84 protein-coding genes, 1 other RNA gene and 5 pseudogenes are annotated in these 89,588 nt (G+C 40.1%); 71 read left to right on the top strand and 19 right to left on the bottom strand.

Annotated elements, in window-relative coordinates; all coding sequences use genetic code 11:
- The 8 genes and pseudogenes from ADF62_RS10585 to ADF62_RS10575 all read right to left on the bottom strand — a co-directional run.
- The coding region (locus ADF62_RS10585; RefSeq protein WP_152901343.1) for an ATP-binding cassette domain-containing protein at positions 1 to 410 on the bottom strand (410 nt) is incomplete at its 3' end.
- Between the two features lie 151 nt (positions 411 to 561).
- Positions 562 to 2,565 carry an ABC transporter permease gene (locus tag ADF62_RS09345; protein WP_003098150.1) on the bottom strand — a complete coding sequence of 668 codons (2,004 nt, stop codon included), beginning with the start codon at positions 2,563 to 2,565 and terminating at the stop codon, positions 562 to 564.
- The gene (locus tag ADF62_RS09340) at positions 2,546 to 3,325 is read right to left on the bottom strand and encodes an ABC transporter ATP-binding protein (protein WP_003098149.1); all 780 of its coding nucleotides are present in this window, start codon (positions 3,323 to 3,325) and stop codon (positions 2,546 to 2,548) included. The genes ADF62_RS09345 and ADF62_RS09340 overlap by 20 nt, the downstream gene beginning before the upstream one ends.
- Positions 3,326 to 3,855: 530 nt before the next feature.
- Entirely contained in the window at positions 3,856 to 3,987 is a 132-nt protein-coding gene (locus tag ADF62_RS11725) for a hypothetical protein (protein WP_003098148.1), read from the bottom strand.
- Positions 3,988 to 4,181: 194 nt separating this feature from the next.
- Positions 4,182 to 4,528, bottom strand: a pseudogene (locus ADF62_RS09335) (NrdI protein).
- 9 nt (positions 4,529 to 4,537) lie between these two features.
- Positions 4,538 to 4,888, bottom strand: coding sequence for a hypothetical protein (locus tag ADF62_RS09330; RefSeq protein WP_003098145.1), 351 nt, complete (start codon positions 4,886 to 4,888; stop codon positions 4,538 to 4,540).
- 184 nt (positions 4,889 to 5,072) lie between these two features.
- Positions 5,073 to 5,639: a TetR/AcrR family transcriptional regulator gene (locus ADF62_RS09325; protein ID WP_003098143.1), complete on the bottom strand. Its 567-nt coding sequence runs from the start codon at positions 5,637 to 5,639 to the stop codon at positions 5,073 to 5,075.
- A 177-nt stretch (positions 5,640 to 5,816) separates the two neighbouring features.
- Positions 5,817 to 6,120: pseudogene (locus ADF62_RS10575) on the bottom strand (sodium-dependent transporter); the annotation flags it as partial.
- A gap of 103 nt (positions 6,121 to 6,223) precedes the next feature.
- Here ADF62_RS10575 and ADF62_RS09315 point away from each other — a divergent pair.
- Positions 6,224 to 6,964 carry a MerR family transcriptional regulator gene (locus ADF62_RS09315; RefSeq protein WP_003098139.1) on the top strand — a complete coding sequence of 247 codons (741 nt, stop codon included), beginning with the start codon at positions 6,224 to 6,226 and terminating at the stop codon, positions 6,962 to 6,964.
- 41 nt (positions 6,965 to 7,005) lie between these two features.
- Here ADF62_RS09315 and ADF62_RS09310 read toward each other — a convergent pair.
- Positions 7,006 to 7,468, bottom strand: a pseudogene (locus tag ADF62_RS09310) (DUF1697 domain-containing protein).
- On the opposite strand from ADF62_RS09310, the pseudogene ADF62_RS11930 reads away from it, so the two are divergent.
- Positions 7,464 to 8,139: pseudogene (locus ADF62_RS11930) on the top strand (transposase); the annotation flags it as partial. The pseudogenes ADF62_RS09310 and ADF62_RS11930 sit on opposite strands and share 5 nt — an antisense overlap.
- On the opposite strand, the gene ADF62_RS10565 reads toward ADF62_RS11930, so the two are convergent.
- Positions 8,089 to 8,412, bottom strand: a complete 324-nt coding sequence (locus tag ADF62_RS10565) for a DUF3021 family protein (RefSeq protein WP_081448742.1) — start codon at positions 8,410 to 8,412, stop codon at positions 8,089 to 8,091. The pseudogene ADF62_RS11930 and the gene ADF62_RS10565 overlap by 51 nt on opposite strands.
- Before the next feature lie 280 nt (positions 8,413 to 8,692).
- On the opposite strand from ADF62_RS10565, the gene mecA reads away from it, so the two are divergent.
- From mecA to groL, 36 genes are all read left to right on the top strand, one after another.
- The gene (gene mecA, locus ADF62_RS09300; protein ID WP_003095171.1) at positions 8,693 to 9,442 is read left to right on the top strand and encodes an adaptor protein MecA; all 750 of its coding nucleotides are present in this window, start codon (positions 8,693 to 8,695) and stop codon (positions 9,440 to 9,442) included.
- A gap of 3 nt (positions 9,443 to 9,445) precedes the next feature.
- Positions 9,446 to 10,603, top strand: coding sequence for a glycosyltransferase family 4 protein (locus tag ADF62_RS09295; protein ID WP_048788658.1), 1,158 nt, complete (start codon positions 9,446 to 9,448; stop codon positions 10,601 to 10,603).
- Between the two features lie 162 nt (positions 10,604 to 10,765).
- Complete coding sequence (gene sufC / locus ADF62_RS09290) at positions 10,766 to 11,536, top strand: Fe-S cluster assembly ATPase SufC (protein WP_002883600.1); 771 nt, start codon at positions 10,766 to 10,768, stop codon at positions 11,534 to 11,536.
- Between the two features lie 36 nt (positions 11,537 to 11,572).
- Complete coding sequence (gene sufD / locus ADF62_RS09285; RefSeq protein WP_003095092.1) at positions 11,573 to 12,835, top strand: Fe-S cluster assembly protein SufD; 1,263 nt, start codon at positions 11,573 to 11,575, stop codon at positions 12,833 to 12,835.
- Positions 12,836 to 12,888: 53 nt separating this feature from the next.
- Positions 12,889 to 14,121, top strand: a complete 1,233-nt coding sequence (locus ADF62_RS09280; RefSeq protein ID WP_048788657.1) for a cysteine desulfurase — start codon at positions 12,889 to 12,891, stop codon at positions 14,119 to 14,121.
- Positions 14,108 to 14,539: a Fe-S cluster assembly sulfur transfer protein SufU gene (gene sufU, locus ADF62_RS09275; protein WP_048788656.1), complete on the top strand. Its 432-nt coding sequence runs from the start codon at positions 14,108 to 14,110 to the stop codon at positions 14,537 to 14,539. The genes ADF62_RS09280 and sufU overlap by 14 nt, the downstream gene beginning before the upstream one ends.
- Before the next feature lie 79 nt (positions 14,540 to 14,618).
- Positions 14,619 to 16,037, top strand: a complete 1,419-nt coding sequence (gene sufB / locus ADF62_RS09270; protein WP_003095156.1) for a Fe-S cluster assembly protein SufB — start codon at positions 14,619 to 14,621, stop codon at positions 16,035 to 16,037.
- Positions 16,038 to 16,320: 283 nt separating this feature from the next.
- On the top strand, positions 16,321 to 17,967 hold the full coding sequence (locus ADF62_RS09265; protein WP_003098122.1) for a peptide ABC transporter substrate-binding protein: 1,647 nt from the start codon (positions 16,321 to 16,323) through the stop codon (positions 17,965 to 17,967).
- Positions 17,968 to 18,097: 130 nt separating this feature from the next.
- A complete protein-coding gene (locus tag ADF62_RS09260; protein ID WP_003098119.1) occupies positions 18,098 to 19,012 on the top strand; it encodes an ABC transporter permease in 915 nt (304 codons plus the stop codon).
- A 10-nt stretch (positions 19,013 to 19,022) separates the two neighbouring features.
- Entirely contained in the window at positions 19,023 to 20,054 is a 1,032-nt protein-coding gene (locus tag ADF62_RS09255) for an ABC transporter permease (RefSeq protein WP_264472419.1), read from the top strand.
- Positions 20,055 to 20,067: 13 nt separating this feature from the next.
- A complete protein-coding gene (locus ADF62_RS09250; RefSeq protein WP_048788654.1) occupies positions 20,068 to 21,108 on the top strand; it encodes an ABC transporter ATP-binding protein in 1,041 nt (346 codons plus the stop codon).
- A 1-nt stretch (position 21,109) separates the two neighbouring features.
- Complete coding sequence (locus ADF62_RS09245) at positions 21,110 to 22,048, top strand: ABC transporter ATP-binding protein (RefSeq protein ID WP_048788653.1); 939 nt, start codon at positions 21,110 to 21,112, stop codon at positions 22,046 to 22,048.
- Between the two features lie 228 nt (positions 22,049 to 22,276).
- Positions 22,277 to 22,441, top strand: a complete 165-nt coding sequence (locus tag ADF62_RS11630) for a hypothetical protein (RefSeq protein WP_239665031.1) — start codon at positions 22,277 to 22,279, stop codon at positions 22,439 to 22,441.
- Positions 22,442 to 22,558: 117 nt separating this feature from the next.
- Complete coding sequence (gene hslO / locus ADF62_RS09240) at positions 22,559 to 23,425, top strand: Hsp33 family molecular chaperone HslO (RefSeq protein WP_048788652.1); 867 nt, start codon at positions 22,559 to 22,561, stop codon at positions 23,423 to 23,425.
- Positions 23,418 to 24,395: a tRNA dihydrouridine synthase DusB gene (dusB, locus tag ADF62_RS09235; protein WP_048788651.1), complete on the top strand. Its 978-nt coding sequence runs from the start codon at positions 23,418 to 23,420 to the stop codon at positions 24,393 to 24,395. Before hslO ends, dusB begins: the two co-directional genes overlap by 8 nt.
- Before the next feature lie 228 nt (positions 24,396 to 24,623).
- Positions 24,624 to 25,019, top strand: a complete 396-nt coding sequence (locus ADF62_RS11625) for a hypothetical protein (RefSeq protein ID WP_239665030.1) — start codon at positions 24,624 to 24,626, stop codon at positions 25,017 to 25,019.
- A 17-nt stretch (positions 25,020 to 25,036) separates the two neighbouring features.
- Positions 25,037 to 25,891: a peptidase gene (locus ADF62_RS09230; RefSeq protein WP_239665029.1), complete on the top strand. Its 855-nt coding sequence runs from the start codon at positions 25,037 to 25,039 to the stop codon at positions 25,889 to 25,891.
- A gap of 105 nt (positions 25,892 to 25,996) precedes the next feature.
- Positions 25,997 to 26,440: a zinc-dependent MarR family transcriptional regulator gene (locus tag ADF62_RS09225; protein ID WP_003095002.1), complete on the top strand. Its 444-nt coding sequence runs from the start codon at positions 25,997 to 25,999 to the stop codon at positions 26,438 to 26,440.
- 1 nt (position 26,441) lies between these two features.
- On the top strand, positions 26,442 to 27,149 hold the full coding sequence (locus tag ADF62_RS09220) for a metal ABC transporter ATP-binding protein (RefSeq protein ID WP_003095024.1): 708 nt from the start codon (positions 26,442 to 26,444) through the stop codon (positions 27,147 to 27,149).
- Positions 27,142 to 27,954, top strand: coding sequence for a metal ABC transporter permease (locus tag ADF62_RS09215; RefSeq protein WP_003095010.1), 813 nt, complete (start codon positions 27,142 to 27,144; stop codon positions 27,952 to 27,954). The genes ADF62_RS09220 and ADF62_RS09215 overlap by 8 nt, the downstream gene beginning before the upstream one ends.
- 162 nt (positions 27,955 to 28,116) lie before the next feature.
- Complete coding sequence (locus ADF62_RS09210) at positions 28,117 to 29,055, top strand: AEC family transporter (RefSeq protein ID WP_003098108.1); 939 nt, start codon at positions 28,117 to 28,119, stop codon at positions 29,053 to 29,055.
- Between the two features lie 154 nt (positions 29,056 to 29,209).
- Positions 29,210 to 31,396 (top strand): PTS transporter subunit IIBC, encoded by a 2,187-nt coding sequence (locus ADF62_RS09205; protein WP_048788650.1) that lies wholly within the window; start codon positions 29,210 to 29,212, stop codon positions 31,394 to 31,396.
- Positions 31,397 to 31,493: 97 nt separating this feature from the next.
- Complete coding sequence (locus tag ADF62_RS09200) at positions 31,494 to 32,309, top strand: endonuclease/exonuclease/phosphatase family protein (protein WP_048788649.1); 816 nt, start codon at positions 31,494 to 31,496, stop codon at positions 32,307 to 32,309.
- A gap of 104 nt (positions 32,310 to 32,413) precedes the next feature.
- A complete protein-coding gene (locus ADF62_RS09195; protein ID WP_048788648.1) occupies positions 32,414 to 33,763 on the top strand; it encodes a glucose-6-phosphate isomerase in 1,350 nt (449 codons plus the stop codon).
- Positions 33,764 to 33,956: 193 nt separating this feature from the next.
- Positions 33,957 to 34,829 carry a helix-turn-helix domain-containing protein gene (locus ADF62_RS09190; RefSeq protein WP_048788647.1) on the top strand — a complete coding sequence of 291 codons (873 nt, stop codon included), beginning with the start codon at positions 33,957 to 33,959 and terminating at the stop codon, positions 34,827 to 34,829.
- Positions 34,830 to 34,982: 153 nt separating this feature from the next.
- Positions 34,983 to 36,560 (top strand): ATP-binding cassette domain-containing protein, encoded by a 1,578-nt coding sequence (locus tag ADF62_RS09185; protein WP_048788646.1) that lies wholly within the window; start codon positions 34,983 to 34,985, stop codon positions 36,558 to 36,560.
- Positions 36,561 to 36,719: 159 nt separating this feature from the next.
- Positions 36,720 to 37,436 carry a YebC/PmpR family DNA-binding transcriptional regulator gene (locus ADF62_RS09180; protein WP_048788645.1) on the top strand — a complete coding sequence of 239 codons (717 nt, stop codon included), beginning with the start codon at positions 36,720 to 36,722 and terminating at the stop codon, positions 37,434 to 37,436.
- A gap of 125 nt (positions 37,437 to 37,561) precedes the next feature.
- Positions 37,562 to 37,900, top strand: a complete 339-nt coding sequence (locus tag ADF62_RS09175; protein ID WP_003098102.1) for a preprotein translocase subunit YajC — start codon at positions 37,562 to 37,564, stop codon at positions 37,898 to 37,900.
- 128 nt (positions 37,901 to 38,028) lie between these two features.
- Positions 38,029 to 38,778, top strand: a complete 750-nt coding sequence (locus ADF62_RS09170) for an isoprenyl transferase (protein WP_003095141.1) — start codon at positions 38,029 to 38,031, stop codon at positions 38,776 to 38,778.
- 12 nt (positions 38,779 to 38,790) lie between these two features.
- Positions 38,791 to 39,585: a phosphatidate cytidylyltransferase gene (locus tag ADF62_RS09165; protein ID WP_003095116.1), complete on the top strand. Its 795-nt coding sequence runs from the start codon at positions 38,791 to 38,793 to the stop codon at positions 39,583 to 39,585.
- A 16-nt stretch (positions 39,586 to 39,601) separates the two neighbouring features.
- Positions 39,602 to 40,864 (top strand): RIP metalloprotease RseP, encoded by a 1,263-nt coding sequence (rseP, locus tag ADF62_RS09160; protein WP_003095060.1) that lies wholly within the window; start codon positions 39,602 to 39,604, stop codon positions 40,862 to 40,864.
- Positions 40,865 to 40,934: 70 nt separating this feature from the next.
- Positions 40,935 to 42,797, top strand: coding sequence for a proline--tRNA ligase (locus ADF62_RS09155; RefSeq protein ID WP_152901342.1), 1,863 nt, complete (start codon positions 40,935 to 40,937; stop codon positions 42,795 to 42,797).
- 616 nt (positions 42,798 to 43,413) lie between these two features.
- A complete protein-coding gene (locus tag ADF62_RS09150) occupies positions 43,414 to 45,354 on the top strand; it encodes an ABC transporter substrate binding protein (protein ID WP_048788643.1) in 1,941 nt (646 codons plus the stop codon).
- Positions 45,354 to 46,157: an ABC transporter ATP-binding protein gene (locus ADF62_RS09145; RefSeq protein ID WP_003095020.1), complete on the top strand. Its 804-nt coding sequence runs from the start codon at positions 45,354 to 45,356 to the stop codon at positions 46,155 to 46,157. Before ADF62_RS09150 ends, ADF62_RS09145 begins: the two co-directional genes overlap by 1 nt.
- Before the next feature lie 165 nt (positions 46,158 to 46,322).
- Positions 46,323 to 46,610 (top strand): co-chaperone GroES, encoded by a 288-nt coding sequence (gene groES, locus ADF62_RS09140; RefSeq protein WP_003095068.1) that lies wholly within the window; start codon positions 46,323 to 46,325, stop codon positions 46,608 to 46,610.
- Positions 46,611 to 46,654: 44 nt separating this feature from the next.
- Entirely contained in the window at positions 46,655 to 48,274 is a 1,620-nt protein-coding gene (gene groL / locus ADF62_RS09135; RefSeq protein WP_003095125.1) for a chaperonin GroEL, read from the top strand.
- A 78-nt stretch (positions 48,275 to 48,352) separates the two neighbouring features.
- On the opposite strand, the gene ADF62_RS09130 is transcribed toward groL, so the two are convergent.
- The 4 genes from ADF62_RS09130 to ADF62_RS09120 form a co-directional block, all read right to left on the bottom strand.
- On the bottom strand, positions 48,353 to 49,216 hold the full coding sequence (locus ADF62_RS09130; RefSeq protein WP_048788642.1) for a superinfection immunity protein: 864 nt from the start codon (positions 49,214 to 49,216) through the stop codon (positions 48,353 to 48,355).
- A gap of 101 nt (positions 49,217 to 49,317) precedes the next feature.
- Complete coding sequence (locus ADF62_RS10555) at positions 49,318 to 49,623, bottom strand: DUF2752 domain-containing protein (RefSeq protein ID WP_003098092.1); 306 nt, start codon at positions 49,621 to 49,623, stop codon at positions 49,318 to 49,320.
- On the bottom strand, positions 49,623 to 49,955 hold the full coding sequence (locus ADF62_RS09125) for a TM2 domain-containing protein (protein ID WP_037621598.1): 333 nt from the start codon (positions 49,953 to 49,955) through the stop codon (positions 49,623 to 49,625). Before ADF62_RS09125 ends, ADF62_RS10555 begins: the two co-directional genes overlap by 1 nt.
- Before the next feature lie 182 nt (positions 49,956 to 50,137).
- Positions 50,138 to 51,007, bottom strand: a complete 870-nt coding sequence (locus tag ADF62_RS09120) for an RluA family pseudouridine synthase (protein ID WP_048788641.1) — start codon at positions 51,005 to 51,007, stop codon at positions 50,138 to 50,140.
- Positions 51,008 to 51,072: 65 nt separating this feature from the next.
- Here ADF62_RS09120 and pbp2a point away from each other — a divergent pair, with 65 nt between their 5' ends.
- The 5 genes from pbp2a (at position 51,073) to ADF62_RS09100 (ending at position 55,140) form a co-directional block, all read left to right on the top strand.
- Positions 51,073 to 53,400 carry a penicillin-binding protein PBP2A gene (pbp2a, locus tag ADF62_RS09115; RefSeq protein WP_048788640.1) on the top strand — a complete coding sequence of 776 codons (2,328 nt, stop codon included), beginning with the start codon at positions 51,073 to 51,075 and terminating at the stop codon, positions 53,398 to 53,400.
- Positions 53,401 to 53,446: 46 nt separating this feature from the next.
- Positions 53,447 to 53,599 carry a 50S ribosomal protein L33 gene (gene rpmG, locus ADF62_RS10550; protein WP_002886472.1) on the top strand — a complete coding sequence of 51 codons (153 nt, stop codon included), beginning with the start codon at positions 53,447 to 53,449 and terminating at the stop codon, positions 53,597 to 53,599.
- An 8-nt stretch (positions 53,600 to 53,607) separates the two neighbouring features.
- Entirely contained in the window at positions 53,608 to 53,784 is a 177-nt protein-coding gene (secE, locus tag ADF62_RS09110) for a preprotein translocase subunit SecE (protein ID WP_003095130.1), read from the top strand.
- Positions 53,785 to 53,984: 200 nt separating this feature from the next.
- Positions 53,985 to 54,524: a transcription termination/antitermination protein NusG gene (gene nusG / locus ADF62_RS09105; protein ID WP_002883644.1), complete on the top strand. Its 540-nt coding sequence runs from the start codon at positions 53,985 to 53,987 to the stop codon at positions 54,522 to 54,524.
- A gap of 127 nt (positions 54,525 to 54,651) precedes the next feature.
- Entirely contained in the window at positions 54,652 to 55,140 is a 489-nt protein-coding gene (locus ADF62_RS09100) for a phosphatase PAP2 family protein (RefSeq protein WP_048788639.1), read from the top strand.
- A 130-nt stretch (positions 55,141 to 55,270) separates the two neighbouring features.
- Here the strand turns inward: ADF62_RS09100 and ADF62_RS09095 are convergent, their stop codons facing one another.
- A complete protein-coding gene (locus ADF62_RS09095) occupies positions 55,271 to 56,080 on the bottom strand; it encodes a Cof-type HAD-IIB family hydrolase (RefSeq protein WP_048788638.1) in 810 nt (269 codons plus the stop codon).
- Entirely contained in the window at positions 56,073 to 56,840 is a 768-nt protein-coding gene (locus tag ADF62_RS09090) for a DeoR/GlpR family DNA-binding transcription regulator (RefSeq protein ID WP_014633839.1), read from the bottom strand. The genes ADF62_RS09095 and ADF62_RS09090 overlap by 8 nt, the downstream gene beginning before the upstream one ends.
- 174 nt (positions 56,841 to 57,014) lie before the next feature.
- Between ADF62_RS09090 and leuS the strand changes: the two genes are divergently transcribed.
- From leuS to ADF62_RS09070, 4 genes are all read left to right on the top strand, one after another.
- Positions 57,015 to 59,516: a leucine--tRNA ligase gene (gene leuS / locus ADF62_RS09085; protein WP_014633840.1), complete on the top strand. Its 2,502-nt coding sequence runs from the start codon at positions 57,015 to 57,017 to the stop codon at positions 59,514 to 59,516.
- A gap of 182 nt (positions 59,517 to 59,698) precedes the next feature.
- Complete coding sequence (locus ADF62_RS09080) at positions 59,699 to 60,154, top strand: MarR family winged helix-turn-helix transcriptional regulator (RefSeq protein WP_014633841.1); 456 nt, start codon at positions 59,699 to 59,701, stop codon at positions 60,152 to 60,154.
- A 57-nt stretch (positions 60,155 to 60,211) separates the two neighbouring features.
- Complete coding sequence (locus ADF62_RS09075) at positions 60,212 to 61,441, top strand: acyl-CoA thioesterase/bile acid-CoA:amino acid N-acyltransferase family protein (RefSeq protein WP_048788637.1); 1,230 nt, start codon at positions 60,212 to 60,214, stop codon at positions 61,439 to 61,441.
- Between the two features lie 144 nt (positions 61,442 to 61,585).
- Entirely contained in the window at positions 61,586 to 61,999 is a 414-nt protein-coding gene (locus ADF62_RS09070) for a YjdF family protein (protein ID WP_014633843.1), read from the top strand.
- A 93-nt stretch (positions 62,000 to 62,092) separates the two neighbouring features.
- Here the strand turns inward: ADF62_RS09070 and ADF62_RS09065 are convergent, their stop codons facing one another.
- Positions 62,093 to 62,398, bottom strand: coding sequence for a YciI family protein (locus ADF62_RS09065; RefSeq protein WP_014633844.1), 306 nt, complete (start codon positions 62,396 to 62,398; stop codon positions 62,093 to 62,095).
- 87 nt (positions 62,399 to 62,485) lie between these two features.
- On the opposite strand from ADF62_RS09065, the gene ADF62_RS09060 reads away from it, so the two are divergent.
- The 12 genes from ADF62_RS09060 to pepC all read left to right on the top strand — a co-directional run bounded on the left by ADF62_RS09060 (position 62,486) and on the right by pepC (position 72,876).
- Positions 62,486 to 62,803 carry a winged helix-turn-helix transcriptional regulator gene (locus ADF62_RS09060; RefSeq protein ID WP_014633845.1) on the top strand — a complete coding sequence of 106 codons (318 nt, stop codon included), beginning with the start codon at positions 62,486 to 62,488 and terminating at the stop codon, positions 62,801 to 62,803.
- Between the two features lie 124 nt (positions 62,804 to 62,927).
- Complete coding sequence (locus tag ADF62_RS09055) at positions 62,928 to 63,794, top strand: ABC transporter ATP-binding protein (RefSeq protein ID WP_014633846.1); 867 nt, start codon at positions 62,928 to 62,930, stop codon at positions 63,792 to 63,794.
- Positions 63,794 to 64,636 carry an ABC transporter permease gene (locus ADF62_RS09050; protein ID WP_014633847.1) on the top strand — a complete coding sequence of 281 codons (843 nt, stop codon included), beginning with the start codon at positions 63,794 to 63,796 and terminating at the stop codon, positions 64,634 to 64,636. Before ADF62_RS09055 ends, ADF62_RS09050 begins: the two co-directional genes overlap by 1 nt.
- An 18-nt stretch (positions 64,637 to 64,654) precedes the next feature.
- The gene (locus ADF62_RS09045; protein ID WP_014633848.1) at positions 64,655 to 65,110 is read left to right on the top strand and encodes a LytTR family DNA-binding domain-containing protein; all 456 of its coding nucleotides are present in this window, start codon (positions 64,655 to 64,657) and stop codon (positions 65,108 to 65,110) included.
- A gap of 9 nt (positions 65,111 to 65,119) precedes the next feature.
- Positions 65,120 to 65,545 (top strand): DUF3021 domain-containing protein, encoded by a 426-nt coding sequence (locus ADF62_RS09040; RefSeq protein WP_014633849.1) that lies wholly within the window; start codon positions 65,120 to 65,122, stop codon positions 65,543 to 65,545.
- Between the two features lie 89 nt (positions 65,546 to 65,634).
- Entirely contained in the window at positions 65,635 to 66,345 is a 711-nt protein-coding gene (locus tag ADF62_RS09035; RefSeq protein WP_014633850.1) for a MerR family transcriptional regulator, read from the top strand.
- A gap of 211 nt (positions 66,346 to 66,556) precedes the next feature.
- Positions 66,557 to 67,240 carry an ABC transporter ATP-binding protein gene (locus tag ADF62_RS09030; RefSeq protein WP_014633851.1) on the top strand — a complete coding sequence of 228 codons (684 nt, stop codon included), beginning with the start codon at positions 66,557 to 66,559 and terminating at the stop codon, positions 67,238 to 67,240.
- Positions 67,209 to 68,510, top strand: coding sequence for an ABC transporter permease (locus ADF62_RS09025; protein WP_080568066.1), 1,302 nt, complete (start codon positions 67,209 to 67,211; stop codon positions 68,508 to 68,510). The genes ADF62_RS09030 and ADF62_RS09025 overlap by 32 nt, the downstream gene beginning before the upstream one ends.
- A 183-nt stretch (positions 68,511 to 68,693) precedes the next feature.
- Positions 68,694 to 70,163 (top strand): nicotinate phosphoribosyltransferase, encoded by a 1,470-nt coding sequence (locus ADF62_RS09020; RefSeq protein ID WP_048788636.1) that lies wholly within the window; start codon positions 68,694 to 68,696, stop codon positions 70,161 to 70,163.
- On the top strand, positions 70,160 to 70,981 hold the full coding sequence (gene nadE, locus ADF62_RS09015) for an ammonia-dependent NAD(+) synthetase (RefSeq protein ID WP_003098058.1): 822 nt from the start codon (positions 70,160 to 70,162) through the stop codon (positions 70,979 to 70,981). Before ADF62_RS09020 ends, nadE begins: the two co-directional genes overlap by 4 nt.
- Before the next feature lie 15 nt (positions 70,982 to 70,996).
- Positions 70,997 to 71,437 carry a DUF805 domain-containing protein gene (locus ADF62_RS09010; RefSeq protein WP_048788635.1) on the top strand — a complete coding sequence of 147 codons (441 nt, stop codon included), beginning with the start codon at positions 70,997 to 70,999 and terminating at the stop codon, positions 71,435 to 71,437.
- A 101-nt stretch (positions 71,438 to 71,538) separates the two neighbouring features.
- A complete protein-coding gene (gene pepC / locus ADF62_RS09005; protein WP_048788634.1) occupies positions 71,539 to 72,876 on the top strand; it encodes an aminopeptidase C in 1,338 nt (445 codons plus the stop codon).
- A gap of 108 nt (positions 72,877 to 72,984) precedes the next feature.
- On the opposite strand, the gene pbp1a is transcribed toward pepC, so the two are convergent.
- A complete protein-coding gene (pbp1a, locus tag ADF62_RS09000) occupies positions 72,985 to 75,276 on the bottom strand; it encodes a penicillin-binding protein PBP1A (RefSeq protein ID WP_048788633.1) in 2,292 nt (763 codons plus the stop codon).
- Entirely contained in the window at positions 75,276 to 75,872 is a 597-nt protein-coding gene (gene recU, locus ADF62_RS08995; protein ID WP_003098053.1) for a Holliday junction resolvase RecU, read from the bottom strand. Before recU ends, pbp1a begins: the two co-directional genes overlap by 1 nt.
- Positions 75,873 to 75,949: 77 nt before the next feature.
- Between recU and ADF62_RS08990 the strand changes: the two genes are divergently transcribed.
- From ADF62_RS08990 to ADF62_RS10545, 12 genes and pseudogenes are all read left to right on the top strand, one after another.
- Positions 75,950 to 76,465 (top strand): DUF1273 domain-containing protein, encoded by a 516-nt coding sequence (locus ADF62_RS08990; RefSeq protein WP_048788632.1) that lies wholly within the window; start codon positions 75,950 to 75,952, stop codon positions 76,463 to 76,465.
- 108 nt (positions 76,466 to 76,573) lie between these two features.
- Positions 76,574 to 76,906 carry a cell division regulator GpsB gene (gpsB, locus tag ADF62_RS08985; RefSeq protein WP_003095155.1) on the top strand — a complete coding sequence of 111 codons (333 nt, stop codon included), beginning with the start codon at positions 76,574 to 76,576 and terminating at the stop codon, positions 76,904 to 76,906.
- A gap of 15 nt (positions 76,907 to 76,921) precedes the next feature.
- An RNA gene (gene rnpB / locus ADF62_RS09955) (RNase P RNA component class B) lies at positions 76,922 to 77,289 on the top strand.
- 149 nt (positions 77,290 to 77,438) lie between these two features.
- Complete coding sequence (locus ADF62_RS08980) at positions 77,439 to 78,605, top strand: THUMP domain-containing class I SAM-dependent RNA methyltransferase (RefSeq protein ID WP_003095030.1); 1,167 nt, start codon at positions 77,439 to 77,441, stop codon at positions 78,603 to 78,605.
- A gap of 2 nt (positions 78,606 to 78,607) precedes the next feature.
- Positions 78,608 to 80,473: a cell division site-positioning protein MapZ family protein gene (locus ADF62_RS08975; protein ID WP_048788631.1), complete on the top strand. Its 1,866-nt coding sequence runs from the start codon at positions 78,608 to 78,610 to the stop codon at positions 80,471 to 80,473.
- Between the two features lie 107 nt (positions 80,474 to 80,580).
- A complete protein-coding gene (locus tag ADF62_RS08970; RefSeq protein ID WP_048788630.1) occupies positions 80,581 to 83,676 on the top strand; it encodes a DEAD/DEAH box helicase in 3,096 nt (1,031 codons plus the stop codon).
- Between the two features lie 154 nt (positions 83,677 to 83,830).
- Positions 83,831 to 84,547, top strand: coding sequence for a hypothetical protein (locus tag ADF62_RS08965; RefSeq protein ID WP_003098046.1), 717 nt, complete (start codon positions 83,831 to 83,833; stop codon positions 84,545 to 84,547).
- A 26-nt stretch (positions 84,548 to 84,573) separates the two neighbouring features.
- Positions 84,574 to 85,902: a UDP-N-acetylmuramate--L-alanine ligase gene (gene murC / locus ADF62_RS08960; RefSeq protein WP_048788629.1), complete on the top strand. Its 1,329-nt coding sequence runs from the start codon at positions 84,574 to 84,576 to the stop codon at positions 85,900 to 85,902.
- Positions 85,903 to 85,962: 60 nt separating this feature from the next.
- The gene (locus ADF62_RS08955) at positions 85,963 to 86,454 is read left to right on the top strand and encodes a GNAT family N-acetyltransferase (protein ID WP_003095047.1); all 492 of its coding nucleotides are present in this window, start codon (positions 85,963 to 85,965) and stop codon (positions 86,452 to 86,454) included.
- A 99-nt stretch (positions 86,455 to 86,553) separates the two neighbouring features.
- The gene (gene mltG / locus ADF62_RS08950; RefSeq protein WP_048788628.1) at positions 86,554 to 88,527 is read left to right on the top strand and encodes an endolytic transglycosylase MltG; all 1,974 of its coding nucleotides are present in this window, start codon (positions 86,554 to 86,556) and stop codon (positions 88,525 to 88,527) included.
- 83 nt (positions 88,528 to 88,610) lie between these two features.
- Positions 88,611 to 89,093, top strand: a complete 483-nt coding sequence (gene greA, locus ADF62_RS08945) for a transcription elongation factor GreA (protein WP_003095077.1) — start codon at positions 88,611 to 88,613, stop codon at positions 89,091 to 89,093.
- 282 nt (positions 89,094 to 89,375) lie between these two features.
- A pseudogene (locus tag ADF62_RS10545) lies at positions 89,376 to 89,588 on the top strand (IS3 family transposase); the annotation flags it as partial.

Genomic DNA, 89,588 nt, shown 5'->3' with positions numbered 1-89,588 from the left:
TCGATTTCTTCTTTGGAAATCTTCTGCGCCATTGGTGTCTTTTGTTTATGGTTGAAGAGATTTATTTTCATAGTGGGCCTCCTTTTATTTGGATATTGATTTTTGATTTGTTTTTCCTTACACCTATATGATATAAAATTCCCCGTCCCGCTACCATCGAATAACCTTTCATTTTCCCTAATTGTCAAGTCAAGTGCAACAAAGTTGTTCCTCTTGGTTTCTTCTGCATAAATGATTTGTCCTGATGTTGGCTGTAAAAGTCCAATCAACATCTGAATGGTTGTCGACTTGCCCGCTCCATTAGGGCTTAGAATAGCTGTAAAACTTCCTCTCTCAATCTGAATATCGAGGCTATTGACTGCCATCTTATCGCCATAAACTTTGGTTAGATTTTTCGTTTCTACTAACATGATATTTTCTCCTGTCCTTAACTTCTGAAACTATGATAGCAAGTCTTTATTGAAAAATCTCGGCTTTTTGGACAAGCGGTAAAATGAGAGAGATGAGTGGTAAAATTCCAGACACCAAAAAATCCCTGACCTAGAGGTCGGGGATTTGCTCTTAGCGGGCGACAATCTTGCGGTAACTGCGGGAAGTTAGTAAGAATACTAAAATATAGGTCAGGAGGAAGACGCCGCAAGTCGCAAGTGTTGTCTGGATTAAGAGAGGAAGATTGGTCACACCCAATAGGGCAACAATCAAGCGCAGCATATGAAAGACCGCTGCTACATGTAGAAAAGCAAAGATGAGAGGTAGGAAGAAGACAGTCAAGATTTGCTTGCGAATGGTACTTCTAGTCTGCTTTTCATCTAGACCAACCTTTTGCAAAATGATAAAGCCATCGCGGTCTTCATATCCTTCAGAGATTTGCTTGTAGTAAATCACAAGAACAGCTCCTAGAAGGAAGATAACGGAAAGGAAGAGACCGATGAAAAGCAAGGTTCCAGTAAGTTCCTGATAGCTCTTTTCTGCGCTATGACGGTCACTGGCCATTGCGTAGCTACCATCTTGGGCCTGGTCCTGATCCAAAGAGTCTCTCAACTCCAGCTGGACTTGCTCGACAAACTTTTTACTGTCCTTAGTCTCTGAAGCAACTCCAATGTAATAGTGATGAGCTGCATCAAGACCAACCGCTTTACTATCATTGACCACCATATAGAGCCCCTGCTCCATGGCTACATCGTTTGGATTAGGGATTTTCCCATGCGTGAAATTCGACGGTAAAATCTGCTTAATTTTCCAGTCCTTGCCATTCACTCGGAGAGGCTGGTCCTTATTTAAGGAAACATTTTTTCCATAGACAAGAGTTTCATCGTCTGCCAAGTCTAGCTTTTTCCCTGTCATTTTTTCATAATCTTGACGATTGATGACCGTAATCGTGCCAGCAGACTTCTTGGTCAAGATACTTGGATTCGAATCCAGCTCGCCTTGCATTGGAACAGTGATATCATTTCCGGCCAGTTTCATGATGAAGGATGATTGGTAAAGATAGGCAGTATAGTTAGGCTTCTTCAGACCTGTTTCCTGAGCGACTTGCTGGACCTTGTCCAACAGAGCCTCCTTCTGATCAGTTGATTTCGGCAAGACAATGCTGACATTGTAATCCTTTGGATGCAAGGTAGTAATATAATCCTGACCTCCAACATAGATATTGATTGTACCAACTAAAGTCACCAGCAGCATGGTGGACAAGATGGAAATAGTTGCCAAGCCTGCTGCATTTTTGCGCATCCGCGAGATAAGATTGGAAACAGAAATGAAATTCTGCGTTTTATAGTAGTAGCCTTTGCGCTTTTTGAGAAATTGCAATAGTGTAATCGAACCTGCATTAAAAAGCAGATAAGTTGCTAGGATAACCATAATCACAGCTATAAAGAAATTGCCGATAGCAGCGACAGGTTTGGTAACGGTCAAAGCCATATAATAAGCTACACCCATGAGCAGGAGCCCCAGCAAGGTTTGCAGCAAAAGGAAGCGTCCCTTCTTCTCGCCGGCTTTCTTTTCTTTCATTAGATTAAGAGAGCTATAGCGTAGAAGACGCGTAGAGTTAAGCAACAAAATCACCGCAAAAGCAATACCCAGACTAATTAGAGTCATCCAGACGTTCTGCCATTGGAAGGTCGAGGCAAGAACTGCCGGCATTCCCATCAATTTCAAAAGGACTGCGTAGAGCATCTTATCTAAAGCTAGGCCAGACAAGATACCCAGACCAACTGTAGCTAGATAAAAGACACAGAGCTCAAAGAAGGTCATGACTAGCAGATGCTTTTTCTCCATGCCCAGCAGACTATAGACTCCCAACTCTCGAGAGCGGTTTTTCATGACGAAGCTATTGGCATAGGTGATGAGGATAAGTACGGCAATCTGAATGACATGGATACCAAACTGCAAGGTCATGCGAGCTGCTGTACCACCATAAGAGGTCTCCATGTTGGGGCTATGAGCCAGTGAGACAAAACTATACAAAATCGCTGTTGCCAGTACCGTCGCCAAAGCAAATGGATAATACAAACTGCGATTTTTAACCAGATTGGACAAAGCTAGTTTACTCGTTAGTTTGAACATAGTCGCCCACCTCACTTGCCATGACCGTCAATGTATCAGAAATCTCTTGGAACATCTGCCGCTCGGTCTTGTTGCCGCGGAAAATTTGATTGTAAAGAATCCCGTCCTTGATAAAGAGCACCCGCTTGGCCCGACTGGCAGCTGAAGTCGAGTGGGTCACCATGAGAATGGTCTGGCCCTGGTCATTGATGTCGTCAAAGACATCCAAGAGAGCAGCTGAAGATTTGGAATCCAAAGCTCCTGTAGGCTCATCCGCCAGCAAAATCTCAGGCTCTGTGATAATGGCGCGTGCTACTGCCACCCGTTGCTTCTGACCACCGGAAATCTCATAAGGAAACTTCTCTTGTAGCTTGTTAATCCCCAGCTCATTGCAGGTCGTGACTAGCTTTTGCATCATCTCAGTAATGGGACGACGAGAGAGAACCAGCGGCAGGAGAATATTATCCTTGACCGACAGGGTGTCTAGCAAGTTGAAGTCCTGAAAGACAAAGCCTAATTTCTCCCGTCGGAAGCTAGAAGCCTGACTATTTTTGATGGTTGCCGTATCAGTTCCGTTGAGAAAGACGCGTCCTTCAGTCGGCTTGTCCAGTATGGCCAGGATGTTGAGCAGGGTGGACTTCCCGGAGCCTGATTCTCCCATGATGGCCACATACTCGCCTTTTTCTACCGTAAAGTGAATGTCCTTCAGTGCCTCTACTTGGCTGCCCTGAAAGCGGGTTTTATAAATTTTTTTTACGTGTTGTACGTCTAATAATGTCATACTTGAACCTCTTTTTATTTATGTGTAAAATGGTTATTTAGCTTATCTTTCAATACTTTATTAGCTAGCTCTGCTCTAAGTTTACCTGAGCTGCTACCCCCTACTGAAAGCAAACTAAAAATGATACAATTATCACACCGAAAAGCCCGATAAGTTTTCATAGGCTAATCTTTCATTTGGGACGCTAATCTTACATTTTTGTCACTTAGCGTTCTTCCAGTTAAAATCTGATGTTCACTTAGAGGGAGCTGGCTGTATGATTTGGCTTGCTTTGCAAGTGGGCCTCTCTAAACTTTCAGTTCCATTTGGGCAAAAGGTGGCGGGACGGAGCCTGGAACAAAAGTCCTAGCCTCTCAATCGTCTTTGGATTGTCGAGCAAGACGCAGTGGTTGAGTGGGCTCTACTAGGCTGATTTCATCAGCTTTTACAGCCCTACTCAACTGTTCGGAGGTGGGACGACGAAATCGAATTCTAACGAATTACCGATTTCTGTTCCACTCTCATCCCACCACCTTTACTGCATCAGCCTCTTAATGACTATATTGTAGCCAGAAATAATACTGGACTGATGCACAGCCCAGTCTGTTTTTTTCGATTTCTTCTTTGGAAATCTTCTGCGCCATTGGTGTCTTTTGTTTATGGTTGAAGAGATTTGTTTTCATAGTGGGGCCTCCTTTTATTTGGATATTATTTTTGATTTGTTTTTCCTTACACCTATATGATACAAAATTCCCCGTCTCGCTACCATCGAATAACTTTTCATTTTAAGCTTTAAACTTACATTTTTGTCATCTTAAAAGGATGAGTCATTATCACCCATCCTTTCCGAGAGATTTATCATACAAATAATCCGTACTTAGAGTTTAGCCAAGTATTCCTGCACAAGTTTGATGTCCGCTTCCTTGTCACCTCGGTCAATATCGCAGATGTGCGGTAGCCCATATTTGTCGATAATCAAAGCTGTCGCCCCGCAAAAGGTCCGACATGCTTAACCGAATCCCCATTATTGACAAAACCTTTAATCAGGTTTGAGTATTTCTTGATGAAGCGTTTGCTTGACCAAGGAATTTTCCCAGCCCATGCATTTCGAGTAATGAGAATACAGGGTTCTTCCAACTTTTCCTTGATGCTTTGTGTCGGGTAGCCCAACGATTCTGCAAACCGTTTGCCAACTCCTGTATTAGAATCATAGACAACAATCATATCTTTCTCCTACTTTCTCAAAAACAACATCATAATCCAAGTTGAAAGCCCTAAGATTACTACATCCGCAATAAGTTTCATCATAAACTCAAAATCATTTGGCATACTATGAATATAGACAATAGATAATAAGCTTACTAAAGCCAAGCCACCTACTTTATAAGCAAGCGGAAAATCTGGAATCAAAGCCATCCCAAGAAGGGCAACAATCAACCCACCCAATAAAAAGCTCTGAAAGTCCAAACTAAAACTAAAACCAACCGTCACTCCACCATAGGAAACAATCAAAATACCTATTACTATCATACAGATACCCAAAATAGTCATCCCACTCATCGTATATCCTCCTTGTTTGCTCATTATTTTCCTCACTTCCTATTCTGAATGCATGATTCATTTAAAAAAAGAATTACTTTTTTCTTGTTTAATCGGATTCATCTCCCTTCTATTTTTAAAGTGTCTGACATATCAATCACCTTTTTTTAATATGAATGAATATTTAAAATAGTTCATTCATACAAATCTTCAAGAAAAGGAACTTTTATTATTTTGAAAAAATTCCCTTTAAAAAATATTTCACCAAGGTCTCGATACTCTCAAAATAGCCTGGAAAATCCTGCTCTGTAACATGCATGTCAATGTAGTATATCAAATCGTAAGCCTTCATGATTTGGGCGACTTCCTCCTGTGAAAAGCCCTTCTCCTGCAAGCGCTGGCTGAAAGTCTGAATCAGAAACTGATGAAAAGCATTGGCCGCGCGACCAGCATCCTGATTATAGTAGTCGTGCAAGATCTGAGAAATCCCCGGTTTGCTCCACTCAGCCAAAATTTTATTAGGCGAAATCAACTCAAAAGTGACTGCAAAAAGCTGTTCAACGACTGCCTCAGGTTCACCTTGCCAATCTACACGCTGCATGGTTTCCTCACGTATGCGGTTATTCTCCGCTACATAAACCTCTAAAAAAATAGCTTCCTTGGACTCATAATACTTATAAAAGGAGCCAACGGCCATGACGACACGCTTGGTAATATCTGAAATATTCGTCTTTTTATAGCCCTTCTCAGCAAACACCTGCCTAGCCTCAGCCAATAATTCAGCTTTTTTGTCCATGACCTTCTCCTTTTGTGAATGAATTAAAATTTCTATTCATTCATATTATAACACTTTAAAAATCTTTGTCAAAAACGGTCTAAATAGTATTTTGAAAGGAGGATGGCAGTTTGAGAAAATAGCGCCTTTGTTAAATAAAAACAAGCAAGGTCTCGTTAAACTTGCTTGCGTCTTGGATACAATAGTGGAAATGAGAAAGACCAGTAAAAAATCTCCCCCACCGTTGGCAGCAGTCATGTAGGGAAACTTCCAAACGGCACCAAGCCCGATGGCTGAGCCAGCAGATGCTAGAATAAAGCCAAGTTTCGAGCCCCATTGCGATTTTTTTGACATAGTTAAACTCCAATCTCCTTTTTTAGAATAAGAAAAGGCTGCTTGAGTTGTCAAATAGCCTTCTCTCAATGGCTCTTTATGAGCCTTCTGTTTGATTGCTAGACTTGACTATCCCATCATGTTTTCTGAGGTCTGTCAAGAAAACCATTTTCAAGTTTTCACACCTTTGCCAAAAAGTTAAAATTTTTTCGCAAAAAAACTTGACTCTAACCTAAGGGGAGGGTTTATACTATCCTTGTAAGGAGGAAATCATGTACCATATCAAAGAAGCTGCGCAGCTTTCAGGTGTCTCTGTCAAGACCCTGCACCACTACGATAAGATAGGACTCCTGATCCCTTTAAAGTCAGAGAACGGCTATCGAACCTATAGTAAAGAGGATTTGGAACGCCTTCAGGTCATTCTTTACTATAAATATCTAGGCTTTTCTTTAGAAAAAATAGCAGAGCTATTAAAGGAAGAAAGGACTGACTTGTTGCCTCATTTGACTAAGCAGTTGGAGTGTTTGACTCGAGAAAGGCAACATCTGGATACCTTGATTTCCACCTTGAAAAAAACCATTCAAGATCAAAAAGGAGAAAGAAAAATGACTATTGAAGAAAAATTCACTGGATTTAGTTACCAAGACAATCAAAAATACCACCAAGAAGCGGTAGAAAAATATGGTCAAGAAGTCATGGACCAAGCCCTAGAACGCCAAAAAGGTCGTGAAGATGAGTCTACGGTTGCCTTTAACCAAGTTTTTCAATCCTTGGCACAAAACCTTCAAGCTGGTCTGCCAGTAACAGCAACTGAAAACCAAGAGCAAGCTGCCAAGCTCTTGCAAGCCATTCGTACTTATGGATTTGACTGCTCTATTGAAGTCTTCGGACATATCGGTAAAGGCTACGTCTACAACCCAGAGTTCAAGGAAAATATTGACAAGTTTGGACCTGGTACATCCCAGTACACATCAGATGTCATTGCACAGTATGTCCAAACTCAATCAAAATAAAATCGGAGGAGTATTCTTCCGATTTTTTCTAAATTCAAATACTACTTGCTTAATAATTTTTCTACTACATTCAGTTTTCGCATAGTCAAATCTACATTAATATATTAAAAAGCTTTTCAAGATAGTTGGTATTAAGTTTCTTTTGTTTTGTAGTTCTAGGGAGATAGGGGTAAATACAATGGTTACCGATACAAATTTCTTATTCACCGTAATTAATTTTTCTAAAGGGAGACTTTGAATAGATTCTTGGTAAAAAATTACGTGTATACGGTCATAAAGATAGTGTTCTCCAAACGGGTTTTCTTGGACAATTTTTGTAAAATCACTTTTATTCTTGATTACCATTTTTAAGTCAGTACCAATTTTTTCCTTTATTAGAGCATGAACCTGTTCTCGTATTTCTTTTAGGGCTAAGTCACTTTCAAGAATGATATTTTCACTTTGAATATAAGTTCGAACTTGTTGAAAACCAGCTTCTGTCAAGATATCTGCTAGGTAAGACATTGAGGAGACACCCTTTAAAGGGAAGGATGAACGTAAAACCCAGCCGTCGGAAACTCAAGAAAGTCTTGCGTAAAGTCAAGGAGGATTTTTCAGTACGTGCTGAAAAATATGAGAGCTATCAGGAGACATTTGAAGGGCGTAACAGCTTTTCCAAAACTGATCCAGATGCCACTTTTATGCGGATGAAAGAAGACCATATGAAGAATGGCCAACTCAAACCTGGCTACAATCTTCAAATCGCTACTGAAAATCAATTTGTTCTTCACTATGATGTCTTCTCAAATCCGACAGACACCAAGACTCTTCTCCCCTTACTTGAAACCTATCCGCATGAATTGAAGACAGTTGTCGCAGATGCTGGGTATGGAAGTGAAGAGAACCTCCTTCGTTTAGATGAAAAGGAGGTGAAGTATCTGATTAAGTATGCCATGTTTGATCAGGAACAGAAGAGAGGGGATAAACAGTCAGCTAGAAACTTAGGAAATTGGCACTATGATGACAAGGAGGATAGCTACACACATCCTGACGGCTGGTGTTATCGTTTTCACCATATCAAACATCAGAAAACACAGGCAGACTTTCAACAGGAAATCAAGGTTTACTACGCTGATGAACCTGAATCAGCCCCTCAAAAGGGACTGTATATGAACGAACGCTATCAAAACTTGAAAAAAGATAAGATAAGCTAGTGTCCAAAGGACCAGTCCGCAAGCTAAGAAACTCGCTAGGATTTTCAAGAAGTCTATGACATTATGCAAGGGATACCATCCGGATAAACAGAGAATTGGAAGGATGCTAACGTACATGATTGAGAAGTGAAGGAGTGTTTGTTGTGTGAGTGACAAACGGTTATCATCGTAAATGGGGGCAGTTGCCAGAATGATGGCAACGATTATTCCCGTAAGAAAGGTAGATTTGTTTACGTGATGAGGTTGCCCTGACAAGTAGAGAGAGCGTCAAAAAACTCGTTATCCCTTCAGCAATGCTAGCTCGAATCCATCTTTTTTATAGGCAGTCATGGTCATCACATCCAACTATATATTCACCTTTATTGTACTCCTTTCTAGGATAGATGACGGCTATAAATAGGAAAAATCAGGTCTTTGCTAGCATTAGAGAATTTTTAGAAAAGCTTCCTAAAATAAGACCTAAACTTGCTCAGAAATTGCTATCTCTTTGCTTTTCTAGTATAATGAAATAACTACTCGTGCGAGGTTTTTACATATGGAAATGAAACAAATAAGCGAGACAACTCTAAAAATCATGATTACCATGGAAGATCTTGAAGAACATGGTATGGAGCTGAAAGATTTCTTGATTCCCCAGGAAAAAACAGAGGAATTTTTCTATACTGTCATGGATGAGTTGGACTTGCCTGATAACTTTAAAAATAGTGGGATGCTGAGCTTCCGTGTCACGCCACGCAAGGATCGTGTGGATGTTTTTGTGACTAAATCAGACCTTAAGGAAGACCTTGATTTCAATGATTTGTCAGATATGGATGACTATTCAGGACTTTCTCCAGAAGAATTCCTCAAAGCTCTTGAGGGTAACTTTATGGACAAGGGAGATATTGAAGCTCACCATAAGCTCGAAGAGATTGAAAAGGCCTTGGAAGAGGTTGATAAGACTATGACAGAGCCGGCTAAGGAAGTGGCTGAGGAAACTATTCGTGAAGATTATACTCACTATGTCTTGGCTTTCTCTGACTTTGATCAAGTAGTAACCTTTACGCAAGGTTTGAAGGATGTGCCAGTGGAAGGTTCTGAACTTTATAAACTTGGTGATATCTACTATATGACTATCCTTCTTTACTTGGCTGATGAGCCTGACTATTACGCGAACAATATGTATGCGCGTTTTCTTGAATATGCGAATGTGGCAGACCGAACACGTCCCTATCTACAAGAGCATGCAACAATCTTGATGGAAGAGGACGCCTTATCGGTATTACAAGCAACGAAATGGAGCTAGGACATGCCTTGGACCATTAATTATATCTTTGTCTTGATTGGGACATTTTTGATTGCCATTGTGGGAACTCCACTGGTGCGCTCTTTGGCCTTTCGAGTCGGAGCGGTTGATCATCCAAATGCAAGACGTATCAATAAAAAGCCAATGCCGAGTGCTGGTGGTCTAGCTATTTTCTTGGCCTTTGTACTGGCGACCTTGGTATTTATGCCTATGATTATTCAGAAGGATGTCTGGCATATTTCTTATTTAAGATACATCCTACCGGTTGTTGGGGGTGGTGCTATTGTGGCATTGACAGGTTTCATTGATGATATCTTTGAATTAAAACCTTTGCCTAAGATGCTCGGTATTGTTATGGGAGCTGTCATTGTTTGGGCTTTTACGGATTTTCAATTTGATAGCTTTAAGATACCTTTTGGCGGGCCCATGATTCAGTTTGGACCAGTCTTGACCTTTATTCTAACAGTGTTATGGATTGCGGCTATCACCAATGCCATTAATCTGATTGATGGTTTGGATGGATTGGTTGGAGGAGTTTCTATCATTTCCCTGATGACTATGGGGGTGATTTCTTATTTCTTCCTCTATGATACTGATATTTTTTTGACCATGACCATCTTTGTCTTAGTGGCTGCCATTATGGGATTTTTCCCTTACAATTATCATCCAGCGATTATCTATCTAGGTGATACAGGGGCGCTCTTTATTGGCTTTATGATTGGTGTCTTGTCATTACAAGGGTTGAAAAATGCGACAGCAGTGGCTATTTTGTCACCTGTTATTATCCTTGGAGTGCCTATTGTTGACACAGTGGTGGCTATTGTCCGCCGTAAGTTGTCAGGGCGCTCAGCTATGGAAGCTGATAAGATGCATTTGCATCATCGTCTTTTAGCTATGGGGTTCACTCATCGAGGAGCAGTTCTGGTGGTTTATGCCATCGCTATCCTCTTTTCATTGATTGCCCTCTTATTAAATGTTTCCAGTCGTCTCGGTGGTATTCTCTTACTTCTGAGTTTGATTTTGGGAATGGAAATTCTGATTGAAGGGCTTGAGATTTGGGGCGTTGGTCGAACACCTCTCTTCAATTTCCTAAAATTTATCGGGAATAGTGATTATCGCCAAGCAATCATGTTGAAATGGAAGCAAGGTCGAAAAAAATAAACATTTGAAAAGCCAAGCAATGGCTTTTTTGTTATAATGATTCTAATTAAGGAAAATGGAAGTTCTCTTTTTATTTTCCAGAAAATAGCAAGACTATTTTCAAAAAAATAATGCAAATTAGCGAGCACCTGCTTGCTGTATATATGGAAAAAGGAGTATACAATGTCTGTACTTGAAATCAAAAATCTTCATGTTTCTGTTGAAGATAAAGAAATCTTGAAGGGTCTTAATTTGACTCTTAAAACTGGTGAGATTGCTGCTATTATGGGTCCTAACGGAACTGGTAAATCTACCCTTTCGGCTGCTATCATGGGTAACCCAAATTATGAAATCACAGAAGGGGACATCCTTTTTGATGGTGAAAGTATCCTTGACTTGGAAGTTGATGAACGTGCACGCCTAGGTCTTTTCCTTGCTATGCAATATCCAGCTGAAATCCCAGGGATTACAAATGCTGAGTTTATCCGTGCGGCTATGAATGCTGGTAAAGAAGATGACGAAAAGATTTCTGTCCTTGATTTCATCACTAAATTGGATGAAAAGATGGAATTACTTGGTATGCGTGAAGAAATGGCTGAGCGTTACCTTAACGAAGGTTTCTCAGGTGGTGAGAAGAAACGTAACGAAATTCTTCAGTTGCTTATGTTGGAACCTAAGTTTGCTCTTCTTGACGAGATTGACTCAGGTCTTGATATTGATGCTCTTAAAGTGGTTTCAAAAGGGGTTAACGCTATGCGTGGTGAAGGCTTTGGTGCTATGATTATCACTCACTATCAACGTCTCTTGAACTACATCACTCCAGATGTTGTACACGTAATGATGGAAGGTAAAGTGGTTCTTTCAGGTGGCCCTGAATTGGCTGCTCGTCTTGAGCAAGAAGGTTATGCGAAAATCGCTGAAGAGCTCGGTTACGAGTACCACGAAGAAGCGTAAGTCTGTTACTCGAAATAACTAGAAAAGGAGTAACCTATGTCAAAAGAATCTATTATCGCTTTTTCACAAGCAAAAGCAGAGCCACTCTGGTTGCAAGACCTTCGTCAAGCAGCTTTTGATAAGCTTGACAGCTTGGCTCTTCCGAAAATTGAGCGTGTTAAATTCCACCGTTGGAACCTAGGCGATGGAACGATTGCTGAAAATGAACCATCAGCAAATGTGCCTGACTTTACAGCGCTTGGAAACAATCCTAAGTTGGTTCAAGTAGGAACAAATACTGTTCTTGAACAATTGCCAGCTGACTTGATTAGCCAAGGTGTGGTCTTCACAGACCTGACGACTGCTCTTGAGGAAATCCCAGAAGTCGTTGAAGCCTTCTTTGGTAAGGCTGTAGCCTACGATGAGGACAAATTAGCAGCTTATAACTATGCCTATTTCAATAGTGCAGCGGTTCTTTATGTACCAGATAATGTTGAAATTGACTTGCCAGTTGAAAGCTATTTTTACCAAGATGGAACTTCAAATGTGCCCTTTAACAAGCACGTTTTGATTGTAGCTGGTAAAAACAGTAAATTGACTTACCTTGAGCGTTTTGAAACGCTAGGTGAAGCTACTGAAAAAGCTAGTGCCAACATTTCTGTGGAAGTTATTGCTCAAGATGGTGCACAAGTTAAGTTTGCGGCTATTGACCGTTTGGGTGAAAATGTCACAACTTATATTAGTCGTCGTGGCCGTATTGGTCGTGATGCAAGCATTGACTGGGCTCTCGGCATCATGAACGAGGGCAATGTTATTGCTGACTTTGATAGCGACTTGATTGGCAATGGAAGTCATGCCAACCTTAAAGTTATTGGTCTTTCATCAGGTCGTCAGGTGCAAGGGATTGATACTCGTGTGACTAACTATGGTAACAACTCTGTGGGACATATCCTACAACATGGTGTTATTTTGGAACGCGGTACTTTGACCTTCAATGGTATTGGTCACATTGTCAAAGGTGCTAAGGGTGCTGATGCACAACAAGAAAGCCGTGTGCTTATGCTTTCTGATAAAGCCCGTTCAGATGCGAACCCAATCCTTTTGATTGATGAAAATGAAGTTACAGCAGGACACGCTGCTTCAATCGGTCAGGTGGATCCAGAGGATATGTACTACCTTATGAGTCGTGGACTTGATCAAGACACTGCAGAACGCTTGGTTATTCGCGGTTTCTTGGGAGCAGTTATCACTGAAATCCCAGTTAAGGAAGTGCGTGATGAGATGATTTCTGTAACTGATACAAAACTAAACAAACGTTAGGAACTATCGACGCAGATAGTCTAACCTATGATATATCTAGATAGGGAGATAAGATGTCAGCTTTAGATGCCTATAAGATTCGACAAGATTTTGCCATTTTAGATCAGGTAGTTAATGATGAACCTTTGGTATACTTGGATAATGCAGCAACGACCCAGAAGCCTCAAGTAGTTTTGGACGCTCTCATGACCTACTATCATGAGGACAATGCCAATGTTCACCGTGGTGTGCATACTTTGGCTGAGCGTGCAACAGCTGCTTACGAAGCTAGTCGTGAAAAGTTTCGTCAGTTTATCAATGCGAAATCAACCAAAGAGGTCCTCTTTACACGTGGAACGACAACTGGTCTTAACTGGGTTGGTCGTTTTGCAGAGCAGGTTCTTGAGCCAGGAGATGAGGTGGTTATTTCAATTATGGAACACCACTCTAATATCATACCTTGGCAGGAAGCTTGTAAGAAGGCGAGGGCTAAACTTGTATATGCCTACTTGAAAGATGGCCAATTGGATATGGAAGATTTGGCCAACAAGATTACTGAAAAGACAAAATTTGTCAGCCTAGCTCAGGTTTCTAACGTTTTAGGCTGCATCAATCCTGTCAAAGAAATTGCCAAGCTTGCCCACCAAGTTGGTGCCTATATGGTGGTGGATGGTGCCCAATCGACGCCCCACATGACTACTGATGTTCAGGATTTGGATTGTGATTTCTTCACCCTTTCTGGACATAAGATGTTAGGTCCAACAGGGATTGGGGTCCTCTATGGCAAAGAAGAGATTCTCAACCAGATGAATCCTATTGAATTCGGTGGTGAGATGATTGATTTTGTTTATGAACAAGAAGCCACTTGGAAGGAACTACCTTGGAAATTTGAGGCTGGTACACCTAACATTGCGGGGGCTATTGCTCTTGGTGCTGCTGTAGACTACCTCTCTGGTTTAGGCATGGGAAATGTTCATGCTTATGAGCAAGAGTTGGTAGACTATGTATTGCCTAAACTTCAAGAGATTGAGGGATTGACAGTCTACGGTCCAGAAGATCCTAGCCAGCATGCAGGTGTTATTGCCTTTAATATTGACGGGCTTCATCCTCATGATGTGGCGACTGCTCTCGACTATGAAGGAGTGGCAGTGCGTGCGGGTCACCACTGTGCTCAGCCTTTAATTAATCATTTAGGAATCTCATCAGCTGCCCGAGCAAGCTTCTATATTTACAATACTAAAGAGGATTGTGACAAGCTTGTAGAGGCAATCCTTGCGACGAAGGAGTTTTTCAATGGCACTCTCTAGACTAGATAGTTTATATATGGCTGTTGTGGCCGATCACTCTAAGAGCCCTCACCATCATGGTGTTCTGCCTGATGTGGAGCAACTTCAACTGAATAATCCGACTTGTGGAGATGTTATCAATCTGTCAGTCAAATTTGATGGTGACGTGATTGAAAACATTGCCTTTGCTGGTGATGGTTGTACCATTTCTACAGCTTCATCAAGTATGATGACGGATGCAGTTATTGGAAAAACCAAGGACGAGGCTTTGGAACTAGCGGAGATTTTCTCTCTTATGATTCAAGGGGAACATAAAGATGAAGATAAGCTAGGCGAAGCCAAGCTTTTGGCGGGGGTCTCTAAATTTCCACAACGTATCAAATGTGCAACGCTCTCTTGGAATGCCCTTAAAAAGGCTATAGAGAGAAGTGAGCTCTAGGAGGCAATGGAGTAATTATCCTCTTTGCTCAAGTCTTAAATAAAGAAAATGAATCAAACCTTTAATAAAGGAAAATACTATGACTGAAACAAATGAAAAAGTAGAACCAAAACCCATTGATCTTGGGGAATATAAATACGGTTTCCATGATGATGTGACACCAGTCTTTTCAACAGGAAAAGGAATCAGTGAAGACGTGGTCCGTGCCATGTCTGCTGAAAAAGGGGAGCCTGAGTGGATGCTTGAATTCCGCTTGAAATCATTGGAAACCTTTAACAAAATGGCCATGCAAGAGTGGGGACCAGATCTTTCTGCCCTCAACTTTGATGACTTGACATATTTCCAAAAAGCATCAGACAAACCTGCTCGTGACTGGGAAGACGTTCCTGAGAAAATCAAGGAAACTTTTGAACGTATTGGTATCCCAGAAGCAGAGCGTGCCTATCTTGCTGGAGCCTCAGCTCAGTATGAATCAGAAGTGGTTTACCACAACATGAAAGAAGAGTATGACAAGTTGGGTATTATCTTTACAGATACGGACTCAGCTCTTAAAGAGCATCCAGAGCTCTTCAAGAAGTACTTCTCAAAACTGGTTCCGCCAACAGACAATAAATTTGCGGCCCTTAATTCTGCCTTCTGGTCAGGTGGTACCTTTATTTATGTACCTAAAGGCGTCAAGGTGGATATTCCGCTTCAAACCTACTTCCGTATCAATAACGAAGCGACTGCCCAGTTTGAACGTACCCTTATCATCGTTGATGAAGGTGCCAGCGTTCACTATGTTGAAGGATGTACAGCGCCAACATACACAACGGCTAGCCTTCATGCAGCCATTGTTGAAATCTTTGCACTTGATGGTGCCTACATGCGCTACTCAACTATCCAAAACTGGTCAGATAGCGTCTACAACTTGGTAACTAAACGTGCTACCGCTAAGAAAAATGCGACTGTTGAGTGGATTGATGGTAACCTTGGGGCCGAAGTCACTATGAAGTACCCATCTGTTTACCTTGATGGAGAAGGTGCGCGTGGTACCATGCTTTCAATTGCCTTCGCCAATGCAGGTCAACACCAAGATACAGGGGCTAAGATGATTCACAATGCACCGCATACATCATCATCTATTGTTTCTAAATCAATCGCTCGTAACGGTGGTAAGGTTGACTACCGTGGACAAGTCACTTTCAACAAGGATTCTAAGAAATCGGTATCTCACATCGAATGTGATACCATCTTGATGGATGACTTGTCTAAATCAGACACTATCCCATTTAACGAAATCCATAACTCACAAGTTGCCCTTGAACACGAAGCTAAAGTTTCTAAGATTTCTGAAGAACAGCTCTACTACCTCATGAGCCGTGGACTTTCAGAACAAGAAGCAACTGAAATGATTGTCATGGGATTTGTGGAACCATTTACCAAAGAACTTCCAATGGAATATGCTGTTGAGCTTAACCGCTTGATTAGTTATGAAATGGAAGGATCAGTTGGGTAAGAAGTAAGCTTGTGTATAAATACAGAGTAAACTGAGAAATTGGTTCAAAATACTATAAGGTTAAGATATATCTCTTAGCCTTTTTTGTTTGGATTGATTGTAAAACGTTTATGTGTAGTGGACAAGAGTTATAGATGCGTCATTTTTTGGATATTTCGAGTCTTTTTCGAGACAAAATAACTGAATTGTCGAATTATTCAGAATTAGGTCTTTACTTTAGGCTATTTTAAGGTATAATTATACACGAAAGTAAATTTTTGATTGGAGGAGGTTTCTTATAATTATGATTAAGAAACGTAACTTTAAGAGTATTGTAGCTGTTGGAGTAATTGCTTTGGCTTCTGCAACACTTCTTGCTGCTTGTGGCTCAAAATCAACCTCAAGTAAAGATGAAATTAATTGGTACACCCCTACTGAAATATTGACTCTTGATATTTCTAAAAATTCAGATCACTATTCAGCCTTGGCGATTGGGAACTCAGAAAGTAACTTACTTCGTGTTGATAAAGATGGGAAGTTGCAACCTGATTTGGCTAAAAAGGTTGATGTGTCAGCCGATGGTTTAACTTATACAGCGACTCTTAGAGATGGCTTGAAGTATTCAGATGGTACTAAGATTACTGCTGAGGACTTTGTCTATACTTGGCAACGTATGGTTGATCCTGCTACAGCTTCTGAGTATGCTTACCTTACTTCAGATTCTCACCTTGTTAATGCTGCAGATATTATTGCTGGTAAGAAGAGTGTTGATGAATTAGGTGTTAAGGCTGAGGGAAATAAAGTTATCTTTACCTTGTCAAATCCTTCTCCACAATTCAAGAGTCTTTTGTCATTCTCAAACTTTGTCCCACAACATAAGGAATTTGTAGAGAAGGCTGGAAAACAATATGGAACGAAGTCTGACAAACAAATTTATTCTGGACCTTTTAAAGTTGAAAATTGGAATGGTACAAGTGGTAGCTTCAAACTTGTCAAAAATGACAATTATTGGGATGCTAAGCATGTTAAAACAAAGACAATCAATATTCAAACGGTTAAAAAACCTGATACAGCCGTCCAAATGTATAAACAAGGTCAACTTGACTTTGCAAATATTTCAAATACGTCAGCAATTTTTAACTCAAATAAAAAGAACAAAGATGTTGTTACAGTTCCAGAAGCAACAACAGCTTATATGACCTATAATGAAACTGGTAAAGTTAAAGGTCTAGATAATCTTAAAATCCGTCAAGCTCTCAACCTTGCTACTGACCGTAAAGGTATTGTCGAAGCTGCGGTTGATACGGGTTCAGTTCCAGCAACTAGTCTTGTACCTACTGGATTGGAAAAATTACCTGATGGTACTGATTTATCTAAATATGTGGCACCTGGCTATAGCTACAACAAGGAAGAAGCAGCTAAGCTCTTTAAAGAAGGTCTTGCTGAAGCTGGTTTAAGCGACTTGAAATTGACAATTACAGCAGATTCAGATACACCTGCTGCTAAAGCTGCAGTTGATTACATTAAAGAAACTTGGGAAAAAGCTCTTCCTGGTTTGACTGTTGAAGAAAAATTTGTGACATTTAAACAACGTATTGAAGATACCAAAAATCAAAACTTTGATGTCGCTCTAGTCAATTGGGGTGGTGACTATCCAGAAGGATCAACATTCTATGGCTTGTTCACTTCAAATTCATCTTATAACTATGGTAAGGCAAATAGCTCTACATACGATGCAGCCTATGAAAAAGCTATTTCGGCTGATGCATTAGATCCAACAGCTGCTGCAAATGATTATAAAGCTGCTGAAAAAGCACTTTATGATGAAGCAATGTATAATCCGGTTTACTTCCGATTTACAAAAGGTTTACAAAATCCTTCAATTAAAGGACTTGTACGTAACTCAACTGGTCTTGATGTTGACTTCACCTATGCTTATAAAGATAAATAGTTGCTATCATTATAATGACAGAGTAAAGTAGAACATTCATCAGCTACTGTATGTACGTTTATCACAAAATGAACTAAGAAGCTGGCGGCTTTAGTCCCAGCTTCTTTCGTTGTTACATAAAGGAAATTTTATGACGAAATATTTATTGAAAAGGATAGCTATTTTGCTAGTTACCTTATGGGTGGTTGTCACTCTATCTTTCTTCTTAATGCAAGTTATGCCGGGGTCACCATTCAATAATCCCAAATTAACGAATGATATGATTGCGGTTATGAATAAGCAATATGGCTTAGATAAGCCTGTATGGCAACAGTATTTGCAATATCTTTGGAATGTCCTGCACGGTGATTTAGGAACAAGTTATCAGTCTGCGAATCAGCCTGTTAGCATGATGATTAGTCAACGTTTGGCAGTTTCAGCGCAATTGGGTATTCAAGCCCTTGTTGTTGGGGTTTTAGCTGGTCTTTTTGTGGGAGCAGTGTCAGCACGTAATAAAAATAACTGGATTGATAATATCTTGAGCGTGCTATCAACACTCGGTATTTCAGTGCCATCATTTATTATCGGTCTTCTGCTTTTGGATTACCTTGGATTTAAGTGGGGAGTTCTTCCTTTATCTGGATGGGGCTCATTTAGCCAAACGATTTTACCTACTTTAGCTCTTGCTATTCCAGTATTTGCTCAAGTCACCCGTTTTTTTCGTAGTGAAATGATTGAAACCATGAATACTGATTATATTCAACTAGCTAGGGCTAAGGGGTTGACAACACGTCAAATTAGTAATCGACACGCCTATCGCAATTCAATGATTCCTGTTCTTACCTTAATCGGTCCAATGGCTGCTAATATTCTAACAGGTTCAGCACTTATAGAGCAGATTTTCTCAATTCCTGGGATTGGTCAACAGTTTGTTACCTCTATTCCAACAAAAGATTATCCTGTCATTATGGGAACCACTATCGTTTATGCCGTTATGCTTATGGTAGCTATCCTATTGACAGATATCATTACTAGTTTCGTGGATCCACGTGTCCGTCTGAAGTAAGGAGAGTATCATGGAAGAAAAACAACTATTCAAACTTGTTGGTGCTGGAAATACTGAATCACAAGAAAAAATTGAAAAACCGACTCTCTCTTTTACACAAGATGCTTGGAGACGTCTGAAAAAAAATAAACTGGCGACCATATCCCTTTGGTTTTTAGCCATTCTACTGGTCTTTTCGATTGGCTCAAATTTCTTTGTTAATGCCAAGGATGCTAATAGTTTTAATGGTGGTGAAGTTAAGACATATCGTAATTTACCACCTAAACTATCAGATAGCTTACCATTCTGGAATGGTAGTATTGTCTTTTCAGGTAATACGGAGCCTAATGATGTGTACTCTGATCAATCAGTTCCAAAAGACGATAAATTTATTTTGGGAACTGACAATCTAGGACGTAGCTTAGCGAAACGTGTGATTGTTGGTATACGTATCTCTCTCTTAATTGCCATCGTTGCTACTTTAATTGATTTGATTATTGGAGTAACCTATGGTCTGGTGTCAGGTTTCTTAGGTGGGAAAATTGACCTCTTCATGCAACGTGTTATTGAGGTTATCTCATCTATCCCTAACTTGGTCATAGTAACGATGTTAGGGCTTCTCTTGGGTAGTGGTGTGTTGTCAATCATTATCTCAATTGCCATTGTCGGATGGACGTCTATGGCGCGTCAAGTCCGTAATTTGACCCTATCCTACCGAGAACGTGAATTTGTTTTAGCCTCACGTGCTTTGGGTGAAAATAACTTCAAGATAGCTTTTAAACATGTTTTACCAAATATTTCAGGTATCATTATTGTTCAAATTATGATGACCGTTCCAAGTGCTATTATGTACGAGGCGGTTCTATCAGCTATCAATTTGGGGGTTAAGCCACCAACAGCTTCTTTAGGTTCGTTGATTACGGATGCTTCTGAGAATCTTCAATACTACCCTTATCAGGTGGTAATTCCTGCCTTGGCTCTTGTTTTTATCTCTCTTGCCTTCATTCTTTTAGGGGACGGCTTGCGTGATGCATTTGACCCTAAATCTAACAAAGAAAACTAATAGGAGCGTAATAATGATGAAAGAAACGATTTTAAGTGTAAAAAATCTCCATGTTAATTTTCATACTTACGCTGGAGAAGTAAAAGCGATTCGTGATGTCAATTTTGACTTGAAAAAAGGTGAGACACTGGCAATTGTTGGTGAGTCTGGTTCAGGAAAATCTGTAACGACAAGGACGCTAATGGGTCTATCAGACAAAAACGCTAAGGTAACTGGAGACATTACCTTTAAAGGGCGTGATATGCAAGCCTTGAAGGAGGAAGATTGGGTTAAAGTTCGTGGAAATGATATTGCTATGATTTTTCAAGATCCCATGACCAGTCTTGACCCTACTATGAAAATTGGGCGCCAAATTGCTGAGCCTATCATGACTCATACCAAAGTATCTCAGAAAGAAGCCTTAGATATGGCTTTACAATTAATGAAAGATGTTGGGATACCTAATGCCGAAGAACATATAAATGACTACCCTCACCAATGGTCAGGAGGAATGCGTCAAAGAGCAGTAATTGCTATTGCTCTAGCTGCAGATCCTGAAATTTTGATTGCTGATGAGCCTACTACAGCTTTAGATGTTACGATTCAAGCACAAATTCTTCATCTGATGAAAAAAATCCAAGAAGAGCGTGATTCATCCATTATTTTTATTACTCATGACTTGGGTGTTGTCGCTGGGATGGCTGATCGTGTGGCGGTTATGTATGCTGGTAAAATTGTGGAATATGGGACTGTGGATGAGGTTTTCTATAATCCGCAACACCCATACACATGGGGACTTCTTAACTCTATGCCTACAACAGAAACAGAATCTGGCAGCCTAGAAGCTATTCCAGGAACTCCTCCAGATTTGCTTTATCCTCCTAAAGGTGATGCCTTTGCTGCTCGAAATGTCTTTGCTTTAGATATTGATTATCAGGAAGAACCGCCAATGTTTAAAGTATCAGATACGCATTTTGCAGCAACATGGCTCTTAGATGAACGAGCTCCTAAAGTAACCCCTCCTTCACCAATATTGAAACGATGGGAAAAATGGTCAAAGATGAAGGAGAAATAAGATGACACAAGAACGTAAAAAGTTAGTAGAACTAAAAAATGTGTCTCTAACTTTTAATAAAGGAAAATCAAATGAAGTTAAGGCTATTGATGACGTTAGCTTTGATATCTATGAGGGCGAAATTTTTGGCCTAGTTGGCGAATCTGGATCAGGTAAAACAACCATTGGGCGTTCTGTTTTAAAACTTTCTGATATTGATTCGGGTACTATTACCTTTTCAGGTAATGAGATATCAAGTTTAAAAGGAAAAGATCTTCATGATTTCCGTAAGACAGCTCAGATGATTTTTCAAGATCCTCAAGCTAGTCTTAATGGACGCATGAAAATCCTTGATATTATTGCTGAAGGCATTGATATTCATAAGTTGGCTAAGTCTAAGGAAGAGCGTGAAGCTAAGGTTAAAGAACTCATTGATTTGGTAGGGTTAAATGAAGATCACCTATCAAGATATCCTCATGAGTTTTCTGGTGGTCAACGTCAAAGGATTGGTATTGCGCGTGCTTTAGCGGTTAATCCTCATTTTATTGTAGCAGACGAACCGATTTCTGCTTTGGATGTTTCTATTCAAGCACAAGTGGTTAATTTGATGCAGAAGTTGCAACATGAACAGGGGTTAACTTATTTGTTTATTGCCCATGATCTGTCAATGGTTAAATATATATCCGATCGCATTGGTGTGATGCATTGGGGTAAACTCCTTGAAGTAGGACCAGCAGATGAGATTTATCATAATCCAATTCATCCTTATACAAAGAGTCTATTGTCTGCAATTCCAGAACCAGATCCAGAAAGAGAGCGTAAGCGTCAGCATTTGATTTACAATTCCTCTATTGAAAATGATGGGGAAAATAGACAAATGTATGAAATCCGACCAGGGCATTTTGTTTATGCTACAGAAGCAGAGGCTAAAAATTATAAAGAAGAAGCCAAGGCTAATTAAACTGTAAAAAGGTGGTGATTCCCTAGTCACCTCCTTTTTATTTTTAGATTAGTAAGCGTTTACGATACATAGGCAAAACAGTATAATAACGACTGGCTACTCAATCAGATTCGTGGGACAGCCAACGTCGTCAGTAAGGTTTTTAAGTTTGAGAGTCTGGATATTAATTGGGGTCAGGTAGAAGACGAGCAAGGGTACACTGTTGATGGAAATGACTACATTGATGATTTGTTAATTCATGAACAGTATGATCAGGCGACTGACTTAATTCATAGTCAACTCAAACGTTTGACGACTGATGACTATAATCTCCTTGTCAGTGTCTATATGGAGTATTTGGAGAATTTACCACCTGTAATAAGACAGAAACACCATTTTGATGATAGAAAATAGCAAGTTTGAGGGAAAAACTGTCCGAATTTTCATGGTAATTTGATAGAGAGTGTGGAAGAGAAACGCCGAGCGTTTACGATTTTTCCACCCTCTTTTTTGTGTTATAATAGAATCACTATGGATAAATTAATTAAAACAATTTCAGAATCAGGTTCTTTCCGTGCTTACGTTCTTGATAGCACTGAAACAGTTAGAACCGCACAAGAAAAACACAATACTCTATCATCATCTACAGTTGCTTTGGGGCGTACCCTTATTGCCAACCAAATTTTGGCTGCTAACCAAAAAGGTGAAAGCAAAATTACGGTTAAGGTTATCGGAAACAGCTCTTTTGGTCATATTATCTCTGTAGCTGATACCAAAGGACATGTTAAGGGCTACATCCAAAATCCAGGTGTGGATATCAAGAAAACAGCGACTGGTGAAGTTTTGGTGGGTCCTTTCATGGGGCAAGGACAGTTTGTCTCAATCATCGATTATGGAACTGGTAATCCTTACACGTCATCAACACCACTTATTTCTGGAGAAATCGGCGAAGACTTTGCCTACTATTTGACAGAATCTGAGCAAACGCCATCTGCTGTTGGTCTTAATGTACTTCTTGACGAAGAGGACAAGGTCAAGGTTGCTGGTGGTTTCATGCTTCAGGTCTTGCCAGGAGCTAGCGAAGAAGAGATCGCTCGTTACGAAAAACGCATCCAGGAGATGCCTGCCATTTCAACGCTTTTGGAATCTGATGACCATATTGAAGCTCTCTTGAATGCCATTTATGGGGATGAACTTTTCAAACGTTTGTCTGAAGAGGAGCTTAGCTTTGAGTGTGATTGCTCACGTGAACGTTTTGAAAATGCCCTCTTGACACTTGGTAAGGATGAACTTCAAGCCATGAAAGACGAGGATCATGGGGCTGAGATCGTCTGCCAATTCTGCCAAACCAAGTATGAATTTTCAGAAGCTGACTTGGAGGAACTCATCAATGACTAAGCTTAATTCGTCCTTCATGATTGGAAATGTGGAGATTCCTCATCGTACAGTACTAGCTCCTATGGCGGGTGTGACTAACTCTGCCTTCCGTACTATTGCAAAGGAATTTGGTGCTGGTCTTGTTGTGATGGAGATGATCTCTGAAAAGGGTCTCCTCTACAATAATGAGAAAACACTCCACATGCTTCATATCGATGAGAATGAGCATCCAATGTCTATCCAACTTTTCGGTGGTGATGCTGAGGGCTTGAAGCGTGCGGCTGACTTTATCCAGACCAATACCAAGGCTGATATTGTTGATATCAACATGGGTTGTCCAGTCAATAAGGTAGTTAAAAATGAAGCGGGGGCCAAGTGGCTCAAGGATCCAGACAAGATTTACCACATCGTCAAGGAAGTAACATCAGTACTTGATATTCCTTTGACTGTTAAGATGCGTACAGGTTGGTCAGACAGTGATTTGGCTGTAGAAAATGCTCTTGCAGCTGAGTCTGCAGGTGTTTCTGCCCTTGCTATGCACGGCCGTACTCGTGAGCAGATGTACACAGGTCACTGTGACCACGAGACTTTGGCCCGTGTTGCTAAGGCTATCACTAAGATTCCGTTTATCGGAAATGGTGATGTTCGTAGCGTTCAAGACGCTAAGCTCATGATTGAAGAACTTGGTGTAGATGCGGTTATGGTGGGACGTGCAGCTATGAATAATCCTTATATCTTCACGCAAATCAACCACTTCTTCGAAACAGGAGAAGAGTTGCCAGATCTTCCATTTGATAAGAAGCTGGACATCGCTGAAGACCACCTCAAACGTTTGGTGGACCTTAAAGGTGAAAAGATTGCTGTCCGTGAATTCCGTGGTCTGGCACCACACTATCTTCGTGGAACAGCAGGAGCAGCTAAGGTTCGTGGCGAAGTCTCACGTGCCGAGTCTGTTGCTCAGGTTGAAGAAATCTTTGCGACTTTGCGATAAAATAGAAAGAGCCCTGTTAGTATATACTCTAACAGGGCTCATATATAATAAATTGCTTGTAATCTGACGAATAAAGCGATGAGACAGCTGTCTAACTCTTCAATATTCGAGTTAAGAGAAAAGAATCGATTACATATTTATGATTATTATCCTAATAATGAGGAGAGAGATGTAACTCATGAGTATCAATTTATGTTTAATCTGTTTCTTACCCATCAGGAGGTTTAAATGCAGCTTTTTTTACAACACAAGCCTTATAGGGTTTTGACCCTGTCCATCTTGTTAGGTATCTTTGGGACCACACTGTTTGATTTGGTTTCTGTTCTATATGCAGCTACCTTTCCCAATCCAGAATTGGCGGTGGGGTTGGCGAGTTTGATTACCTCACTTCCCTATGTTTTTGATTTTATTGTGGGTTATGTCTCTGATCGAGCGTCAAATAGCTTTAAGGCTATGAAACTGGTGCGCTGGTTGCAGATGAGTCTATATGTCTTTTTTGGGGTGCTAACCTTGCTTAAGCCTACTTGGTGGGTCTTCGTCTTGGTCCTAGCTATCAACTTTATGAGTGATATTATTGGTAATTACACTGCCTATCTCAACCTTTCCTCAATCGTCGGGTGGTAGCTGAGGAGAATTTTTCCTTGGCTATCTCTTTTCGCAAGGGAATGTCTAATATCGTCACCTTAGCGGGAAAGAGCGTGGGCGTCATGCTTATTGCTCTGCTGGCTCATAACTATTTCTTGTTTGCCTTGATTAATGTTTTGGTTTTCTTGGCTTCTTATCTGGTCTTGCGACGAGGGCAAAAACTTTTTGACTATCTCAATGAACCAGTACCTGAGTCCAAAGAACAACAAGCAGAATCCTTAAAAGCCCTGATTTGTCAGTTTGTCAAGGACACCATAACCAATTTCACCTTTCTCAAATCCCAGTCCTCTATTTTTAATTTGGTCATGATTTACTCTAGTATGAACCTGCTCTCGTCAGCCATGACCACCCTGTTGATGATTTATCTCTTATCGGTCAAGGAGCTACAGTTGGGGTCTTATGCTGTGACTATCACAGTCTTTGAGTCTATCGAATTGGTTGCTTTCTTTTTAGGATCACTTTTTCCGTTCGACTTTTACCGCAAGTTGTCCATTAGGTCCAACCTGCTTTTTGAGAATAGTCTAGCATTGTTGATGGTTGTCAGTATCTTTATATGGCACAATCCCATTGTTCTCTTTACCTTGCTTTTTCTTTCTTCTTATGTGACAGCCATTTCCAATCCAAAATCGGATACCATCGTCATCTTCTCCATTGTTGAAGAGCGACAGAACGCTGTCTTTAGTATCTTTTCAACCATTGTCACAGCGACTGTACCCCTGGGTGCAGCTGTGATTTTGGCCTTAAACCAGTCCTTGGGTGCTACTTGGTCATGGACTCTCTTGGCTTTCTTGGCGGTATTTAATATAGGTTATACCTGTTTTTGGAAGAAAGAGACACGGGCAGTATCTTAAACCTATTATCATTTTTAAGTCTAGCTGTGGTTGGACTTTTTATTTTTCCTTGCAAAACCTCTGTAATTTCGATATAATTAACTGGTTAAGTATATGGAGAAAGCGATGCTAGAACTAGAAGAACAAGTTAATCAATTGATTAATCAAATCGTGCTCAAGTCTGAAAATCAGCATGAGCTCCTTATTGGGCAGTGCCGTAGTCAAGTTAAATTGACTAATACTCAGGAACATATTCTGATGCTTTTGGCCGAGGGTCGCAAGACCAATTCGGAGTTGGCAAAGACCTTAAATGTCAGTCAGGCTGCTGTTACCAAGGCTGTTAAGACCTTGGTCAAGGAAGGTATGTTGGAGGCCAAGAAGGACAAAGGTGATGGACGGGTAACCTATTTTGTCCTGACACAAGAGGCTCAACCTATTGCCCAGGAGCATGAGGAACACCACCAAGAGACTTTAGGTGTCTATCGCACTGTATTGGAGCAGTTTGATAGTAAAGAACGTCAGATTATAGGGCGTTTCTTGACGAAATTAGAAGAAAGAATCGAGGAATAAGATGCGTTATATTACAGTTGAAGGACTGAGCTTCCAGTATGATGCGGAGCCCGTTCTGGATAATATTCACTATCACTTGGATTCTGGGGAGTTTGTGACCCTGACTGGGGAAAATGGAGCTGCCAAGTCAACGCTTATTAAGGCTACCCTAGGAATTCTCAAGCCTAAGAAGGGAACTGTAACCATCTCTGAAACCAATAAAGATGGTAAAAAGCTTCGTATGGCCTATCTTCCCCAGCAAATTGCCAGCTTTAATGCAGGTTTTCCGAGCACGGTCTACGAGTTTGTGAAGTCTGGCCGTTATCCTCGTCAGGGCTGGTTCCGTCGTTTGACTAAGCACGACTTGGAGCATGTTCAACGTGCCCTTGAGTCTGTAGGTATGTGGGAAAATCGTCACAAGCAGATTGGACATCTCTCAGGTGGTCAAAAGCAGCGTGCCGTCATTGCTCGTATTTTTGCCTCAGATCCAGATATCTTTGTCTTGGACGAGCCAACGACAGGGATGGATGCAGGAACAGCCAATACCTTTTACGAACTCATGCACCACTCGGCTCACAAGCATGGCAAGTCTGTCTTGATGATTACCCACGACCCAGAGGAAGTTAAAGAGTACACAGACCGTAATATTCATCTGGTTCGTAACCAGAAATTGCCTTGGCGTTGTTTCAATGTCCATGAAAAGGATGGAGAGGAGCATAAACATGATTAGTGAATTATTAACCTATGATTTTATGCAGCGTGCTATTCTCGCCGTGATTGCTATCAGTATCTTTTCGCCAATTTTGGGGCTCTTCTTAATTCTTCGTCGTCAGAGTCTGATGAGTGATACCTTGAGTCACGTGTCCCTAGCTGGGGTGGCTGTTGGGATTTTCTTGGGACAATCAATCACTTGGATGACCCTAGTGGTTGTGGTTATTGCAGCTTTGGTTTTGGAATATCTCAGGGTTAGTTACAAGCATTATATGGAGATTTCAACGGCTATCCTCATGTCAATGGGATTGGCAGTGGCTCTTATTCTTAGTAACAAGGCGGGTAGCAGTAGCATGAGTCTGGACAGCTATCTTTTTGGTTCTATCATCACGATTAGCCCAGAGCAGGTGCGTGCCCTCTTTGTCATTGCGGCTATTGTACTGGTCTTGACTCTACTCTTTATTCGTCCTATGTATCTTTTGACTTTTGATGAGGACACTGCTCATGTAGATGGCTTGCCAGTTCGTCTCATGTCTCTCCTCTTCAATATTGTGACAGGGATAGCGATTGCCCTGATGATTCCAGCAGCAGGATCACTTTTGGTTTCCACCATCATGATTCTTCCAGCAGCTATTGGTATGAAAATAGGTCAAACCTTTAAATCTGTCATTTTTTGGGCTATTGGTATTGGTTTGATTGGTATGCTCTCTGGTATCTTTATTTCCTATTATTGGGAAACACCAGCCAGTGCAACTATTACCCTTATATTCATCGCCTTCTTTGGTCTGGTATCGATCTTTGAACCCCTCTTAAAAGCAGAGTAAATAATAGAAAAGGAGCTTGAGAAATCGAGCTCTTTTTGTGATATACTAAAGTAGTTTTTTAGATTTGAGTTAAACCAATAATGGTAGATTTCTAGGCAGAAAAAGGATTAGATTTTTCTGGTGTCCACTATCATTTGTAACAGTAACAAAAAAGGAGAAAACATGGAAATCTTTTTAACGAGTATATCGGGAATACTAGTCATCTTGGGTATGATTTTAGTGGGATTTGTTATGGGCGAAAAAGGCTGGTTTGATGACAAGTCACGTGGTCTTATAGCTAAGCTGGTCACTCAAATTGCCCTGCCTTGTTACATGTTCTATACGATCACACAGCGTTTCACAGCGACAGACCTGCTCAAGATGTTGCCAGAGTTGCGTTTTCCTGCACTTTCCATGGTGATTTTGCTCGGGATTGCGACAGCGGTGGCTGGCATTTTTGCAGTAAAAAAGGAGCGTCGTGGTCTCTTTATTTCCATGTTTTTTAATTCGAATACCATTTTTGTGGGGCTCCCTATCAATCAAGCCCTCTTTGGGGATGCTAGTATTCCCTATGTTCTTATCTATTATATGTGCAATACGACCTTTTTCTGGACCTTGGGAACTTACCTTATTCAGCGAGATGGGGAAGGAGAGGCAGAATTTGATTTAAAAACAAGTCTGAAAAAGATCTTCTCTCCCCCTCTAATGGGTTTCATGTTAGGTCTTATTATTGTTATCCTTCATATTAAATTACCAACTTTTTTAGCCAGTGACTTGCAGTATTTAGGTAGTTTGACGACTCCTTTATCTATGATTTTCATCGGTTTGTCGGTATCCAATGCAGGTGTGAAGCAGTTAGTTCTTAAAAAGGACCAGGTGTTGATTTTGTTGGGACGCTTTGTAGTTGCTCCTCTCTTGATGGCTACCATTGTTTACTGGGTACCTCTCCCAATTTTGATGAAACAAGTTTTTATCATCCAGTCGGCTATGCCTGTCATGACCAATGCACCTGTGGTTGCCAAACTCTACGGAGCTGATAGTGATTACGCTGCTGTCATGGTGACTGAGACTACCCTCGCGACCATGATCGTTATCCCAATTCTCATGGTTCTTATGGCTTAAAAATAATCAAGTAACCCCCGTTTTTCTGGGGTTTTTAAATTTGTAAAAAAAATTCAAAAAAAGTTTACGAAAACGCTTTACAAATCCCCAAAAGATGATATAATAATTACATAAGTTATGCAAGCGTTTGCATAGAAACGTAGGAGGAAATGAAATGAATAAGCTAAAAGAAAAATTTGGCTTTGAGTTCTGGCAAAAATTCGGTAAATCCCTCATGGTTGTTATCGCGGTTATGCCAGCAGCAGGTCTTATGATCTCTATCGGTAAAACGATTGCCATGATTAATCCAAACGTGGCACCTCTCGTTATTACGGGTGGATTTCTTGAGCAAATTGGTTGGGGGGTTATCGGTAACCTTCACATCTTGTTTGCCCTTGCCATTGGTGGTAGCTGGGCTAAGGAACGTGCAGGCGGTGCCTTTGCAGCAGGTCTAGCATTTATCCTGATTAACCGTTTGACTGGTTCAATCTTTGGTGTTACTTCAGATATTCTTGCTGATAAGGGTGCTACAGTTCACACACTTCTTGGTCAATCAATCAAGGTGTCTGACTACTTCATCAGTGTTTTGGAAGCTCCAGCCCTTAACATGGGTGTATTTGTAGGTATCATCTCTGGTTTCATCGGGGCTACTGCCTTTAACAAATACTATAACTTCCGTAAATTGCCAGAAGCTTTATCATTCTTCAATGGTAAACGTTTCGTACCATTCGTAGTTATTGTTCGTTCAGCTATTGCAGCTATCGTTCTTGCTATTGTATGGCCAGTTATCCAATCTGGAATTAACGGTTTTGGTATGTGGATTGCCAACTCGAAAGAAACTGCTCCAATTTTGGCACCGTTCTTGTTCGGTACATTGGAACGTCTTCTCTTGCCGTTTGGTCTCCACCACATGTTGACTATCCCAATTAACTACACTCAATTGGGTGGTACTTATGAAGTCTTGACTGGTGCTGCAAAAGGTACTAAAGTTTTGGGTCAAGATCCACTCTGGCTCGCATGGGTTACTGACCTTGCTAACCTTAAAGGTGCGCATCCAGATCAATATAAACACCTTCTTGAAGCCTATACACCAGCTCGTTTCAAAGTTGGTCAAATGATTGGTTCATTTGGTATCTTGATGGGTATGGTGGTAGCTATCTACCGTAATGTTGATGATGATAAGAAACATCAATACAAAGGTATGATGACTGCGACTGCGCTTGCAACATTCTTGACAGGGGTAACAGAACCTATCGAGTACATGTTCATGTTCGTAGCTACTCCACTTTACATCATTTACGCATTTGTACAAGGTGCTGCCTTTGCAATGGCTGACATTGTTCACCTCCGTGTTCACTCATTCGGTTCTATCGAATTCTTGACACGTACACCACTTGCTATTAACGCAGGTTTGGCGATGGATATCGTAAACTTTATTTGGGTAACTGTACTCTTTGGTGTTATCATGTTCTTCATTGCTAACTTCATGATTAAGAAATTTGACTACGCTACACCAGGACGTAACGGTAACTATGAGCAAGGAGATGATGCTTCATCAGAATCTGCTGGCTCAGCAAGTGCTGGAACAAGCTCAGCAAGCTCACAAGTTATCAACATCATCAACCTTCTTGGTGGACGTGCTAACATCGTCGACGTTGACGCATGTATGACTCGTCTCCGTGTTACTGTTAAAGAAGCTGATAAAGTCGGAACTGAAGAACAATGGAAAGCTGAAGGAGCTATGGGTCTTGTCATGAAAGGACAAGGGGTTCAAGCTATCTATGGTCCTAAAGCAGACGTATTGAAATCTGATATCCAAGACGTACTTGATTCAGGTGAAGTTATTCCTGAAACACTTCCAAGTCAAATGACTGCTGTTCAAAAAGCAGAAGCTCAATTCAAAGGTGTAACTGAAGATGTTCACTCAGTTGCAGATGGTCAAGTTATCAATATTGAAGATGTAAAAGACCCAGTATTCTCACAAAAAATGATGGGTGACGGTTTCGCTGTAAAACCAGAAAATGGTAAAATCGTTTCACCAGTAGCTGGTAAAGTGACAAGCATCTTCCCAACTAAACACGCTCTTGGTTTGGTAACTGACAATGGCCTTGAAGTTTTGGTTCACATCGGACTTGACACTGTTAGTCTTGAAGGTAAACCATTCGACGTTAAAGTTACTGAAGGTCAAGCAGTTGCTGCAGGTGATCTCTTGGTTGAAGCAAACCTTGATGCTATCCGTGAAGCAGGTCGTGAAACATCTACAGTTGTTGTCTTTACAAATGCAGATGCAATCAAATCAGTTAAAGTAGAACATACAGGTAAATTGGCTGCTAACGCTCCAGTTGCAAAAGTAGAACTTTAATTTGCTAAACGATAAACAAGCAGACAGCCCTTGGGCTGTTTTGTTTGTAAATGACCCTATGTCATTTCTAGATGCAAGTCAGAAGAGGGATAAACTTATGAAATTTCTAACTTTAAATACTCACAGTTGGATGGAGGAAGATGCAGAAGGGAAATTCCAAACCTTAAAGGAACAGATCCTAAAGGCTCAGTATGATATTATTTGCTTTCAGGAAGTTAACCAAGAAATAGAGACTTCTGTTGTGGACACGGATGCTTACTATCATGCGCTACCATCAGCAACATCAATCCACCAAGATCACTTTGTCCGTTTGCTTGTGGAAAAATTAGCTGAAGAGGGCCTTCAATATCATTGGACGTGGGCTTATAATCACATTGGTTATGATCACCTTAATGAAGGTGTTGCTGTATTGTCACGCCAACCATTGACATCTAGCGAAATTCTAGTTTCAGATGTTGATGATCCAACAGACTATCATACACGCCGTGTGGCAGTGGCTGAGACGACTGTAGATGGCCGAGAAGTTGCTGTTGCTAGTGTCCATCTTTCATGGTGGGATAAAGGTTTCCAAGAAGAGTGGGCACGCATTGAGGAACGTTTCCAATCTATTGGCAAACCGCTTATCCTAGCAGGGGACTTTAATAACCCAGCAGGTCGAGAAGGTTACCAAGCAATATTAGCCAGTCCGCTCAAACTTCAGGATAGCTTCCAAGTGGCTCAAGAAACAATTGGCAGCTATACAGTTGGACCTGGTATCGATGGCTGGAAGGGCAATGAAGAGCCTTTACGTATCGATTATGTTTTTGCTAGCCAAGATTGGACAGTAGAGCGCCTTAGTGTGATTTTTGATGGCAATAACCAACCTTTGGTAAGTGACCACTACGGTCTTGAAGCAGAATTAACATTTAAATAGTAACTGTAACCTATCGTGACCTAATAAGGGTAAAAAAATATTGTCAAAAGATAAATAAAAGAGTAAACTAGAAACTATAATTGAATTTTTATAAGGAGAGACTAATGGCTCATATTACATTTGACTATTCAAAAGTTTTGGATAAATTTGTAGCACCACACGAAGTAGATAACCTTCAAGCACAAGTAACAGTAGCAGACGAAATGGTTCGCAAAGGAACAGGCCCAGGCGCTGACTTCCTTGGATGGCGTGACCTTCCAGAGAACTACGATCGAGAAGAGTTTGATCGTATCTTGAAAGCTGCTGAAAAAATTAAAGAAGAAAGCGACGTTTTGGTTGTTATCGGTATCGGTGGCTCTTACCTTGGTGCCAAAGCAGCTATTGACTTCTTGAACAATCACTTTGCTAACCTTCAAACAAAAGAAGAACGTAAAGCACCACAAATCGTTTATGCTGGTAACTCAATTTCATCAACTTACCTTGCTGACTTGCTTGAGTATGTTGAAGGTAAAGATTTCTCAGTTAACGTTATCTCTAAATCAGGAACAACAACTGAACCAGCTATCGCTTTCCGTGTGTTCAAGGAACTTCTTGTTAAGAAATACGGTCAAGAAGAAGCTAACAACCGTATCTACGCAACAACTGACCGCCAAAAAGGTGCTGTTAAAGTTGAAGCAGATGCTAATGGTTGGGAAACTTTCGTTGTTCCAGATGACATCGGTGGACGTTTCTCAGTATTGACAGCTGTAGGTCTATTGCCAATTGCAGCTTCAGGTGCTGATATCAAAGCCCTTATGGAAGGTGCTAACGCTGCACGTAAAGAGTACTCTTCATCTAAAATCTCTGAAAATGAAGCTTACCAATACGCTGCAATTCGTAACATCCTTTACCGTAAAGGTTACACAACTGAAATCTTGGCAAACTACGAACCATCACTTCAATACTTCGCTGAGTGGTGGAAACAATTGGCTGGTGAGTCAGAAGGTAAAGACCAAAGAGGTATCTACCCAACTTCAGCAAACTTCTCAACAGACTTGCATTCTCTTGGTCAATTCATTCAAGAAGGTACACGTAACCTTTTTGAAACTGTTGTTCGTGTAGATAAACCACGTAAGAACGTTGTTATTCCTGAATTGGCTGAAGACCTTGATGGACTTGGTTACCTCCAAGGTAAAGATGTTGACTTTGTTAACAAAAAAGCAACAGACGGTGTTCTTCTTGCTCATACAGATGGTGACGTGCCTAACATGTTCATCACTATCCCTGAACAAGATGCTTTCACATTGGGATATATCATCTACTTCTTTGAGCTTGCTATCGCTCTTTCAGGATATTTGAATGCTGTTAATCCATTTAACCAACCAGGTGTAGAAGCTTACAAGAAAAACATGTTTGCTCTTCTTGGAAAACCAGGATTTGAAGAACTTGGAGCAGAACTTAACGCTCGCTTGTAATGTTCAGATAAGATCAGCTTTGGCTGGTCTTTTTTTTATCCATTTGTAAGCTAAAACTTTCCATTGATTGTTTCTTGTAGGTTAATTTACGAATTTTTATTTTAAACGTTTTGGACTGGCTAGTTGGGCTTTGTGGCTCTTTAATTTAGAAATGATTGTTGTTATAATTAGTTCAAGCATAGGAGGATGGATCATGATTGAACCTGTTGAAATGGGTGCTTTGTTGAAAAAAATTCGTTTATCAAAGAATTTGACATTGAAAGAACTTGCTAGTGATTATTTATCAGTATCTTTCCTATCAAAATTTGAACGTGGAGAATCTGATATCTCATTATCTAGATTTTTTCTTTTGTTAGATAAATTGGATGTCAGTATTGAAGAGTTCTATGGTATTTTATCTCAAGATAATTCAACTCATACTGAAAAGTTATTAGAAAGTGCTAGTAAGGCTTATTATCAAAACGATATTTTATTGTTACAGAAGTACGCTGGAGAAGAGCATCATAAGTTTGAGCTCACACAAGACAAATCATTTCTCTATAACAGTATTATGCTAGAATCTTTTTTGATAAGTGTTTCAAATAAAGATGTTGATGAAAATAAGGTAAGGGAATTAACAGACTATCTTTTTAGCATTGAACAATGGGGAAAAAGAGAGTTAATCATATTAGGAAATAGTATGTCGTTTATTTCCACCCAGACACTTAATGTTTTGACTAAGGAGATTGTGTATAGAACTAGCCTTTTTGGAAAGAGCGACTCAAATCAAAGAATTCGACTTAGTCTTCTTATTAATGCAGCTTATGAATTTTTACGACGTGATGAATTAGATTCTGCGAAATACTACTTAGATTTAGTCAATGATAGTGGAATTCCTGAGGTCCTCTTATATGAAAGACATGAGTTGATATTTGTAATGGGAACCTACTTGATAAAGTCAGGTGAAGTTACTGAAGGGAGAAATTTAATTGAGGGGTGTTTGGAAACTCTTAGGACTTTAGGTGCGGAAAATTTATTGCTTACTAAGGAATCAGAGTATCAAGAGTTGTTAAATTCCACTATATGACAATTTTATAGAGTGAGTTAAAAAATAGAATAAACTAAGACCATAGTACGATATCACTATGGTTTTTAATTTTCAATGGATATATGGAGTTCCAATGTCTTCAATTTATCCAACTGACTAAATACCAAGGTGATTTAGATTGTGAGGAAATCTATGAGAACCTATATTCTTAAATACAAATATGAAAATTTAGTTCATATCTTACTGTTAGCGTTGAATGCTGCTATTTTTGTGAGTGCTTCGGTTACTTTAGCTTTAATGACTAATCAGCTGGTATCGAAGCAAATCCAATCCTTTTTAGCTTTATTAGGTTTAGAGGTAGGGCTTTACGTTATTTATTTAGTTTTAAATTATATTATTTCTGTAAATCAAACAAAACTAATTCAGAAAATGACTTTGGTGATTCGGCAGTCTTATCTTAGTAAAATTACTCACCATTCTTTTAGTGAATTCAGAAAGAGTGATATTGGAGAGCATCTCTCTGTATTAAATAATGATATCCAATTGATAGAATCAAATGGCTTTACAAGCATTTATACCCTTTGTTCAACAGTATTCACTACTTTGTTTTCAATTATTGCCTTATTAAGTTATGATGTAAGGATTGTTCTGTTAGCCATTTTTTTAACTTTGTGTCTGACCTATCTTCCCAAACAATTTACCAATAAAATGCAGAAATCAATGGAGAAATTTTCCCAAGCGAATGAGGAACTTGTCTCAGGAATAAGTGACCAGTTATATGGATATGCGGATGTTTATTATGCCAGTCGTAAACAGATATTTCTTAGACAAGTGAGGTCCATTGTTGAGGAATATATTGTACAAAAAATTATTTTTACAAAAAGAAATACTAGCACTGAGACGCTGATGGCTTTATTTTCAGTTGCTGCTCAGATGTTGATACTTCTTCTAACTGGTTTGTTAATTATTTTTGGGAATATTGCCGTAGGTACCATTGCTTCTGTGGGTCAGATTTCAGGTAACATATTTAACTCTCTATCAACTATTAATCAGCTACAAGTAACCATTAAGTCTGTTGAACCTATCTTAATAAAATTTCACGATTTTCCAGAGGATACAAAGACTTGCATAGCGACTATTCAGGATGTTCGTTTTGAGAATGTAAGTTATCATTTTGGAGAAAATGCTATTATTAAGGGATTCACCCAAACCTTTAAAAAAGGAGAAAAGTACGCTATTATTGGATGCTCAGGTAGTGGGAAGTCCACGCTGCTTAATATGCTCCTAGGAAATCTTAAAGATTATGAGGGAAAAATCTTGTTTGGGAAATTGGAGTTAAAAGAGATTGATGAGAACTCAATCGTGTCTGCATGTGCCTATGTTGGGAGTCAAACTCATATTTATAATGACACCTTGAGGAACAATTTAACTCTTTGGAATGAAGCCATTACTGATACGCACATCAAGGAAGTTCTTGAAAGGGTTAATCTTTTATCTTTCTTAAGCCGTATAGATGAGCAAGTAAGTGACGGTAGCTTTTCGGAGGGTCAAAAACAAAGAATAGGCCTGATAAGAGCGTTTTTAAAAGGAAGTTCTGTTGTGATTTTTGATGAAGCCACTGCAAATCTTGACCATAAAAATGCTACTCGTATTGAGCACCTATTATTAAGTGATCCTAATATCACTTATATCACGGTTACCCACCATCTTATAAAGGAAAATGAACCATATTTTGATGAGATTATTCGCTTGGGAGAGGGCACTGAGTAAATGTTTCATATGATAAATGCTTAGGATTTATTTCAATTTTACTAACGGCAGTCAAAATGCTATAATGTAAAGGACTGTGAATTTAGCAAGTTCTGCTATTTTCAAAAAAGAAAAAACAAATCAGAGATGTCAGAACATCTCTTAGAAGAGGTGAATCCCATGGGACGTAAGTGGGCTAATATCGTTGCTAAAAAAACTGCTAAAGATGGTGCCAACTCAAAGGTTTACGCTAAGTTTGGTGTTGAAATCTATGTAGCTGCTAAACAAGGTGAGCCAGATCCAGAGTCAAACTCAGCTTTGAAATTCGTTTTGGAACGTGCTAAACAAGCACAAGTACCAAAACATGTTATTGATAAGGCCATTGATAAGGCCAAAGGTAACACCGATGAAACCTTTGTTGAAGGGCGTTATGAAGGATTTGGACCAAATGGTTCTATGATTATCGTAGATACTTTGACTTCAAACGTTAACCGTACAGCTGCTAACGTACGTACTGCCTTTGGTAAAAATGGCGGTAACATGGGTGCATCAGGTTCTGTATCATACATGTTTGATAAAAAAGGTGTTATCGTTTTTGCAGGTGAAGATGCAGACGCAATCTTTGAACAATTGCTTGAAGCTGATGTAGAAGTTGAAGATGTAGAAGCAGAAGATGGTACTATTACTGTTTATACTGAGCCAACAGAACTTCACAAGGCGTTAGAAGCTCTCCGTGCTAACGGTCAGGAAGAGTTCCAAGTGACAGAACTTGAAATGATTCCACAAACTGAGGTTACTCTTGAAGGTGAAGACCTTGAGACGTTCGAAGGACTTATTGATGCTCTTGAAGCGGATGATGATGTTCAAAAGGTTTATCACAACGTAGCAGATATGTAATCTCATTAAACACTTTCTGTCTTGTAGAAAGTGTTTTTATGTGGTCTGTCTAAGGATTTGTCTTGCTTGTCCTGACTTAATCTGATATAGTAGTAGCCAAGTGAATTATTGGAGGAACACGAAATATGAATATGATGCTAGTTTTGGCCATTTATGTGGTCGCCATTGTTGCTTATGTGGCTTTCAGCCGTCGCCGTCAGGCAAAGGCTCAAGAAGATCGTTTTGCAGGTCTTGATAAGGGTGCTGAAGTTGAAACAATCGGTGGTTTGATTGCTATTGTTGATGAGATTGACAAAGAAAATAACCGTATCGTTTTGGATGCAGAAGGTGTCTTCTTGACCTTTGATTTGAGTCGTTCAATCATGAAAGTAATCACACCAGCACCAAGTACAGAAACAGCAGAGACTGTTAAAGAGACAATTGTTGAAGAAGATTCAGCGATTGAGTCTGCTGATGAAAAGTAAGATGTGTATTTTAGGCTAGGTTAAATCCTGGTCTTTTTACATTTTCTAATCTCCTTGGTATTAAACACTGTTCAGAACCCCTGAAAATGTGGTAAAATAAAGGGTAAACTATATTTAGAGGATATTCCATGTTTAAATTTAGAAAAAAATCTCATCAAGAGGTTCTAGACAATATTCCTAACCATATTGGTATTATTATGGATGGAAATGGCCGTTGGGCTAAAAAGCGTCTACAACCACGTGTGATGGGACATAAGGCTGGGATGGATTCCTTGCAAAAGGTAACCATCGAAGCGTCACAACTTGGAGTTAAGGTATTGACAGTCTATGCCTTCTCAACTGAAAACTGGTCACGTCCACAAGATGAAGTTAAATTTATCATGAATTTGCCAGTTGAATTTTTTAACAAGTATGTACCAGAATTAGATAAAAACAATGTTCGCATTTTGACAATCGGAGATAATAGTCGCCTACCTAAGGAAACCTTAGATGCTCTTGAAAAGGCAGTAGAGCAGACGAAACACAATTCCGGTTTGATTCTCAATTTTGCACTGAACTATGGTGGTCGTGCGGAGATTGTGTCTGCTGTTCAAGCGATTGCTAAAGAGGTTGAAGCAGGGAAACTCAGTCCTGAAGCTATTGATGAAGATCTCATTGCTAAGCATTTGATGACAGATAAATTGCCTTACCTCTATCGTGATCCAGATTTAATTATCCGTACGAGTGGCGAGCTTCGTCTTAGTAATTTCTTGCCTTGGCAATCTGCCTATAGTGAGTTGTACTTCACAGATGTTTTCTGGCCAGACTTTGACCATCAGGGGCTACGTCAAGCCATCTCTGACTACAATAAACGTCACCGTCGCTTCGGTGGTGTCTAGAAAGGACCTCTCATGCAAGAACGTTTAATTGGTGGGGGTGTGGCAGCAGCCATTTTCCTCCCATTACTCTTTATCGGTGGTCTTCCTTTCCAGCTTTTGGTTGGGGCTATGGCCATGGTTGCAGTGTCTGAGATGCTTCGTATGAAGCACTTGGAGATTTTCTCTATCGAAGGTATTTTGTCTATGTTGGCAGCCTTTATTTTAGTAGTGCCTATTGACCATTATTTTATCAGTCTTCCGACAAATGCCAGTGTGACAGGTTTTGCTATTATTTCTTTTTTGATTTTAGCAGGAACTGTACTTAATAGCGACCATTATTCTTTTGATGATGCAGTATATCCAATCACCTCTGCCTTTTATGTTGGTTTTGGTTTCCAAAATCTCATTGCAGCACGTTTGGATAGCTGGGAAAAAGTTTTATTTGCCCTCTTCATTGTTTGGGCAACGGACATTGGTGCCTATCTCTTTGGTCGTCAATTTGGTCAAAACAAGTTATTGCCAAAAGTATCACCTAATAAAACCATTGAAGGTAGTGTTGGTGGCATCTTATCAGCAATCATTGTAGCACTACTCTTTGGGTTGATTAATCATAATGTCTATGCACCGCATAGTTTCTTCTGGTTGCTTATCTGTACGATTCTCTTTAGTATTTTCGGTCAATTTGGTGACTTGGTTGAATCAGCTATTAAACGACACTTTGGTGTTAAAGACTCAGGTAACCTTATTCCTGGGCACGGTGGCATATTAGACCGTTGTGATAGCTGGATTTTCGTTTTCCCAATCATGCACTTACTAGGACTTTTTTAAGGGTGGTGGTGTCTAAATGAAAGCTATTATTACTTTTTTACTGATTTTCTGTGTGATTGTCGTCTTCCATGAGTTTGGCCATTTCTTCTTTGCCAAACGATCAGGTATTCTGGTGCGTGAATTTGCCATTGGTATGGGACCGAAAATTTTTGCACATACAGGTAAGGATGGTACCGTTTATACTATCCGTATCCTCCCTTTGGGTGGTTATGTCCGTATGGCTGGTTGGGGTGAAGATACAACTGAGATTAAAACAGGTAGCCCTGCCAGTCTAACGATTGGATCAGATGGTAAGGTAAGACGTATCAACCTTTCGGATCGCCAGGTTGACCAGACGGCTTTGCCTATGAACGTCACTGCCTATGATTTGGAAGATAAGTTAACCATTACAGGTCTAGTCTTAGATGAGACCAAGACCTATGAGGTTGACCATGATGCCACTATCGTTGAGGAGGATGGTACAGAACTTCGTATCGCTCCTAAGGATGTCCAATATCAAAATGCAAGCATTTGGGGACGTTTAATTACCAACTTTGCTGGTCCTATGAATAACTTCATTCTTGGGGTGCTTGTCTTTATTATCTTAGCCTTTGTTCAAGGTGGTGTTCAAGATACCTCAACTAACCGTATCCAGGTAGCCGATGGAGGTGCTGCTCAGGTGGCAGGCTTGAAAAATGGTGATGCCATCGAGGCTATCAATAAAGACAAGGTTACGGATTGGAACAGCTTGAAGGAATCATTGACAGAGAATACTCAAAAATTCTCCAAAGGTGACAACCTTTCTGTGACGGTTAAGAGAAGAAACGGTCAGGAAGAAACGGTCTCTGTTAAACCTAAGGAGAATCAAGGTAGCTACTTTTTAGGTGTCTCTCCTGCCTTAAAGACAGGTCTTAAAGATAAGATTTTTGGTGGTTTCCAAATGGCTTGGGAAGGGGCCTTCAAAATTCTCGTGGCACTTAAGGGGCTTATCACCAACTTTAGTTTGAATAAACTTGGTGGACCGGTTGCTATGTTCCAGATGTCTGCCCAGGCTTCAGAAAATGGCTTGATTTCCATTCTTAACCTTATGGGAATGCTCTCTATCAACTTAGGGATTTTCAATCTTATTCCAATTCCAGCCCTTGACGGTGGTAAAATTGTTATGAATATTATTGAAGCTATTCGTCGTAAACCACTTAATCAAGAAATTGAAAGCTATATCACACTCGCAGGTGTTGCGGTCATGGTTGTTCTTATGATTGCAGTGACTTGGAATGATATTATGCGTGCTTTCTTTTAATTAGAAACAAAGAAATGAAAGGAAGTCTAAGGGACTTGACCCACGGGCCAGCCTCCTTAGTATGTAAATAATGAAACAAAGTAAAATGTTGATTCCAACACTTCGTGAAATGCCAAGTGATGCTCAAGTTATTAGTCATGCCCTTATGGTACGTGCGGGTTACGTGCGTCAGGTCTCTGCTGGTATTTATGCTTATATGCCATTGGCAAATCGTGCTATCGAGAAATTTAAAACCATCATGCGTGAGGAGTTTGAAAAAATCGGTGCGGTTGAAATGTTGGCGCCAGCGCTTTTGACAGCAGATTTGTGGCGTGAATCAGGTCGTTATGAAACTTATGGTGAAGACCTTTATAAACTTAAAAACCGTGATAAATCTGACTTTATCCTCGGTCCAACTCACGAAGAAACGTTTACAGCCTTGGTTCGTGATGCGGTTAAATCATACAAACAATTGCCACTTAATCTCTACCAAATCCAATCAAAATACCGTGATGAAAAACGTCCTCGTAACGGTCTTCTTCGTACACGTGAATTTATCATGAAGGATGCTTACAGTTTCCACCAAAATTACGAAGATTTGGATGTAACCTACGAAGACTATCGTAAGGCTTATGAAGCTATCTTTACACGTGCTGGCCTTGAATTTAAGGGAATCATCGGTGATGGTGGTGCCATGGGTGGTAAGGATTCTCAAGAATTCATGGCGGTCACTCCTGAGCGTACAGACCTTAATCGTTGGGTAGTTCTTGACAAGTCAATTGCTTCATTGGATGAGATTCCAGAAGATGTCATGGAAGAAATCAAGAATGAATTGACATCGTGGTTGGTATCTGGTGAAGACACAATTGCCTACTCTACAGAGTCAAGCTATGCAGCTAACCTTGAGATGGCAACAAACGCCTACACACCAGCGACTAAGGTTGTGACTCAAGAAGAAGTAACTCGAGTTGAAACGCCAGATTGCAAGTCAATTGATGAAGTTGCTGCTTTCTTGAATGTTCCAGAAGAACAAACCATCAAGACTTTGCTTTTCACTGCTGATGACGAACCAGTAGTGGCTCTTCTTGTTGGTAATGATCAAGTTAACGATGTGAAGTTGAAAAACTACCTTGCCGTTGACTTCCTTGAACCAGCTACAGAAGATGAAGCGCGTCAAGTCTTTGGTGCTAACTTCGGTTCTCTTGGTCCAGTTAACCTTCCTGAAAATGTTCGTATCATTGCAGACCGTAAGGTTCAAGACGTGGCTAATGCTGTTGTTGGAGCCAATGAAGATGGCTATCACTTGACAGGGGTTAACCCAGAGCGTGACTTCAAGGCAGAATACGTGGATATTCGTGAAGTTAAAGAAGGTGAGATTTCGCCAGACGGTCAAGGTGTCCTTCAATTTGCGCGTGGTATCGAGATCGGCCATATCTTTAAACTTGGTACACGTTACTCTGAAAGTATGGGTGCTAACGTTCTTGACGAAAATGGTCGTGCAGTTCCAATTATCATGGGATGTTACGGTATCGGTGTTAGCCGTATCTTGTCAGCTGTGATCGAACAACATGCACGTCTCTTTGTTAACAAGACTCCAAAAGGTCAATACCGCTACGCATGGGGAATTAACTTCCCTAAAGAATTGGCGCCTTATGATGTTCACTTGATTACAGTTAATACTAAGGACGAGGAAGCTAATGCGTTGACAGATCGTTTGGAATCTGCTCTTGAAGCTGAAGGTTACGATGTTTTGATAGATGACCGTAATGAGCGTGTTGGTTCTAAATTCTCTGATAGTGACCTTATCGGGCTTCCAATTCGTGTGACGGTTGGTAAAAAAGCCAGCGAAGGTGTTGTCGAAGTTAAAATCAAGGCAACTGGTGACACTATTGAAGTTAATGCCGATAACTTGATTGAAACACTTGCTATCTTAACAACAGAACAAGATGCTTAATATTAAAAAATCTTTTCTTGCAGATGTGGGAAGAGATTTTTCTTTTTAAACGACAAAGATTAATTGAGAAGAAGGAGATAAATTCCAATTTGACAGAATTGTCTAAATAGTGTAAACTTAAATCTATCTTAACTACGGAGGCATTACATGCTTAACAAAGCCACCCACTGGGGAAATCTTAAAGCTTTTTATTACTTTAGTTTCTTTAGATAGGACGTTTGTGTTTCAAGATACAGGCGTCAATAAGTTTGTATCTATGAAGCTAAAGCATTTTGTGATGGATTAGCCGATTAGATGAATAGGTCTAACCGGTGGTATAAGCTAGTTTGTGCTAGTCAATATGCAGAGAACCAGTTGGGCCTGTCCTAACTGGTTTTTCCATGCCGTGGTCTATTTTTTAATTTCACATTCTAAGCTAGAATTGTTCTTTAAACAGCAAGCTTTAGCTTACTTTTGACGTGCTAAATAGAGTGATTGTATCACTCGGGGATTCTCTTGAAGACTTGAGGATTTTTCGTGGGCAATGAAACTGTTGTTTTCCCTGTGCCTCCAACGCTTCAGAAGAACATAAAAGGAAATTGGAAATAGATAAAATAAAAAAATAGAGGTGTACAAGATGAAGAAATTTTTGGTCAGTATGATGGCTGTTATAACAGCTGTCATCTTGGTTGCATGCTCAAATGCTTCTAACAAATATTTAGTTCACGTCGGTGTTCTCCAATATGTGGAACATCCTTCCTTGTCAGCGACACGTAAAGGGTTCATTGAAGAACTCAAAGAGGAAGGTTATGTTGACGGTAAGAACATCAAAATTGACTATCAGAATGCACAAGGGGATCAGTCTAACTTGCAGACGATTTCTCAGTCGCTTATTGAAGATAATGATGTCATGTTGGCTATCGCAACCCCAGCAGCTCAGTCTTTGAGTAGTTTGACAAAGGACAAGCCAATTCTCTTTACAGCTGTCACAGATCCAGTCTCAGCTAAACTAGTTAAGTCTATGGACAATGTTGGAGGAAATGTGACGGGAACAAGTGACATGTCCCCTATCAATAAACAGGTTGAATTGTTGAAAAAGGTCTTTCCAAACACTAAAAAAGTTGGGATTATGTATACGACCAGCGAGCGTAACTCAGAAGTTCAGGTTGAAGAAGCCAAGAAATACTTCAAGGAAGCTGGTATTGAAACGGTTATCAAAGGAATTTCATCAACCAATGATATCCAAGATACAGCCAAGAGCTTGATGAGTCAGACCGAAGTCATCTTCATCCCAACTGATAATACCATTGTTAGTGCTATTAATACCTTGGTAGATCTTTCTAAAGAGACTAAGGTTCCAGTTGTTGGTAGTGACGCTGGCAGTGTAGAAAAAGGTGTCCTATTCACTTACGGAACCAACTATGAAGCGCTTGGACGTCAAACAGGTAGGTTGGCAGGCCGTGTTCTCCGAGGTGAGAAGGTCAAGGATGTCGATGCAGAGTATCCTAAAACACTTAATGTTGTGGTAAACCATGACATGGCTAAAGAACTTGGCATTGATGTTTCTAGCATTAGTGACGAGGAATCTAAAGCATCAACACAAGATGACAAACCAATTGCTAAAAAAGATAAGGGTGTCATTAAGCTTAAGGTCAATAAGTCTTCTAAAAAAGGATTTTCAAATGTGGTGCTAACAGCCATTTCTCAGGGACTCCTCTGGGCTATTATGGCTATTGGGGTCTTCATTACCTTCCGTATTTTGGACCTTGCTGATTTGACAGCTGAGGGGGCCTTTCCACTTGGTGCTGCAACGACAACTATCATGATTATCCGTGGTATCAACCCAATCCTTGCAACTCTAGGTGGTTTTGTAGCTGGTATGTTTGCAGGTGCTGTGTCTGGCTTTATGCATACGAAAATGAAGATACCAGCACTCTTAACAGGGATTATTACCTTAACAGGGCTCTATTCAGTTAACCTTTTGGTTCTTGGTAGTGCCAATGTCTCTCTTTCAGGACATAACACGCTGGTGACTATGGTGATGGATCTTGGTCTATCTAAGCTGAATGGTGTGATTCTATTAGGACTAATCTTTGTTAGTCTTGTAGTGTTTATGTTGGTTGTTCTCCTTAATACACAGGTTGGACTTGCTCTTCGTGCAACAGGTGATAACCTTGCCATGGGTGAAGCTAATGGTATCAAGGTTGATCGTATGAAGATTCTTGGTTACATGATTTCCAATGGTTTGATTGCCCTATCAGGAGCTCTCCTAGCTCAAAATAATGGCTATGCGGATATGAATATGGGTACTGGTACAATCGTAAATGGCTTGGCTGCAATCATCTTGGCTGAGGTTATTGTTAAGTATTTACCACTTGGCAAACGTCTTTGGTCAATTGTTGTCGGAGCTGTTCTCTACCGTCTGGTCTTGGTTATTATCCTTGCCATGAACGTTGATGCTCAAATGCTGAAATTAGCTTCAGCCATCTTGCTTGCTGTCATCCTATATGTACCAGAAGTACGACAAAAATTGAAAATCAAACCTAACAAATCCTTGATTCCAGGAGGTGACAAGTAATGGCTTTACTTAGTTTACAACAGATTCATAAAACCTTTGAAAAAGGTACAGTCAATGAAAATCACGTCCTTCGTGGTTTGGATCTCGACATTGAGCAGGGAGATTTTATCTCTGTTATTGGGGGAAATGGTGCTGGTAAATCAACCTTGATGAATTCAATTGCTGGTGTTCTCAGGATTGATGAGGGGGATATCTTGTTGGAGGGTCAATCTATTAAGAAAGCATCTGTAGATGAGCGCTCTAAAGACATTAGCCGTGTTTTCCAAGATCCTCGAATGGGTACAGCGACAAACCTTTCTATCGAAGAAAATATGGCAATCGCCTATCGTCGTGGTAAGAAACGTAGCTTCTTTAAAAAGTCTATTACTGAAAGTGAACGTCAAGTATTTAAGGAAGCCTTGGTAGATCTTGGTCTTGGTCTTGAGAATCGTATGAAGACTGATGCTAATTTCTTGTCAGGTGGACAACGTCAGGCCTTGACACTTGCTATGGCGACCTTGGTTCGTCCAAAGATTTTGCTTTTAGATGAACATACAGCTGCGCTAGATCCTAAGACAAGTGATATGGTTATGAATTTGACACGTAAGATTGTTGAAGAACAAGAGTTGACAACTCTTATGATTACCCATAATATGGAGCATGCTATCGAATATGGGAACCGTCTGGTCATGCTCTATCATGGTAAAATCGTCGTCGATGTGCGAGGTGAGGAAAAGAAAAATCTCACTGTTGCAGAACTTATGGATCTCTTCCACAAAAATAGTGGACAAGTCCTCAATGACGATGCCTTGGTACTCGGTTAATAAGCAAAAAGAAACTATCCAAAGTTCAGATTTTGGGTAGTTTTTTCTTGACTATTTTTGACCAAGTGCTAAAATAAATATATGGATTAGCACTCATTGTTCGTGAGTGCTAAAAATAACGTTTCACACGTTACTAATAATAAATAACATTTGGAGGTAATTGGTATGGCATTAAAACCATTGGGCGATCGTATTGTCGTCCGTTTTGAAGAAACAGAAGAAAAAACAGCTAGTGGCTTTGTATTGGCGGGAGCTAGTCATGAAGCTACTAAGACTGCAGAGGTCTTGGCAGTAGGTGAAGGCATCCGTACTCTTACTGGGGAATTGATTGCACCTAGTGTTGCAGTAGGCGACAAGGTCCTTGTTGAAAATGGTGCAGGTGTCAGCGTTAAAGACGGAGAAGATTCCGTTTCAATTATTCGTGAAGCAGATATTTTAGCGGTCCTAGCTTAGGCCCTCGCTAATCAGATATAATTTAAGATAAAGAAGGAGTAACTATGGCAAAAGATATTAAATTTTCATCAGATGCACGCGCAGCAATGGTTCGTGGTGTTGATACTTTAGCTGATACCGTTAAGGTAACGCTTGGCCCTAAAGGTCGTAACGTTGTTTTGGAAAAGGCTTTTGGCTCACCACTTATCACTAATGATGGTGTGACAATTGCTAAAGAAATTGAACTCGAGGATCACTTTGAAAATATGGGTGCTAAGCTTGTCAGCGAAGTGGCTTCAAAAACTAATGATATTGCCGGTGACGGAACAACTACAGCCACTGTTTTGACACAAGCTATTGTTCGTGAGGGGCTAAAAAATGTAACAGCTGGTGCCAATCCAATCGGTATCCGTCGTGGGATTGAGGCAGCTGTAGCTACAGCTGTGGAAGAGCTTAAAGCCATTGCTCAACCAGTTGCCAATAAGGAAGCTATTGCTCAAGTCGCAGCGGTTTCATCTCGCTCTGAAAAAGTTGGTGAATACATTTCAGAAGCAATGGAACGCGTTGGTAATGACGGTGTTATCACTATTGAAGAGTCTCGTGGTATGGAGACAGAACTCGAAGTGGTTGAAGGTATGCAGTTTGACCGTGGATATCTTTCTCAGTACATGGTTACTGATAATGAAAAAATGGTCGCAGATCTTGAGAATCCATTTATTCTTGTGACTGACAAGAAAATTTCAAATATCCAAGATGTTCTTCCACTCTTGGAAGAAGTGCTTAAGACCAGCCGTCCACTTTTGATTATTGCTGATGACGTGGATGGTGAAGCTCTTCCAACGCTTGTTCTTAACAAGATTCGTGGAACCTTCAATGTTGTTGCTGTTAAGGCGCCTGGCTTTGGTGACCGTCGTAAAGCGATGCTGGAAGACATTGCTATATTGACTGGAGCAACTGTTATTACTGAGGATCTTGGTCTTGAACTTAAGGATGCAACTATGGCAGCACTTGGTCAGGCTTCGAAAGTAACTGTGGATAAGGATAGCACAGTTATCGTCGAAGGAGCAGGAAGCGCAGAAGCAATTGCTAACCGTGTTAACCTTATTAAATCTCAATTGGAAACAACAACATCTGAATTTGACCGTGAAAAACTTCAAGAGCGTTTGGCTAAATTGTCAGGTGGTGTTGCAGTTGTTAAGGTCGGTGCAGCCACTGAAACAGCCCTTAAAGAAATGAAACTTCGTATCGAAGATGCCCTTAACGCTACTCGTGCCGCTGTTGAAGAAGGTATCGTAGCAGGTGGTGGTACAGCCCTTGTTAACGTCATTGCTAAGGTTGCTGAACTTGATCTTGAAGGTGACGACGCTACAGGACGTAATATTGTCCTCCGTGCCTTGGAAGAACCAGTTCGCCAAATTGCTTATAACGCTGGCTATGAAGGTTCAGTTATCATTGATAAATTGAAGAACAGCCAAGTTGGTACAGGCTTTAACGCTGCCAACGGTGAGTGGGTAGATATGGTTGGAGCAGGAATCATTGATCCAGTTAAGGTCACACGTTCTGCCCTTCAAAATGCCGCCTCAGTAGCTAGTCTTATCTTGACAACTGAAGCAGTTGTTGCCAACAAGCCTGAACCAGAGGCTCCAGCAGCGCCAGCTATGGATCCAGGAATGATGGGTTACTAAGATTTAAGAAAGTAAAAAAACCTAGGAAAAGTCGAGAGAAACTTTTCCTGGGTTTTCTTTTCTATTATTTATTGTTAATTAGTGAAAAGGGTTAAACATATCAGAACTTCCTTGTTTACCTGACATCTGCATCATCATTTGTTGCTGCTTGATACGCTCTGCCTCCTTATTCGTATTGATAGAAATAATAAGCAAGATGATCCATCCAATGAAAGTCCAGTTTAGGAGGATAGATAAGACAAAGATTAGCCATTTCTTGTCTGTTTTGTTTAGAAGTGCTGGTAGGATGTCAATAATGATTACTGGTAGCCCCACAATCAAAGTCCATAATGCCAAACCCAAGCCCATACTAAAATCGTCTCCAACAACTCCAAGTAAGAATAAGCCAAGAGCCCAAAGGATAACTGGGATGGTAGCGATGGCTATCATGATGAGGTTTGTTCGGGATTTCTTTTCTGGCTCTTTCCAAGGCTCGTTAAGGGGGGTATTTGTTTGTGGGAAGCTTGTATTAGCTTGGTCGGCAAAGGAATTTAAAGGCTTATTAGTAGTGTCTTGTATTGGATTTATTTGTTCTTGAGAGTTGGCTGTTGGAGCTTCTTGACCTAGGTTAGGAGTTTGGAAAGTTTGTCTTTCATCGATACTAGAATCAACTAAGGGTTCTTCAGCGACATCATAGATTTCAACGGAAGGTTCAACACTTTCTGTGACTTCTTTAGAGGGTGTTGTTTCTACTGTTTCATCAGTTTTGGTTGCTTCAACAGGTGCCAAGGGTTCCTTGGTTTCTACTATTTCTTCAGGTTTGTTTGCTTCGATAGATTGTTTATGTTTCTTAGAGCTTTCTCGGACAAACTCGCCTTTCTGAGCTGCTTCAGCCATTTCTTGAATACTTGGATTACGACCATTAACTGCTTGGAAAAAATCGATCCAATCTTGTTGCTTCATGTGTATAACCTCCAGATAACTTGATTATAAAAATTTTGATAATTACAATTATAGCAATAGTGTAAGGGAACGGCAATGGGAATCGAATAAGAGTGTTTGCTTTATTTCCTAATAATCTTCTTATCACTAAATATGGGAAAGAGAAAGAAATAGGTTAAGATGTAGACCACTAGAGGGTATATCAGTGGATTATAGTCCCAGGCTCCTTGCCAATCTAGGTGTAGTAGTCTAACGCTAGCGCGTGTTAGGCCTGCGCTCCAACCCTTAAGTCCAAATGGTCTTAGGATTAAACTGAGTGGTGTTGGCAGATGCAAAAGGTAGACTCCATAAACTGCCACTAAAACTAAGAGATATAATCTAAAAAAACGCTGGTGGTAGGCCCACAAGCGTGTGAAATAGTTTTTCATTACCCAATAACAGCAAAAAGTTTTTGAACGTTTGATTGGCGAGTAGCATCCATGATGAGGAACCAGTCAACGATTGACCAGATACCACAACCACCACATGTCAAAAGTTTACCGATACCAAGACCAACTTGTCCCAACATAAAGCGGTCGATTCCAAGAGAACCACCAAAAAGTGAGATAATAAGCATCATTGTAGGATCTTGGAAGCTGATTGAGTAAAGCATTGAAAGTTGTTGTTCAGGAAGTGTCTCAAGACGTTGGCGGATGTACTGCACTTGTTCTGTTGGGAAATACTTGACGTTAATTGCTAGCCATTGATCGACTGGATTCATAATTAAATACTCCTCTAATTTATATGATATGTAAAGCTTAACATAATGTCCAGGGAGATTCAAGGTAGTCAAGGCTTTCGAAGTCAATAAAAGCAACTTATTTGCAAGCTTCCACTGTGTCATAACTAGAGGATCATTAGGATAATCCTTTCGCACTATGCTTGAGAATAAGCCTACTTCTATTATTTGTGATTTCTCAACCCTTGTTCGAAACTTTCTGATTTAGCCTTAACAGTGACTTTTTCGAGTGTTAAGGGATGGGTGAAACTAAGGGTGTGTGCGTGGAGCATGAGTCGAGATGCGGGGCGATGGCTATAAAGAGGGTCCCCCAGAATGGCATGCCCATGGTGGGCCAGGTGCACCCGAATTTGGTGGGTCCGTCCGGTTTTTAGTTGGCAATTGACCAGACTAGCTCCTTTGAAGGCTTTGAGGCGTGTGACGGTTGTATAGGCAACCTGCCCTTTTCTAGGATCAACCACCCGTTTTCTACGATCATGGCGGTCGCGTCCAATCTTGTCATTGTACACAGTCTCCTTGGTTTGGAATTTACCTTCAGTCAATGCCCAATATTGACGCTGAATCATCTTATCTTCTAAAAGCCGGTTGAGGATTGGCAGAATAAACGGATTTTTAGCGAAAATCACAGCCCCACTAGTTTCCATATCTAGTCGATGAACGACGTAACAGGTTTGTCTACAATAAGCCGAAACATGGTTCAGAAGAGCGATTTCTGTGGGTTCATTGCCATGCATCTTCATCCCTTCAGGTTTATTGACCACGATGAGATGCGAATCCTCATAGAGAGGCTCTACCAAATTGGCGTCTCCCATAGGGATAGTTTTATTAGGATAGTCCTCTGTGTCAAAGGTCAGGCTAATCCTATCACCTTCTTTAACGGGACTCTGCCAATTAATAGTCTCTCCATTGATGAGGACGTGCTTTTTCGTGCGTAGGAAATGACGAATCTTACGAGGAATGAGGAGTCTGGTTTCTAGTAACTCTTTGACAGTTGTTATAGGATAGGGATTGATAATTTCTACGTGTAAAGTCATGGTTTCATTATATCATGAACACTTAAAAGAGGACAGAACCTGTAAAAACTTGATATAATAAGGTTATGACATTTTTTGATAATCTAAAAAACAAACTTTTTAAAGAAGAAAATAGCGGAAAGGGTAAGGATTCCCAGCCTGCTGAAAAATCGAAGAATTTACAAAATAAGATAAAGGGACTCTTTGCTAAGAAACCTGATGAGGTTGAACAAGCCGTTGAAGACTTGGATATGTCTCAGGAAAGTCAAGAGACGTCACGTTACCAACGTTCTAAGCAAAAGAAACCTATTGATACCACCAAACCCTTAGGTAAGGTTCAGGCGTTCTTGAGCAAGTTTACGCTTTCGCCAAGAAATCCTATTCGCCGTTTCTGGCGTCGCTATCATATTGGGAAAATTCTCTTTATCATGCTAGCTGTGCTGGTTCTGACAGTAGGTTCCTACCTTTTCTATATTGCCAAGACGACCAATGTTTCAGACCTTCAAGATGCCTTGAAGGCTACTACGGTTATCTATGACAAAGAAGGCAATCAAGCTGGTTCTTTGTCAGGGCAAAAAGGGACCTATGTGGAACTAGATGCTATTAGTGATAGCTTGGAGAATGCTGTCATAGCAACTGAGGACCGTACCTTCTATAAAAATAGCGGGGTTAACGTCAAGCGATTCCTTCTGGCTATTGTATCTATGGGACGCTTTGGTGGTGGTTCGACCATTACCCAACAGTTGGCTAAAAATGCCTTCTTGACACAAGAACAGACAGTCACTCGTAAGGCCAAGGAATTCTTCCTCTCTTTGGAATTAACCAAGAAATACAGCAAGCAAGAAATCCTTACCATGTACCTCAATAATGCCTACTTCGGGAATGGTGTTTGGGGTGTTGAAGATGCTAGCCAAAAATACTTCGGGACAAGTGCTGCCAATCTAACTGTTGATGAAGCAGCGACCCTCGCGGGTATGCTTAAGGGACCTGAAATTTATAACCCAATCGATAATATCCAAAATGCGACCAACCGTCGAAACACTGTTCTCTCTAACATGGTTGATGACAAGAAGTTGAGTCAGGCAGATGCCGACAGTGCGGCTGGAGTTGATATGGCTAGTCGCCTAGATGATACCTATCAAGGGACTGGCGATGACTACAAGTATCCGTCCTACTTTGATGCCGTCATTGAAGAAGCTACGAAAACTTATGGCTTGAGTGAGGATGAAATCGTTAAAAATGGCTACAAGATCTACACAGAGATGGATGCCAACTCACAAGCTAACATGCAGCAAACCTATGAAAATACTTATCTCTTCCCTACATCAGAAAGTGACGGTAGTACAGCTCAGTCAGCTAGTGTGGCGCTTGATCCAACAACTGGAGCGGTCCGTGGTCTAGTAGGTCGTGTAGGTGGTACCAGTGATACAACCTTCCGTAACTTTAACTATGCAACCCAAGGGAAACGTAGTCCTGGATCGACCATTAAACCTTTAGTGGTCTATGCCCCAGCTCTGGCTTCAGGATGGAGCATCAATAAGGACCTTCCAAATAAACCAATCGACTATAACGGCTATACTCCAACCAACTACGGTGGTGTTGAGACTGAGGATGTGCCCATGTATCAAGCTTTGGCCAACTCCTACAATATCCCAGCAGTTTACCTCTTTAATCAAATCGGTATACAAAAAGGGATTAGTTACGGTCAAAAATTCGGTCTTAACTTTGACAATGTTCCAGAAGAACTGGGAATTTCACTTGGTGGTGGTGTGACAGCTAGTCCTCTTCAAATGGCTCAGGCTTATGCGACCTTTGCTAATGGTGGTGAGATGAATACGGCTTATTTCATCACTAAAATTGAAAATGCTAGTGGTGACATTATCGCTACCCGTAGTAAGAAGTCTAAGCGTGTTATCAGCCAGTCAGTAGCTAACCAGATGACCAGCATGATGCTTGGTACCTTCTCAAATGGTTCTGCTGTGAATGCCAACTACACAGGTTATACTATGGCAGGTAAGACAGGTACTGTTCAGGCTGAATTTAACAAGGATTTGACCAGTGATCAGTGGGTTATTGGCTATACTCCGGATGTGGTTATGACGACTTGGATTGGTTTTGATAAGACTGACGAGAATCACTACTTAACAGGAGCAAGCTCAGGAACAGCTTCAACTATTTTCAGCTATATCGCTGCAGATGTTTTGCCAAATACACCAGGTAATGAGTTTACCGTTGAAAATGCCTATGCGGCTGATGGTCAAACACTAGACTATACGGCAGATCCAAATGACTCTCGTAATAGCAGTAACAAGTCATGGACAGACAAGGCTTCAGACGTTGTCAATGATGTAAAAGATCAAGCAAGCAGTCTATGGGATAAGATTTCAGACTCCTTATCAGGTCTATTCAGATAGCTTGTCAATTGCATTTAAAAGTGGTAAGATAAAAAACGGAGGCGTTATGGCACAGAAAAAAGCAAGCCTAGCGTGTGCTGAATGTGGGAGTCGAAACTACTCAATTAATGTTAGTAGTACTCCCAAACCAACACGACTAGAAGTTAACAAATTTTGTAAACATTGTAAAAAATACACCTTGCATAAGGAAACAAGATAGGAGACACCGTGAGACAAACTGGAAGTATTTTCAAAGTCTTGAAAGACACGACTTGGCCAGACCGTAAACAACGCTGGCACGATTTTAGTTCAGTTCTTGAGTATACTGCATTCTTCACTGTCATCATCTATGCGTTTGATGAATTGTTGAGTCGCGCTATGTCAGCACTGATTAACTTTTTCTAAAGAAAACATAAAAAGAGTGGGCATGCCTGCTCTTTTTTGTTATAATAAATGTAGATAAAAGCGAGAACAAGGGCCATCAGGCTTTTTTATTACGCTTTGAATTAAAACATAGGCATTCATTTACATTTAACGCTTGCGCTTCGAAGATTGATGGTCAATGGTGTTTAAATGTCATTTAGAACAAAGAAAGGAATCCTAAAATGCTAGATTCATTCGACAAGGGCTGGTTCGTCCTTCAAACGTATTCAGGATACGAAAATAAAGTTAAAGAAAATCTTTTGCAACGTGCTCAAACTTATAACATGCTTGAAAATATCTTGCGTGTTGAAATCCCAACTCAAACGGTCAATGTTGAGAAAAACGGTAAAGTTAAAGAAGTGGAAGAAAACCGCTTCCCTGGTTACGTTCTTGTTGAGATGGTAATGACAGACGAAGCCTGGTTCGTTGTCCGTAATACTCCGAACGTTACTGGTTTCGTTGGTTCTCACGGTAACCGTTCTAAACCAACACCACTTTTGGAAGAAGAAATCCGTCAAATCTTGATTTCAATGGGTCAAACTGTTGATGTATTTGATACTAATATCAAGGTTGGAGATGTGGTTCAAATCATCGATGGTGCCTTTATGGGTCAAGAAGGCCGTGTTGTAGAAATTGAAAACAACAAGGTTAAAATCATGATTAATATGTTTGGTTCAGAAACAGCTGCTGAACTTGAACTTTACCAGATTGCTGAACTTTAAGATAGACAAAAAGAGGTTGGGCTAAGAGACTTCAACCTTGGAAGACTATCTCATTAAACTTGAGGGAGAGGCTAGAAGCTAGATTTTTGAAATTTAGTTCTGTGTCACTCCCTTTTTCTAACGGATGATGATGAATTATAAACAATTTTACAATAGGATTAGCGGTCCATTGCGTCCTTATGCTAGGGTCTTAGGAGGATTGAACAAGGCTATCACAAGGACTTTTTACCTGCTTTTTCCGATATTTATTAGTTTGGTTTGGCTAAGGAATGGCTGGTTTGTTCTCTCTACGACAGTGCTTATTATGGGGGGAGGCTTTTTCCTTCTTTCTCTTGGTCGTAGCTTTTATAATCGCCCACGCCCATATCAGACCTGGGACATTCAGCCACTTATTAAGAAGGACAGTCTGGGTAAGTCTTTTCCCAGTCGGCATGTTTTCTCAGCGACTGTCATTGCTATGTTGGTACTGACGCTTAACCCCTGGCTAGGTGGGACTATGCTTTTTCTGGCGATGGCTCTAGCTTTTTTGCGCGTGCTAGGTGGTGTTCACTATCCTAGTGATGTTTTAACAGGCTATGTCATTGGAATTCTGGTAGGTCTCCTTCTTTATCTTTAGAAAATTTAGGTCTTCTTCGTGAGAGGGAGTCTTTTTTCCTTGGAAAAAGAAAAGGCCCCTTAGGGTACCTTTCCTTCTGTTCTAAAATCGAGTTGGCAATTAAAGTCTGTTCCTACTATTAGATATTGGCTTAGTTTAGGACATGCTCTGTAATGGCTTGAGCGACACCATGATCATCATTTGAAGCCGTTACTAGGTTTGCAGTTTCCTTAACCCCTTCAGGTGCATTGCCCATGGCAATTCCTAGACCAGCCAGAGCTAGCATGGGACTATCGTTGAAGTTATCTCCGATGGTCATGACTTCTTCAAGAGGAAGGTCATAATATTTGGCAACTTCAAGGAGAGCGTGTTCTTTAGAAACGTGTTTGGCAGTGACTTCAAGATAATTATCTTTGGACAAGTAAAAGGCTGTCTGTGGAAAATCCATGCTTAGGAGTTTTTGGTGGAGGTCCTGGATAACTTCAGGCTCATCAATCAACAATAGCTTGTGGATAGGTGGTTCTGAGTCTGAGACCGTGTCTTGCAGTTCCTTAATGATAGGAGATTCACCCGTGATACTTCCTTCCAACTGAGACCATTTGTCTAGTTGGTTGGTAATCCAGTCCTTGCCAGAGTAGATATTCACAGAGACACTTGGGTAATCTGTGGATAAGTAGTTAAGAAGCTCTTGAATCTCAGCTTTATCCACAGGGTGTTGGATAATAGTACGATCACCCTCAAGTACTAAGGCGCCGTTGTAGCAGGCGATGGGGTTGTTATGAAGTCCCAGTTTATGAGCAATTGGTTGCATCCCTAGTGGCGAACGGGCAGAGGCTAAAACAAAGGGAATATTTGCCTTTTCAAGCTCTGGCATTACCTCAATCAGTTGCTCATCCACCTGGTGGTTACTAGTGAGAATAGTGCCATCAATGTCACTGATAATCAAACGGATATTACTCATAATCGCTATCCTTTCCATCATATAAAATTGTTACTTTGTCTTTAAGGGCTTCGACCAAATCAGGATCAGGTTTCTTATCTGTAATCCAGTAGTCAAAGTCTTCAATCTTACCCAAGATATATTTGGAATGTTTTTCATACTTGTCTGATTCAGCGATAAGAATCTTAGTTCGGGCAGCCTGCATGGCTAGTTGCTTAACGGCAACGTCCTCCTCGTCCTCATAGCTGACCACTCCTTGATTGAGACTAGCCGCTCCAAAGAAGGCTAAGTCAAATTGTAGATGTTGCAAGAGCTGGGCTTCGTGAAGCGAATAGTAGAAGCGGTTTTTACTGTAAAATCTTCCTCCCAAGAGATGGAAGTCAACGCCTTCTTTACCACTTAGGATCAAGGCGTTGTCCAAAGAGTGGGAGTAGACAGTGATCTTCTTAGTCAATTTTTGTGAAACTTCAAGCATCAGGGTAGAGACATCGAAGAAGAGTAGAGCTTGGTCTTTGACCAAGATAAGCGCTAGGTCTGCCATTTTTTTCTTGTCTTCAGTGAGTCCTTTCTGACGTTCTTGGAAGCCAAGAACAGTGGTATTTTTTACTGGAAGAATGCCACCATGGGTACGCTGAGCCAGATTCCTCTGGCTGAGACAGTCGAAATCTCTTCTGACAGTGTCTTTGGAAACTCCTAATTCATCGACCATTTCCTTGACAGATAGGTTTCCCCTCTCTTCCAGGAGTGTTAATATTTTCTCTAATCGTTGCTCCTGATACATGAGTCACCTGCTTTCTGATACTAGTATAGCATCTTTTTGCTTTTTTTTGCAAACAAAAATGCAAAAAAACGCAAACTAAACCAGGGTCAATTCGTCTCTTAAACTTCCCTTACCATCTTTAAAAATCCCTCAAAAATGCTATAATAGAAGCATTACGAATATTGGAGAGAGACCATGAGTTTTTACAATCATAAAGAAATCGAGCCTAAGTGGCAAAAATACTGGGCTGACCATCACACTTTTAAGACAGGAACAGATGCCTCAAAACCTAAGTTTTATGCGCTTGACATGTTCCCTTATCCATCTGGAGCGGGTCTTCACGTAGGACACCCAGAAGGCTACACAGCGACAGATATCCTTAGCCGTTTCAAACGTGCGCAAGGTTACAATGTCCTTCACCCAATGGGATGGGATGCCTTTGGTTTGCCTGCAGAGCAATACGCTATGGATACAGGTAATGACCCAGCAGAATTCACAGCGGAAAACATTGCCAACTTCAAACGCCAAATCAATGCACTTGGCTTCTCTTACGACTGGGACCGTGAAGTCAATACTACAGATCCAAACTACTACAAGTGGACGCAATGGATTTTCACTAAGCTTTACGAAAAAGGTTTGGCTTATGAAGCTGAAGTGCCAGTAAACTGGGTTGAAGAATTGGGAACAGCTATCGCCAACGAAGAAGTTCTTCCAGATGGAACATCTGAGCGTGGTGGCTATCCAGTTGTCCGCAAACCAATGCGCCAATGGATGCTCAAAATCACTGCCTATGCTGAGCGCTTGCTCAATGACTTGGATGACCTTGACTGGCCAGAGTCTATCAAGGACATGCAACGCAACTGGATTGGTAAATCAACTGGTGCCAATGTCACTTTCAAGGTGAAAGGAACAGACAAGGAATTCACCGTCTTTACGACTCGTCCAGATACTCTTTTTGGTGCGACCTTCACTGTTTTGGCGCCTGAACATGACTTGGTAGATGCCATCACAACACCTGAACAAGCTGAGGCTGTAGCTGATTACAAACATCAAGCCAGCCTTAAATCAGACTTGGCTCGTACAGATCTTGCCAAGGAAAAAACAGGGGTTTGGACTGGTGCTTATGCCGTCAACCCTGTCAATGGTAAAGAAATCCCAATCTGGATTGCTGACTATGTTCTTGCCAGCTACGGAACAGGTGCTGTTATGGCCGTACCTGCCCACGATGAGCGTGACTGGGAATTTGCAAAACAGTTTGACCTTCCAATCGTAGAAGTCTTGGAAGGTGGAAACGTTGAAGAGGCTGCTTACACAGAAGATGGCCTTCACGTCAACTCTGACTTCTTGAACGGTCTCAACAAAGAAGAAGCGATTGCTAAAATCGTGGCTTGGTTGGAAGAAAAAGGCTTTGGTCAAGAAAAAATCACTTACCGTCTTCGTGACTGGCTCTTTAGCCGTCAACGTTACTGGGGTGAACCAATCCCAATCATTCATTGGGAAGATGGAACTTCAACAGCTGTTCCAGAAAGTGAACTCCCACTTGTCTTGCCAGTAACCAAGGACATTCGCCCTTCAGGTACTGGTGAAAGCCCATTGGCTAACTTGACAGACTGGCTTGAAGTGACTCGTGAGGATGGTGTCAAAGGTCGTCGTGAGACTAATACTATGCCACAATGGGCAGGTTCAAGCTGGTACTACCTCCGCTATATCGATCCACACAACACAGAGAAATTGGCTGACGAGGACCTTCTCAAACAATGGTTGCCAGTCGATATCTATGTGGGTGGTGCAGAACACGCCGTGCTCCACTTGCTTTACGCTCGTTTCTGGCATAAATTCCTCTATGACCTTGGTGTTGTACCTACTAAAGAGCCGTTCCAAAAACTCTTCAACCAAGGAATGATCTTGGGAACAAGCTACCGTGACCACCGTGGAGCTCTTGTGGCAACTGACAAGGTTGAAAAACGTGACGGTTCTTTCTTCCATGTGGAAACAGGAGAAGAATTGGAGCAAGCACCAGCCAAGATGTCTAAATCCCTCAAGAACGTTGTTAACCCAGACGATGTGGTGGAACAATACGGTGCTGATACCCTTCGTGTCTATGAAATGTTCATGGGACCACTCGATGCTTCAATCGCTTGGTCTGAAGAAGGATTGGAAGGAAGCCGTAAATTCCTTGACCGTGTTTACCGTTTGATTACAAGTAAAGAAATCGTTGCGGAAAACAATGGCGCTCTTGACAAGGTTTATAACGAAACTGTTAAATCTGTTACTGAGCAAATCGAGGCTATGAAATTCAACACAGCCATTGCCCAACTCATGGTCTTTGTCAATGCGGCTAACAAGGAAGATAAACTCTATGTGGATTACGCTAAAGGCTTTATCCAATTGATCGCCCCATTTGCGCCTCACTTGGCGGAAGAACTCTGGCAAACAGTTGCAGAAACAGGTGAGTCTATCTCTTATGTAGCTTGGCCAACATGGGATGAAAGCAAATTGGTTGAAGACGAAATCGAAATCGTCGTTCAAATCAAAGGAAAAGTCCGTGCTAAACTCATGGTCGCTAAAGATCTTTCACGCGAAGAATTGCAAGAAGTCGCTCTAGCTGATGACAAAGTCAAAGCAGAGATCGAAGGTAAAGAAATCGTGAAAGTAATTGCGGTACCAAATAAATTGGTTAATATTGTTGTAAAATAACCAATTTATTTGCTGATTTCCAACCTCAAACAGTTTCCCAAACTGTTTGAGCCAACCAAGCTTGTAAATATCGTTGTGAAATAAAATTAAAATTCCTTCAGAGCTAAGTTCTGGAGGATTTTTGACTCTTCTTGACAAGAAAACGATATTTTGTTAATATCATTAACAAAAAGAAGGAAACTATGAATAAGAAAGAACTGCATAAGTTTAATAATCGTTTTAACAGCTTTGCTTTAGCTTTTGAACAGTTGAAAAAGGATCAGCATAGGAATAGTATTGATAAATCAATCACTATTAATGAAGTCCATTTGATTGATCTAATAGGTCGGAATCAGCCTGTGAATCTAGTGAAATTATCTGAGTTACTTGAAGTATCAAGGAGCGCTATTACTCAGAGTGTTAGACGTTTAACCAAGAAAGACCTCGTTACTTTTGAATTTGCACAGGATAATGAAAAAAATAAATATCTGATATTATCCAAAAAAGGGGTTGAAGTTTTTAACATCCATAAAGAGCAGCAAGAACATATTGAAAAAACCATTTTTTCAGTTTTAAGAAACTATAGTGATGAGGACCTTCAAATGGTTATGAAACTGATGGATGATGTTGAACAGGTATGGCGAGAATTACCGTGGTAAAAATCACGGTAATTTTAAAACTACATTGTTAATTACATTAACAAAAAAGAGGAAGATATGAATATACAAATTGAACTTATCTCAGAGTCTGAGTTAGCAGACGAATCTTTTAATATTGTCATCAATGGCTTAAAACCAAGAGAAACATATAGAGTCGAGATGTACCTAACTGATTATTATTGTATCAATCCCCCCATGCTTTTAGCCCATGATGTTTTATGGAGATCAACAGGGACTTTTGTATCAGATAAGAATGGTATTATTGATATTTCACAAACTCCATCTTGTTCTGGCTCTTATGAAGGCATTTCAACAATGGGACTATTTTTTAATGCTAAGCCCTTAACCAATGAGAGAAAGAAACTTCCAAACTCTCTTTCTGAAATTCCCTTATTAGATCATTTTTTTGTGGATATCAAAATTATGCAAGGAAATACTGTCATTGCAGAGAGAACTTTCACAAGACATTACATGAGTTCGCAAATTAGTCATCAAGATATTTACGGGAAACATTTTCAAGGTCGATTATTTTATGATAAAAAGTTAAGAAAGGCGCCAGCCGTGATTATTGTGAGCGGTAGTGAAGGACGGATTGAAAAGGCACAGAATATAGCTCAGCTTTTATCTTCTAGAGGCTATATTTGTCTTGCGATAGCTTATTTTGGTTTAGAGGGGTTACCAAAACATTTGGAGCGTATTCCTTTAGAGTGCCTTGTGGAAGCAAAGGATTATCTACGTCAGCATCCCCAAGTAGATAGTGAAAAAATTGGAATATATGGACGGTCTAAGGGAGCAGAATTCGTTTTAGCTGAGGAGAGCCTTTTTAATGACGTTCAATGTTTGGTACTAAATTCACCCTCTGATGTGGTATATGAAGGGATAAAAGGGAAATGGAACTCTCATACTTCTTCTTGGACGCATTTGCAAAAAGAACTTCCCTATCAAAAGTTTCGACTTGGAGATTATCTATTCAGTAAATTTTTTAGAAAAAACTTCCCTAAAGATTGCTCTGCTAGGATAGATATTGGTCAAATGCATTCACCAATCTTATTGCTCGGAAGTACTGTTGATGAAATATGGGATGCCTCGTCAGCGATTGATGATATTGTCTCACATTATAAAGGCCACTACATTACCTTTAAAAAATATCATGAAACAGGTCACATGTTGACGGTGTCTTATCAACCAAATCATCGTTATCGAAAAGATTGGTGTTTACTGATGGAAGAGAGTAAGGATTCTTGGTTGGCTACGATTCATTTTTTTGATAGGTATTTGAAGAAGTAATAAAAATAGATTATAAATATGCTATAATAGTTCCAACTAAGATAAAAACACAGTTCTGGTTGGTAGTCCAGACGTAGGCAAGCCTATCAGTAACCTTCCTCCTTGGTTGTCCATTCTTAGGGATAGATTTAAGGAGGTGCTGTCGTGGAAACAATTTCAATTGGATTGACAGTTTATTTTGAAGATGGATTTTGGCATGGTTTGTTCGAACAAGCGTATCGAGAAACTTATAAAGTTTGTCGTGTGACATTTGGTCAGGAGCCAAAAAATGATGAAATTCTAGAGATGTTACAGACTCAGTTTACCCAATTATCTTTTAGTCCAGAGACTACAGTTAAGCAACATGTAAAAATCAAGAATCCTAAACGATTACAGCGAGCTGTGAAGAAACAAGTAAATCAGAAAGTTTCTTCTAAGTCGAAAGAACTGTTACAGTTGCAGTATGAGGAAAGGAAAAAGATTTCAAAACATCAATCTAGTGTCCAAAAGCAATTGCTCAAACAAGAGAAATTTGAACGCAAACAGCAAAAACGAAGAGAGAAGCATAAAGGACATTAATGTGTTTCTCTTTAAAGAAACAGCTCTTTTCTAAATAGAAAGGAGCTGTTTTACTAGTATTGAAGAATAGATTTTAACTGTTTTCAAATCTAGTTACTTATCGTCAAAACTTTTACTGATGATAGTTTCAAATTCAGGACAATACTTACTTGCCTCAAATTCAATGACATCATATTGGGCAATCTTATTTTGATAGAATGGATCGTGTGTAATGATTTCTTGAACAGCTTCTTTATTTTTAGCTCTCACGAGAATGATACCGCCGGTTCTTGGATTTTTCCTTCCAGATGCGATAAATAGACCTTTTGTATAATACTGATTCAAAAAATTTATGTGTTTTTCTAAGTATTTTTCAACTGCATCAAGGGGCTTAATATAGGTAAGATTTACAATAAACATAAGTGACTCCTTTAAAATGAATGATAAATAGATTATAATACTCTACAAACAAATTGAATAGTAGGCACATTTTTGTAAGGAGAAAAAATGTTAACAAATAAAAAATGGAATTGCAGTATGTCTCGGGTCTTAGATGTGGTTGGTGGGAAATGGAGAATGAATATATTATGGGTTATAAACAAGCATAAGAAAGTTCGTTTCAATCAATTGAGAAGAGAAGTTGAAGGGATTACAACTATCAGTTTGACACGTGGACTAGATGTTTTAATAGAGAACCAATTGGTTGAGAAATATGATTTTGAAACTATGCCACTCCATACAGAATATGGGCTGACAGAAAAAGGCAAGTCACTGATGCCGATTTTAAAGGACTTGAATCAATGGGGAAAAGAATGGCTGCAATAAATTTTCTCCTCATTTTAATCTCTTCCATCCCTCCACTTAGACTCTCATTTTAACCACTTATCCCCAAAAGCCGTTTTTTAAGCGGCTTTTTTGCTAGACTGGTTCTACCAAAAGGAGAGAGAACATGATATTACAAGCTAAAAACATCAGTAAACGATATGGAAATCATTTAGCCGTAAACAATATTCACTTACAGTTTGAAAAGGGAACCTTTAATGCGATTCTAGGACCAAATGGGGCGGGGAAATCAACGACGATTTCCATGTTGATTGGTTTGAAACAACCAACGCAAGGTGAAATCATCTATGAACCCGGTACTAAAATTGGTGTGGTCTTCCAGACTAGTGTTTTAGATGAGATGCTGACGGTTAGGGAAAATCTGACTATTCGTGCGAAACAGTATAAAGGCTTAAAACCCGATCGTGTGTCTGATCTCATTGGTCGGCTAGGGCTATCAGCTTTTCAAAAGCAGAAATATGGGACGCTTTCAGGTGGCCAAAAGCGTCGGGTTGACATTGCACGTGCTTTGCTCTCACAACCAGATATTCTGTTCTTAGATGAACCAACGACAGGTCTGGATATCCAAACTCGGAAGTCTATTTGGGATTTGCTCTATCAATTGCAGAGAGAAGAAGGAATGACCGTTGTACTGACCACGCATTATCTTGACGAAGCAGATGAAGCTGATCAGATTTATATTGTGGACCATGGGAAAGTGATTGCTCAGGGATCGGCATTAGATATTAAGAGCCAGTATGCAAAAAACATCTTGAAGATTCGTTTCAAGGAGATAGAGCAGATAGAAAGTCTTAAAACTTCGGGAATGTCAGTAGAGCAACAAAGTCAACTGGAGTATGTTTTTCAACCTGAGAGTGAAAGGGAAGCCATTGATTACCTGGCACAAGTTAGAGATAGAATAGCCCATTTTGAGTTTCGTCCAGGGACCATGGATGACGCCTTTATTGCACTTACAGGAAGGGAGGTTCGCTAATGCTAGCCTTACTAAAGCGAAATTTTTTATTGTACTTCAGGAATCGTTCAGGAGTTTTCTTCTCCTTGTTGGGAGCCTTGATTTCCTTTATTCTCTATATTATTTTTCTTCAAAAAAATCTAACAGATGCTTGGGCTGAACTCCCCAATAGTGGTCCTTTATTAAATAATTGGTTAATGAGTGGGACGCTAGCTGTGACAGGGATTACGACGAGTCTGGCTGCCCTGACTCAGTTGGTAAAGGACCGTGAACATCAAGTAGATCAGGATCTTTATTTATCGAATCATGGGAAATGGCGGTTACCATTTTCGTATCTAGCGAGTGCGATCATCATTTCTTTTGCCATGCAGGTCCTTATGTATGTGCTGATGTGTGGCTATTTTAGAGAAGTGCCAAAATTATCCATACTACCCGAAGTGCTCCTCATTATGATGCTTAGTAGCCTGCTTTCTAGCTTAGTGAATGCCATTTTTGTTTACTTTTTCCAATCCGTAGACAGTCTTGGAAAGTTTGCGACCATAGTGGGGACAGCTTCTGGTTTTTTGGTAGGAACTTATGTACCTTTGGGCGTTTTACCTGATTTTGCACAACTACTAATGAAATGTACCCCAGCAACTTATATTGCTGCACTTTATCGACAAGTCCTCATGAAAGAAACATTAAGTGAGACCTTTAAAGGTCAAGATAACCTTCTTCAAGAGTTTCAAGAAAAAATGGGCATTCAGCTCAAGTGGCAAGGTTTATTGACAAAGGAAAATACTTACCTTATAGTGTTAGGAGGTATTCTTCTAGCAAGTATTCTTTGGATTATTTTAGTGAAAAGAACTAGTCAGAAAAAATAAGTGAGAGTTGGAATAGGAATGAAACTTCGTTTTGAAGAAAAATCGGATATTTCGGCAAAGGATCCCTGTGTGGTCATCCAAGCAGAGCGATTGTCTGATCAAGCACGAGAGGTAATGGATTATCTCGAACAATTTTCAGTTGTAAATCAAGTGGTGATTCCTATTAAAACGGATGATCATTTGGTTATGGTAAAAATTGACGATATTATCCTAGCTGAGATTGAGAAGAATGTGTTGACGATTTATACCGTAAACAATACCTATACGATGAGAGAGACACTGACAAACTTTCAGCATCGCATCAACCGTCGAAGTTTTTTACAGATATCACGTCATGCTGTTATGAATATAGACCATTTGGAGTCCCTATCAGATAGTTTTTCTGGCAATATGATGGCTAAAATGACAGGTGGAGTGAAGTCCAGTGTCAGCCGAAAATATGTCAAATCCTTGATGGATTATTTAGGGGTGTAGGAGGAACCAATGAAACGTTTAATTGCTTATTTTGTATCCGGCGTGAGAACGGGATCGTTCTTTTACCTTGCACTCCTTTTACTTGGTCAATTATTTCCGCAGCTTATCTATCCCAAAGTTAGTGTTGGGAATATTTTAGCCCTCTTTATGATGAGTGGTTTGATGGGAATGCTCTCGTGGATTTTGGAAGAGCTTGACCGCATGTCGTACAGACTTAGAGTAATCTTGCATTTCTTGTTGACGGCGATTGTACTTACACTGACTTGCCTACTATCAGGCTGGTATGAGGCTTTAACGAACCCTGCTATCTGGATTGTTTTCATTTCCGTTTATAGTATTATCTGGCTTTATCTCATTTGGCAAATGCATATGAGAACACAGCGTATTAATCAAGCTTTACTACATCGTCGAAGCCAGAAAAAGAAAGAAAAGTAATAAATTATAGTAAACTTCAAAAATACTCTTTTTCCTCTTGACCCTCACGCCACGTCATAGCTTATACTCTTAATCAGAGAGGAGTTCTAATGAAATCTGTAAAAGAAGTGAGCCAACTATCAGGTGTCAGTGTGCGCACCCTTCATTATTATGACGAAATTGATTTGCTGAAACCGTCAGTTGTGGCTGAAAATGGTTACCGTTACTATAATCGCGATGCGGTTGTCCGTTTGCAGGAAATATTGCTTTACCGTGAGTTAGACTTTCCTCTCAAAAAAATTAAGGAAATCGTAGGTCAACCAGGTTATGACAAAGTTCAAGCGCTTAGGGATCAGATTAAGCTCTTAGAGCTGAAAAAGTCCCGGTTGGAAGCCGTCATAGCTCATGCCAAGGCCTTACAAATGGAGGAAGAAGAAATGTCATTTGAAGCATTTGATCAAAAAGCTGTAAAAGCCTTTCAGGAAGAAGCTCAGGCTAGATGGGGTCAGACAGAAGCTTATCAAGCTTTTGCGGCTAAGGAAGAGGAGTCCTTCCCTGAAGTTACAAAGGAGATGACTGCAATCATGTCTACCTTTGGGCAGCTCAAGGAGTATAATCCTGGTGATGATAGTGTTCAGGAGCAAGTAAAGGCGTTACAAGATTATATTAGTCAGCATTTTTATCCATGTGACCAAACGGTATTAGCTGGTCTAGGTCAGATGTATCAAACAGATAATCGCTTTTCTAGTTTTATCGATAAAGTCGGAGGATCGGGTACTGCCGCCTTTCTCGCAGAAGCTATTCGTATTTATTGTCAATAAACTAAGGCCAAAGTCTATAAGACTTTGGCTCTTTTCATGCCATAGTGACATTTATGTCACTATTTTTATAATCATTTAATGCTTATAATTAATGTATCGTTTTAGAAGGCGATTAGTTAAGTGTTTCTGCTATTTTGCTTGAAATTTTCTTGCAGATAATCAGATAGAAATTGATCAAATTCTAACCTAAATCAAATTTACGGAGGGAATCATGTCCATTTTAACCATCGACCACATCTCAAAGTACTATAATCTCGACGGTACGAACCAAGAGCGCGCTTTGAACGATGTTACACTTGAGATTGCACCAGGAAAGATCACTGCTATATACGGTCCATCTGGCTGTGGCAAGACCAGTCTGCTTAGTATTATTAGTGGCTTGGATAGTCAGTATCAAGGAAATCTTTATTTCAAAAATCAAAACATGCGAGATTTTTCAGAGCGTGACTTGACCTATTTTAGAAAGGCTCACATTGGCTTCGTCTTTCAAAATTTCAATCTTATCCCTCATCAATCAGTCCTTGAAAATGTCAAGATGCCTCTTTATGTTAAAAATATGACTGATAAAGAGATGGCCGAGATTGCGGAGAGGGAGCTTAGCCGTCTTGGAATCGGAGACTTTATCAAGAAAAATGTTAAGCAGCTTTCTGGTGGGCAAAAACAACGTGTGGCCATTGCCCGTGCCCTAGTCAATAATCCAGAAATGATTGTGGCTGATGAACCGACAGGTTCTCTTGATTCTCAGTCTCAGGAAAATGTTCTCGAAATTTTTAAAGAGCTAGCCGAGGCAGGTAAAACTGTGATTATCGTAACCCATAACCCTGAAGTGGCGGATTATGCGGATGTTGTCATTAAAATGAAGGATGGTGAAGTCGTTGAAACAATCGAAAAATAAGGGGTTGACCCTCAAGAACAAGCTCAAATTGTCATTGAACAACTTTATGGAACGTAAGTGGCGTAATCTTTTGATTGCGACGGCAACTTCCATTGGTTTTATCGGTGTCTTGATTTCCTTTGGTTTGGGAAATGCTATTGTTGGTATGCTTAATGATAGTACCGATGGTGGCAACATTCCATCCCAAATTCAGATCAGTCTTAGTGCTAAATCAGCAGCCAGAGGGGTTCTAAATGCGGATGACGAGAAGTTTATTCGTAGCCAGATTAAGAGTGATGACATTAAGTATTTGGAGAGTCCCTTTGGAATGAACATAGCAAGTCTTACCCTTGATGGCAAGACCATGGATTTCAGTAAGGACCTTCCTAACTATTCTCAGGTTATCAGTCTTTACAAGAACACAAAAATCTCTACATCTCGCAATGATAAGGATAAAATTTCAGCTGGGAAATCTTTTAAATCTGAAGATGAAAAGGGCTTAACTCTTCCGATGAGTTTTGTCAAACGCTATAACCAAGAAACAGGGAAGAAGCTCAAGGCTAAAGACTTTATCGGTAAAGAAATTTCAGCTCAGATTGTTGAAAATACTGCTGAGGGAACTAAAGTAGCGGATATCAAGACTAAGATTGTCCGTATTGTTGATGATAGCGAGGATGCTGAAGAGAGCAATAGCTATATGCCAGCCAAACAATTGGAAGAATTGCTCAAAGAAAATGGCTTTACCAAAACAGTCTCTTACATGCTTTTGGAGCTCAAGGATCCAGCCAAGACTAAGGAAGTCACTAAAAAATTGCAGAAAAACAAGAAGTATCTGGTTCTTTCACAGCAGGCTATTCTAGATGTCATTATTAAATTCATCCGTGTGATCCAGGCCCTCTTGATTATCCTTTCGTCACAAGCTATCCTAGTTTCAGCTGTCATGATTGGAATTATCATCTATATTAACATCATGCAACGCTCAAAAGAGATTGGTGTTATGAAGGCCGTCGGTTACCTTAATCGTGACGTGAAAGCTATCTTTGTTTATGAGGCACTTTGGATTACGGGTATCTCACTAGCTCTTGCTCTCCTTGTATCGCAGGGTATTGGAAGCTTGGCCAACATGATTGTTTCACATCTCTACCCAAGTGTCAGCAAGGTGTTTGACCTAAATCTGACCTCAATTCTCATCATGTTTGGCTTCTCACTCTTGATGGGCTATGTGTCAGCCTACCTTCCAGCCCGTAAAATCAGTAAAATGGACCCTGTCGAGTCTCTAAGGTATGAATAGAAATAAAGAGTAGTCTCCTCAGGCTACTCTTTTTTGTCAAAACAAGCATTAGAAAAATCTGAAAATCCAAACAATAATTAACTTTCTGAAAAGTGGAGACAATTGCTCAAAAATGCTATAATAGTCAGCATATACAAGCTATTAATAACAAAAAATAAGTACCTATTTGATTGGAGGAAATCCATGTATAAAGATGACAGTTTAACCTTGCATACCGACTTGTACCAAATCAATATGATGCAGGTTTACTTTAACCAAGGCATTCACAATAAAAAGGCCGTTTTTGAAGTTTATTTCCGTCAACTTCCGTTTAAAAATGGCTTTGCTGTATTCGCAGGTCTGGAGCGTATTGTCAACTATCTTGAAAATCTGACGTTTTCAGAAACCGATATTGCCTATTTGAAGGACCTTGGTTACCCTGCTGATTTTCTAGATTACCTAGCTAATTTAAAACTTGGATTGACCATCAATTCGTCACTTGAGGGAGATTTAGTGTTCGCTAATGAACCGATTTTTCAAGTGGAAGGTCCCTTGGCTCAGTGTCAACTCGTAGAGACTGCTTTACTTAACATCATCAATTATCAGACTTTGATTGCGACCAAGGCGGCTCGAATCCGCTCAGTAATTGGTGATGCTCCTCTGTTGGAGTTTGGGACACGCCGTGCACAAGAGATGGATGCAGCGATATGGGGGACGCGTGCAGCCGTGATTGGTGGTGCTGACGCAACTTCAAATGTACGTGCTGGCAAGATTTTCGGTATTCCAGTTTCAGGGACTCATGCCCATGCACTTGTTCAAGCCTATGGCAACGATTATGATGCCTTTAAAGCCTATGCCTCTACTCATAAAGACTGCGTATTTCTTGTGGATACCTATGATACCCTTAAGATTGGTGTTCCCAATGCTATCCGTGTGGCTAAAGAGCTAGGTGATAAGATCAATTTCTTGGGTGTCCGTCTTGATTCCGGTGACTTGGCTTACCTGTCTAAACAAGTACGTAAGCAACTAGATGCAGCTGGTTTCCCTAATGCCAAGATTTATGCTTCAAACGATCTTGATGAAAATACCATTCTGAACTTGAAGATGCAAAAGGCCAAAATTGATGTCTGGGGTGTCGGTACCAAACTTATCACTGCTTATGACCAACCAGCCTTGGGTGCGGTCTACAAGATTGTCTCAATCGAGGATGATCAGGGAGTCATGCATGATACCATCAAGCTATCCAACAACGCTGAGAAGGTTTCGACACCAGGTAAGAAGCAAGTGTGGCGTATTACGAGTCGTGCTAAGGGTAAATCAGAAGGTGACTATATCACCTTTGCAGGCACAGATGTTAATGCTTTAGAAGAAATTAACATGTTCCACCCGACTTACACCTACATCAACAAGACTGTTCGTGATTTTGATGCGGTACCACTCTTAGTACCTATCTACGACAAGGGGCAACTAATCTATGATTTGCCAAGTCTTGATGAAATCAAGAACTATGCGACTAAGGAATTGGATGAGCTTTGGAATGAGTACAAGCGCGTGCTAAACCCTCAAGATTATCCAGTTGACTTGGCCAAAGACGTATGGGATAACAAGATGGCCCTCATTGACAATGTGCGAAAGAAAGCCCATAACTTTCCAGAGAAAAAGGAGACATTATGACTTTGCAAGAAACAATTATTGATCAACTAGGGGTTAAACCTAACATTGATCCAAAAGAAGAAATTCGAAAATCTGTTGATTTTTTGAAGGCTTATATGCTTAAACATCCATTCCTTAAGTCTTATGTTTTAGGGATTTCCGGAGGTCAGGACTCTACCTTGGCTGGCCGTCTAGCCCAACTTGCCGTTGAAGAGCTTCGTGCAGAGACAGGGAAAAACTATCAGTTTATTGCCATTCGCTTACCTTATGGAGTGCAGGCAGACGAGGATGATGCCCAACGTGCCCTTGCTTTTATCAAGCCAGATGTGAGTCTTGCGGTTAACATTAAGGAAGCTGTTGATGGTCAGGTTGCTGAGCTTGCCAGGGCAGGTGTAAGTATTTCTGACTTTAACAAGGGAAATATCAAGGCCCGTCAACGCATGATAACTCAATATGCGGTTGCTGGTGAAAATAGTGGGGCAGTTATCGGGACAGACCACGCTGCTGAAAACCTTACAGGTTTCTTCACAAAATTTGGTGACGGTGGTGCGGATATCTTACCGCTTTTTCGCCTAAACAAACGTCAAGGTGCAGCCCTTCTTGCGGAACTAGGTGCGGACAAGGCCCTTTATGAAAAAGTGCCAACAGCTGATCTGGAAGAGGACAAACCAGGAATCGCTGATGAAGTGGCACTTGGAGTGACCTATCGTGAAATTGATGACTACCTTGAAGGCAAAGAGGTATCAGCTAAGGCTCAAGAAACCATTGAAAATTGGTGGCGTAAGGGTCAACACAAACGTCACTTGCCAATCACCATTTTTGATGATTTTTGGAAATAAGAGGAGAAATGAGTTATGATTAAAGCTTATATTGATTTTTGGAAGCGTGCCTTTGACTTTAGAGGCCGTTCAACTCGTCCAGACTACTGGTGGGTTTACTTGATTAATGTCATCATTAATACTATCCTTGTAGTAGGTTTTGTTCTCATTCCTTTCTTCAGTAGTGTGTCTAATGACCCAGCTATATTATATGATTCAGCCGAAATACAAAAAATGATTTTGAAACATATGTCGCCAATAATAATTTTTGGTTTAATCATACTAATCCCACAACTGTCCCTTCAATTTCGTCGTTTACGAGATGCAGGTATTCATCCGGCTTGGGGGCTTCTAAGTTGTATGGGGCTTATACCAGTCTTGGCTATCTTATCACCTATTGGAAGCATTGTACTCATAATCATGTCGTGTCAGCCAACTAAACCAACACCTGAAACGATTTTTGATAAAGTTGAATAAGATTATTGTAACCCTAGGTTAGACCCAGGGTTATTTTTAAATTGAATTTTCAGAAATTAGTGATAAAATAGGGAGGAAGAACGCTTAAGAGGAGGAAACTTATGACTTCACTATCAACAGATTTTACAGAAAAACTATTTTCAGATTATGAGGCCAATGTCAAGTACGGCGCTATCGAAAACGCAGTAACTCATAACGGCTTGCTTAAATCTATCGAGACACGTCAATCAGAAGTTGAAAACGACCATGTTTTTTCAATTGATTTGACTAAAGATGAGGTGTCTAACCAAAAAGCTTCAGGACGTTGCTGGATGTTTGCGGCCCTTAATACTTTCCGTCATAAATTGATTTCAGACTTCAAATTGGAAAGTTTCGAGCTTTCTCAAGCACACACATTTTTCTGGGATAAATATGAAAAATCAAACTGGTTCTTGGAACAAATCATTGCTACAGCGGATCAAGAAATTGGTAGCCGCAAGGTTAAATTCCTTTTGGATACCCCTCAACAAGATGGTGGACAATGGGATATGGTTGTATCAATCTTTGAAAAATATGGTGTTGTACCCAAATCAGTTTATCCAGAATCTGTAGCTTCAAGCAATAGTCGTGAGCTTAATCAATACCTCAATAAGCTTCTTCGTCAAGATGCTCAAATCTTGCGTGATTTGATTGCTGGTGGTGCTGATCAAGCTGCTGTTCAAGCTAAGAAGGAACAACTTCTTCAAGAAATTTTCAATTATCTTGCCATGACTCTTGGTTTACCACCACGTCAGTTTGATTTTGCCTACCGAGATAAAGATGACAACTATCAATCTGAGAAGGATATCACGCCACAGGCCTTCTTTGAAAAATATGTTGGTCTTAAACTAAGCGACTATGTGTCAGTTATTAACGCTCCAACAGCTGATAAACCTTACGGAAAATCTTATACTGTTGAGATGTTGGGTAATGTTGTAGGTGCGCCAAGTGTGCGTTATATTAACCTCCCAATGGACCGATTCAAAGATCTTGCTATTGCACAGATGAAGGCTGGAGAGACTGTTTGGTTTGGTTCAGATGTTGGTCAAGTCTCAGACCGTCAAAAAGGTATTCTTGCAACTAATGTTTATGACTTTACAGCTAGCATGGATATTAACTTGACTCAAGACAAGGCAGGACGTTTGGATTACAGTGAATCTCTCATGACTCATGCCATGGTATTGACCGGAGTTGATTTGGATGCCGATGGAAAACCAATAAAATGGAAGGTTGAAAACTCTTGGGGAGACAAGGTTGGACAAAAAGGTTACTTTGTCGCTTCTGATGCCTGGATGGATGAATACACTTATCAAATCGTTGTCCGTAAAGACTTCCTTACAGCTGAAGAATTAGCAGCCTATGAAGCAGAACCACAGATACTTGCTCCCTGGGACCCAATGGGGGCTCTTGCTTCAAAATGAGAGGATATCTCAAAAACACTGGATAAAATTCCAGTGTTTTTAGTTGGCTTCATTAAAATTTATGGTTGTAAAAAGAGCTATCCAATGGATAACTCTTTTCAATTCCTTTTACTCATCTACTGTAGAAGTGTTTGAATTTGAATGCTCAGCACCGTTAGAACCCGATGTTGAAGGATTTGTTGATGCATCAGGGCCATACTGTTGACTATCTTGTGAACTTGATGAGTCACTACTTTTACCATAATCTGAACTTGATGATGAGCTAGATGTTCCTAGTGATCCGGTATAAACATTTGACGTTGACGAACCAGTTAGGAAGACGTAACTACCATTGTTGTAAACACCACTAGGCATATCGAAATCTTCAGAACCTGCACCATACATCTGGTTGAGGTAGCTACTTGTTAGACCGTAGATTTGTTTAGCGATATCTAGGTCTGAGCCATAAAGTGGAGTTTTACGGTTTTTATAACCTGTCCAAATGGCCATTGCATATTTAGTATTATAACCAACGAACGTTTCGTCAGGAACCATAAGATCAGCGTAGACGCCACTTTCTTTTTGTACTTGATAGTACTCATCGTCACCGTAGTTAGATGTACCCGTTTTACCGGCATTGATGGTGCCAGGTACATAAGCTTCAGTCGCTGTACCACCTGTCAAAACCTGTTTCAACATGCTATTCATCATATAAGCTGTTTGTGGCGACATGGCCTTGACACCTTTAGAATCGTATGATTTTGTTGAACCATCTTCAAATTTAATTGATTTAATGTAGGAAGGTTTGTAGTAAGTACCACCATTGGCGAAGGCTGCATAGGCAGCCGCCATCTTCTCACTTGAAGCACCATATTTAGGATCTGATGATGTTGTTGAAGATGAGATAGCGTTTGAATAGAACATCTCTGGGTACTCAATACCTAAATCTTTCAAAAAGGATTGAGCATACTCCAAGCCAGTCGCTTGAAGGGCTTTAACCGCAGTGATGTTACGTGATTGTTGAAGCGCATAAGTCAATGAAATGCTTCCGTAATACTTACGGTCCCAGTTGTAAACTGGTGTTGAAGAACCTGGGAAATTGTAAGGATTATCGTAAACAGTCGTACCAGTGTTTGTATAAACACCTTTTTCAATAGCAGGAGCATAGTCAGTGATTGGTTTCATTGTAGAACCCCAGTCACGGTCAGTTTGAACAGCTTGGTTTGTACCAAGGGCAATATTTTCGTCTTGGTGACGTGATCCCAATTGAGCAACAACATATCCATTGGTAACATCAATGATAGTAGAAGCTACTTGAAGTTTGTCATCAGGATAAGCAATATAATCATTTGAGTTGTAGACATTCCAAATGTATTTTTGGATATCAGGGTCAAGATTTGTATAGACATCGAGTCCAGCTGAGTAGATATCAGCATTGGCTTCGGTAGAGACTTGTTCAACAACTTGTTTGATGTAGTTATCTAGGTATGGTTCGTAGCTAGCTTTCTTTGTGAGTGGAAGAAGACCATCTGATACATCCGTTGCTTTAGCTTGCTCGTACTCTTCTTTAGAAATATTTTTGTCTTCATACATTTCATTAAGAACAGTGTTGCGACGTTCTTTAGCAGCATCCGGATTAGTATAAGGATCATATTGTGTTGGTGCTTGTGGGATCCCAGCAAGGAGAGCTGCTTGGGCAACTGAGAGGTCACCTAATTCTTTACCAAAATAAGATTTAGCTGCGGTCTTCATACCGTAGTAACCATTACCCATATAAACCTTATTAACGTAGAAGGTCAAGATTTCTTGTTTAGTATATTGACGCTCCATTTGGAGAGATAACCATATTTCTTGTGACTTACGTTTAAGGGTTTGGTCTGAGGTATTAGTTGAGAAGTAAGCTAACTTAATCAACTGTTGGTCAAGTGTAGATCCCCCTTGAGTGCTGTTATGACGAAGGTTGTTAACAGCAGCTCCCATAATACGATAAACGTCAATACCGCGATGGGTAAAGAAACGCTTATCCTCGATAGAGGTAATTGCATTGACTAGGGTTGTAGGAATCTCATCTGTTGAAGCACTTTCACGTTTTTCGGACCCCAAGTCAGCAATAAGACTACCATTACCATCGTAAATCTTACTTGAGTTTGTTGATTGCAACTTATTCTCGGTAAGTTTAGGAACACTGCTAACATAGTAAGCAAAGAGTCCACCACCAGCAATGACACAGATTACAAAGAAAGTCAGTAGTCCAATAAAACCGTATTTTACAATACGCCATCCTAAACTTTGATCTGAAGCAGATGAGCGTTTTCCTTTGCTATAGCGAGAAGAATCTGAACGTTTAACCTGTGTGTTTTTAGCACGTTTAGTTAAACCGCTAAGTGATTCTTTAAAGTTGCTGAAATTAAATTTAGCCATTATGTGTTACCACCTAATAATTTTTCAATGATTTCTAAATAAGGAACTTGAGGATAAGCTGCCTCTGCGATTGCATAACCTCTTTTTTTGATATAATCAAGAGGCATTGATTTTGATCCCTTATCAATTCGATAAAAAGCGATCAAGTCTTTGGCAGGCAGAAGGTAGGTTTCCTTAAGCGTTGAAAAGTGAAGTAGCACGAAGCAGATTCCATCTTGATTGATGACCTGAGACATGTGCTCAATTTGATGCGCATGAAAGTTTTTCATAGGCATAGATGTCTTTTGCCGTGTCTCTTTGGCTTCAAAATCAATATAGTATCCTTTGTAAACACCAGAGTAGTCGGTAGTTGAGGCTTGCCTAAAGTAAGCTTCTACAATCTTTGCTCGTGAGCGTTTTGGATAATCAACTTTGACGATCTGAACAGGTGTAGGTTTCTTATGAATAACAGCTAAGCCACGCGACAAATAGTAATCATTAGTCGCATTAATAGCAGATTCAAAGTTCATCCCCCGATTGGCAAAGTCAACTCTATTAGATTTTTTAGTACGTACTTGTGCTATCTTACGAGATATCTGATGGGGATAGTTTACCATTTCTTTCCCTTCTTCTTTAATAAGATATGCATAAAGACTACTTCATTATACCATAAAATGAAGGAGGAAAACAATAAATGACATCACTACTCATAACGGGCTATAAGAGCTTTGAACTTGGTGTTTTTAAAGACAAGGACCCTAAGGTAAATATCATTAAGAAGGCAATCAAACGTGATTTTAAACGTTTTTTAGATGAAGGTGTGGATTGGATGATTTTTACTGGAAACCTTGGTTTTGAATTTTGGGCGCTAGAAGTGGCTAAGGAACTTCAGAAAGACTATCCTTTGAAATTAGCGACATTATTTCCATTTGAAACACACGGTCAGAATTGGAATGAAGCTAACCAAGCAAAATTGGCAGCCTTTAAACAAGTTGATTTCGTAAAGTATAGTTTCCCAGCTTATCAATCGCCAGCTCAGTTCAAACAATTTAACCAGTTTCTCATCGATAATACAGACCAAGCCTATTTATTTTATGAGCCTGAAAATGAAACAAATTTGAAATATTTTTACAATATGATAATAGATGCAAGCGATTATCCCTTATTTCGGTTGACTTTTGATGACCTCAATGAAGTCATGTCGGAATAGGACATAATTGAGTTTTAAACTTGCATTTTTATATTTTTTTCTGTATCATGAAAGCATTGGACTGTAAAGTATTAGTAAGTTAGATAAGATAAGTATTGGAGAAGAATAATGGCTAAGATTAATTTAACGCCCAAGAAAATCTACGAACAAGAATTTAAAACAAGCATGCGTGGATACGATAAAACAGAAGTTGATGAGTTTTTAGATGATGTAATCAAAGATTACGGTGTCTACATTGCTCTAGTTAAAGAATTGCAAGAAGAAAATGCAAAACTGAAGGCCAAGGAGACATCAGCTCCTGCAAGACGTCCCGCATATGCAAGTGCGACAAGTGAACCACCATATGCTACTGCCAATATTGCTTCGGCTTCAAACTATGATATCTTAAAACGTATCAGTCGTTTGGAAAAAGAGGTCTTTGGAAAACAAATCGTCGAATAAAAATGGTTTTGTGCAATTTTTGGATAATCGCATGGTTGCTAGTCTTCCATGAGGAAAGTCCATGCTAGCACTGGCTGTGATGCCAGTAGTGTTTGTGCTAGGTGAATCAATAAGCCTAGGGACTTGATTTTCAAGTTACGGCGAGCGAACTAGCTAAGTCTTAGGATAGGTTTTAGTAGCTCTGAAAGTGCCACAGTGACGGAGTTTTTAGGGAAACCTAAAAAGTGGAACGCGGTAAACCCCTCAAGCTAGCAACCCAAACTTTGGTAGGGGCATGGGATGGCTGGAAACGAACGGACCATTCTGACTGCTATGCAGTAGACAGATGATTATCGAAGGAAGTGGTACCTAGTCACTTCTGGAACAAAACATGGCTTATAGAAAATTGCATATAGGTGAGGCTGGGGCAAATGTCTCAGCCTTCTTTTAGCAAGAAACGTCTCTTTTGCGTCTACCAACTAAGGGCAAGAGTGAACAATAAGCTATAGTTTAGGAGAGTTTGTACTCGTAATAATTAGGTAACAGGATAACAATGAAAGAAACATTTACATTAGTAGCAACTGCTGCAGCCGGACTTGAAGCTGTGGTTGGACGAGAACTACGTGAGTTGGGGTATGAGATTCAAGTTGAAAATGGTAAGGTGCGTTTCCAAGGAGATGTTCGTGCAATTGCTGAAACTAACCTTTGGTTGAGAGCTGCAGACCGTATCAAGATTGTGGTGGGAGAGTTTCCAGCACGTACTTTTGAGGAGCTTTTTCAAGGAGTTTATGCCTTGGACTGGGAAAATTATCTTCCCTTAGGTGCAAAGTTCCCAATTTCAAAAGCTAAATGTGTTAAATCAAAGCTCCATAATGAGCCGTCTGTTCAGGCGATTTCTAAAAAAGCTGTTGTTAAAAAATTACAGAAGTATTTCCACCGTCCGGAAGGAGTGCCTCTTCAAGAAACAGGTGCGGAATTTAAAATTGAAGTTTCAATCTTAAAGGATAAGGCTACTGCTTTAATTGATACTACAGGTGCTAGTCTCTTTAAGCGTGGCTATCGTACTGATAAAGGTGGGGCACCTATTAAAGAAAATATGGCGGCTGCTATTCTTGAACTTAGTAACTGGTATCCTGACAAACCTTTGATTGACCCAACTTGTGGTTCAGGGACATTTTGTATTGAAGCTGCTATGATTGGAATGAATATCGCACCAGGTTTTAATCGTGATTTTGCCTTTGAGGCATGGAATTGGGTGGATAAAGATTTAGTACAGTCAGTACGAGATGAAGCTGATAGCAAGGCAAATTACGATGTTGAATTAGACATTATGGGTTGTGATATTGATAGCCGTATGGTTGAGATTGCTAAGGCTAATGCTCGCGAAGCTGGTCTTGAAGATGTTGTTAAATTGAAACAAATGCGTTTACAGGACTTGAAAACAGATAAAATCAACGGTGTCATTATTTCAAATCCTCCTTATGGGGAGCGCTTGTTGGATGACAAGGCTGTGGATATCTTGTATAATGAAATGGGTCAAACTTTTGCGCCGCTTAAAACGTGGAGCAAGTTTATCTTGACCAGTGATGAACAATTTGAAAGTAAATACGGCATGAAAGCTGATAAAAAACGTAAGCTTTATAACGGGACCCTCCGCGTTGATTTGTATCAATATTTTGGAGAGCGTGTTCGCCGTTCTGAGGCTAGAAAGGTAAATTAAACGTGTCAGAAGATAAAACACAAGATGGCTATGAAGAAAGCCAAGAGTTAGATTTCCAAGATGCCAAGGAAATGACAGTCGGTGAGGCTGTCCGCAAAGAAGCTGAGATTAATGCTGGTGTAACCGAAACAGATAGTATTTTGGATAAGTATATTAAGCAACATCGTGAGGAAGTTACCTCACAAAAATTTTCAAAGAAAATTGAAGCAGATGGCGATACATCACCCTTAGATGCCTTCATTCAAAAGCAACGTCAGGAATTTGCTGATTCAGGTTTGATTGGTCAATCAATGGCTAATGAGGCAACCAACTCAACGACTGCTGATGAAACAGTAACACCTATGACTTTTGGTTTGGACACAACTGACGCTAAGGAAGATGATACTCAAGCTTCTGTTGAACCTGAAATCACTGTGAAACCAGAAAGTCAAAGCTCTGAAACCATCATAACATCAACTAATGCTGATCGTTTTATCACGTCAGAAGCAGAAAAATTCGATCTTGGTGAAGCCCTTGCTGCAACGTCTAGATCAACTAATCAACAAGTTGATAACGCTGATATGGTAGACAATATTGATGATCCGGAACCAGAAAGTACCTTACCTGCTGATGACAAGGCTTCTGAGCCACAAGACTCTAAACCTCTGTTGGAAGATGTTGAAGTCTCAGAAACAATCGACTTAGAAGCTATTGCCACAACAGTTGCTGGTGTAACAGGAGTTAAAGCTGATGAAGCAAAAGCGATACCAAAAGTGTCTATGACAGTTAATCGTCCATCAGCAGAAGATAGAGTCTCTTCAGGGTCTATTTCTCCATCTCATAAAGGTTTCTTTGATGGTGATATTCCACTTTATCGCCGTAAGGGTGTTGTTATCGTTGCTCTCGCGGTTCTTGTTCTGGCTATAATTGGTGGTAGCTATGCTCTTTATAAAGGAACACATAGCCAATCTGCGAAAACTACAAGCACTGCTTCTTCAGCAGTAATACCATCATCAAGCAAGGATGCATCAGCTTCTGATAATAAAGCCTTCGAAGACATGTATAAGAATTTCTTCACAGATGATGAGCAGACAAAACTAGCTAATGATCAATTTGGTAAGCTATCAGACTTGGAAAAACTACTTAAAAAATTGGAAAAAACCAAGTATTATGATGCAGCTAAGGTCAAATACGATAACTTGAAGAAACAAATCGAAGCTATTGAAAAAGTCAATAGTAAGTATGAATCAGATGCTCTTGTAGACGGTAGCTATAATGCCTCTATCTCAGTTAAATCTGATGCAAACTTTAATGATCTTTCAGAACGTGTAACAAATACTGGCAATGCTAGTCTTGATAGTACTATCCAAGAAGCTATTAAGGGCGGTAAAACACAGCTTGAAGAAAAGGCTAAAGCTGCAAGTGCAACGTCTGCAGCGACAGCTTCTGAAAGTGTTAATACTGCTACTCCTTCGGGAGATAACACATCTGGAGCATCTAATTCAGGTGTAACAAGTGCGACTGGTGGAGTTTCTGGTGGTACAGCTGCAACTTCAACAGTTGTGACACGAGGCATCATAAATTACAATCCATCTATCCTTCAACGTGATCGCTCTCGTGTGCCTTATAATGCAAACGTAGTAGCGGATACAAGTAATCCAGCTTGGACTTGGGCTAATGGTGTTCTTGATAAGATTATTGCAACATCTCACTCACGTGGGTACTTCTCAGGAGATAACTTTATCCTTGAGCCAGTCAACATCATCAACGGAAATGGTTACTACAACATGTACCTTCCAGATGGAACTTATCTCTTTAGTATCAACTGTAAGACAGGTTACTATGTAGGTAATGGTTCAGGTCACTCAGATAAACTTGATTATGAATAATAATCGACGACACTCCCTAGGGAGTGTTTTTTTTGTTTTATCGTGGTGAAGGCCGAGTTTATAAGAATTTTGTGCTATAATAGAGGGATAAGATAGGGGTGAATACTATGGCGAAATTGATGCCGGGTAGAGTCCGTAATGAGGGGATTAAACTTTTTGAAAAGGGTCTAATTGCCATTCATCAGGTCTCAGAAACTCAGTTGGACACGACAGTTGGCCAACATCATTTAATTTATGCGCTCGATGATTCTGAAATCACGTGTGACTGTGATTATTTCGCTCAAAAAGGCTATTGTCCCCATTTGGCGGCGGTTGAGTATTATCTAAAAAATGATAAAGAAGGCCAGCGCCTCTTGGCAGAACTGGAAGAGGAACAAGAGCTCTCTCAGGGCCAAGAGCGAGGTCACTCTTTTGGTGGTTTATTTTTAGAAGGGCTTTCCCTAAATGAAGATGATACCGTTAGATATAGCTTGATGGTAGAGGGAGAGGAGTCTACCTTTGGTTCAGAGATTTGGTGGAGCATACGTTTACGTCGCTTACCAGATGAACGTTCTTATGTTATTCGAGATATTCCTGCCTTTCTCAAACTTGTAGAGGTTGAGGGTTATTATCAGATAGGTAAGAACTACTATGAACTCCTATCACTTATTCAATTTGACCAGGCTTCACAGGCATTTTTAAACTACCTAGGACGGATGATTCCAGATGAAGCCAAGACTAATTTAGACTTTATTTTACCGAATAATGCACGTCACCTTTGTCTCCCCTACGGTTTTTTTGAGGAAGGTTTGAGACGGATGCAAGATTTGGATGGCTTTAGGTTTGAATGGGAAGGGACTGAATACCGCCAACTTTTGGTCGAGGACTTGACTGCTGATGCCAATCTCTTCTCGTTTGATATTTGTGTCGAGCCCAAGATGATTGAATTGACTGTTTCTGAGAAGAATAGTCAGGCCTTTTTTAATAATCGTATTCTCTTCTATCAAGGTGTTTTTTATCGTCTGAATAGAAAACAACAAAAACTTTTGGTTGGCTTACGCTCTCTTCCAATCGGAAGCGATTTGAATAAGCACGTCAGCTTTAATCTCGATGAACAAGCCATCTTGGCTGCTAGTCTTTTTGATTTTAAGACTATGGGGCCGGTTAAGGCACCAAAAGCTTTTAATATCAAGGATTTTACACCGAGATTTCGCTTTAATCTGAAAGGTGATAGTGAGATTGTTCTTACATTAGCCTTTGATTTTGATGGTTTTTTGGTACATGATCGCCAAGAGTTGAGTCGTTTAGGATTTACTAGTAACTATCGTCATGAGCAGGCTGTTTTTCGTTTGATGTCTAAGCATGGATTCACCCCTGATTTTCAGTCATATAAACGATTAAGTAGCAGTCAAGAGCTCTATGATTTCTTTACAAATACTCTACCAGATTTTGGAAATGCAGGAACGGTTCTGATTGGACAGGAGTTACGTGACTTACGGGTTGAGCAGAGTCCACAGGTTCAGGTAGAGTGTCAGGGAAATTTATTAGATATTTCCTTTGATTTTTCAAGCCTTGACGATGAAGATGTGGATCATGCTTTAGCAGCCTTGATGGAAAGCTCGCCCTATTTTATCAATCGTAGTGGTCAGTTGATTGTTTTTGACGAAGCGACGCATCGTATTAGTGAGAGCCTCAAAACTCTGAGAGCTCGTTATTCAGGAAAAGGTCACCTAGAACTCCATCAATTAACTGCCTATCAATTGATGGATGCTCTTTCAGAAAGTGATTCTGTTCGTTTTTCAAAAGATTTCCAACTCTTAACGCAACATTTGAGTAAGCCAGAGACCTTTGATTTGCCAACCTATAAGGTAGAAGCTGGCCTTCGTCCCTATCAGGAAAAAGGTGTTCAGTGGCTATCTATGTTGCATCACTATGGTTTTGGCGGTATCTTAGCCGATGATATGGGGTTGGGGAAAACTTTGCAAACTATTGCCTATCTCTCTGCACATTTAGAAGAAGGACAACGAGTTTTGGTTTTGTCACCATCAAGCCTGATTTACAATTGGCAGGATGAGTTTAAAAAGTTCGCTCCTCAGTTAGATGTAGCGGTTTCTTATGGACTCAAGCTAAAACGTGATGACATCATTGCCGAAGACCACCAGATTATCATTACAAGCTACGCTTCCTTCCGTCAGGATTTTGATGCTTATAAGGCTGGCAAATATGACTATCTCATTCTCGATGAGGCTCAGGTCATGAAGAATACACAGACAAAGATTGCCCAATATCTACGTGATTTTTCTGTTCCACATTGCTTAGCACTATCTGGAACGCCTATTGAAAATCATTTGTTGGAGATTTGGTCTATTTTCCAGATTATTCTACCAGGACTTTTACCAGCTAAAAAAACTTTCCTTAAGTTAACACCTAAGGAAGTGGCTAGGTATATTTCTCCCTTTATTCTAAGACGTAAAAAAGAAGAGGTTCTTCCTGATCTCCCAGATTTGATTGAAATTACTCACCAAAGTGAATTGTCAGATGCTCAAAAGGCTATCTATTTAGCACAATTGCAACAGATGCAACAAGGATTAATTTCGGCAAGTGATCAGGAAATCAACCGTCATAAGGTGGAAATCTTGTCAGGAATTACCCGCTTACGCCAAATTTGTGATACCCCAGCCCTCTTTATGGATTACGCTGGTGATAGTGGGAAATTAGATAGTCTTAGAGACCTACTTAGTCAAATTAAGGAATCAGACCATCGTGTCCTTATTTTTTCACAATTTCGTGGGATGTTAGATATTACAGAGGAACTTTTACAAGAGGTAGGTATTTCCTCTTATAAGCTAACAGGGTCGACCCCATCTGATAGTCGTCAGGAGATGACCAAAGCCTTTAATCAGGGGAGTCGAGATGCCTTTTTGATTTCTTTAAAAGCAGGGGGTGTAGGGCTTAACTTGACTGGTGCTGATACAGTTATTCTGATTGACCTTTGGTGGAATCCAGCAGTGGAAATGCAGGCTATTAGTCGTGCTCATCGTATCGGTCAGGAACAAAATGTCGAAGTTTTCCGTTTGATTACAAGAGGTACTATCGAAGAGAAGATTCTTGAGCTTCAAGAAGGTAAGAAAAATCTCGTTACAACAGTATTAGATGGCAATGAAAGCCGTGCTAGCATGACAGTTGAGGATATTAAAGAAATTCTTGGTATTGCAATATCTTAATCTGTTATATTTAATATTGGAATACTAAAATATAAAATGGCACTAGGCAAATCTTTTAAATTAGGCTATAATAGAATATTGCAAGACGTATCTCCCCATTCCCGATTGTTTATATTAAGATACGCATCATCTCGAAAACGAAAGGAAGTCTTTTATGCATCGCCAAAGACGACAATTTCCGCTGATTCCGGACGGAGAATCTTGCTTGCAAGAACCTATCTCTATGCGTCTATATGAAAATGAAGATTTAATCACTAATATCCGTGGTCCTTATCAGGATAAGGACTATAACGATTTCTTGCTGAACCATGAATTCTTGTCAGCTAAGGCTCATAAACGTAAGCAGGCTCCAAACCGAGCTGAAACACAAGAGGATGGAATGACTTATGCTGAAGAAGCCCGTGAAAAGGCGAAGCGTGACGTACGTGATAAACGCCAAAAATACCTACGTCAAGAAGTTCAATCAACTAAATCTACGAATATCCGTTCACTAGCTGCTAAGCCTAAGGTAGAAAATAAACCAAGCTTTGAGGCTACTGTTGAGGCAGTTGCTGTAACAACGGATAAGGAGCCAGTGACGGCGTCTATCTTGGAAGCTCCTGTGAGTGCTATTAAGAGAACATTAGCACCTAATGGGAAGCACTCAAAAATCCATCACTTGGCAAATCGTCTGAAACAAGATACTTATATCTTGGCAGAAGTGGTTCCAACTTATCAACAACCTAGTAACCCATCTCGTAAGAACGTCAAGAAAAATAGCTATGACTTCTTGAAACGTAGCCAGGTTTATAATTACCCAGAACGTCAAGCTCACCGTGAACACCGAATTGCTCAAGAACTAAATTTGACGCATTTAGAAGATGCAAATTAATCGCAGTTTGATTGCAAGGAGAAACTATGTCAAAAACTTATCATTTTATTGGAATTAAAGGATCTGGCATGTCGGCTTTGGCCTTGATGCTCCATCAAATGGGACACAAGGTTCAAGGTTCCGATGTGGAAAAATACTACTTCACCCAACGTGGTCTTGAGCAAGCGGGTATTCCAATCCTTCCTTTCGATGAAAAAAACATCACTGAAGATGTTGAATTAATTGCTGGGAATGCTTTTCGTGAAGATAACAACGTTGAAATTGCTTATGCCATTAAAAATGGTTATAAGTTCAAGCGTTACCATGAATTTTTGGGTCATTTCATGAATCAGTTCACTAGCTTTGGTGTGGCCGGTGCACATGGTAAGACCTCTACGACAGGACTCTTGTCACACGCTATGAAAAACATCACAGATACGTCATACCTTATCGGTGATGGAACAGGACGTGGTTCAGCCAATGCGCAATACTTTGTCTTTGAAGCAGATGAATATGAACGTCATTTCATGCCGTACCATCCTGCTTACTCAATTATCACTAACATTGACTTTGACCATCCAGATTACTTTACAAGTATTGATGATGTTTTCTCAGCATTCGATGATTATGCAAAGCAAGTACAAAAAGGGCTCTTTGTTTACGGTGAGGATTCTAACCTCCGTAAAATTACATCCAATGCACCAATCTATTATTATGGCTTTGAAGAAAATGATGACTTCATGGCAACAGAGATTGTTCGTACAACGACGGGGTCTAACTTCAATGTGAAACATGATGGACAAATCATAGGGAAATTCCATGTACCAGCTTATGGTCGTCACAATATCTTGAATGCAACTGCGGTTATTGCTAACTTGTATGTAGCTGGTTTTGACATGGCCTTAGTTGCTGAACATCTAAAAACTTTCTCTGGGGTTAAACGCCGTTTCACAGAGAAAGTTATTAGTGATACTGTTATCATCGATGACTTTGCTCACCACCCAACTGAAATTATTGCAACGCTAGATGCAGCACGTCAAAAGTACCCATCTAAAGAGATTGTTGCTATTTTCCAACCACATACTTTTACCCGTACCATTGCTCTTCTTGATGACTTTGCTGAGGCTTTAAATGAGGCGGATGCTGTCTATTTGGCACAAATTTATGGTTCTGCGCGTGAAGTTGACCACGGTGATGTAAAGGTTGAAGATCTTGCCGCTAAAATCAATAAACCTGCCAAAGTGGTGACAGTTGAAAATGTTTCACCTCTCCTTGACCATGACAATGCTGTCTATGTCTTTATGGGAGCTGGAGACATCCAACTTTATGAACGTTCATTTGAAGAGCTCCTAGCAAGCTTGCAAAACCACATGTAATATATTAAGGGCTGTAGCGATTTCGCTCAGCTCTTTCTCTTGGATAGAAAGGGATTTTAGATGATTATTCGACACGCTAGAACGAATGATTGGACTGATGTTGTTCGTATCGAACAAGATAATTTCTCGCCTGAAGAGGCTGCTACACCAGAGGCTATTGCAGAGCGTTTAGAGACAATTTGTGATACCTTCCTAATTGCTGAAATTGATGGCACTGTAGCTGGTTATATAGAAGGACCTGTGATTGCGGAACGTTATCTCACAGATGACCTGTTCCATAAAGTGGCTCCTAATGTTAGTCAAGGAGGCTATATCGCAGTTACTAGTTTATCTATCTCCAAAGACTTTAAAGGGCAAGGTGTTGGAACATCCTTGATTGCAGCTCTTAAAGACCTAGCTATTGCTCAAAAACGTCAAGGGATTAGTTTGACTTGTCATGATTACCTGATTACCTACTATGAGATGAATGGTTTCATTGACGAAGGAGAATCCAAATCAAACCATGGCGGTAGCATTTGGTATAATATGGTCTGGGAGAACCCAGAAGGCTAGTAATGCCAGTGTTACGTTACTGTGACAAAGAACCAATTGATTTGCATTAACTGACTTTTTAAGATATAATGGCGTTTGTTACTATAGAGGAGGTATGCCTTGACGGACAAGTATAATGAACACTCGGAATCTGCTGAAGATAGCCTAAGCTTTAAAAATCAGATTCTTCGAGATTTACAAGAAGCGACACGGCTCCGTTCTCTTCGTGAGGAGGAGCATAAAAAAAGTGCAACTATGCCCGAGACACCACTTTCAATGTCAGCTGATAGCCATGCAATAGATTCTGGATCAGCGTCAAATAAAGTAAGTAACCAAAATTTGAGTTCTCATTCTGTTGCTCATAGTGCTATAGCTAAAACTATGACTTCTGAGACGGCTCGAGATTTTCAAGATAGTGTTGACTTGTCTTCTAATTCTCAAGCTGATTCTTTAGCCCCTAATGTCCATTCAAACGTAATATCAAGTCCTAAAGAGCAAGTTGATAAGGAGAAAAATTTAATTATTCCTCAGGAGACTGAAATGTTGAAACGTCGTTTTAAACGTCCAGTTTGGGAAACTAGTCTTAACGCGGAATCAGAGGAAGAATATATTCCTGCAGATGTTGCTAAGGAGCTCATTGAAGCTAAGGCTAAAGAATCTATCTACACGAATCCTAAAGAATTGGTGTCCAAGATGACATCAGAACGTCAAAAAGAAGCATTTTTGCAGGAACATCATATAGCAAGTAATCACTCTGAACCAGTAAGGGTTCAGTCAGACCTAGTAACTGACGACAATGAGAGTGATGAGAGTATTGCTTTAGCAGCCTCTGAAAAAGCTAACAAAAAGAAACGTAAGAAAGTGAAAAAGAAAGAGTCCTCGCTAAAAGATGTTAAACAGGACGAAATCATCAACGAAGAACCGATTTCACGCTCCAATCGAAATCAAAAACGCAATAAAAATAATCGTCGTGCAGGACGAATTGCAAGAAACATAATTGTCTTATTGATTCTTATCTTATCATTAGCTGGATTCTTTGGTTATCGATATGTTAGTGATGCAGTTGGTGCAAAAGATGTCAAGTCGACTAAGTTTATTAGTGTTGAAATTCCTGAAAATTCAGGTAACAGTTACATCGGTCAGTTATTGGAATCAGCTGGTGTCATTAAATCTGGTAAAGTCTTTAATTACTATACCAAGTTTAAGAACATTTCAAATCTAAAAAGTGGTTACTATAACCTTCAGCCTAGTATGACTATGGATGAAATTATTGAGGTACTTCAGAAAAAAGGAAGTGATAAGCCTCAGGAACCATCTCTGGGTACAGTCTTGGTTAAAGAAGGATACACCATTGAGCAAATCGCCAAGGCGGTTGAAGTTAATTCATCAGCTAAAAAAGGTAAACATTCATCTACTGGATTTAAGGCAAAAGACTTCTTGAAACTTATGAAGGATGATGTTTTTCTTACTAAGATGAAAGCGAAGTACCCAACCTTGTTGGCAAACCTTCCGAAGGATACAGATGCTAAGTATGTCCTAGAGGGTTATCTGTTCCCAGCGACTTATAACATTCATGACGATACGACGGTGGAATCTTTGGCAGAGGAAATGCTCTCTACGATGGACACCTACCTATCACCATACTATGCAACAATTTCATCAAGTGACCACAATGTTAATGAGATCTTGACTTTAGCTTCTCTTGTTGAAAAAGAGGGAGCAACTGACGATGACCGTAAAAACATTGCTAGCGTTTTCTATAATCGTCTTGATTCAGACATAGCCTTGCAAAGTAATATCGCGGTTCTTTATGCTCTTGGAAAACTTGGTCAAGAAACGACCTTGAAAGAAGATGCAACGATTGATACGAATATTGACTCCCTTTATAATGATTATGTTCATAAAGGGTTGATGCCTGGTCCTGTAGATAGTCCTAGTCTGTCGGCAATAGAAGCGGTTATCAATCCATCTTCTACCAAGTACATGTACTTTGTGGCGGATGTATCAACTGGTAATGTCTATTTTGCTGAGAGCTATGAAGAGCACCAGCACAATGTTGAAACTTATATTAATAGCAAACTAAAAGATAAATAGTCTGATTGGTTAATTAAAATTCCGTAACTAACTACTGAGTTTGATTTTAAACCAACTGGCTAAAAAATAGGAAAGAGAAAAAAATGGCAGAAAAAACATATGTAATGACCCTAGCAGAAAAAGAACAACTTGAAGCAGAATTGGAGGAGTACAAACTCGTACGTCGTCCAGAAGTTGTAGAACGAATCAAGATTGCCCGTTCTTATGGTGACCTTTCAGAAAACTCTGAGTATGAGGCGGCTAAAGATGAGCAAGCCTTTGTTGAAGGTCAAATTCAAATTCTTGAAACAAAGATTCGTTACGCAGAAATCGTTGATAGTGATGCTGTTGCTAATGACGAAGTTGCGATTGGTAAAACAGTTGTTGTGCAAGAAGTTGGTACAAGCGACAAAGATACTTACCATATCGTTGGTGCAGCCGGTGCTGATATTTTCTCAGGTAAAATTTCAAATGAAAGCCCAATTGCTCAAGCCTTGATTGGTAAGAAAGTTGGAGATAAAGTAGCTATCGAATCACCAGCAGGTAGCTACTCTGTTGAAATCCTTAGTGTAGAAAAAACAGCCTAAGCAAATGTTAGGACAAAATTGTCCAGTATTTGAACAAACATCGAAATACCTACATGATGTAGTAGATGTTTGATCCTTGTAGGAGTGAGGCAGAACGTTTGTTCTGTCTTACTCCTTTTTTAGTTACCAGCGATATTAGGAGCTAGGTTAGTCTGAGTTTATCTATAAGAAAACACTCTTGAAGTTTTTTGAACTACACCCCAAAAGTTAGACAGAAACAATCTACCTTTTGGGGTGTTTTATTATGAAATTAACTTATGAAGATAAAGTTTAAATATATGAATTGAGAAAACAAGAGGAAGAGTACCTAAAATGGGACGTAAACGTAAGAAAACTTGGGAAGAAATACCAGAGCTAGAGCGACTTCAAGAGGAGAACGCATGCTTACGTACCGAGGTGGCTTACTTAAAAAAGTAAAAAGAGCTAGAAGACAGGGACGAAGCCTTACAGCGAGAAAGTCAGAGATAATTAGAGAAATAGTCACAAGAGGATTTC

It is taken from the genome of Streptococcus sp. 1004_SSPC, assembly GCF_001069025.1.
Taxonomy (GTDB): Bacteria; Bacillota; Bacilli; order Lactobacillales; family Streptococcaceae; genus Streptococcus; species Streptococcus vestibularis.
Note: the sequence above shows the minus strand (reverse complement) of the source record. Positions and strands in the feature narration are given on the sequence as shown.

What these genes read in the sequence shown, in the direction of transcription:
- ADF62_RS09150 (WP_048788643.1), top strand. Translation starts at nt 43,414, where the DNA reads ATGAAGAAATTTTTGGTCAGTATGATGGCTGTTATAACAGCTGTCATC.
- murC (WP_048788629.1), top strand. Translation starts at nt 84,574, where the DNA reads ATGTCAAAAACTTATCATTTTATTGGAATTAAAGGATCTGGCATGTCG.
- sufU (WP_048788656.1), top strand. Translation starts at nt 14,108, where the DNA reads ATGGCACTCTCTAGACTAGATAGTTTATATATGGCTGTTGTGGCCGAT.
- ADF62_RS09340 (WP_003098149.1), bottom strand. Translation starts at nt 3,325, where the DNA reads ATGACATTATTAGACGTACAACACGTAAAAAAAATTTATAAAACCCGC.
- ADF62_RS09120 (WP_048788641.1), bottom strand. Translation starts at nt 51,007, where the DNA reads ATGACTTTACACGTAGAAATTATCAATCCCTATCCTATAACAACTGTC.
- ADF62_RS09265 (WP_003098122.1), top strand. Translation starts at nt 16,321, where the DNA reads ATGATTAAGAAACGTAACTTTAAGAGTATTGTAGCTGTTGGAGTAATT.
- ADF62_RS11625 (WP_239665030.1), top strand. Translation starts at nt 24,624, where the DNA reads ATGCAGCTTTTTTTACAACACAAGCCTTATAGGGTTTTGACCCTGTCC.
- ADF62_RS09080 (WP_014633841.1), top strand. Translation starts at nt 59,699, where the DNA reads ATGAATAAGAAAGAACTGCATAAGTTTAATAATCGTTTTAACAGCTTT.
- recU (WP_003098053.1), bottom strand. Translation starts at nt 75,872, where the DNA reads ATGGTAAACTATCCCCATCAGATATCTCGTAAGATAGCACAAGTACGT.
- ADF62_RS09255 (WP_264472419.1), top strand. Translation starts at nt 19,023, where the DNA reads ATGGAAGAAAAACAACTATTCAAACTTGTTGGTGCTGGAAATACTGAA.
- ADF62_RS11725 (WP_003098148.1), bottom strand. Translation starts at nt 3,987, where the DNA reads ATGAAAACAAATCTCTTCAACCATAAACAAAAGACACCAATGGCGCAG.
- ADF62_RS09010 (WP_048788635.1), top strand. Translation starts at nt 70,997, where the DNA reads ATGATTAAAGCTTATATTGATTTTTGGAAGCGTGCCTTTGACTTTAGA.
- ADF62_RS09130 (WP_048788642.1), bottom strand. Translation starts at nt 49,216, where the DNA reads ATGAAGCAACAAGATTGGATCGATTTTTTCCAAGCAGTTAATGGTCGT.
- nadE (WP_003098058.1), top strand. Translation starts at nt 70,160, where the DNA reads ATGACTTTGCAAGAAACAATTATTGATCAACTAGGGGTTAAACCTAAC.
- leuS (WP_014633840.1), top strand. Translation starts at nt 57,015, where the DNA reads ATGAGTTTTTACAATCATAAAGAAATCGAGCCTAAGTGGCAAAAATAC.
- ADF62_RS09170 (WP_003095141.1), top strand. Translation starts at nt 38,029, where the DNA reads ATGTTTAAATTTAGAAAAAAATCTCATCAAGAGGTTCTAGACAATATT.
- ADF62_RS09060 (WP_014633845.1), top strand. Translation starts at nt 62,486, where the DNA reads ATGTTAACAAATAAAAAATGGAATTGCAGTATGTCTCGGGTCTTAGAT.
- ADF62_RS09225 (WP_003095002.1), top strand. Translation starts at nt 25,997, where the DNA reads ATGCTAGAACTAGAAGAACAAGTTAATCAATTGATTAATCAAATCGTG.
- ADF62_RS09250 (WP_048788654.1), top strand. Translation starts at nt 20,068, where the DNA reads ATGATGAAAGAAACGATTTTAAGTGTAAAAAATCTCCATGTTAATTTT.
- ADF62_RS09095 (WP_048788638.1), bottom strand. Translation starts at nt 56,080, where the DNA reads ATGAGTAATATCCGTTTGATTATCAGTGACATTGATGGCACTATTCTC.
- ADF62_RS09100 (WP_048788639.1), top strand. Translation starts at nt 54,652, where the DNA reads ATGATGAATTATAAACAATTTTACAATAGGATTAGCGGTCCATTGCGT.
- ADF62_RS08955 (WP_003095047.1), top strand. Translation starts at nt 85,963, where the DNA reads ATGATTATTCGACACGCTAGAACGAATGATTGGACTGATGTTGTTCGT.
- ADF62_RS09260 (WP_003098119.1), top strand. Translation starts at nt 18,098, where the DNA reads ATGACGAAATATTTATTGAAAAGGATAGCTATTTTGCTAGTTACCTTA.
- ADF62_RS09055 (WP_014633846.1), top strand. Translation starts at nt 62,928, where the DNA reads ATGATATTACAAGCTAAAAACATCAGTAAACGATATGGAAATCATTTA.
- ADF62_RS09025 (WP_080568066.1), top strand. Translation starts at nt 67,209, where the DNA reads ATGGTGAAGTCGTTGAAACAATCGAAAAATAAGGGGTTGACCCTCAAG.
- ADF62_RS09245 (WP_048788653.1), top strand. Translation starts at nt 21,110, where the DNA reads ATGACACAAGAACGTAAAAAGTTAGTAGAACTAAAAAATGTGTCTCTA.
- ADF62_RS08965 (WP_003098046.1), top strand. Translation starts at nt 83,831, where the DNA reads ATGCATCGCCAAAGACGACAATTTCCGCTGATTCCGGACGGAGAATCT.
- ADF62_RS09040 (WP_014633849.1), top strand. Translation starts at nt 65,120, where the DNA reads ATGAAACGTTTAATTGCTTATTTTGTATCCGGCGTGAGAACGGGATCG.
- groES (WP_003095068.1), top strand. Translation starts at nt 46,323, where the DNA reads ATGGCATTAAAACCATTGGGCGATCGTATTGTCGTCCGTTTTGAAGAA.
- pbp1a (WP_048788633.1), bottom strand. Translation starts at nt 75,276, where the DNA reads ATGGCTAAATTTAATTTCAGCAACTTTAAAGAATCACTTAGCGGTTTA.
- ADF62_RS09045 (WP_014633848.1), top strand. Translation starts at nt 64,655, where the DNA reads ATGAAACTTCGTTTTGAAGAAAAATCGGATATTTCGGCAAAGGATCCC.
- ADF62_RS09035 (WP_014633850.1), top strand. Translation starts at nt 65,635, where the DNA reads ATGAAATCTGTAAAAGAAGTGAGCCAACTATCAGGTGTCAGTGTGCGC.
- ADF62_RS09050 (WP_014633847.1), top strand. Translation starts at nt 63,794, where the DNA reads ATGCTAGCCTTACTAAAGCGAAATTTTTTATTGTACTTCAGGAATCGT.
- groL (WP_003095125.1), top strand. Translation starts at nt 46,655, where the DNA reads ATGGCAAAAGATATTAAATTTTCATCAGATGCACGCGCAGCAATGGTT.
- ADF62_RS08990 (WP_048788632.1), top strand. Translation starts at nt 75,950, where the DNA reads ATGACATCACTACTCATAACGGGCTATAAGAGCTTTGAACTTGGTGTT.
- ADF62_RS09180 (WP_048788645.1), top strand. Translation starts at nt 36,720, where the DNA reads ATGGGACGTAAGTGGGCTAATATCGTTGCTAAAAAAACTGCTAAAGAT.
- nusG (WP_002883644.1), top strand. Translation starts at nt 53,985, where the DNA reads ATGCTAGATTCATTCGACAAGGGCTGGTTCGTCCTTCAAACGTATTCA.
- dusB (WP_048788651.1), top strand. Translation starts at nt 23,418, where the DNA reads ATGACTAAGCTTAATTCGTCCTTCATGATTGGAAATGTGGAGATTCCT.
- ADF62_RS09215 (WP_003095010.1), top strand. Translation starts at nt 27,142, where the DNA reads ATGATTAGTGAATTATTAACCTATGATTTTATGCAGCGTGCTATTCTC.
- ADF62_RS10555 (WP_003098092.1), bottom strand. Translation starts at nt 49,623, where the DNA reads ATGAAAAACTATTTCACACGCTTGTGGGCCTACCACCAGCGTTTTTTT.
- ADF62_RS09075 (WP_048788637.1), top strand. Translation starts at nt 60,212, where the DNA reads ATGAATATACAAATTGAACTTATCTCAGAGTCTGAGTTAGCAGACGAA.
- pepC (WP_048788634.1), top strand. Translation starts at nt 71,539, where the DNA reads ATGACTTCACTATCAACAGATTTTACAGAAAAACTATTTTCAGATTAT.
- ADF62_RS08970 (WP_048788630.1), top strand. Translation starts at nt 80,581, where the DNA reads ATGGCGAAATTGATGCCGGGTAGAGTCCGTAATGAGGGGATTAAACTT.
- ADF62_RS09125 (WP_037621598.1), bottom strand. Translation starts at nt 49,955, where the DNA reads ATGAATCCAGTCGATCAATGGCTAGCAATTAACGTCAAGTATTTCCCA.
- ADF62_RS09325 (WP_003098143.1), bottom strand. Translation starts at nt 5,639, where the DNA reads ATGGACAAAAAAGCTGAATTATTGGCTGAGGCTAGGCAGGTGTTTGCT.
- mecA (WP_003095171.1), top strand. Translation starts at nt 8,693, where the DNA reads ATGGAAATGAAACAAATAAGCGAGACAACTCTAAAAATCATGATTACC.
- ADF62_RS09200 (WP_048788649.1), top strand. Translation starts at nt 31,494, where the DNA reads ATGAAATTTCTAACTTTAAATACTCACAGTTGGATGGAGGAAGATGCA.
- ADF62_RS09185 (WP_048788646.1), top strand. Translation starts at nt 34,983, where the DNA reads ATGAGAACCTATATTCTTAAATACAAATATGAAAATTTAGTTCATATC.
- hslO (WP_048788652.1), top strand. Translation starts at nt 22,559, where the DNA reads ATGGATAAATTAATTAAAACAATTTCAGAATCAGGTTCTTTCCGTGCT.
- ADF62_RS09315 (WP_003098139.1), top strand. Translation starts at nt 6,224, where the DNA reads ATGTACCATATCAAAGAAGCTGCGCAGCTTTCAGGTGTCTCTGTCAAG.
- ADF62_RS09020 (WP_048788636.1), top strand. Translation starts at nt 68,694, where the DNA reads ATGTATAAAGATGACAGTTTAACCTTGCATACCGACTTGTACCAAATC.
- pbp2a (WP_048788640.1), top strand. Translation starts at nt 51,073, where the DNA reads ATGACATTTTTTGATAATCTAAAAAACAAACTTTTTAAAGAAGAAAAT.
- ADF62_RS09280 (WP_048788657.1), top strand. Translation starts at nt 12,889, where the DNA reads ATGTCAGCTTTAGATGCCTATAAGATTCGACAAGATTTTGCCATTTTA.
- gpsB (WP_003095155.1), top strand. Translation starts at nt 76,574, where the DNA reads ATGGCTAAGATTAATTTAACGCCCAAGAAAATCTACGAACAAGAATTT.
- ADF62_RS09210 (WP_003098108.1), top strand. Translation starts at nt 28,117, where the DNA reads ATGGAAATCTTTTTAACGAGTATATCGGGAATACTAGTCATCTTGGGT.
- ADF62_RS09220 (WP_003095024.1), top strand. Translation starts at nt 26,442, where the DNA reads ATGCGTTATATTACAGTTGAAGGACTGAGCTTCCAGTATGATGCGGAG.
- ADF62_RS09155 (WP_152901342.1), top strand. Translation starts at nt 40,935, where the DNA reads ATGAAACAAAGTAAAATGTTGATTCCAACACTTCGTGAAATGCCAAGT.
- sufD (WP_003095092.1), top strand. Translation starts at nt 11,573, where the DNA reads ATGTCAAAAGAATCTATTATCGCTTTTTCACAAGCAAAAGCAGAGCCA.
- ADF62_RS09190 (WP_048788647.1), top strand. Translation starts at nt 33,957, where the DNA reads ATGATTGAACCTGTTGAAATGGGTGCTTTGTTGAAAAAAATTCGTTTA.
- ADF62_RS08980 (WP_003095030.1), top strand. Translation starts at nt 77,439, where the DNA reads ATGAAAGAAACATTTACATTAGTAGCAACTGCTGCAGCCGGACTTGAA.
- ADF62_RS09330 (WP_003098145.1), bottom strand. Translation starts at nt 4,888, where the DNA reads ATGAGCAAACAAGGAGGATATACGATGAGTGGGATGACTATTTTGGGT.
- ADF62_RS09065 (WP_014633844.1), bottom strand. Translation starts at nt 62,398, where the DNA reads ATGTTTATTGTAAATCTTACCTATATTAAGCCCCTTGATGCAGTTGAA.
- sufB (WP_003095156.1), top strand. Translation starts at nt 14,619, where the DNA reads ATGACTGAAACAAATGAAAAAGTAGAACCAAAACCCATTGATCTTGGG.
- ADF62_RS09030 (WP_014633851.1), top strand. Translation starts at nt 66,557, where the DNA reads ATGTCCATTTTAACCATCGACCACATCTCAAAGTACTATAATCTCGAC.
- sufC (WP_002883600.1), top strand. Translation starts at nt 10,766, where the DNA reads ATGTCTGTACTTGAAATCAAAAATCTTCATGTTTCTGTTGAAGATAAA.
- ADF62_RS09295 (WP_048788658.1), top strand. Translation starts at nt 9,446, where the DNA reads ATGCCTTGGACCATTAATTATATCTTTGTCTTGATTGGGACATTTTTG.
- rpmG (WP_002886472.1), top strand. Translation starts at nt 53,447, where the DNA reads ATGGCACAGAAAAAAGCAAGCCTAGCGTGTGCTGAATGTGGGAGTCGA.
- greA (WP_003095077.1), top strand. Translation starts at nt 88,611, where the DNA reads ATGGCAGAAAAAACATATGTAATGACCCTAGCAGAAAAAGAACAACTT.
- ADF62_RS09205 (WP_048788650.1), top strand. Translation starts at nt 29,210, where the DNA reads ATGAATAAGCTAAAAGAAAAATTTGGCTTTGAGTTCTGGCAAAAATTC.
- ADF62_RS09165 (WP_003095116.1), top strand. Translation starts at nt 38,791, where the DNA reads ATGCAAGAACGTTTAATTGGTGGGGGTGTGGCAGCAGCCATTTTCCTC.
- ADF62_RS09145 (WP_003095020.1), top strand. Translation starts at nt 45,354, where the DNA reads ATGGCTTTACTTAGTTTACAACAGATTCATAAAACCTTTGAAAAAGGT.
- rseP (WP_003095060.1), top strand. Translation starts at nt 39,602, where the DNA reads ATGAAAGCTATTATTACTTTTTTACTGATTTTCTGTGTGATTGTCGTC.
- ADF62_RS09175 (WP_003098102.1), top strand. Translation starts at nt 37,562, where the DNA reads ATGAATATGATGCTAGTTTTGGCCATTTATGTGGTCGCCATTGTTGCT.
- ADF62_RS09195 (WP_048788648.1), top strand. Translation starts at nt 32,414, where the DNA reads ATGGCTCATATTACATTTGACTATTCAAAAGTTTTGGATAAATTTGTA.
- ADF62_RS09090 (WP_014633839.1), bottom strand. Translation starts at nt 56,840, where the DNA reads ATGTATCAGGAGCAACGATTAGAGAAAATATTAACACTCCTGGAAGAG.
- ADF62_RS09345 (WP_003098150.1), bottom strand. Translation starts at nt 2,565, where the DNA reads ATGTTCAAACTAACGAGTAAACTAGCTTTGTCCAATCTGGTTAAAAAT.